This window comes from Blastococcus colisei, from assembly GCF_006717095.1.
GTDB classification, from domain to species: Bacteria; Actinomycetota; Actinomycetes; order Mycobacteriales; family Geodermatophilaceae; genus Blastococcus_B; species Blastococcus_B colisei.
Window position 1 is genome coordinate 1 of the sequence record NZ_VFQE01000001.1, and the last position, 115,343, is coordinate 115,343.

Genomic DNA, 115,343 nt, shown 5'->3' on the forward strand with positions numbered 1-115,343 from the left:
CGGAGCAGCCACCGGGTGATCGGGATGACCTGACCGGTCTCCTCGGCGACGGACAGGAAGGAGTCGGGAGGGAGCAGGCCGCGCTCGGGATGCTGCCAGCGGACCAGGGCCTCCACGCCTCGACCGCGCCCGTGTCCAGGCGGACGACCGGCTGGTAGTGGACGACGAGCTGGTCGATCGCGTCGCCTCGCAGCCGCGTGGCGACCTCCAGCCGCCAGCGCGCCGCCTCGCGGAGCCCGGGGAGAGAACAGGTGGACCCGGTCGCGTCGGAGCTCTTCGCCGCGAACATCGCGGCGTCGGCGTCACTGAGCAGCTGGTGCGGGTCGCGCACGTCCGACCGGGACACGGCGACGCCGATGCTCGCCGACAGGGGAACGGAGATGCCGGACGCCGTGAACGGCTGAGGTGAACGTCGTCTGCAGCCGGAAAGCCAGCGCCGCGGCCTCTGCCTGGTCGCAGTCGCGGGCGAGGACGACGAAACTGGTCGGCACCGAGCCGGCCACACGGCGTCGCCCGGTCGCACCTGCTCGGCCAGGCGACCGCCCACCTCGCGCAGCAGCCGGTCGCCGAGCTGGTGGCCGAGGGAGTCGTTGACCGTCTTGAACCCGTCGAGGTCCAGCACCAGCAGTGCGGTGCCCGGGGCGTCGGGGGAGCCCGACGCCAGCGCGTCGGCGGTCATGTCCAGCAACGTGGCTCTGTTCGGCAGGCCGGTCAGCTCGTCGTGGCCCGCCCGCCAGGCGAGCGCCTGCTCGCCCCGCACCCGGTCGGTGATGTTCGTGTGGGTCACCACGATTCGTCGCGACTCCGGAACCCGCGCGGCCTGCAGCCGGAACCAGCTGGTGAACGAGCCGAGCTGGGCGGAAGTACTCGTGGTCGAACGACCCGGGAGGACTCTCCGCGGACTCGGCCTGCAGCCGGTGGAACGCGGCCGCGATCATGGCGTGGTCGCCGGGCCGCAGTCCTCGCGACATGCAGTCCAGATATCCGTCACCGACCCCGCCGGCGTCGATGTCGTTGCTGCGCAGCAGGTCGGCGTCGGCCTCCCAGGCTCGGTTGGTGACCAGGATGCGGCCGTCCTCGCCGACCAGGACGGTGGCCGTCGGCAGGGCCGCGAGGACTGCCGTGAGCTCGTGGAGCGCGGCCTCCCGCTGCTGGTCGGTGCGGTGCCGCGCGTCGATGTCCCGGAAGAAGACGGCGAGCCCGCCCGGGTCGGGAAACGCTCGCACGTCGTACCAGCGGTCCTGCGGCTCGTGGTAGTACTCGAACTGGCGGGGCTGCCGGTCGGCGAGGACGTCCCGGAAGTGCGTCTCGGCGATCGTCCCGCGCGAGGCCGGGAAGACATGGAACGCGTGGTGACCGAGCAGCTTCTGCGCTCGGCGCTCGAGCAGCCTCTCGGCCGCGGCGTTCAAGTACGTGAACCGGCCCTCGTGGTCGAGGCGGTAGACGGCATCGGGGACGCCGGCCAGCACGTCGGGCTGGCTTGGCCGCGGCCCGTCACCGTCTGGTTGCACGCTCCCCCGCCTCGCCCGTTCGTCGTCCGCTCCAGGCGGAAATTCGGTACGGACCCGTCCGGCAGTGCCGCGGTCGCCCGGTGAATGACATCGAGAGTAGTTCCTCGGACGGGTGATCAGACAGCCGCGATCGACGCCCGATCGACGATCGTGCCGGCCGCGGCACCGGCCGGGAGCATCCCGAGCGCGGCACCGCCGCGTTCGCCCAGGCGAGAGGCGCAGAAGGCATCCGCGACGGCCGTCGGCGCGTACCGCAGCAGCAGCGAGCCCTGGAGGCACAGCGCGAGAAGACCGGCGATTCGCCGCGCCCGGAACGGTAGCCCTTCCGCGTCCCCGAGCTCGGCGTGCAGCCGCTTCACCGCGTCGTCGAACCGCTCGTCCGCCCCGCGGGCGAGCTCGATCTCCGCGCTCACCGCGGCCAGCGTGTCCGAGGAACGCCCCATCGCGCGCAGCACGTCGAGCGCGATCACGTTGCCCGACCCCTCCCAGATCGAGTTCAGCGGCGACTGCCGGTAGAGCCGCGGCAGCCCGGAGTCCTCGACGTACCCGTTGCCGCCCAGCACCTCCATCGCCTCGGCGACGACGCCCGGCGCCCGCTTGCACACCCAGAACTTCGCCGCGGCACCCGCCAGGCGCAGGAACGCCGACTCGCCCGAGTCCACCGCCGCCGCGAGCCGGATGGCCAGGGCGGTCGCCGCCTCGCTCTCCACGGCCAGGTCGGCCAGCACGTTCTGCATCAGCGGCTGGTCGACCAGCAGAGCGCCGAACGCCCGCCGGTGCCGGGCGTGGTGGATCGCCTGGGTGAGGGCGGCGCGCACCGTGGCGGCCGAGCCCAGGACGCAGTCCAGCCTGGTCATGTTGACCATCTCGATGATCGCCGGCACGCCGCGGCCGGGCTCGCCGACCAGCCAGCCCACCGTCCCGTCGAACTCCACCTCGCTGGAGGCGTTGGACCGGTCGCCGAGCTTGTCCTTGAGACGTTGCACGTGGAACACGTTCCGGCTGCCGTCCGGAAGTACCCGCGGGACGGCGAAGCACGACACGCCCTCCTCGAGCTGCGCCAGCACCAGGAACAGGTCGCTCATGGGCGCGGAGGTGAACCACTTGTGGCCCGTCAGGCGGTAGGACTCGTCCGGCTCGGCCACGGCGCGAGTGGTGTTGGCCCGGACGTCGGAGCCCCCTTGCTTCTCCGTCATCCCCATGCCGGCGATCAGCCCTCGCTTGGCCGACGGCTCGGTCAGTCCGAACTGGTAGGCCGTGGCGGTGAGCCCCGGCTCGTAGCGCGCCGCGAGCTCGGGGGTGCGGCGCAGCGCGGGGACGGCGGCGTAGGTCATGGTGATCGGACAGGCATGGCCCATCTCGTTCTGGGTCCAGCCGACATAGCCGACGGCGCGGCGCACGTGCGCGTGGGGAAAGCGCGTCGGGGCGGTGGGATCGGCGAACTGTGTCGGGGCGGCGGGGTGGGCGGACTGCGTCGGGGCGGTGGGGTGGGCGGACAGGGCAGCCCACGGTGCGCCGGCCAGGCCGTTCTCGACCGCCGTCCGCATCAGCTCGTGCCAGTAGGGATGGAACTCCACCTCGTCGATCCGGTGGCCGTAGCGGTCGTGGGTCCTGAGCTTCGGCGGATTCTCGTTGGCGACCCGGCCCCACTCCTGCGCCTGCTCGCTGCCGGCCAGCCGCCCCAGGTCGGCCAGCGAATGCAGCGTCGCCTCGTCGGCATGCCGCAGGCAGGCCTCGGCGAGCGCCGCGTCGCCGGCGATCGGATCGTGCCCGGCCGACGGCGGCACCTGGTTGGTCACCTCGTGCGTGGACCCCATGATCGACACCGTACGTGGCCGGGGACACAGCCGGGCGACACTCCCGAGGGGCGGGTCAGGCGGTCGAGCGGAGCCGCTCGGCGATCGACTCGACCGTCTCGACCCGTCCGGTCAGCACGTCGGTGACCAGGGCGATCGCCTCGTCATCCGTCAGCGTCGACGCCCGCCCGCGACGAGCCAGGTACACCGCGGTCGCGGCCCAGCAGAACGGCCGGTTCCCGTGCACCAGCGGCGCCGTGGTGGCGAGGGAGTGCAGCAACGCCGCCGCCCGCTCCTCCACGCTGGGGTAGACGTCGTGTCCGAGCACGCGGGCCTCCACCCGGGCGAGGGCCGCACTGAGCAGTCCGAGGTCACGGACACGGACGTGCGGTCCGACCGTGCGCCGGGCGACCTCCAGGAGATCCTCGAGGCTCAGTCCTGCCATCGGCTCAGCTGCGCCACGGCGCCGGCGTAGCGGCCGAGCTCCTCGTCGATCAGCACGGCGATCGGCACCTCCGGCTCCTGGGCCCGGATGTAGGCCTCCACCGCGCGCCGGGCGACGTCCTGCATCGAGGCGCCCTCGGCGCGCGCGCGACGCCGTAACGCATCGGTCTGCGCCTCGTTGAGTCGCAGTGTCATCGCCATGCCAGGTCGTCCCCCGAACGTCGTAGCGGTTCGTCCGTCAGTGGTATCAGCGTGATACCACGAACGGTAACGGCTCGATTTCGGTAACGCTCTGCAATCCCCCGAACAGGGGTAACGCTGTGACACGCCGCACAGCGGATTGGTGGTGCGCGATCGGGTAGCCCAGCGGACGGACTCGTCCATAACGTCCGCCGCATGACCGGGACCACCGCGACCAGGAACGGCCTCGTGCCGTCGCCTGCCCGCTGGTCCTGGCTCCGCCGCATGACGGCCGTGTGTTTCCTGGGAGCCGGCGCCTACGCCTGCATCGCCGTCTCGACCGACGCCGCCGTCGCCGCCGTCGAAGAGCCGGCGGCCTCGGCGACGCACCACGAACCAGCGCCTGACCAGCGAACATCCCCCGCGTCGAGCACCACGGCCAGCTCTGGGACCACGACGACGACGACCTCGGCGACGGCCACGAGCCCGCAGCCGGAGAAGGCAGAATCCGAGCCGACGGAGCCCACGACGACGTCCGCGCACGCGGCGGAGGCCGCCGCCACGGCCGAGCCGGCTCCTGCTTCGACCACGTCCGAGTCGACGACGACCAGCTCCTCGACCAGCTCCTCGACCAGTTCCTCCAGCAGCTCCTCCAGCGGCTCCTCCACGAACTCGTCGAGCACCAGGACGACGACCACGACGAGCGACGGGACGACGACGTCGCAGACCGTCACCGCCACCTCCAGCAACGGGACGACGACGACGTCGGAGACCGTGACCACCACGTCCGGCAACGGGACGACGACGGAGACCGTCTCCACCACTCCGACCGGCGCCGACGCCACCACGCCGACCGACGAGACCGGCGCCGACGTCGCCACGCCGACCGACGAGACCGGCGCCGACGCCACCGGGACGCCGGAGTGCACCACCGGCGCGGCGACGGACACGGACGCCACCGCCGAGGATGCCGACAGCGCCGTCCCGGCGGCTTCCGCCTGCCAGGCCACCCCGTCCACCGCAACCGTGACGCCGACGACGGCTCCAGGGATCCTGTGCGCGCCGGGGACGACCGCCGGTCAGACGACGATCGCTGAACCGTCCGAGGCCGCAGCCACCGCTACCGCGGACGGTGCCGACGACGCCTCCCCGACCCGGGGCTCCTCGGCTGCCGCCGCACCGCAGCCGATCACTCCGGTGGCTCCGGTGACGACCACCGCAGCGCCGTCGGACCTGCTGGCCGAGCAGGTCGCCACCCCGGCCCCGCAGGCGCCCGCGAGCGCCCCGGTCGTGCCGCAGGCTCCGGCTCCCGCGCCGGCCACCACCACCACCGTCGGCGGCGGCAGCTGCAGCGGCCAGGGTGCGGGGCCGGGTTCCGCCAAGGCGGGCTCCGCGTCAGCCATCGCCGTCCTGGGCTCGCCCTTCGAGGTCTCCCTCGCAGTGAAGGACGCCGCGCCCGCTGCGCCGGCAGAGGGGTCACTCGCCACCGCGGCGATCGACCCCTCCGACCGGCCGGACTGACGCCGCCGCTCCAGCGGCCAGCGTCCGTCCACAGGTGTGCCACGGGGGGCACATCACCGACCAAGTGCAGCCGCCCCAAGCGATCACCCATTCACCCTGCGCGTCACTTCATACCCAACGGTGGCGTGCACACTCGCAAAGGACACGCACGTGAATCGATCCGTGAGAAACGGACTCGCCATCGCAGGCATGGCCGGAGGAATGCTCTTCCTCGGCCAGGCGGCGGCGAGCGCCGACGAGGGCAGCAACAACGCCTCGGCAGGCGACGGCTCCAACACCGTCGCCACCGCCTCCAACACCTCCGACTCCAACGCCACGGGCGGAGACGGCGGCGAGGACGGCAACGGCGGCGACGCCGACAGCAACGTCGACCAGAACAGCGATGCCAGCAACGACGTCGAAAACAACGCCCAGACCGGCGACATCAACGCCGGCGGCGGCACCTCCGCCGTCGTCGTCGTTGCCGGCAACGGCAACCAGGCCGAGGCCGGCAGCGAGGAGGGCGACGTCGACGCCTCGCAGGACGTCCACAACGAGGTGAACGTCGCCTCCGAGGCCGGCGGTGCCCAGGTCAGCGACAGCAACAACGCCGCGGCCGGCAACGGCGCCAGCAACCACGCCGACGCCTCCAACACCTCCGACTCCAACGCCATGGGCGGAGACGGCGGCGAGGACGGCAACGGCGGCGACGCCGACAGCGACGTCGACCAGAACAGCTCGGCCAGCAACGACGTCGACAACGACGCCAGCACCGGCGACATCAACGCCGGCGGCGGCACCTCCGCCGTCGTCGTCGTGGCCGGCAACGAGAACGCGGTCGAGGCCGGCAGCGAGGAGGGCGACGTCGACGCCTCGCAGGACGTCCACAACGAGGTCAACGTCGCGTCCAAGGCCGGCGGCGCCCACGTCAGCGACAGCAACAACGCCGCGGCCGGCAACGGGGCCAGCAACAGCGCCGACGCCTCCAATGACTCCGACTCCAACGCCACGGGCGGAGAAGGCGGCGACGACGGCAACGGCGGCGACGCCGACAGCGACGTCGACCAGAACAGCTCGGCCGACAACGACGTCAACAACGACGCCGAGACCGGCGACATCAACGCCGGCGGTGGCACGTCCGTCGTCGAGGTGATCGTCGGTAACGGCAACACCCTCGAGTGCTACTCCGAAGAGGGCGACGTCAACTGCGACCAGACCATCACCAACATCGTCAACGTCATCTCGCTGGCCGAGGGCAGCGAGCTCACCTGCTCGAACAACGCCTCCGCCGGCAACGCCGCCATGTGGGTCTGCACCGTCAAGCACGACGGCAACGATGACAACGGCACCGACAACGGCAACGGCACCGACAACGGCAACGGCACCGACAACGGCAACGGCAACGGCAACGGCAACGGCAACGGCAACGGCAACGGCAACGGCAACGGTCACCAGCCGGGTCACCAGCCCGCCGTCCAGCCCGCCGGTCACCACCACCACCACGCTGACTGCCCGGAGCACGCGAAGCAGGCGCACGTCGCGCCCGTCAAGCACATGGCTCCGGTCGCCCACCGGGCCGCGATGAAGAACACCGCGCAGCCCAAGGGTCAGCTGGCCTACACCGGTGCTGAGACCACCGCCCCGCTCGCCCTGGGTCTGATCGCCCTCGGTTTCGGTGGCGCCCTCACCTTCGCCGGACGTCGTCGCAGCACCACCGCGGCGGCCTGATCCACCGGCCCGCCGCTCGAAGCACCAAGGGCGGCGGGCCGGGCTCCACCACCAGGACGTCGCCTGCCGGGAAGCAGTCCCCGGCAGGCGGCGTCCGCCCCGCATCTCAGCCGCACCGCCCCTCCGGCAGACAGGATCCGTGGTGAGCAGCGCAGTCGACGTCGAGACCCCGCCACGCGAGATCCGCCCGGACGCCGAGCCCCCTCGCCGCCGCGGCGACTCGATCCGGACCCTCGTCCGTGGCGTGGGACAGACCCTGATCACCTTCGGCCTCGTGGCTCTTCTGTTCGTGGTCTACGAGCTCTACGTGACCGACATCCTCGCCGCGCGGGAGCAGGACCAGCTCACCCAGCAGATCCAGGAGCAGTGGGCGGATCTGCCACCCGCGGACGCACCCACCGTCGGCCCACCCGAAGGCGCCCCAGCCCCGGCACCCGTCCCGGCCCCAGCCCCGGCACCCGCCCCGGCACCCGCCCCGGAGTCGATCCAGGCCGGTCTGGGTGATCCCTTCGCCGTGCTGCACATCCCGCGCCTGGGCGACGACTACGAGCGCGTCGTCGTCGAGGGCACGGCCCAGGTGCAGCTCGCCCAGGGACCCGGCCACTACCTCGACACCGCCATGCCCGGCCAGGAGGGGAACTTCGCGGTCGCCGGCCACCGCATCGGCCGCGGCTCACCGTTCCTCGACCTGGACCGGATGCAGCCCGGCGACGCCATCGTCGTCGAGACGGCCAGCAACTGGTACGTCTACCGGGTGCTCGGCGACGCCGCCACGGGAGACTTCGGCACCGACCCGAGCGGGATCCCGGGCCTCCAGATCGTCCACCCGTCCCAGATCGACGTCATCGCGGCGACGCCGGGCGGGGGCAATGCCTCCGGCGCATACCTCACGCTGACCACCTGCCACCCGAAGTACTCCGCCGCGCAGCGGCTGATCATCCACGCCCGACTGGACGGCGCCCCACTGAGCAAGGCCGCAGCGCCGGACGGCCCGCCCGCGCTGAACGGCTGAACCCACCCGCGCGACCGACCTGACCCGGAGTCCCTGCATGTACACCTGGATCTGGCGGCACCTCCCCGGCAACACCGCGGCCAAGGCGATCGCCGCGCTGGTACTCGTGCTCGCGGTCGCCGTCCTGCTGCTCTTCGTCGTCTTCCCGGAGGTCGAGCCGATGCTGCCGTTCACGAACGTCACCGTCGCCGACTGAGCCCGGCCCGCCCGCTCAGGCCCCCGGACCACCGAGCAGCGACGAGCGCAGCAGGTGCATCGCCATCGTGACGGATCGTTCCCGGACGGCGGACCGTGTCCCGGGGAGCCGCAGGGCGCGGGCCGCACTCCCGTCCGGGCCGGCGACGCAGAGGTGCACCGTGCCCACCGGCTTGTCCGCGGTGCCGCCGTCGGGTCCGGCGACCCCGGTGATCCCGACGCCGACGTCCGCTCCGAACCGGGAGCGGGCACCTTCCGCGAGAGCCACGGCGACCTCCGGGCTGACCGCTCCGTGCTCGGCCAGCACCTCGGCCGGGACGTCGAGCAGCTGCTCCTTCGCCGAATTCGCGTACGCGGTGACGCCGCCGAGCACCCACGCCGACGAGCCGGGGCGCTCGGTCAGCCGTGCGGCCAGCAATCCGCCGGTGCACGACTCTCCCGTCGCGACGGTCCACCCCCGGTCGGCGAACCCACGCGCGACGAGCTCGTCCAGGGTGGGGCCGGTGGAGAACAGCGTGTCGGCGTACTCGTCGGCGAGCACGGTCCCGAGCCGTTCGTAGGCGGGCTGCGCCGACGGCGGGAACCGGGTGACGATCTCCAGCTCGCCGTCGCGCAGGCAGGTGGTGATCTCCAGCCCGCCGAGATCCTCCTCGTGCCTGCGCAGCGTGAGGGCCAGCTGCGCCTCGAGCGTCCCCCACAGCCGGACGGTCTCCTGGCGCAGCTCCTCGGACCCCGCGAGCGCCACACGCATCGCGGGAGCAGCCACGGCGGCCGGCCACATGCCCTGCAGCTCCGACGGCGGCCCCGGCAGCACGAGGACCGTCGGTCCGTCGCGCCCCTCCCCCGGCGGCACCACGAGGCCTGGCGCCGTGCCGACCGGCTCCAGCACGGTGGCCCCCTCGGGAACCTGGGCCTGCTTGCGCACACCGGCCGCGGTCGCCGCCGGATCGGCGCGCCACCCGCGGCGGGCCATCAGCCGCTCGACGATCGCCGTGATGCGTTGCTCCAGGGCATGGTCGACCACTGATGGGCGGCCCTGGACGTCGCCCACCACCTGGGCGGTCAGGTCGTCAGCCGTCGGTCCGAGCCCGCCGGAGGTGATGACCAGGGTCACGCCCGTACCGGCCATGAAGCCCAGCGCGGCGCGGAGGTCCTCGGGCCGGTCCCCCACGACCACGACGTGGCCCACGTCGACGCCCAGGAGTCGTAGCTGCTCGGCCAACCAGGGGCCGTTGCGGTCCGCGACACGGCCGGTCAGGACCTCCGTCCCGGTGACGACGATGCCGGCGCGCGCACTCACGACGACGACCCTAGGGGCGCGGCCCACCGGGGCGCCTCGCAGGACCGTCGACCGGGCGCGGATACCGTGCGGGGGCAGTGGTCCGAGCGACGGACCACCGGAGTGTCCGACACCGAAGGATGCAGAGGAGGAGCCGTGAGTTCGTCCCATCCCCAGCTGCCCGGGGAGCCGACCGGCAGCAAGCCGCCGAGCACCCAGGAGATCCCCCTGGTGCAGCCGGCCACCGGCGCGACCGCCACTGCGCACCTGCCCCCGCACCCCGGCGCGACCCCGCCGGCGCCCGTGCAGCCGGTCGACACGCCCGCTCCCACCGGTCCCGTGGACTTCGTCCCCGGACCGCCCGGTCCGGGAACGTCACCTCCACCCCCGCCGCCGGCCCGCTCTGCGCCCGCCGCCGTGCCGGATCCCGCCCCGCCGGCCACCGCGGCAGCGCCCGTCCCCACCTGGCCCGAGACGCTCGAGTCCGAGCACGCGACCGAGGAGCGCCGGAGGAGGATCCGGGTGGGCGCTCCACGGGACCCTGCGACGGTCCTCGGCATCGGTCTGACCGTGCTGTCGGTCGTCCTGCTCGCGCTCGGGCTCACCATGCGCTGGGACGACCTCGAGTCGTACTGGCAGAGCATTCCGCTCTGGTCGGCGTTCGCGACGGTGTGCGCGCTCCTCGGACTGGCCGCATTCGTCGCCTTCGCCGTCGTGGGCCGGGTTCGGTCCGCACCTGCCTGGCGGGTGGCCGCCGCGGGACTGGTGGGCCTGGCGGTCTTCTGGCTGCTGGTCGTCCTGCCCGTCGTCGCCACCGACCGGGGTTTCGTGCTCACCGCCGCGCTGGCTGCCTTCGGCGGGGCGCTCTGGGTGGGTCCGCGCCAGGAGGACTGACGTCCGGGATCAGCCCTTCCCGCCGTTCCCCCTGCCGTTGCCCCCGGGGTTCCCGTTGCCCTGACCGCCGGAGTTGCCGTTCCCGTTGCCACGGGCGTTGCCGTCGCCACGGCCGTTGCCGTTGCCGGCGGCGCCGCTGTCGCCGCCGGCGTTGCCGTTCCCGGATCCGCCGTCGGTCACGACTTCCGCGTCATCGGCGGAGTCGTCCGCCGCCCCGGGGACGGCGACCTCCGTCGACGACCCGGGCCCGGTGCCGTCCTGCGGCGCGGCCGGGACGTCGGGAACGGGCGCGACACGTGGCGCCACCGCGTACGACACGGTCACGAGCGCCCCCTCGGGGACCGCACCGGCGGGGGTCACGCCCGTGACCAGCCCGGGAGCCTGCGCCACGGTCTCCTCGGCCGACCGCTGCACGGACAACCCGAGGGCGCCGAGTTCGGCCTCGACCTCGGCCACGGGCCGGCCCACGTAGTCGTCGGCGACCAGCACCACCGGTGAGGACCCGGCCTCCTCCGCCACCGGCGGAGGAGCGCTGCCGATGAGCTGGGTGCCGGCGATGGCGATCCCGGCCCCGGCCAGCACCGCGGCGAGCGGCGCGAGGATCCGGGTCGCGCGGCGACGACGGGGAAGGAGTCCGGCCGCCACCGCGGCGAACTGCCGGGTTCCGCCGTCCTGCGGCGGGGGCGGGGTGAGCATGCGCCCGGCCAGCACGTCGGTGACCGCCTCCCAGAAGGCCGCCCCGTCGGCGAAACGGGCGGCAGGGTCCTTGAGGAGGGCCCGGTCGACCAGCCGACGGACGTTCTCCGGGACGTCGTCCGGTAGCGGGTCCGGGATGTCCCGCAGCTGCTTGAGCGCGATCTGCACGGGGTTCTCGCCGTCGAACGCGCGCCGTCCGGCCAGGCACTCGTAACCGATCACCCCGAGGGCGTAGACGTCGCTGGCGGGACCGGCCTTGCCGCCGGCGGCCTGCTCGGGGGAGAGGTACTGGGCGGTGCCGACCACCTGTCCGGTCTGGGTGAGCGGAACGCTGGACGCCGACCAGGCGATCCCGAAGTCGGTGATCTTCACCGTGCCGTCGTCGCCCACCAGGATGTTGCCCGGCTTCACGTCCCGGTGCACGACGCCCGCGGCGTGCGCGGCCGCCAGCCCCGCAGCGGTCTGCTGCAGCAGGTCGAGCGTCGGTCCCACCGGGAGCCGCCGCTCGCGGGCCAACAGGTCGGAGAGCGCCTCACCCTCGACGAGCTCCATCACCAGGTAGGCGAGGTGCTCGGGGGCACCGTCACCGGCAGGAATCTCGCCGTAGTCGTGGAGGGCGGCGATGTTGCGGTGCGCCAGGCCGGCGGTGTGCCGGGCCTCGGCCCGGAAGCGCGCCAGGAACGTCGGGGTGCCGGTGTACTCGCTGCGCAGGACCTTCACCGCGACCGGCCGGTCGAGGAGGGTGTCGCGGGCCCGCCAGACCTGCCCCATCCCGCCGGTCGCCAGGGGGGAGAGGAGTTCGTAGCGGCCGCCGAGGACCCGCGTGTCCGGTTCCACCACCGGCGTTCCTCCTGTCCTCGCCGAACCCTTCCTTCCAGCCTGGCATCCAGCAGCACCGGCCACCTCCCGGGAGGGGCTTCGTCACTCGGGCGGTGGCGTCACCGTCGTGGAGGGCGAGGTCGCGGTGGTCGTGGACGTCGACGCGGACGTGGGGGTCTCGCTGCCGGTGCTCTGGCTCGTCGTGGGTGACGTCGTCGGCGTCGACCGGGAGGTGGTGGGCGTGCCCGCCAGGGTGGGGGTCGCCGGGGCGGAGGTCGCCGGGGCGGCGGTGCTGGGCGTGGTCCCGGGAGCCGGGTCCTCGACCGGTACCTGCTCCACCTCTTCCTGCACCGGGGTGGAACCGCCGCGCGCGGCGCCGGTGACCACCGGCCGGTCGGTTCCGCCCCCGCTCGCGGCGTTCCCCGTCGCGTACCGGACGACGACGGTGTCGCCGGGCGAGAGCGGCTGCCCGGCTGGTTCCACGCCGGTGACCTGGTCGGGGACGACGTCGTCGCGGGCCTCGCCGCGCGGCTGGACGTCGAGCCCCAGGCGGGTCAGCCGGCGCACGACCTCCTCGACGGGCCGGCCGATGTACTCGTCGGCGTCCAGCACGAGGCTGCCGCTGTTCCGCTGCTCGGCGGCCTCGGCGGGGGCGCCCGCGGTGTCGTCGGTGAGGGCCAGCAGCAGCGCGACCGCGATCCCTGCCCCGGCGAGGAGGCCCAGCAGCGGCAGCAGGAGCATGGCCGCCCGGTTCCTGCGCCGGCCGGCCGGAGGACGGGCGACCGTCCCCGTCCGCCGCGTCCCGGAGCCGGACGGCCGGGGAGAAGGGACACCGTCCGGGCCAGGGCCGCCCGGGACGAGGGCGCCCGCGGGGACCGCCACCGTGGGCGGGTACGGCGCCGGCGGCCGACCGGCCTGCACGTCGTCGATGGCCGCCACGAAGGCCGCGCCGTCCGGGAAGCGGGTGCTGGCGTCCTTGGCGAGGGCGCGACCGATCAGCGCGCGCACCTCGGCCGGCAGATCGCCGGGCAGCGGCTCGGGATCCTGACGGACCTGCTTGAGGGCGATCGTGACGGCGTTGTCGCCGGAGAACGCCGGCTGCCCGGCGAGGCACTCGTAACCGATGAGCCCGAGCGCGTAGACGTCACTGGCCGGGGTGGCCGGGCGCCCCTCGGCCTGCTCGGGCGACAGGTACTGGGGCGTGCCGATGACCTGACCGGTCCGGGTGAGGGCGACGCTCCTGGCCGACCAGGCGATGCCGAAGTCGGTGATCTTCACGCTGCCGTCCGGACGGACGAGGATGTTCCCGGGCTTGACGTCGCGGTGGACCATCCCGGCGCGGTGCGCCTCGCCGAGACCGAACGCGGTCTGGCGCAGGAGGGAGAGAGTGACCTCCGTGCCCAGGGCCCCTTCGCGGGCGACGAGCGCGGACAGCGGCTCGCCCTCGACGAGCTCCATCACCAGGTAGGCGAGCGTCTCCCCCGTTCCGTCCTGCGCGGTCTCCTCGCCGTAGTCGAAGACGGCGGCGATGTTGGGATGGCTCAGGGAGGCGGCGTGCTGGGCCTCCGCGCGGAAGCGGGCCACGAACGTCGGGTCACCGGTGTACTCGCTGCGGAGCACCTTCACCGCGACCGGGCGCTGCAGCGCGAGGTCGTGCCCGTGCCAGACCTGGCCCATGCCACCGGCGGCGATCAACCGGTGCAGCTCGTAGCGGTCGCCCAGGCACCGTCGTCCTGGTTCGACCAACGGAGGTCACTCCCCACCCTGTCCGGCCCTGCTCCGCGAAGGCCGCCACGATGCCGCCCGATGGGCCGACGCGCGTCGGGCCCCGGGGCACCTTGTCCATTTCCGGCCCCCGCTACACATGCTGGACGAGGGCGGTGGGCGGACCGATCGGTCCGCTGGTGCGCTTCCGCTCACACCCCGGCGGGGACGGCGCGCCGACTGCACCCCGTGCGCAGCCCGCCACGCGGCAGGCGGTCTCGGCGGTGCGGCGGGTTCCACGTGGAACAGACGTCGGCTCCGGTCCCCCCGCACCACGGACCCGCGCATGGCAGGGTGGCCGAACCGGGCGACCGACAGAGAAGAGGCGGGACGACGATGTCCGACACCGTGACCAGGGCCGACGACGGCGGCGTGGCCACCTTGACCATGCTGAGCTCCGGCCTCTCCCACGCCCTGCGGAACGACCTGCTGGCCGCCGTGCGCGAGGTGGCTGCGGACGAGTCGGTGCGGGCGGTGCTGCTGACCGGTTCCGGCCGGGCCTTCTGCGTGGGGCAGGACCTCGCCGAGCACATCGAGTCGCTGCGCGGGAATGCCGCGACCTCGCTCTCGGTCGTCGAGGACGAGTACAACCCGCTGATCCTGGCGCTGTCGGCGCTGCGCGTCCCGATCGTCGTCGGTATCAACGGGGCGTGCGCCGGGGCCGGGCTCGGGATCGCGCTCGCCGGCGACCTGCGGGTGGCGGCGGCGGGGTCGAAGTTCACGACGGCGTTCGCCGGGGTGGGCCTGTCCAGCGACTCGGCGCTGGCCGCGCGGCTGGTGCACTGCGTCGGCGGCTCGCGGGCGACGCAACTCCTGCTCACCCCCGAGCCCTTTCCCGCGGAGACCGCCGAGCAGTGGGGGCTGGTGCACCGTGTCGTCCCGGCCGAGCAGGTTCTCCCGGAGGCGCAGGCGCTGGCCGCGCGGCTGGCCAACGGCCCGACCGCGGCCTACCGGGCGATGAAGACGGTGCTGGCGACGGCGGCCACCGACACGCTGGAGGAGACCCTGGCGCTCGAGGCCCGGCTGCAGACGCGGCTGGGGCAGACGGCGGACCACCGCGAGGCGGTCGAGGCATTCCTGGAGAAGCGGGCGCCGGTCTTCACCGGTCGCTGAGCGCTCCGGGCCACGGCCACCGGCAGGCTCGGGTGAGCGCCGGTGGGCGGTTCTCCGCGGCCAGGACCGCGACGAGTGCACCTGCCGTCGGGGCGAGCTCCCCCACCCGGCGACAGGGCGTCAGGGGCTCCCTCAGCGGGAGAGCACGGCGCAGGCCGGGCAGACGTCGCGCGCGGCCACCGGCCACGAGTCCTCCGTCGACACCCGGGCCAGCGAGCCGCAGAGCGTGAGTTCGCAGGCGCCGTCCACCTCGGCCGGGGGACGGTGCACCTCCACGGCGTGCCACAGCGCGGCGGTCGGTCCGTGCGCGCGACTGCGGGCGGCGACGAAGAGGGTCGTCTGCAGCATCATGCGGAGAACCTCGGCACGGGAGCCGCCGAGGGTTAGGGCAACGGGAGCCGACCTCGCTCCGAAGGGTGAAGCCGTGGTGAGCCTGCGCTGTCCCGGGCCGCCGGGCAGGATGCGGTGCATGGGGTGCAGAGCATGGAACTGACCAAGCACGGCCACGCGTGCGTGACCCTCAGCGACGGGGACCGCAGCGTCGTCATCGATCCCGGCGCGTTCACCGACCCCGCCGCCTTCGCCGGCGCCGGAGCCGTGCTCATCACCCACGAGCACCCCGACCACTTCGAGCCCGAGCGGCTGCGGGCGGCGCTGGACGCCGATCCCGCGCTGGAGGTGTGGACCACCGGGTCCGTGGCGGCCCGGCTCGAGGGGCTCGGTGGCCGGGTGCACGTCGTGGGCCACGGGGACGCCGTCACGGTGGCGGGGTTCGAGGTCCACGTCCACGGCGAGCTGCACGCGGAGATCCACCCCGACATCCCGCGGGTGGCCAACATCGGCTTCCTCGTGGACGGCCGGGTCTTCCATCCCGGCGACGCGCTGACCGTGCCGGACGAACCCGTCGCGACGCTCCTGCTGCCGCTGCACGCGCCGTGGTCGCGCACCGCCGACGTCATCGACTACGTGCGGGCCGTCCACGCCGACCAGGCGTTCGCGGTGCACGACGGTCTGCTCAACGACACCGGCCTCGGCATCGTCGGCGGCCTGCTGGGCGAGCGCGGACCGGGTACGCCCACGCCCTTCAGCCGGCTGGCCCCGGGGGACACGGCCGAGCTCTGAGGCTCGCCCGGGCCCCCCGGGAACGGATCAGCGGACGGCGCGGTTCGACCGGCCCGCCATGCCCGCGTAGGCGCCGACCAGCACGATGGCCGCGATGACGGCGAGCACGAAGCCCAGGACGTTGAGCTCGAAGATGTCACCGGTGCCGAGCAGGCTGGCGATCCAGCCGCCGATGAGCGCTCCGAGCACGCCCAGCGCCAGGGTGGCGACGATGCTGATGCGCTGCTTGCCCGGGAGGATCAGCCGGGCGAGCGCACCGATGACGAGGCCGATCACGATGAGACCGAGGATGTCGAACAGCACAGCGTTCTCCTTCGTTCGACCGGCGAGCGCGGTCCCGGCACAGTGCCGGGTGTGCCGCCGGTGCACGACGGGAGTCCGTACCCGGAAGTCGATCACTGATGCACCGATCCCCCGAACGGGCGGACCGGATCGCGTCAGGCGGAGCGGCCGACCCGGTGCACGTGGGCCGGCACCTTGGCCAGCTCCGCGTCCACGGTCCGCTGCACCAGCCGCCGCAGTGCCCGGCGCTGGAGCTGCCGCACGACCCGGCTGCCACCGGTCGGCTCGTGGGTGATGGTCATCGTCACCCGGGTGCCGCCGTCGCCGGTGCCGGCGAGTTCGATGCGCGTCGTCCACGTCTCGGGCGTGAGCCGCAGGCAGGTCGCCACGACGCGCGGGGGCTCCCACTCGACGATCTCGCCCTGAGGCGCCCCGGCGGCGGGCGCACCGTCGAGCCGGCCGGGGGCGCAGACGAACGTCGTCCCGACGCCCGGGGCACCGGAGTCCTCGCCCAGCACGTACGACACGTCGCAGACCGAGCAGTACGGCTCCAGGAGGGCGAGTGCCCGCCAGACCTCGGCGGGCGTCTCCGGGACGTCGCAGCTGCCGGCCGCGGTCGTGGCACTCATCAGCGCCCGCCGACCGAGACCTCGAACTCGACCTGGCTGACGTCCGGCCGCAGCCGGGAGTAGCTGTGCACCAGCGGGCGGCCGGCGCTGTCGCGGACCGTCGTCCGGACGACGAGCAGCGGCGAGCCGGCGACGACCCGCAGCAGGTCGGCCTCGTCGGGAGCGGCGGTGCCGACGTCGACCACGATCCGCGCGGTGGCCAGGTCGGCCTGGTACTCGCGGCGCAGGTAGTCGTAGAGCGAGCCCTCGCTGAAGTCCGCCTCGACGGCACCCCCGTACAGCGCGGCGGGCAGGAAGCTGTGCGCGACGTGGTTCGGTTCCCCGTCGACGCTGCGCAGCCGTTCCAGCTCGACGACGTCCGCCGTCCCCTCCAGGGACAGCTCGACCGCGACCGGGGCGGGGACGGGCACAACGCGCTGGGTGAGCACCTTCGTGCCCACCTGGGCGCCCTGCTCGCTCATCACCGAGTTGAAGCCGGCGATGCGGTGCACGAAGCTCTCGCGGTACTCGTGGCGGATGGCCGGGCGGGTGACGTAGGTGCCGCGGCCCTGCTCGCGTACGAGGTGCCCGTCGGCGACCAGTCCGTCGACCGCCCGCCGCAGCGTGATCCGGCTGACCCCGTACTCGGCGCACAGCACCGGCTCCGGCGGCAGGAGCGTCAGCTCGGGCAGCGCGGCCACCCGACGCCGGAGGTGTTCCCGGACCGCCAGGTACTTGGGTCCGGAGACGGGGCTGACCACGTCGCAAAGGTACGGGATTCCAAGACGTCTGGTCGTCATGTCGTATGGGACGTCCGTCTCGTTCCGGCATTTATGGCCATAAGTGCAGCAGCTCGGCAGCAGAGTCGTCAGGACGTCATGACGTATGGTCGGGTCTCGACCATCGAGGGAGAAGCTCGTTGCGCATCGGTGTCCTCACCGGCGGGGGCGACTGCCCCGGCCTCAACGCCGTCATCCGTTCCGTCGTCCGCACCGCCTCGGCCCACTACGGCAGCGACGTCGTCGGCTTCCGTGACGGCTGGCGGGGCCTGCTGGAGGACCGCACCACCCCGCTGGACATCGCCGCGGTCGACGGCCTGCTCACCCGCGGCGGGACGACGCTCGGCTCGGCCCGGGTGGCGCCGGAGCGGCTGAACGCCGAGCTGCCGCAGATGAAGGACGTGCTGGCCACCCACGGCATCGACGTGCTGATCCCCATCGGCGGGGAGGGCACGCTCACCGCCGCGCACCTGCTGTCGGAGGCCGGCGTCCCGGTCGTCGGGATCCCGAAGACGATCGACAACGACATCGACGAGACCGACCTGACCTTCGGCTTCGACACCGCCGTCAGCATCGCCACCGAGATGATCGACCGGCTGCACACCACCGCCGAATCGCACCAGCGCGTCCTGCTGGTCGAGGTCATGGGGCGGCACGCGGGCTGGATCGCGCTGCACGCCGGGCTCGCGTCCGGCGCCCACCTCACGCTGGTGCCCGAGGAACCGTTCGACGTGGCGCAGGTCTGCCGGCTGGTGACCGAACGGTTCGAGCGCGGCGACACCCACGTCATCGGCGTCGTGGCAGAGGGGGCGAGCCCGCTGCCCGGGACGATGGAGCTCCGCGACGGCGGGGTGGACGAGTACGGACACCGGCGGTTCACCGGCGTGGCGCAGCAGCTGGGCGCCGAGCTCGAGCGGCGGACGGGCAAGGAGGTCCGCACGACCGTGCTGGGGCACGTCCAGCGCGGAGGCACCCCCACCTCGTTCGACCGGGTCCTCGCCACCCGCTTCGGCCTGCACGCCACGATCGCCGCGCACGAGGGGCACCACGGTCAGATGGTCGCGTTGCGGGGAACCGAGATCGACCTCGTGCCCCTCGAGAAGGCGGTGGCCCGTCTCAAGACGGTCAGCGCGTCCCGCCTGGCCGAGACGGCCGCCTTCACCGGCTGACCGGGCCCACCACGTGCGACCGATGCCTGGTGGACCGCACGACTCCGTGCCCCGGATGAACGCACAACCGCTGGGTAGGGGCGCACAATGACCCGCTGCCATCGCTCTGCAGACCTCGGTGTGGTGACGGCGTGGGCCGACGGGGCAATGGAGGAACACCGATCGTGACCGAGACGCCGGACTGGCGTGCCCGACGATGGGCCGCCACCCATCAGCGGATCTACGGCACCGCGATCGAACTGTTCCTGGAGCACGGGTACGAGGCGGTGAACGTGGGCCAGATCGCCCGCGCGGCCGAGGTCTCGGTGCCGACGTTCTACGCGCACTACCCGTCCAAGGAACACCTGGTCATGCAGCTCCCCACCGCCGAGGAGATGACCGCCCTCGTCGCCGCCCTGCCGCCCGACCTCCCGCTGCGGGAACGCGTGCGGAATGCCGCGCTCCTTTGGGTGTCCACGTGGAGCCCCGAGGACCACGAGGCCACGCTGGTCCGGTGGCGGATCATCGCCGGCGTGCCGAGCCTGCGGACACGGGCCGCCGAGTTCGAACGGGTGACCGCCGGGCTGCTGTCCGACGCCCTGGCGGCGGAATCGGGCCGCCCGTTGCCGCCCGGGGACGCGATTGTCGTGAACGTCTACATGGCCACCTTCACCACGGCCGTGCTGGCCTGGGCCGACGGCAACGGCGAGCGCAAGCTCGAGGAGCTCATCGACGAGGCCTTCGACGTCCTGTAGGCCGGCGCACCGCAGCTCACCCGCGCGGTGAGCGCAGCTCGACCACCGTCACCTCGGGGCGGGCCCCCACCCGCATCGGTGGACCCCAGTAGCCGGCCCCTGACGTGACGTACAGCTGGGTGTCCCCGTGCCGGGACAGTCCCTGGACGGCCGGCTGGTCGAGCCGGATCGCGTAGTCGAAGGGCCACAGCTGGCCGCCATGGGTGTGACCGGAGAGCTGGAGGTCGACCCCGGCGGCGCGGGCCTGCTCCACCTGCACCGGCTGGTGGGCCAGCAGCACGACCGGGACGTCGTCGTTCCGGCCGTCGAGCGCGGCGTCCAGGTCCGCCCCGTGACCGGGCAAGCCGAAGGACGCCGCCGTCCGGTCGTCGATCCCGGCCAGGTCGAAGGACGCCGTGCCGCGGCGGATCGCCACCCGCTCGTTGCGCAGCACGTCCACGCCGAGGGTGCCCAGGTGACGCAGCCAGGCGTTCGTGTCGACGAAGTACTCGTGGTTCCCGGTCACGAAGAACACACCCTGCGCGCTGACCAGGTCCGCCAGCGGCGCCGCCTCCTCGCGCAGCTCCGCGACCTCGCCGTCGACCAGGTCCCCGACGATCGCCACGACGTCCGGCTGCTGCTCGTTGACCAGCTCGACCAGCCGCTCGAACCGCCGTCCGCCGTAGGTCGCCGACAGGTGCCCGTCGGAGAACGTCACGATGCGCAGCCCGTCCAGCGCCGGATCCAGGTTCGCCAGCGTCACGGGGACCCGGCGGACGACGGGCGGGGAGTTCGCGAAGTACGCGCCGGCGCCTGCCGTGCCGAGCGCGACGACCCCGGCGGTCACGGCGAGGCCTCGAGCGAGGAACAGCCGCCGGGGAACTATGACATCGCCGTCCTGCCGGACGGCACCGCGGGCCATGACGTCGCCGTCCTGCCGGACGGCACCGCGGCCAGGTGCCGTTCCCCCGTCCGGCAGAGCCGCTTCGTCGAGGCTGCGCGGAGCCCTCCGGGCCCCACTCGCCTCGACCTGCCGGGTCCGTCGCGTGAGGTGCACGTTGCCGATCAGCCGCACCGGCTCGAGGACCAGCAGCGCGAGGAAGGCGTAGAAGGCGACGCCGAGCCAGCTGTAGGCGATCCAGTCCAGGGGCGCCGAGGCCTCGAGGGGGAGCGCGCGGCGCAGCCCGATCGCGAGGGCGGGGAGCAGCGCGAGGGCGAGGGTGAGCAGCGTCAGCCGACGCCTCAGCCGCCCGGGGCGGGTGGTGCTCCGCACCAGCCGCAACCACAGGTAGCCGTGCAGCAGCAGCATGGCCAGGAAGACGACGGTGGTGAAGCCGAGCAGGGCGATCAGCGACACCGGCGCACCATCTGCTCGGCGTCCGTCACGTTCCCACTCTCCCAGGGTGCGGCGCGGGGATCGCGCAGACCCGCTACCGCGCGGCGTCCTTCAGCACCCGGCGCACCTGGGGCTCCAGCGTCCAGAACTCGCGCTCGGCCCGCTCGGCCCGGGCTTGTTCGAGCGCGTGCAGCCGGCCGAAGGTGAAGGAGTTCTCCCCGTCGGCGAAGGCGGCCACGCCCGACCGCCGGCAGAGCTCGCGGGTGACGACGGTGTCCTGCAGCTCCCCCAGCACCTTCTGCATCCGCTTCGCCGCCCGTGCCAGGGCTTTCGCGCCACCCAGCTCCGCGGCGGCGATCTCCGCGGCGTACCGGACGCGCTTGGCCGCCGTGCGCACGTCGTGCAGCGCCTCGTCCCGGTCGCCGTCGAGAGCGCGCCGGGCAGTGGCCATCCGGCGGCGCAGCCGGCGGACCGATCGCGCGACGGCGTCCTGGAGGACCGGCTCGAGCCGGTCGCCGGCGCGCTCGGCGAACGGGGGGTCGGCCAGCAGGTCGTGCAGCGCGTCCAGCAGCCGCAGGTAGCGCGGCTCGGCCATCGTCTCCAGGGCCCGGTCGAGTCCGGCCCGCTCCTCCCGCAGCTGCGACTGCTGCAGCCGGGCGGCCACCGGGCCCAGCACCAGCTCTGCGGGCTGCGCGGCCACGACCTCGCGCAGGTGGGCGAGGGCGACCTCGTCGTCCCGGGCCCGGGCCAGCTGCCCACCCAGCCAGGAGAGCTCCTCCCGCAGCGGATCGGTGGCCTCCCGGTCGAGGACGCCCCGGAACGCGGCGAGCGTGCTCCGCAGCCGGCGGGCGGCGACCCGCACCTGGTGCACCGCGCCGGGCTGCTCGGTGCGCAGCAGCACGTCCGCGGCCTGGAGCGCCGCCACCTGCTCGCGGAGGGCCGACCGCACGAACTCCCCGGCCCGTGGGCCCTTCTTCCGCCGCTTCGCGGGCGCGCCGTCGTCCCCGATCAGCCGCCCGGCGAGCACCCGGCCGGCCTTGGACACGAACGCCGCCGGTCGAGCGCCGGCGGCGGTGAGCCGGTCGCCCACGACGGTCAGCAGCTCGACCCCGCCCTCCCCCAGCTCCACCTCCACCTCCCGCCAGGTCTGCACCTCGGTCGGCTGGTCGGGCTCGGCCGCCGGAACCGTTGCGGTCACGGTGTCGTCTGCGACCTCCGCGAGCAGCCGGCCGTCGGTGTCGCGAAGGGAGGTGACCACCCGCCGGGTACGCAGGGTGGCCACAGGAGCCGTCGGCGCCCCGCGCAGGAGGCCGACGACAGGCGCCGCCAGCGCCTGCGGCGGCTTCTTCCCCGAACGGCCCAGGGGGGCGTGCAGCTCTCGACGCGCGGAGCCCGCGGGGAGCTTGAGGTGCCAGCCGGCGTCGGGGCCGCCGGTCCGGCGGCGCAAGGTCACCCGCGCCCGCACGAGCCGCAGGTCCGCCGTGTCGTGGTAGACCGCCTCCAGCGCGTGCTCGACGGGCGGATCCACCCGCGCGACGCCGTCCAGCCCGTCCAGCGCCGGCAGGACGAATCCCTCGTCGACGTCGTACTTGGTCTCCATCTCGAGGTGCCCGCGAGTCATGCCGGCCTCCCTCCCGGGCGGCCGCACGCTACGCCCGCATCCTGCGAACCTAGGCGCGGCCATGTTCGGGGGCGACACGGGCTGGGCACCGCAGCTCCCGACGAACGCTCGACGGCGAGCGCCCTGCGGAAGGAGCATGCCCATGCTGGACGAGCGAGAGGTCTCCGCGGCCATCGGGAGCACCGCCTACGACGCGAGCGGCCAGAAGATCGGCACCGTCGAGCACTTCTACGTCGACGACCGCACGGGGGCGCCGTCCTGGGTGGCCGTCACCACGGGACTCTTCGGCACCCGCCGGTCCGTCGTCCCCGCGCTGGACGCCACCTTCACCGACGGCGGTCTGCGGCTGCCGGTCGCCGTCGAGGCGGTGAAGAACGCGCCCCACCTGAGCGGCGACCACCTGACGCCCGACGACGAGGCGGAGCTGCGCCGGTACTACGGCGCCGGCAGCGCGACCGGCAGCGTGGCCGGGCCCGGCACCCGCCAGGAGGCGCCGGCCGCAGCTGCGCCGCCCACCGTGGAGATGCCGGCCGCGGCGGCCCCCCGGCCGCCGGCGAGCACCGACGACGGGGCGATGACCCGCAGCGAGGAGCAGCTGGTCGTCGACACCGAGCGGGTGGCCACCACCCGGGCGCGACTGGTCAAGTACGTCGTGACCGAGGAGGTGCAGATCACCGTGCCGATCCGGCGCGAGGAGATCCGCCTCGAGCAGGTGCCGATCGACGCCCCCGACGACGTCGACGAGGGCGAGACACTGCTGACCGACCGGCCGGCCGGGACGACGACGTCGGCCGGCCTGCCCGGCGAGATCGTCCTGCACACCGAGCGGCCGGTGGTGACCGTGGAGGTCGTGCCGACCGAGCGGGTGCGGCTGCGCACCGAGCTGGTCCAGGGGCAGGAGACGGTGACCGGGCAGGTGCAGCGCGAGCAGATCGTCGTCGACACGGACGCCTCCCCCCGCGGCGCCTGACCGCTCGTCAGCTGCGGGCCGGCCGCGCCGCCCCGAGCAGGTCGTCGGGGCCGGGGTCGACCAGCACCCGGCCGTCCGGGGCGACGACGACGGGCCGTTCCTCATCCAGCGCGTCGTTCTCGGCGAGCACGGCCCGTGCGGCCTCGTCGTCGGCCGGATCGAGCCACTGGTGGGCGATCCCGTGCTCGTCCAGCAGTGCCTGCAGCCGGGCACTGGCCGGCCACCGCGGATCGCCCACGACCCGCAGCCCGGAGGCCCGGCCGATCAGCATCGCGCGGCGCAGCAGGAAGGCCCGCATGATCACGTCGGCCAGTTCGCGGTCGGCCGCCATCACCTCGCGCAGCCGCTGCACGGTCAGCGTCACCACCACCCCGGGCGCGGCCGCGACCACCGATCGGACGGCGCGCTGCCCGGCGAGCATGTTGAGCCCGCCGAGGAACCGGCCCGGGCCGACCACGGAGACCACGCGCTGCTCGCCGCCGTCCCCCGGCTCCGGGTTCTCGACCACGGCGACGGTGCCCGTCAGCACCACGACGAAGTCCCACTCGCCGGCGCCGCCCCGCACCAGCACCTCACCGGCGGTCGTCGACCGGCGGCGTCCGGCCCGCCGGAGGACGGCGAGCTGGCGGTCGTCCAGCCGCGGTGAGGCGCCGCTCAGGTCGGGTGTCTCGGCCAGGCCCTCGACGGCGGGCAGCCGGGCCGGCGGCGACAGCGGCACGGGCCGGCGTCCCGCCTCGGCGACCAGGGGCGCCACGGCGCGCTCAGCGGGCGTGCCGCGTGGATCGGTGCGGAGCAGGGCTGCCGCCAGCTCGTCCGTACCGGCCCGCCCCGCGTGGCGGAGCCCGTTGACGAAGAACGTGGGAGTGCCCTCGACACCGCTGGCCTCGGCGCCGACGACGTCGTTCCGGATCCGCTGACCGTGGGTGCCGTTCCCGAGCTCGCGGGCGAACCGTTCGAGGTCCAGGTCGAGGGCCGCCGCGTGCTCGAGCAGCCCCGCGGCGTCGAGCTCGTCCTGGTGGGCGAACAGTCGGTCGTGCATCTCCCAGAACCGGCCCTGCGCACCGGCGGCCTCGGCGGCGAGCTGGGCGCGGGGGTGCACCTCCAGCAGCGGCAGGTGCCGGAAGACATAGCGCAGGTCGTCCCCGAACCGGCTCCGCAGCTCGCTCACCACCCCCGTGGCGCGGCCGCAGAAGGGGCACTCCATGTCGCCGTACTCGACCAGGGTCAGCGGGGCGTCGACCGGACCGCGGATGTGGTCGACGGCCGGGTCCACCGGCGGGTCGAGCTGGGCCGGCCGCTCCGGTGCGCTGCCTCCCCGGCCCAGCAGCCGGAAGAAGAGGGCTCCGAGGGCCGTCGAGACGACGGCGGCGCCCAGGATGCCGATGGTCGCCTCCTCCCGCAGGGCCTCGTCGTCGAAGGCCAGGTCGGTGACGAAGAGGGAGACGGTGAAGCCGAGGCCGGTGAGTGCGGCGCCGCTCCACACGCTGCCCAGGCTGATGCCGGGAGGCAGGACGCCCAGCCCCGTCCGGACGGCGAGGGTCGCGGCGAGCCCGACGCCGAGCAGCTTGCCCACCGCCAGCCCGACGAAGACCCCGATGGTGACCGGGGAGGTGAGCGCCCGCTCGACCAGCGCACCATCGATGCGCACGCCGGCATTGGCCAGCGCGAACACCGGGACGACGACGTAGCTGCTCCACGGCACCAGGACCGCGCCGATCCGCTCGTTCGGGGAGATGGCGCGCTCCACGGACAGCTTCGCCTCGCGGGCCAGCGCGGGCTCCGGTGACTGCCGGAACGCCCGCGCCAGCGACCCGGCGCGCTCCACCTCGGCCCGGCGCGGGGGATAGGCGCTGACCAGCAGCCCCAGGACGACCCCGCCGATGGTGGCGTGCACGCCCGACTCGTACATGGCCACCCACATCACCGCGCCCACGGCGAAGTAGGCCGGCCCCCGCCACACCTGCATGCGGGACAGCCCGATGAACGCCAGCACGCACAGGCCCGCGATGCCGAGCGCGACGGGGTCGATCTCGTCGGAGTAGAAGATCGCGATGGCGGTGAGAGCGCCGATGTCGTCGACCACCGACAGCGACAGCAGGAAGACCCGCAGCTGGATCGGGCAGTGCCGGCCGAAGAGCGCCAGGGCGCCCAGGACGAACGCGGTGTCGGTGGCCATCGGGATGCCCCAGCCCACCGCACCGTCCCCGCCGGCGTTGATGGCCAGGTACAGCAGTGCCGGGATCACGAGGCCCGCGACCGCCGCCAGCGCGGGGACGGTCAGCCGGCTGCGCTGCACCAGCTCCCCCATGGAGAGCTCGCGACGCACCTCCATGCCGATCAGGAAGAAGAAGAACACCATCAGGCCGTCGTTGACCCAGTGCTGCAGGTCCATGGCGATCTCGGCGGTGCCGAACCGCAGGGCGAGCTCGGTGTGCCAGAGCCGCTCGTAGGAGCTCCCCCACGGCGAGTTGGCCCAGACGAGGGCGAGCAGGGTGGCCGCCACCATCAGGCCGGCGCCGGCGACGCCGGAGCGCATCAGCCTCCGTACGGGCGCGGACAGCTGCGCGGCGAGATGGGCCGACCCGGGGCGGCTCGCGCCGGCGACAGTGGTCACCCCGGGAACGCTAGGACCCGGACGTCTCCGGAGGGAGTCCCCCTCAGTCCCCCCGGCGGTCGGGCAGGAACCTCAGCCGGTCGCGGGTGGCCGTGACCTCGGCGGCGTCGACGTCGGCCAGCACGATCGTCTCGACGCCGGCCGCGGTGGCCAGCAGCTCTCCCATGGGGCTGACGATCCGGCTGTCGCCGACGTGCTCGGTGCCGTCACCCGCGGTCCCGACCCGGTTGCAGCCGACGACGTAGGCCTGGTTCTCGATGGCCCGCGCCTGCAGCAGCGTCTGCCAGTGCAGGCGTCGCGGGCTGGGCCAGTTCGCCGGCACCAGGTAGACGTCGGTCTCCGGCGCGGCCTTCCAGAACACGTCGGCGAAGCGCAGGTCGTAGCAGATGAACGGCGTGATCCTCACACCGCCGATCTCGACGGTCACCGGCTTCTCCCCCGCCCGGAACCGCTCGTGCTCGCCGGCGTGGGTGAACGGGTGCAGCTTGCGGTAGCGGTGGGCGACGCCGTCGGGACCGGCCAGCACGAAGGAGTTGTAGGGCAACTGCTCCCCGGCGGCGATCTCCGGGCAGGTACCGCCCACCCACACCCCGTGCTCGGCGGCCTGACCGGCCAGGAACTGCGCCGACGGGCCATCCTCGGGCTCACCGATGCCCGGCGTCATGGTGAATCCGGTGCTGAAGGTCTCGGTGAGCAGCACCAGCTCCGCCCCTGCCCCGACCGCCCGGGCGACCTGCGGGGCCAGCCGCGCGAAGTTGGCCTCCCGGTCCTCCCAGACGATGTCGTGCTGCACCGCGGCAATCCTCACGAGAGCCTCCTCAACCGCTCGACGGCGTCGCCCAGGACGGCGTCACTCTTGCAGAACGCGAACCGGACGAGGTGCCGGCCCAGGTGCGCGTGCTCCGGTGCGTAGAAGACCACGGTCGGAACGGCGACGACACCGGCGCGCTCCGGCAGCGCGCGGCAGAACGCCAGCCCGTCGCCGTCGGGCTGCACCGGCCGCACGTCGACCGTCGCGAAGTAGGTGGCCTCCGGGCTGATCACCGGCAGCCCGGCCTCGCGGAGCCCTCGCACCAGGACGTCCCGGCGGTACTGCAGGTCACGGGCTGCCCCGGCGAAGTACTCGTCCGGCAACGCCAGGCCGGCCGCGATGGCGGGCTGGAACGGACCGCCGTTGACGTAGGTGAGGAACTGCTTGGCGGTACGGACGGCGGAGACCAGGGGGGCGGGCCCGCAGATCCAGCCGATCTTCCAGCCCGTGACGTTGAAGGTCTTACCGGCGCTGCCGACCGTCAGCGTGCGCTCGCGCATCCCCGGGAGCGTGGCGATCGAGAGGTGCCCCTCCCCGTCGCCGGCCCCGTCGAAGACCAGGTGCTCGTAGACCTCGTCGGCGAGCACGAGCAGGTCGTGCTCCACGGCATGGTCGGCCAGCAGGGCGAGCTCCTCGCGGGTGAAGACCTTGCCCGTCGGGTTGTGCGGGGTGTTGAGCAACAGGACCTTCGTGCGCCCGGTGATCGCGGTCCGCAGGTCGGCGGGGTCGAACGTCCAGGGCCCCGCGCTGTCGCTCGGCGGATGCAGCGGCACCGGCCGGGCGACGCCCCCGGCCATGGCGATGCCTGCGGCGTAGCAGTCGTACATCGGCTCGAAGAGCACGACCTCGTCGCCGGTCTCGATCAGCGCCAGGAGTGCTGCCGACAGCGCCTCCGTGGCCCCGGCCGTCACGAGGACCTCGCTGTCGGGGTCGTGGTGCAGGCCGCGGAACCGCCGGACGTGCCTGGAGACGGCGGTGCGCAGCTCGGGGATCCCGGGACCCGGCGGGTACTGGTCGGCGGCGGTGCCGATGGCGGCCCGGGCGGCGTCGAGCACCGCGGGCGGGCCGGGGTAGTCGGGGAACCCCTGGCCGAGGTTCACCGAGCCGGTGGCCACCGCGAGCGCGCTCATCTCGGCGAAGACCGTCGTCCCGAAGCCCTGCAGCCGGGCCGAGAGGTACGGGGCCCGGCTCATCGCGCTCCCTCCAGGACGACCTGCACGCTGCGGTTCTTCTCGGCGGCCGCGGGCCACCGGGGCACACGGATCGGGGCGCGGACCATGCCGCCAGCCTGGCAGAGGCCTCGGTTCCACGTGGAACCGTCCATGGCCGAGTCGCGAGCTCCTCGGGCCGCGCCGACCGGTCAGCCGATCCGGACGTCCTCCATGCCCTCGACCGAGACGACGTCGCCGCGGTGCAGCTGGCGGCCGCGGCGCTCCTCGGGCTCGCCGTTGACCCGGACGGCGCCGGAGAACAGCACGTCCTTCACCTGGGCGCCGGTCGGGACGGCGTCGACCAGCTTGAGCAGCTGACCGAGCCGGATGGTGTCCTCGCCAGGCCGCAGGTCGACGGTGCGCATGGCGCTCAGTCTGCCGACCCGTCGGGCACGAGGACGTCGCCGGTGCCGACGGAGCCGCCCCGGATGACGGCCGCCCGCACGGCGAGCAGCCCGTCGCGCTCGCGGTGGATCGTCTTGAGCACCGAGGTGTCACGCGCGATGCCGCCGGGCTGCGGGCGGGTGGTCATGACGCAGCGGGGGATCGGGATGCCGAACCGCAGCCGCACGCCGCCGAGCTCCGCCTCCTGCCCCCGCAGGTGCTCCTCGCCCTCGCCGTCCAGGACGACGTTGGCCCGGAACCGCCGGCGGTCCCACGTGCCGAGCGTGCCCGTCGAGACCAGCGACAGCCGGATGCGAGGGCTGTCGTGGAACGGTCCATGGGCGCCCTCCCACTGCAGCCACTCGGTGGGGTCGGGCTCCTCCTCGTCCACCGGCGTCTCGTAGGTCGGGGCCACGTCGCCGTCCTCGGCAGCGGCGCGCAGCTCCACCCGGCGGCCGAGCCAGCCCGAGAGGGTGTCGTCATCGGTGGTCACCGAGCCGTCGGGCAGGACCACCTCCACCCCGCCGTCGGCGCGCAGGCGGGCTGACCCGAAGAGCAGCTCGGGCACCCGCCGGGCGGTGAGGCCCAGGCCGGTGTCGCGGTCGAACAGCGCCCAGCGCCGGTCGCCGTCGATGCCGAGCGCACCGATCTGCGCCTCGGCCAGCCGCTCTCCCTGCAGCGACTTGACCGGGTAGCGCCAGAGCTCGAGGACCCGCACGTCAGCCCGCCGTCCAGGCCAGCGTCCAGATGCCCGCCCACTCCTCGCCGGGCTCGAGGACGAGCAGGTCGACGCCGTCGGCCAGCGCGTTCGGCGGGCAGGTCATCGGCTCGACCGCCAGGGTCCGGCGCCACCGGCCCTCGGGGAGCACGTCGCCGCTGAACACCTGGAGCCAGGACCACGCGCCGTCGACCGCCAGCTCCAGCTCGCCCGCCGGACCGCGCAGCCGGGTCCGCGCCCAGCCGTCGTCGTCACGGACGAGGTCGGTGAGGGCATCGTCGAGGACGCGGTCACCGAGCCGGCCGACGGCGCCGTCGAACGGGGACCGGCGGCCCGTCGGCAGCCCGCCGTCGAGCTCCAGCACCGTGCGGACGGGCAGCGTCAGGTCGGCATCGCCGATGCCGCCGTCGTGCGACGCCCCGACCGACAGGTAGGGATGGAAACCGGCGCCGAACGGGGCGGCTTCCGTGCCGAGGTTGCGCACCCGCAGCGTCACGGTCAGCCGGCCGGGATCGAGCCGGTAGTCCACGGCGCCGGCCAGCCGGAACGGGTAGCCAGGATGCGGCTCCACGACGGTCCCCACGGTGGCGGCGTCGTCCGAGGTCTCGAGCGCCGTCCAGGGCTGCCAGGCGACGAGGCCGTGGATGGCGTGCGGCGCCTCGGGGGAGCCGACCTCCAGCTGCAGCTCCCGCCCCTGCCACGTCCACCGGCCGTCGCGGATCCGGTTGGGCCAGGGCAGGAGGACCGCACCCGGCCAGCCGTCGACGACCGTGCCCGCCGGATAGGCGTCGAGCACCTCCCAGTCCCCCACGGTCAGCCGGCGCATGCCGCCACCACGCAGGTCGACGGCGAGGCGGGCGGCGCCGGCGCTCAGCTGCACGTCGGTCGGCCGCTCGTCCGGCCATGTGTCAGGCATCTGTGCGACCTCCCCGTGTCCGCCTGTGCGTCAGCTCACCACAGTCGACCTCGGACGATCTCCGCTGCACCTCGGGAGTCCTGATCCTGTGGACGGGAAGAAGTTGTCCACAGGCCGTCTGAGCTTCTCTTTTCGTCGCACCGCCTCGCTATTCTTCGCTCATACGTTCGATCAGTCGGTGCGAATGGCAGGTGCTGGGCGGTGTCGTCGTGGGTGTCGGTGCTCGAGCAGCTCGCCGAGCTGGATCCGGCCGACTTCGACCCCGACGACTTGTCCGACGAGCAGCTGCGCGGGGTCATCCCCTTGGCCCAGATCGGCATCAACCGGCTCACGGCGATGCAGACCCGGGCCGTCGGCGCCGGGGACGCCAGGCAGGTGCACACCGGCGACGGCATGGCGTCGATGAAGCCGTGGTTGACCGGGCACTGCCGGGTCTCCGGTCGCGAGGCGGCCGGGCTGGTGCGGGCCGGCCGGCGGCTGAGAGACCTCCCTGCGCTGGCGGCCGCCTACGCCGCCGGTGCGGTGACGCCTGCGCATGTCGCCGTGGTGACCACCGCAGTGACTCCCGAGCGGGTCGCGAAGGCCGCCGGGCAGGACATCGACCTGGGCTGGACCGATCAGATCCTCACGGATGCGGCGCTGGCGCTGGGTCCGGAGGACACCGCCCAGGCCGTCCGCCGTTGGGTGGCCGGCATCGACCCCGACGGCACCCTGGACGACGCCGCCGGGCTGCCCCGGGTGTTCCGGATGGCGACGTCGGCCGGTGGACGCACGTACCTGTCCGGGCACCTGGATCCGGTCGGTGCCGAGACGGTGCACACGGCGCTGGAAGCGGTCATGAACGGTCACCGGCCGGCCGGTGACCGTCGCAGTTCCGCCGAGCGGCAGGGTGATGCCCTCGTCGAGCTGTGCCGCCAGGCGCTGCACGGCGACCAGTTGCCCGACGTGCGTGGGCAACGTCCACACGTGCGGGTCACCATCGACTGGATGGCACTGTGCGCCGAACGTGGGATGCCCGGCTTCGGCGCACTGTCCTTCGGAGGACCGATCAGCGCCGAGACCGCCCGCCGCATCGCCTGCGACGCCGGCGTCTCCCGGATCCTCACCGGCCCGAACAGTCTGCCCACCGACGTGGGCCGGGAGCAGCGCACCGCCCCGGCGGGCATCCGTCGCGCCATCGAAGAGCGCGATCTGCACTGCGTCTTCACGGGCTGCACCGCCCCGCCGGCCTGGTGCGACGTCCACCATGTCGATCACTGGGCATGGGGTGGAGAGACCTCCTGCGACAACGGCGCCCTGATCTGCGAACGGCATCACACCGCCGTCCACGAGGGCGGCTTCCGGGTCGCTCGCGACCCCGGTACCACGGTCTGGCACACCTACCGCCCCGACGGATCGGAGATCCGGATACGGGGATCGGGTCCATAGCCCGACGATCGCGGTACCGGCCGTGAGCCAGCCGGCACCGCAGGGGTGACGGGTCGTGCGCACGGCGCGTGCCGGCGAGGACGAGACTGGTCAGTGGCCAGGCGCTCGATCCGTACCGGGGCGGCGGCGCTTGTACCGTCAGCTGGACTGATCTCGACGAGGGAGCACCGTGCCGGTCGACCGCGAACTGCCCACCCCCGAGGCCCACGACCTGCTGGCGCTGACCCGCGAGCTGGCCGACGCCGAGCTGGCGCCGAAGGCCGCGCAGTACGAGCGCGAGGAACGCTTTCCCCGCGAGGTGTTCCGCACCCTCGGGGACGCCGGGCTGCTGGGACTGCCGTTCGGCGAGGAGGTCGGCGGCGGCGGGCAGCCCTACGAGGTATACCTGCAGGTCGTCGAGGAGCTCGCCGCCCGCTGGGCCAGCGTCGCCCTCGGCGTCAGCGTGCACACCCTCGCCTGCTTCCCGATCGACCGGTTCGGCACCGAGGCCCAGCGCCGCGACCTGCTGCCCGAGATGGTGGGGGGCCGGCTGCTCGGCGCGTACTGCCTGTCGGAGGCGCACGCCGGCTCCGACCCGGCCGCCATGCGGGCGAGTGCCAAGGCGAGCGACGGCGGGTGGCTGGCCAACGGCGAGAAGGCCTGGGTCACCCACGGCGGGCACGCGGACTTCTACTCCACCTTCCTGCGCACCCCCGACGACGGTGAGCGGGGCATCTCCTGCTTCCACCTGACGCCGGACCTCGCCGGGTTCTCCCCCGCCAGGCCCGAGGAGAAGATGGGGCTGACCGGGTCGACGACGGCCGCGATCCGGCTGGACGACGTCCCCGTCCCCGCCGACCGGCTGGTCGGCGAACGCGGCCGCGGGCTGTCGATCGCCCTGGCCGCGCTCGACTCCGGCCGCCTGGGCGTCAGCGCCGTCGCCGTCGGGCTGGCCCAGTCCGCCCTCGACCTCGCCGTCCGCTACGCCGGCGAGCGGGAGGCGTTCGGCCGGCCGATCGTCGAGCACCAGGGAGTGGCGTTCCTGCTCGCCGACATGGCCGCCGCCGTCGAGTCCGCCCGCGCCGTGTACCTGGTCGCGGCCCGGCGCAAGGACGCCGGCAAGGAGTACGGGCGGCAGGCCAGCATCGCCAAGCTCGTGGCCACCGACGCCGCCATGAAGGTCACCACCGACGCCGTCCAGGTCCTGGGCGGCGCGGGGTACACCCGGGAGTTCCCCGCGGAGCGCTACATGCGCGAGGCGAAGGTCATGCAGATCTTCGAGGGCACCAACCAGATCCAGCGGATGGTCATCGGCAAGGCCCTCGCCCGCGAGGCCGCCGGAGGCTGATGCCCCCGTTCTGTCGGTGGGCGGGTGCAGCATTCGTGCATGGCTGTCTTCGCCGACGTCGAGACCGAGGAACCGGCGTTCGCCGCCCGGGTGCGGGCGTCCTTCGACGCCCACCGGCACACGTTCCTCGCCACGCTGCGGGCCGACGGCTCCCCCCGCATCAGCGGGATCGAGATGCACTTCGTCCTGGGTGAGCCGTGGCTGGCCGGCATGCCGGGGTCGGTGAAGTTCACCGACCTGCGCCGCGACCCGCGCTTCGCCCTGCACAGCGGCAGCTCCGAACCGGATGCGTTCGACGCCGACGCGAAGCTCAGCGGGCGCGCCATCCCGGTCACGGATGCCGCCGAGCGGACCCGGTACGCGACAGCGGCCGGCATCCCCTCCGGGCACATGGGCTTCGAGCTGTTCCGCGTCGAGCTCGACCAGGTGGTGCTGGTCGCCCTGAACGAGGAGAAGACCGCCCTGGTCGTCTCCTCCTGGCGTCCGGGGCGAGGGTTGACCCGGACCACCCGCACCTGACGCCGCTCCGCGGGGGAACGCGTGGCGTCCGTCGGTGGACCGGGCCGCCCCTGACCGGCGAGACTGGGGACTTCCGCACCAGGAGAGCAGCGATGCCCGAGCCCCATCTGCGCGCCGCGGACGCCGACCGTGCCGCCGTCGCCACCGCCCTCGGCCAGCACATGTCCGCCGGACGGCTGAGCGTGGAGGAATACGACGAGCGCCTCGCGCGGGCCTACGCCGCCAAGACCTACGGCGAGCTGGACGCGCTCACCGCCGACCTGCCCTCCGCCGTCCCGTCTGCCCGGCCGGACCCGCGGCCGGCCGCCGGCAGCACCTCGACGGTCGACCGGCACGGCGGCTGGGACGCCGACCCGCAATCGTGGCGGTCGTGGGCGACCACGTCGCTGATCGTGCTCACGATCTGGGCCGCGACCTCGCTGGCCAGCTGGGAGTTCCTCTACTTCTGGCCGGTCTGGGTGATCGGCCCGTGGGGGGCGGTCCTGCTGGCACAGACCCTGACCCGCCGCGGCGACGGGCCCGGCCGGCTCACCTGACTTCGGCAGGGAAGCAGAGAACCCCGCCTCCGGGCGGACCGGGCGACGGGGTGCTGGTCGAACTGGGTGGGCAAGGGGGGAGTTGAACCCCCACGTCCTTTCGGACACACGGACCTGAACCGTGCGCGTCTGCCATTCCGCCACTTGCCCTGGCGCCCGACGAGATTAGCAGCCGGGAGCCGTCGCCCGGCCGGGGGGTGGGTCGTCGCGCGGCCGTTGCCCACGCCGTTCGGGGCCATATGACTCACCGGCGAGTTACCGGCCGGTCCGGCAGGCGTGTCCCGGCTACGATCACTGGTGGGACACGGGACGGTCAGCCGAGTGCAGAGGAGCGACTGTGGGCGTGCTGCAGCGCTTCGAGCGCCGCCTCGAGGGCATGGTCGGGTTGGCCTTCGCCCGCCTCTTCAAGGGCAAGGTGCACCCGGCCGAGATCGCGCAGGCCCTCCAACGCGAGGCCGACGAGCAGCGCTCGGTCATGGGCGAGGGCCGCGTGCTCGCACCGAACGTCTACGTCGTGACGCTGGGGCGCACCGATTTCGAGCACCTCGGGCAGTGGTCGGACCAGCTGGCCGGCGAGCTCGCCGACATGGTGTCCGAGCACATCGACGACGAGGGCTACCAGGTCTTCGACAAGGTCACCGTCCGGCTCGAGCAGGACACCGACCTCCCCACAGGGGTCTTCGAGGTCAGCTCGCACGTCGCCGACCCGGCCCGTCCCCCGTCGCGCGACGACTTCGCGGTCGCCGCTCCCCCGCGACCCCAGGCCGGTGCTCACCCACCGCTGCCGCCGCTGCCGCCGCTGCGTGGACGGATCGCCACCGACACCGGCAAGCAGGGCCCCTCGTTCACCGGCCGCGCGGGCAACCGTCCCGGCGTCACCCACGTCCTGGTCGTCGACGGCCCGGGCACCCGGCACGAGCTGTCCACCGGCCGGAACGTCATCGGCCGCGGCACGGAGGCCGACATCCGGCTGCCCGACACCGGGGTGAGCCGCAAGCACGTCGACGTCGTCCTCGACGGCGGCACGGCGACCGTCGAGGACCTCGGTTCCACCAACGGCACGCTCGTGAACGGCCGGCGGGTCAGCCGGCATGCGCTCTCCGACGGCGACGTCATCCGGATCGGCCACTCGGTGCTGGTGTACCGCCAGGACGGCCAGTGACAGGGCTGCGTCCTCGGTGACCGAGCTTGCGAGGTCACGCATGAACACAGCAGCGCCGCTCGTGGAGCCGGCGAGCGCCAGCGAGTCGGTGCAATGAGCGAGATCGTCCTGCAGGTCTTCCGCTTCGGGTTCCTGCTGCTGCTCTGGCTGTTCATCTTCGCGGCCTTCCGCGTCGTGCGCGCCGACCTGTTCGGCGGTCGCACGGGCCGCGTGACCTCCGTGCCTCCCCGGGCCGCGGCGGCGGTCACGGGCAGGAAGCGCGGACACCGCGGCCCGAAGACCCTCGTGGTCACCGCCGGTCCGCTGACCGGCACGAAGATCACCCTCGGCGACCAGCCGATCCTCATCGGCCGGGCCGACGACTCGACCCTGGTGCTCACCGACGACTTCGCCAGTTCCCGCCACGCCCGCCTGACCAACCGGGGCGGCCAGTGGTACGTGGAGGACCTCGGCTCCACCAACGGCACCTACCTCGACCAGCAGCGCGTCCAGGGGCCGTTGCTGGTGGGTCCCGGTCAGCCGATCCGCATCGGGCAGACTGCCCTGGAGCTGCGTACGTGAGCACACGTGCCGGCTCCGACATGAGGACAGCCATCGGGCGCACGCGCCCCCCGAGCGGCAGCGAGGTGGATGCATGAGCCTCGTCCTGAGGTATGCGGCGCGCTCGGACCGGGGCCTGATCCGCGGCAACAACCAGGACTCGGTCTACGCCGGCCCCCGTCTGCTCGCCGTCGCCGACGGCATGGGTGGGCACGCGGCGGGCGACGTCGCCAGCAAGGTCGTCATCGCCGCGCTGGAGCACCTCGACGACGACGCCCCCTCCGGCGACATGCTGCAGGCGATGCGCCAGGCCGTCTTCGAGGGCAGCGAGCACCTGCGCGAGGTCATCCGCGAGTCCCCCCAGCTCGAGGGCATGGGAACCACGCTCACCGCCATCCTCTTCGCCGGCGGCCGGCTGGCCCTGTGCCACGTCGGCGACTCCCGGGCCTATCTCGTCCGCGACGGCCAGCTCTCCCAGATCACGCACGACGACACGTTCGTGCAGACCCTGATCGATGACGGCCGGATCACCGCCGAGGAGGCCAACAGCCATCCCCAGCGGTCGCTGCTGCTGCGGGCCCTCAACGGGCAGGAGGTCGAGCCCGACCTCTCGATGCGCGAGGTGCGGGACGGCGACCGCTACCTGCTGTGCTCCGACGGGCTGTCGGGCGTGGTCAGCGAGGAGACCCTCGCCGCGGCTCTCAAGGACCCCGACCCCCAGTCGACCGCGGACCGGCTCATCGAGCTGGCCCTGCGCAGCGGCGGGCCGGACAACATCACCGTGATCGTCGCCGACGTCGTCGAGGACACCGGCGGCCGCGGGCGGCTGGATCCCGTCGTCGACGGTGCCGCCGGCGACAACGTCGGCCAGCGACAGGTGGACAACCGCTCGGCCGCCGGCCGGGCGGCGCTCGCCGATCCGCAGCCTCCGTCCCCTCCACCACCCACACCGCCGACGGGCGGCGGCCCCTCCGCCCGCCGCCGCCCGATGCGACTTCTCCTGGTGGCGGTGGCAGCCCTCGTCGTGCTCGTGGCGGGGGCGGTCGGTACGTACGTGTGGGCCCTCGGGCACTGGTTCGTGGGCGTGGCGGGCACCGGCGACGAGGAGTCGGTCGCCGTGTTCCGGGGGCTGGACGTGTCCCTCGTCGGCTTCGACCTCTTCGAGCTCGACCAGGACACCGGCATGGCGCTCAGCGACCTCACCTCCGCAGCGCGCAGCCGGGTGCGGGGCGGCATCACCGCCGACGACGAGGCCGACGCCGACCGCATCCTCGCTGCGCTGCGCGACCAGCGGCTCCCGTTGTGCCCGACGAGTGGCTCCGTCCAGCCGACACCGACACCGACACCGACACCGACGCCGGCACCGGTCGAGCCCACGCCGGGGGCGACGGGTATCCCGGTCCCCACCGAGTCCGCGCCCGGCGACGGCAGCCCGTCCCCGACCACGTCGGCCCGGACGACGGCCTCGTCCGAGCCAGGGGTGAACTGCCGGGAGGCCGGCTAGTGAGCGCCGCAGGCCCCGGATCCCCACCGGAGGTGTGGTGATGGCCGGCCCGGAGACCGACCCCCGTGCACCCGCCGCGGGCACCGCCGTCCCCACGCGGCGGGGTACCGAGGCGGCCCTGCTCGGGTTCGCGGTGCTCATCACCGTCGTGGCGCAGGCCATCGTCGACCTGACGATCACCGGGTCACTGCGTCCGGAGATGGCCGGGTTCAGCGCCTGGATCACCGCCCTGTGGGTGGTCGCGCACCTGGTCGTGCGCAAGTGGGCGTCCTACGCCGACCCGCTGCTGCTCCCCGCGGTCGCGCTCCTGGTGGGCCTCGGGCTCACGGTCATCCATCGCCTCGACCTCGCCGCCGGGCAGGTCGACAGCGACGTCACCCGTGAGGACGCCCCCGTCCAGCTGGTGTGGGCCACCCTCGGCGTCGCGCTCTTCGTCGCCTTCCTGGTGATCGTCCGCGATCACCGCACCCTCTCCCGCTACGCGTACACGCTCGCGCTGGGCGGTCTGGCGCTCCTCGCCATCCCGGCCGTGCTGCCGGCCTCCCTGTCGGAGGTCAACGGCGCCAAGATCTGGATCCGGGTGGCCGGCTTCTCCATCCAGCCCGGCGAGTTCGCCAAGATCTGCCTGATCGTCTTCTTCGCCGCCTACCTCGTGGACAAGCGCGACGTCCTCGCGCTGGCCAGCCGCCGGGTGGCCGGCCTCGAGCTCCCGCGCGGCCGTGACCTCGGGCCGGTCCTGGTCGCCTGGATCCTGTCCATCCTGGTGCTGGTCTTCGAGCGCGACCTCGGCAGCTCGCTGCTGCTGTTCGGGATCTTCGTCGTGATGCTCTACGTCGCCACCGAACGGTCCAGCTGGCTGCTCATCGGCGTCGGGCTGTTCGCCGGCGGCGCGTTCATCGCCTACAACGTCTTCGCGCACGTCCAGGCTCGCGTCGACACCTGGCTCGACCCCTTCGCCTACCAGGACGGGGCGGGCTACCAGCTGGTCCAGTCACTGTTCGGCCTCGGCACCGGAGGCATCTTCGGGGCCGGCCTCGGTGGCGGGCGACCCGACCAGGTGCCGGTGGCGAAGAGCGACTTCATCGCCTCGGCGGTCGGCGAGGAGCTCGGGCTCTTCGGCCTGGTCGCGGTGATCGTCGTCTACCTGATCCTCGTCGAGCGCGGCCTGCGGACGTCGCTGGTCGTGCGGGACGCCTTCGGCAAGCTGCTGGCCGCGGGCCTGGCCTTCGCCGTCGCGTGGCAGGTGTTCGTCGTCCTCGGCGGCGTCACCGGCCTGCTACCGCTCACCGGCCTGACGACGCCGTTCCTGGCCTACGGCGGGTCGTCGCTGGTGGCCAACTTCGTGCTGGTCGCCCTGCTGGTCCGGATCAGCGATGCCGCCCGTCGCCCCGCCACGCCGCAGGCGGCCCCTCCGGTGCGCCTCGGTGACGCGCCCACCGAGGTCGTGACGCCGTGAACGCACCCCTGCGCAAGGTCGCCATCAGCGTGCTGGTGCTGTTCACGCTGCTGATCATCAACGTCAACTACATCCAGGTGGTCCGCTCCGACGAGCTGCGCAACAACCGCTCGAACACCCGGGTGCTGGCCGCGGAGTACGACCGGGAGCGCGGCGCGATCGTCGTCGCCGGCACCGCCATCGCCGAGTCGGTGCCCACCGACGGCCGGCTGAAGTACCTGCGGCAGTACCCCCAGGGCGAGTTGTACGCCGCGGTCACCGGGTACCACTCGCTGATCTACAACAACTGGCAGCTCGAGCGGGCCGAGAACGACGTGCTCTCCGGCTCCGACAGCCGGCTGACCCTGCGCCGGCTGGCCGACCTGTTCACCGGCCGGGACCCGTCCGGCGGCGACGTCATCACGACCCTCGACCCCGAGACGCAGGTCGCCGCCATGGCCGGGCTGGAAGGCGTCACGGGCGCGGTCGTCGCGCTCGACCCGTCGACCGGCGCCATCCTCGCCATGGCCAGCACGCCGACCTACGACCCGGGACTGCTGTCCAGCCACGATCCGGAGGCCATCCGCGCGTACTGGGCGGAGCTCGAGGCCGCGGATCCCGATCCGCGGCTGAACCGGGCCATCGACGACAACTACCCCCCGGGCTCGCTGTTCAAGGTGATCGTCGCCGCCGCCGCCCTCGAGGACGGGCTGAGCCCGGACACGGTCGTGCCGGCCCCCCGCGAGTTGCCGCTGCCCGACAGCACCCGGACCATCCCCAACTTCGGCGGCTCCGCCTGCAGCCCCAGCGGCGAGCAGTCGCTCCTCGATGCGCTCACCATCTCCTGCAACACCGCCTTCGCCCAGCTCGGGATCGATCTGGGCGAGGAACGGGTACGCGAGATGGCCGAGGCGTTCGGGATGGACGGCGAGGGTTTCGAGATCCCGCTGGGCGTCGCGCCCAGCGGCGTCGGCGACATCGTGGACGACGCCGCACTCGCGCAGACCTCGATCGGCCAGCGCGATGTCCGCATGACGCCGCTGCAGGCGGCACTGGTGGCGGCCACGGTGGCCAACGACGGCGTCCAGATGAAGCCCTACCTGGTCGACGAGCTGCAGGCGCCCGACCTCACGGTGATCGACTCCACCGAGCCCGAGGAGTGGCGCGAGCCGATCTCCGCCGACGTCGCCGACCAGCTGACCGAGATGATGCGCAGCGTCGTCGAGAACGGGTCCGGCCGTGCCGCGCGCATCCCGGGCGTCGAGGTGGCGGGCAAGACCGGTACCGCCCAGGTCGCGCCGGACGTGCCCGACCACAACTGGTTCATGGGCTTCGCGCCCGCCGACGACCCGCAGATCGCCGTCGCCGTGTTCGTGGCCAACGGTGGCGGCACCGGCGGAGACATCTCCGCGCCGATCGCCCGCCAGGTGATGCAGGCCTACCTCGAGGGGCAGGGCGGCTGATGGCGCTGTCCACCGGGAGCCTGCTGGCCGGCCGCTACGAGATCACCGCGCCGATCGCCGTCGGTGGCATGGGTGAGGTCTGGAAGGCGCGCGACCAGGTCTTGGACCGCATCGTCGCGGCGAAGGTGCTCAAGAGCGAGTTCACCGGTGATCCCAGCTTCCTCGCCCGGTTCCGCAACGAAGCCCGGCACACCGCGGCCCTGACCCACCCGAACATCGCCTCGGTCTTCGACTACGGCGAGACCGTCGACGACACCGGCACCCAGCAGCTGGCCTTCCTGGTCATGGAGTTCGTCGAAGGTCAGCCGCTGGTCACGATCCTGCACGAGGAGGGCGCCCTCCCCGTCGACTGGACGCTGCACGTGCTCAGCCAGTCCGCCGACGGGCTGTCGGCCGCCCACCGCGCCGGTGTCGTGCACCGCGACATCAAGCCCGGCAATCTCATGGTCCGTCCCGACGGCGTGGTGAAGCTGACCGATTTCGGCATCGCCCAGGCCCGGGACGCCACCCCGCTGACCCGCACCGGCATGGTGGTCGGGACGGCGCAGTACCTCTCCCCCGAGCAGGCGCAGGGCATGGAGGTCACCGCTGCCTCCGACGTCTACTCCCTCGGCGTGGTCGCCTACGAGTGCCTGACCGGAGCACGCCCGTTCGACGGCGCGTCGCAGGTCGCCATCGCCCTGGCCCACATCAACCGGCCGCCGCCGCCACTGCCCGGCCACGTCCCGCCGGCGGTCCGGCTGCTCGTCGAGCGCGCGCTGGCCAAGGACCCGGCTGACCGGTTCCCCGACGGGGGCGCCTTCGCCGAGGCCATCCGGCGCGTGGCCGCCGGTGGCACGTTCGCCCCGGTCGCCGGCCCGGTCACCGCGCCCACCCGGGTGGTCGCCGGTTCGGGCCTGGCGGACTCGCGCACCCAGGTCATCCCGGCCACGGGCCCCGGTGCGGTGGCCGGCGCCCGCCATGCCGGACCACCGACCGGCCCGGCCGGACCCATGCCGCCGCTGCAGGCGCCCCCCGAGGACGACGACGACTGGTACCCCGAGGACGACCCGGGCGATGGTCGCGACCGCCGGCGGACGTGGGCATGGCTCGCGGCTGCCCTCGTCCTGGTGCTGCTGCTGGGCGGCGGGGCCTGGTTCCTGCTGGGCAGCGGCAACCGGGGCGCGGACGACGACGCCCGCGCCACGACGTCCGCGACGTCCAGCTCCTCCTCCTCCGCCGCCGCCGCCGGGATCGTGCTGGACGCAGGCGCCTACGTCGGCCGCCCCGTCGAGGACGTCCGCGCCGACCTGGAGGCTGCCGGTCTCGTCGTCCTCGAGCCCGTCTCCGCCGACGAGGACCAGCTCGCGACCGCCGGCCAGGCCCTGGACGCGGGCGACGTCGCCGCCCTCGCCCCCTCCGGGGTCACGGTCCCTCCGGGCACCGAGGTCACCCTCTACGTCGCGGACGAGGCCTACGCGCCGGGGCAGGAGGACGACGAGGAGGTGGAGACGGCCGCGCCCGAGACGTCTGCCGCGCCCACCACCTCGGCTGCTCCCTCGTCCACGCCCGAGGCAAGCTCGCCGGAGGAGCCCGACGACAGCACCACGGCGACGTCCCCGACGAACCTCGGCGGCACGGCGGACCCGGGGCCGACGGAACCGACCAGGTCGCCCACCGCGTCGGCCTCCGGTTCGCCCACCGATCCTGGGGCTGTTGAGGAGGACGTGGCTCCGTGATCGCGGCTGCCTCGGCCTCCCCGGAAAGCGGGATCCGACCGACTAGGCTCGCCGTCGGCTCCCTGCCCGCAGGACACCCCGCCCGGCGGGGTTCCCGCCCGCTCGCCGAGGCCCTCGCCCGGACGACGCAACGCCCCGCCCGAGAGGACCTCCGATGACCACGCCGCAGGTGCTCGGCGAGCGCTACGAGATCGGTGGCGTCCTGGGCCGGGGTGGCATGGCCGAGGTCCACCGCGGGCGCGACCTGAGGCTCGGCCGCGAGGTGGCCGTCAAGGTGCTGCGCAGCGACCTCGCCCGCGACCCGTCGTTCCAGGTGCGGTTCCGCCGCGAGGCGCAGGCCTCGGCGTCGCTCAACCACCCGGCGATCGTGGCCGTCTACGACACCGGGGAGGACCGCACCAGCACGGGGGCGACCCCCTACATCGTCATGGAGTACGTCGAGGGCGAGACGCTGCGCGACGTGCTGCGCCGGGAGGGCCACCTCTCACCCGAGCGCGCGATGAGCCTGTCGGCCGACATCTGCGGCGCCCTCGACTTCAGCCATCGCAACGGCATCGTGCACCGGGACGTGAAGCCCGGAAACGTGATGATCACGCCGCAGGGCACGGTCAAGGTGATGGACTTCGGCATCGCGCGGGCCGTGTCGGACTCCGCCGCCACGATGACCTCGACGGCGGCCGTCATCGGCACCGCGCAGTACCTCTCCCCCGAGCAGGCCCGCGGGGAGAGCGTCGACGCGCGCTCGGACGTCTACTCCCTCGGCTGCATGCTGTACGAGCTCGTCACCGGGGCGCCGCCGTTCACCGGCGACTCCCCCGTCGCGGTGGCCTACCAGCACGTGCGCGAGGACCCGAAGCTGCCGTCGTCGATCAACCGGCAGATCCCGGCGGAACTGGACGCGATCCTGCTGAAGGCCATGAGCAAGAACCCGGCCAACCGGTACCAGTCGGCCGCCGAGATGCGCAACGACCTGCTCCGCGCGCTCGCGGGGCAACGGGTCGAGGCCACCCCGGTCATGGGGGACGCCGAGAAGACCACGATCCTCGCCGCCACGCCCGGAGCTCCCTACGGCGACGACCGTTGGGACGACGAGGACGAGCTCGACCGCAAGCGCAAGCGCCGCATCATCGCCGTCGTCTCGGTGCTGGCCGTCCTGCTCATCGGTGGAGCCATCGCCATCGCCGTCGCGATGAGCGGGGCCGAGCCGGAGACCCCGGTGACGGAACAGGTGCAGGTGCCCACGCTGGTCGGCCTGCCGGAGGCCGAGGCACGGCAGGCGATCACCGACGCCGGCCTCGAGGTCGGTGAGGTGACCCCCCGGGAGACCGACGATCCGGCGCAGGTCGGCACCGTGCTGGAGTCCAACCCGGCCGCCGGAGCCCAGCGGGACGAGGGCACCGCGATCGATCTGGTCGTGGGGGTCGAGCCGGACGCGATCACCGTCCCCGACGTCGTGGGCTTCGACGAGGACCAGGCCGAAGCCGCCCTGGTGCAGGCCGGGTTCACCGGCAGCATCAACACCCGCCAGGTGGACTCCCTGGAGGAGGAGGGCACGGTGGCGACGGTCGAACCGGGCGTCGGCGAGTCGGCCGCCCCCGAGACGACCATCACCCTGGGCATCTCGACCGGAACCATCGACCTCCCCGACGTCACCGGTCGCGCCGAGGCGGAGGCCCGCGCCATCCTGACGCAGGCGGGCTTCAGCGACGTGCAGATCAGCACCGAGCAGGTGGATTCGGCCGAGGCACCCGGCACGGTCCTCAGCACCACGCCCGGAGCGGCCAGCCCGGCCGGGAGGGACACCCGCATCGTCCTGCAGGTGTCCGGCGGGCCCGGCGACCTGGAGATGCCGGACCTCATCGGTCGTACCGAGGCCGCGGCACGGCAGGCGCTCCAGAGCGCCGGCTTCACCGGGACGATCACGGTCACGCCGGTCGCCGCCGAACCCGCCGACGTCCCCGGGACGGTCGTGGAGACGACCCCGGCGGCCGGCGCGGCGGTGCCCGCCGGTCAGGCGATCACGCTGTTCATCGCCGAGGCCGTTCCCGACAGCGACTGAACCAGCTCCCTCGACGACGAAGGGCTCCTCCCCTGGCGGGAGGAGCCCTTCGTCGTCCCCCGGGCCGGGGCCGTCTCAGGCGATCGCGACCGTGAGGCGCCGCACGGCGGCCGAGGCGGCCTCGACGACCTCCGGGTCGGTAGAGATCCCGCAGCCGGCCAGCCAGGTGGCCAGCATCCGGTGGCCACCCTCGGTGAGGACCGACTCGGGGTGGAACTGGACGCCCTCGACGGGCAGCTCCCGGTGCCGCAGGGCCATGACGATCCCCGACGGCGTCGCGCCGGTGACCTCCAGCTCGGCGGGCACGGTGGCCGGGTCGACGGCGAGGGAGTGGTACCGGGTGGCGGTGAAGGGCGACGGAAGGCCGGCCAGCACACCCTCGCCCTCGTGGACGACCTGGCTGGTCTTCCCGTGCAGCAGTTCCGGCGCGCGGACGACGTCGGCGCCGAACGCCTCGGCGACGGCCTGGTGCCCGAGACAGACCCCGAGCACCGGCGTCCCGGCCTCCGCCGCGGCCCGCACCATCGGCACGCTCACCCCGGCGCCGGCGGGCGTCCCCGGCCCCGGGGACAGCAGCACCCCGGCGACGTCGAGGTCGGCGAGCTCGTCGACGTCGACGGCGTCGTTGCGCCGCACGATGCAGCGGACGCCGAGCTGGCCCAGGTACTGGACGAGGTTGTAGACGAAGCTGTCGAAGTTGTCGACGACCAGGACCGGACGGTCGGCGGCAGTGGTCACGCTCGAGTTCCTCTCGTCCGGCGTCGGTCTCAACCGGAGGTGGCGAACTCCAGGTCCAGGGGCCCATCGTAGGCGGGCAACTCCACCACCGGTCGCTCGCGCACGGTGAAGGTGAGCCCGAAAGCCTCCACGGCCTGCTGGAACACCGCGACCTGGGGGGAGGCGGCCAGCTGCGCCCGCACCGCGGAGGGGTCGGCGATGGCGGTGACGATGAACGGCGGCGAGTAGGTGCGGCCCTGCAGGAGGAGGGTGTTGCCGACGCAGCGCACCGCGCTGGTCGCGATCAGCCGCTCGTCCATGATGGCCACCCCGTCGGCCGCCGCCGCCCACACCGCGTTCACCACGGCCTGGACGTCGGACTGGTGGATGACGAGGTCGTCGGCGCTGGCGTTCACCGGCCGGCTGCCGTCCGGTCGGGAGGGGGCGTCGTCCAGGGTGATGACCACACCGGAGCCGGTGAGCGGCACCAGAGCCGCCGACAGCGCACCCGCATCCCCGGCGGTCTGGGCGGCCGCCACGTCGCTGTTGCGGGACGCCGCCTGATCGGTGAGCCGCTCGACCTGCCGCTGGAGGTCACCGAGCTGGTCGCCCTGCTCGGCGATGACCGCGTTGCGCTGGTCGATGAGCTCCGAGAGCTCGGTGATCTCCCCTGCCCGGAGGTCCATGCCCTGGGCTGCCCGCCCGGACGTGGCGAACAGCAGGCCGGCCAGGAGGGCCACGACCGGTACGAGGGCGCCCCAGGGGGAGAGCCGGCGCCCGCGGAGGACGCGGCCACGGAGCGACGACCGGCTCACGGGGCACCTCCTCGGGGATCTCCTGCGGCGCGACGGCATGTGCCACCGCCCCGACCTCCGATGGCAGCTTAGGCTGATACCAGTTCCGGCCGGCGGTGACAGCCCGGCCCACGGAAGGGAGTCCCCCCGGTGCCCAAGTCCAAGGTCCGCAAGAAGTCGGCCTACACGCCCCCCGAGGGCGTCCTCCAGGCGCGCTCGACGCAGCCGCGTGCCCTGCAGCCCAGCCCCCGGTGGTTCGCGCCGGTGATGGTCGGCCTGATGCTGATCGGCCTGCTGTGGATCGTCGTCTACTACGTGGCGGGCGACCAGATCCCGTTCATGGTCTCGCTGTCGGCGTGGAACTTCGCGATCGGCTTCGGCGCCATGGTCGCCGGCCTGATCATGTCGATGCGCTGGCGTTGAAGCAGTACCCGACTCGACCGGAGGCCCCCGTCCCCTCGAGGGACGGGGGCCTCTGTCGTTGACCCCTGCAGGATCCGGCCGCGAGCGTGCGAGTGGCTGGGGGGCAGGGGGTCCTTTCGCTGTGCACAGACGAAAGTCTTCGTCCACAGGTCGACATGACGCTCCACCCCCAGGGTTGTCCACCGAGTGTGGAGAGACGGAACGGACCCGGCCTGCCCTGACCTGCGAAGACACCTGGCGTGGGGCGGATGTGACGCGAGGACCACGGAGGTAACTACAGCTGTGTGAGTCTGTCCCCAGCTGTGCATGGGGCTGTGGACGTGTCGACAAGGACGCACGGTCGAGGCGGTGACCCTGCGACCGCTGTACCCCTGCTGACCTGCACGGACACGTGAGCCGGTGACGCACGGGACCGGCGGAACGGCGCAGCGAGCGGTACCGTTCCGTCCCTCGCCGGGGGCGATGGTCCACAGGGCGCATGTGGGGATCGGCACGAGGCCGGTCACGAGGATCACCGGCACCGGTCTGCCGCCGATCTCGCGCCCACCGCCGCGGAGACGCCGCAGGGCGGCCGTCCACGCGGGACGACCGCCCTGAGAGCGGAGGAGAGCGTCAGGCGCCGATGAGCTCCAGGACGGTGGCGTTGGCCATGCCGCCGCCCTCGCACATCGTCTGCAGGCCGTAGCGGACGCCGTGGGCCCGCATCTGGTGGATCAGGGTGGTCATGATGCGCGCGCCCGAGCCGCCCAGCGGGTGGCCGAGGGCGATCGCGCCGCCCCGCGGGTTCAGCCGCGCCGGGTCGGCACCGATGTCGGCCAGCCACGCCAGGGGGACCGGAGCGAAGGCCTCGTTGACCTCGTAGATGCCGATGTCGTCGATGGAGAGCCCGGAGCGGGCCAGGACCTTCTGGGTCGCGGGGATGGGTGCGGTGAGCATGATGACCGGGTCGTCCCCCGCCATCACCGTGGTGTGGATCCGCACGAGCGGGGTGAGCCCCAGCTCCCGGGCCTTCTCGCTGGTGGTCACCAGGAGCGCGGCCGCGCCGTCGGAGATCTGGCTGGCGTTGCCCGCGGTGATGACGCCGTCCTCCTTGAACGGGGTCTTCAGGGAGGCGAGCTTCTCCAGCGTCCCGCCGGGCCGGATGCCCTCGTCGGCGCTCACGACCGTGCCTCCCGGCGTCGTCACCGGCGCGATCTCCTCGTCGAACGCACCGTCGGCCTGCGCCTTGGCGGCCGACTCGTGCGAGGTCAGGGAGAACTCGTCGAGCTGCGTGCGGGAGAAGCCCCAGCGCTCGGCGATCATCTCCGCACCGATGCCCTGGTTCGGGTGGATGCCGCCGTAGCGCTCCATGTAGCGCGGGCCGAGCGGCTTCCCCGCCGACCCGTCGCCGCGGGCGGCACCCATCGGCACCCGGCTCATCGACTCGACGCCGCCGGCGACGACCACGTCGGCCTGGCCACTGATCACGGTGGCCGCGGCGAAGGCGACGGCCTGCTGGGAGGAGCCGCACTGGCGGTCGATCGTCGTGCCGCAGACGCTCTCCGGCCACCCGGCCGCGAGCGGCGCGTTGCGGCCGACGTTGAAGGTCTGCTCGCCGACCTGGCTCACGCAGCCCCAGAACACGTCCTCGACGACGGCCGGGTCGATGCCCGTCCGCTCGGCCAGCGCGGTCAGGACATGGGCGGAGAGGTCGACGGCGTGCACGCCGGACAGCCCTCCTCCGCGCTTGCCGACCGGGGTGCGCACGGCGGCACAGATGACGGCATCTCGCATGGTCGAACTCCTCGACGACGGTCCGGGCGCCGAACGGTCAGCCCTGACCGATCGTAGGACTCCCCCGGGGATGGCACGCTGCGGCCATGACGTGGACTCCACCGACGTGGGACACCGCTGCCACTGCCTCGCTGGGCGTGCTGCTGGCGGTGGGCGTTCCGGTCGTCGCCGACGCCCCTGGACGGATCCTGGCGGCTGCGGGCGCGATCCTGCTGCTCGGGCTGGCACTTCGCGACGTCGTCCTGCGTCCCCGGCTGTCCGCGAGCCACGACGGCGTCGTCGTCCGCACGCTCACCGGCGCGATCCGGCTGCCCTGGGCGGACGTGCGCGTGCGAGTGCGCGAGACCCGTCGCTTCGGGCTACGGGGCCGGACCCTGGAACTGGACACCGCCGCCGGCCCTCACGAGGACGGCTCGCTCATCGTCCTCGGTCGCCGCGACCTGGGCGCGGACCCCGAGACCGTGGCCCGCACCCTGTGGGAGCTGGACCCGAGGCCGCGCTAGAGCCCGAGCACCACCAAGGTCGGAACCGTCAGCGCGACGACGAACAGCACCAGCCCGAATGCCGCCAGCCCCGCGATCTCCACGGGCCCCCGCCGGCGGGTCAGCACCAGGATCCCGGCCGTCAGCGCGCCGGCGACGAGCCCGCCGAGATGGCCGAGCAGCGAGATGCCGGGCAGGAAGCTGACGAACACGTTGATCAGCAGGAGGGTGAGCAGGCCGCGCAGGTCCTCCCGCCGGGCCAGCATGAGCACCCCGAGGGCGCCCAGCAGGCCGTAGATGGCCGCCGAGGCGCCGGCCACGGGCACGCGCGGATCGCCGAGCAGCTGGATCGCCACCGCCCCGCCGAGCGCCGACAGCAGGTAGAGCGTGAGGTAGCGCCATGGACCGAGCCGCCGCTCCAGTTCCGAGCCGAAGAGCAGCAGGGCGAGCATGTTCATCGCCAGGTGCACCGGTCCGATGTGCAGGAACGCGGCCGTCAGGACCCGCCACCACTCGCCGAGGAGCAACACCCCGTACGGCCACTGGGACAGCGCGTCGAACACCGGCGACGCGTAGTTGTCCAGCGGAGACCGGCCGGCGAGGCCCGCCGACACCGCAGTCACCAGGAACATCGCGACGTTGGCCGCGATCAGGCCGAGGGTGATGACACCCCAGCGGCGCCCCGCCATCCGCACACCGCTGCCCCGACGGACGGGGCGGATGGAGGCCTGCCCCTCCCGGACGCACTCAGGGCACTGGAACCCCACCGAGGCAGGGATCATGCATTCCGGGCAGATCGGGCGGCCGCACCGCGCGCAGGAGATGCCGGTCGGCCGGTCCGGGTGCCGGTAGCAGGTGGTGGTGGGGGGCGCCGGCTGGTGCTCGGTCAGCTGCGCTGCACCTCGACCGACTGGATGACGACGTCCTCGACCGGCTTGTCACCACGGGCGGTGGGTACGGCGGCGATCTTGTCGACGACGTCCCGGCCGGCCTGGTCGGCCACCTCGCCGAAGATCGTGTGCTTGCGGTTGAGGTGCGGGGTCGGGCCGACGGTGATGAAGAACTGGGAGCCGTTGGTGCCCGGGCCGGCGTTGGCCATGGCCAGCAGGTAGGGGCGGTCGAAGGACAGCTCGGGGTGGAACTCGTCGCCGAACTGGTAGCCCGGGCCACCGAAGCCCTGGCCGAGCGGATCGCCGCCCTGGATCATGAAACCGGAGATGACCCGGTGGAAGATCGTGCCGTCGTAGAGCTTGTCGGTGGTCTTCTGGCGCGTCTCGGGGTGCGTCCACTCGCGGGCGCCCTCGGCCAGGTCGGCGAAGTTGGCGACCGTCTTCGGCGCGTGGTCCGGGAAGAGGTCGACGGTGATGTCGCCGTGGTTGGTGTGCAGGACCGCGCGGCGGGCGGGAGTCGATTCAGTCACGACGCCCAGTCTCCCACCGATCCGCGGGGCACCGCCGACCCGGGGACGGCGTCCCCTGCGAGGCAGTGAGCGTCTCGACGACGAGCAGCAGCCCGGAGGGCCGCCTGGTCTCCCACCGCACCGAATCTCCGGGCGGTTCAGTCACATCCCCGCGGACCTGGCTCGATGAGGGAACGGCTTCTCATGCGGTGGCTTCTGCAAGGCCGGCGAAGACGATGACGTTGGCCTGGTAGTCGCCGGTGTCCTCGTCGAAGGCTCCCCCACAGGTGATGAGCCTCAGACCCACCTCGTCGATGTCGCCGTAGACCTCGTCGGTCGGAAAGTCGCCTTTGGGATGCTCTTCGACCCGGTCGACCACGAAGGTCACGACGGTGCCGTCGGCGCGGTCGATGACGACGGTGTCCCCGCCGCGCAGCTCGCGCAGCCCGTAGAAGGCTCCGGGCTGGCCCTCCCAGTCGACGTGTGCGGCCAGGACGGCGGGTCCCAGCCGCCCTGGGGCAGGGCTGCCGTCGTACCAGCCCACGGGGTAGGCGCCCGGCGGGACCTCCATGCTCCCGTCGCTCTCGAGGCCGAGATGCATGATCTCCGAGGTCATCCCCAGGGCCGGGATCTGGACCCGGACCGGATCGCTGGCCGGCAGCTCACGGAGGCCGGCGGCCGGGGAGACCTGCCCAGGCGTCGCGGGCGTCGTGGTCGGCGCCGCGGTGACCGGTGCGGCAGCGACGGCCGACGGCACGGCCAGCCGGGCGGAAGGGCCGGTGTCCTGCGGGAGGAGGACCACCGCTCCGACGCCCGCGACGGCGAGCAGGACGGAGGCAGCGGTCCAGACGTGGCCGGCACGGGCCCGGTCGGTCCGGTCGGTCCGGGCGGCGCGGCGCGCGGCTCGTCCGTAGCGAGTGACGGCAGGTGGTCGGGCGAGAAGGTGCCGCACCCCTGCCTCGCCGACCGACGTCGGCACGCGCGGTGGTGGCGGCGGATACGGACCCACGATCCGCGCCACACCGCCCACCCCGGCCCCTGAGGGACCGAGGTGGGCGGTGTGCGCGCGGTCGAGCATGTGCCTGGTGATCAGGCAGTCGTGCGGGAGTTCCGCCGCGCGGCGAAGGCGGCGCCACCGGCCGCGGTGAACGCGAGGCCGCCGAGGACGTAGGGCAGCGAGCCCGCCGCGTCGGTGGACGCGCTGCCGTCGCCGGCCGCGACCCCGCCGGCGGGGGTGGCCTTCAGGACGCCACACAGGGCGGGGTCGGTGGCCTCACCGGGCAGCGACGCGTCCAGGTCGGACACACCGCGGTTACCAGCGCTGTAGGTGCCGTTGCCGTCGTAGTCCACACCGTGGACGACGACGACAGCCTTGCCCGCGAGGATGGCCGTGGCGACCGCTTCGCTCACCTGGACGTCTCCGCGGGAGTACGAGAAGTTGTCACCGACGGGCATGCGGTCCACGGCCAGGCCGGACGTGGGGGAGGTGTCGCCCGAGGTGGTCAGCGACACCACGATCTCGCCGTAGGCCGGGCCACCCTCGGTGGTGGTGAAGTGCTCGTGGGGATTGGTCTCGCCCGAGAGCGCCGCAGCGTTGTTGTCCGACGCCGTGGGGCACGCGTTGCGGGCCGCCTCGCCGAAGTGGATGTGCGCCGCGTGCGGCGCCCCCGCCAGCAGGCCCTGGGCCGCCAGGGTGAACGACAGGTTCGTGCCCGAGATCTGAGCGGTTGCCTGGCCGCTGGCGGTCACGGGGTTGACGGGCACGGGCGTCAGGTCGGCCCGGGCCGAGCCCTCCGCTGCGGCAGCGGGGCCCGCTGCCGCCAGCAGGGCGGTGAAGCCGACGATCGGGACGGTCAGGGCTGCGCGCGTGATGCGGTTCACGGTGCACCTCTCATCGATGTCCCCGCGGAGCCGCTGGTGTGGGCGCCGTCGAGGCAGGTCTTCCACACCGGGTATCGGTGGCCGGTGGCCCTGCTGTGACCCGTCACGGGCAAAAAGATTGCGGGAAACAGTCTTTTGCGGCGCCAGTGAGCACTCGAGTGGTCGCTGTGAACTCGCCCGGGACCTGTTCTGCTGGGGCCTTCGAACCGTGGCGGGGAGCATGAGCCCGCCGCGGTAGCGGTGGCCCGCTCGGCGTACCGGTGACAGTCGTGGAACTGCTCGAGCCCGTTGCGGCAGCGTCCGATCACGGTGCGGCGTCGGCCGCTGAACACCCCGCGCCACGTCGCCGCCTGGCTACACCGAGCTGATCGGACACGCGTTGCCGCAGGGCGCCGCGCTGCGTGCGGTGTCCCGGCAAGACGCAGAAGTGGAGACGAGGGGAATCGAACCCCTAACCCCCGCCTTGCAAAGGCGGTGCTCTGCCAATTGAGCTACGTCCCCTGAGCCGTCCCGAGGGGCGGCCGGGTGGTTCAGCGGGTGGTGGGCGTGCTGATCGCGTCGGGGCCCTTGGTGGCCTCGTGCCACAGGTCGGCCTCGGCCTTGCCGCTCGAGCGCTTCCGCACGGCGGCCAGGGCTCCGGCGGCGACGGCGGCCAGAGCCAGCTTCTTCAGCACGCGGGGGACCTCCTCGACCGCTTCGGCGCACCGCCGGGACGGTGACCGATACGGCGCTCGGCGCCGGAGGCTGGTGCAACCGGCGAGGGACACACGGGTGGGCCTGGGAGGACTTGAACCTCCGGCCTCATCCTTATCAGGGATGCGCTCTAACCGCCTGAGCTACAGGCCCGTGAACCTCGAACAGTCTACGTGACGGGATGGAACGGCCTCGTCGCAGGGTCCCGCCACGAGCTTGCGAGTGGTGGGGGGCGACGAGGTCCTTTCTCAGTCGCGTTCGGAGAGCGTGAGCTCCAGACCGCCCACCAGATCGGAGCAGAGGTTGTAGATGAACGTCCCGACGGTGCAGAGCGCCGTCATCAGGACGATGTTGATCCCCCCGATGATCGCCGCGCCACCGAAGACCAGACCCGGGGTGACGACGTCGCCGCCCGTGTCCGACCCGGACGCCGAGCCGATCTGCCCGAAGAGGTCGTTGAGGGTGTCGAAGACGCCCAGGGAGTTGAGCACGCCGTAGAGGACGCCGACCGCGACCATCCAGATGAAGAACAGCGCGATCGACAGGACCAGCGAGATCTTCAGCGCCGACCAGGTGTCGATGTGGCGCAGTTGCAACCGGGCCCGACGGGGACCGCGGCCCCCGGGGCGCGACGGGCGGCGACCGCCGGAAGGGCGACCACCCACCCCCGTGTCGGCGCCCGCCTCGGCAGCGGCCTCCGGGGCCGAACCTGTCGTCGAGCCCCCCGCCGATCCCTTCGCCGCCTCCGGCGTCACGGCGGCGGAGCCCGCCGGCGGCGGCACCGGCGGAGCGCCTGCGGGCCCGCCGGCCGGCGGGTTGCCGGTGGCGGGGCCCTGCGCCCTCTGCGTGCCGGTCGTGGGGATCGACTGCGTCCCCGTCGAGGGTCGGGACGGATCCGGGGCGCCGGCCGGGCCCTTGCCAGCGGGCGCGGCTCCCGACGACGCGGCTGTCGGCCCTCCGTCCCCGGCGGGGGACTCGGTGCGCACCGAACCCTGCGTCCGGTCGCTCATGCCAGTCTCCCCATCCCCGGGCGGCGCACGCCGCTCCCCAGCGTGGCCGGGCCGGTCACGCTGTGATCCAGGCCCAGATTAGGCTTCGGGCTCGTCGTTGTCCGTCGTACGGGCGATTGCCACGATCGACACGTCCTCGGGCAAGTTCATGAGCTTGACACCCATCGTGGCGCGGTCCTTGTTGTGTCGCACGCCGTTCACCGGTGTCCGGATCACGCCGCCACCGGAGGTGATGGCGTACAGCTCGTCGCCGAGGGTCACCGCCAGGGCGCCCACCAGCGCGCCCTTGCGAGCCTTCGGATCGGCGGTGAGCACACCCTTGCCGCCGCGTCCCTGGTTCGGGTAGTTCTCGATCCCGGTCCGCTTGGCGAAGCCGCGCTCGGTGGCGACGAGGACGTCGACACCCTCCTGCACGACCATCATCGACAGCAGCCGGTCGTCGTCGGACAGCGAGATGCCGCGGACGCCCTCGGTCGCCCGGCCCATCGGCCGCAGCGCGCTGTCGTCGGCCGTGAACCGGATCGACATCGCCTTGCGGGTCACCAGGAGCAGGTCCTGGTCCTGGTTGATGAGGACTGCCCCGACCAGCTCGTCGCCGTCGCGCAGGTTGATGGCGATCACGCCACCCTGGCGCGGGCTGTCGAAGTCGGTCAGTCGGGTCTTCTTGACCTGGCCCTTGGCGGTGGCCAGCGCCAGGTACGGGGCGACCGAGTAGTCCTTGATCTGCATGACCTGGGCGATCTTCTCGTCCGGCTGGAACGCGAGGATGTTCGCCACGTGCTGGCCGCGGGCCGTGCGGTTGGCCTCGGGCAGCTCGTAGGCCTTCGACCGGTAGACCCGGCCCTTGTTCGTGAAGAACAGGATCCAGTCGTGGGTGGAACCCACGAAGAAGTGGTCGACGATGTCGTCCTGCTTCAGGGCCGCACCCATCACGCCCTTGCCGCCACGGCGCTGCGAGCGGTAGAGGTCGCTCTTCGTCCGCTTCGCGTAGCCGGTGCGGGTGATGGTGACGACGACCTCCTCCTCCGCGATGAGGTCCTCCATCGAGACGTCGCCGTCGTTGGCGATGAACTGGGTGCGCCGGTCGTCGCCGTACCTCTCGACGATCTCGGCCAGCTCGTCGTGGATGATCTGCCGCTGCCGCTCGGGGGAGGCGAGGATCGCCTCGAGGTCGGCGATCTCCCGCTCGAGCTCGGCCAGCTGGTCGAGGATCCGCTGACGCTCGAGCGCGGCCAGCCGGCGCAGCTGCATGTCCAGGATCGCGACGGCCTGGATCTCGTCGATGTCGAGCAGCTCCATCAGCCCGCCGCGGGCGGCGTCGGCCGATTCGCTGTTGCGGATGAGCGCGATGACGGCGTCGAGCTGGTCGAGGGCCTTGGCAAGACCGCGCAGGATGTGCGCGCGCTCCTCGGCCTTGCGCAGCCGGTAGCGGGTCCGCCGCTGGATGACCTCGATCTGGTGGTTGACGTAGAGCTTGACCAGCTCGTCCAGGCGCAGCGTCCGGGGGACGCCGTCGGCGATGGAGAGCATGTTGCAGCCGAACGTCGTCTGCAGCTGGGTGTGCTTGTAGAGGTTGTTCAGCACCACCTTGGCGACGGCGTCGCGGCGCAGGGTGATCACCAGCCGGCGACCGACCCGGTCGCTGGACTCGTCGGCGATCTCGCTGATGCCCTGCAGCCGGCCGTCCTTGACCGCCTCGGCGATGGACTCGGCCAGGTTGTCCGGGTTCACCTGGTACGGCAGCTCGGTGCAGACCAGCTGCACCCGCCCGCGGGAGTCCTCCTCGACGGTGACGACGGCACGCATGCGCACCGAGCCCCGGCCGGTCCGGTACGCGGAGTCGATGCCCTCGCGGCCGACGATCAGGCCGTACGTCGGGAAGTCCGGGCCCTTGATCCGCTCCATGCAGGCGGTGAGGGCTTCCTCGGGCTCGGCGTCCGGGTGCTCGAGGATCCAGAAGACGGCCGCGGCCACCTCGCGCAGGTTGTGCGGGGGCATGTTGGTGGCCATGCCGACGGCGATGCCGGCGGAGCCGTTGATCAGCAGGTTCGGGATGCGCCCCGGCAGGACCAGCGGCTCCTGGTTCTTGCCGTCGTAGTTCGGCTGGAAGTCGACGGTCTCCTCGTCGATGTCCCGGAGCATCTCCATGGCCAGCGGGGTCAGCCGGGCCTCGGTGTACCGCATGGCGGCAGCCGGGTCGTTGCCCGGGGAGCCGAAGTTCCCCTGCCCGTCGACGAGCGGGTAGCGCATCGACCAGGGCTGGGCCAGCCGCACGAGGGCGTCGTAGATCGACGAGTCGCCGTGCGGGTGGTAGTTACCCATGACCTCACCGACGACGCGCGCGCACTTGACGTAGCTGCGGTCGGGTCGGAAGCCCTGGTCGTACATCGCGTAAAGCACGCGGCGGTGCACGGGCTTGAGGCCGTCGCGGACCTCGGGCAGGGCGCGGCCGACGATCACCGACATCGCGTAGTCGATGTAGCTGCGCTGCATCTCCTGCTGGAGGTCGACCGGCTCGATGCGGTCACGCGCGGGGGTCTCGGTCACGGTTCAGGTCTCCACGGTCGGGTGGGCGGTGCGGGATGCGGTCGCGTCCGATCCCCTCGCAAGGCCCCGCTGCGAGCGTGCGAGCAGTGGGGGGCGAAGGGGTCCTTCATCAGACGTCGAGGAAGCGGACGTCCCGGGCGTTGCGGGTGATGAAACTGCGGCGGGCCTCGACGTCCTCGCCCATGAGGACGCTGAACAGCTCGTCGGCCGTAGCGGCGTCCTCGAGGGTCACCTGCAGCAGGATCCGGGTCTCCGGATCCATCGTCGTCTCCCACAGCTCCTTGGCGTTCATCTCACCGAGGCCCTTGAACCGCTGGATCGCGTCGTCCTTGGGCGGCTTGCGGCCGTCGGCGGCCGCAGCCTTGAGGACGGCGTCCTTCTCGCGGTCGGTGTAGACGTACTCGTCCGCGACCTTCCCGCCCCACTTGATCTTGTACAGCGGCGGCTGGGCCAGGTAGACGTGGCCGGCCTCGACCAGCGGCCGCATGAAGCGGAACAGCAGGGTGAGCAGCAGCGTCCGGATGTGCTGGCCGTCGACATCGGCGTCGGCCATCAGGATGATCTTGTGATAGCGCAGCTTCGACAGGTCGAACTCGTCGTGGATGCCGGTGCCGAACGCGGTGATCATCGACTGGACCTCGTTGTTCTTGAGGACCCGGTCGATGCGCGCCTTCTCGACGTTGATGATCTTCCCGCGGATCGGCAGGATCGCCTGGAACATCGAGTCGCGGCCGGACTTGGCCGAGCCGCCGGCCGAGTCGCCCTCGACGATGTAGACCTCGGAGTTGCGCGGGTCGGTCGAGCGGCAGTCGGCGAGCTTGCCCGGGAGCGAGTTGTTGCTGAGCAGGTTCTTGCGGGCCAGCTTGCGGGCGTCCTGCGCCGCCCGGCGGGCCCGCGCGGCCGACGAGGCCTTGTTGATGATCATCTTCGCCTCGGTCGGGTTGGCCTCGAACCAGTGCCCGATCTGCTCGTTGCAGACCCGCTGGACGAACCCCTTGACCTCGGTGTTGCCGAGCTTGGTCTTGGTCTGGCCCTCGAACTGCGGGTCGCCCAGCTTCACCGAGACGATGGCGGCCAGGCCCTCGCGGATGTCCTCGCCGGTGAGCTTCTCGTCCTTGCCTTTGAAGAGCTTCTTCTCCTCGGCGTACCGGTTGACGATCGAGGTCAGTGCCGCACGGAAGCCCTCCTCGTGCGTGCCGCCCTCGTGGGTGTTGATGATGTTGGCGAAGGTGTAGACCGACTCCGAATACGCCTCGGACCACTGCATCGCGACGTCGATCGACATGGCCATGTCGTTCTTGCCGGTGCCCTCGGCGGCGAAGCTGACGACCGACTTGTGGATCGGGCTCTTCTTGGCGTTGATGTGCGCGACGTAGTCGATGAGGCCGGCGTCGTACTTGTACGTGACCTCGGTGGGCTCGAAGGGCACGTCGCCGGCGCCCGCATCCGGCGCGGCCTCGGCGAGGGTGACCTCGTCGGACAGACCGGACTCGGCCTTGCTGTGCCCCGGCCGCTCGTCGCGCAGCACGATCGTCAGGCCCTTGTTGAGGAAGGCCATCTCCTGCAGGCGGCGGTTGATCGTGTCGAACGAGTAGTGCGTCGTCTCGAAGATGTCGCCGTCGGCCCAGAAGGTGATCGCGGTGCCGCGCTTCTTGGTGGGGCCGACCTGCTCCAGCGGGCCGGGCTTGGCGTAGGCGTAGCTCTGCTTCCACTCGGTCCCGTCCCGCCAGACGTTGACGTCCAGCCGGGTGGACAGGGCGTTCACGACGGTGACGCCGACGCCGTGCAGACCGCCGGAGACCCCGTAGCTCTTGCCGTCGAACTTCCCGCCCGCGTGCAGGACGGTCATGATCACCTCGACGGTGGGCCGCTTCTCGACCGGGTGCATGTCCACCGGGATGCCGCGGCCGTTGTCCTCGACCCGGACGCCGCCGTCGGCCAGCAGGGTGACGTGGACCCGGTCGGCGTGCCCCGCCAGCGCCTCGTCGACGGAGTTGTCCACGACCTCCCACACCATGTGGTGCAGGCCGCGCTCGCCCGTGGAACCGATGTACATGCCGGGGCGCTTCCGGACCGCCTCGAGACCCTCGAGGACGGTGATGGAGCTGCCGGAGTAGGCGTTCTCGGTCTGCGTTGCTGCGACCACGTGGGGCCTTCCTATCGAGCATCCGGCACGCGGCTCCCCGGTGCTGACGGGGGGCGACGCGCAGAACGGCACTGGGCCCTGAGGGGCGCAGAACGACGCTGGGCCGGTTGCTGGCGGTTTCTGTCATCGAGGATACCGGGTCCACTGACACGAATGCCGTCGTCCACGCCCTCACGTCGTGTCTGAGCCCCTTCCGGCTCCTCCGCCACCACCGGTGCTGCCCCGGGGCGGGACACGCCGTCCTCGGACGGCTGGACCGTGCGGCGGGCGCTGCACGCCGAACGCGCCGACACTCGGGCGCGTGGCCTCCGACGCACCGAAGCTCTGCCTCGTCACCGGCGCGACCGGCTACATCGGCGGCCGGCTGGTCCCCGAGCTGCTGGCCGCCGGGCATCGCGTGCGGGTCATGACCCGCTCCCCCGAGCGCCTCCGGGGCCGGCCGTGGGCCGACCAGGTCGAGCTCGCCCGCGCCGATGCCACGGACGCCGATCAGGTCGCGGCGGCCTGCGCCGGGGTGGACGTCGTCTACTACCTGATCCACGCGCTGGGCGGGGGTACGGCCTTCGAGAACACCGACCGCCGCGCCGCCGAGGTCATGGCCCGGGCGGCGCGCGGCGCGGACGTGGGGCGCCTGGTCTACCTCGGCGCCCTCCGGCCGCAGGGGGAGGAACTGTCGCCGCACCTGCGCTCGCGGACCGAGGTCGCCGAGATCCTGCTCGCGTCGGGTGTCCCCACGGCCGTGCTGCGTGCCGCGGTCGTGCTGGGGTCGGGGTCGGCGTCCTTCGAGATGCTGCGGTATCTGACCGAGCGGCTGCCCGTCATGGTGACGCCGCGCTGGGTGCACAGCCGGATCCAGCCGATCGCCGTCCGCGACGTGCTCAGGTACCTGGTCGGCTGCGCCCGGCTGCCCACCTCGGTGCACCGGGCGTTCGACATCGGCGGCCCGGACGTCATGACCTACGCCGAGATGATGCAGCGGTACGCCGAGGTCGCCGACCTCCCCCGGCGCCGGATCCTGCCGGTCCCGTTCTTCTCCCCGTCGCTGTCCAGCCACTGGGTCGGGCTGATCACGCCGGTGCCGGCCGGGATCGCGCGCCCCCTGGTCGAATCGCTGCGCAACACCGTCGTCTGCAGCGAGCACGACATCGCCGTCCACGTCCCGGACCCTCCGGACGGCCTGCTCGGCTTCGACGAGGCGGTGCGCCTGGCGGTCGCTCGGGTCCGGGACTCCGCCGTCGCCACCCGCTGGTCGGGCGCCTCGGTGCCCGGCGCGCCGTCCGACCCGCTGCCCACCGACCCGGACTGGGCCGGCGGCAGCCTGTACGTCGACGAGCGGACGCGATCGACGTCGGCGGACGCCGCAACCCTCTGGCGGGTCGTGGAGGGCATCGGCGGGGACACCGGCTGGTACTCCTTCCCGCTGGCCTGGCGGGCGCGCGGCCGGCTGGACCGCATGGTCGGTGGGGTGGGCCTGCGCCGCGGGCGGCGGGACGCCCACGACCTTCTCGTCGGCGACGCCCTCGACTTCTGGCGGGTGGAGGAGCTCGACGAGGGCCGGCTGCTGCGGCTGCGCGCCGAGATGCGGTTGCCCGGGTTGGCCTGGTTGGAGTTCCACGTGGAACACGGCCGCGGAACCGACGGCGCGACCACGGACGAGGGAGGGAGCACCGTGCTGCGCCAACGGGCGACCTTCGCACCGCACGGCCTGGCCGGCCACGCCTACTGGTGGGCCGTGGCCGCCTTCCACGGGTTCGTCTTCGGCGGGATGGTGCGCGGGATCGTGCGGGCGGCCGAGCAGCGCAGCTGACCGCCGTCCTCCCTCACCGTTCGGGGTCCTCCCTCAGCGTCGACCGCGAGGGAGGACCCATCGTGATCAGGTTTCCTGATCATCAGCGCGCGCGACCAGCGGCTGGGCGGCGGTGGTCAGCGGAACGGCCGGGTCAGTAGCCGGCGGCCAGCGCGCCGACGATCGCCGTCAGCAGCCGGGCGTGGTGCTCGATGAGCTGCGGCCGGTGCCCGTCGGGCCGGACCGCAGCCACGTGCCCACTGCCCGTCCAGAACTCGTCCCCGTCGTCGGTGCCCAGCAGGAGCCCGTGGACGGCGGGGTCCCGGGCGAGGCGCTGCACCCGGGGCCCGTCCTCGGCGGCCAGCAGCTGCCAGCGGCTGTCGAACGCCTCGTCCCCGCTCATCACCGGTACCAGCCCACCGGTGCGGTGCTTCCACAACCGTGCCGGGGAGAGCCGTAGCACCGGCACCGCGCCGAGCAGCGGCGCCGCGGTGACCGCGTACTTCGCCACCCACTGCCGGCCGTAGGGATAGACGACGTCGAAGGCCACCAGTTCCACGGCGCCGGCCCGGCCGCGCAGCACCCCGGCCGGCCGCGCCTCCTTGCCCGGGCGGACCGGCGAACCGGCCAGGAGGTCGGCGAGGACCGCGTCCGCGGGACCGCTGCCGTCGGAGACCGTCCAGCCGTGCTGGAGCGCCCAGCCCTGCGCCCCGAGCTGGTCGCCCTCGTAGCTGAAGGCCCGCTCCATCTCGGGGTCCCGGGCCCGCTGCCGCGAACCGAACAGGCCGCCGCGGGGACGCTCAGGGGCCTCCGTCGTGGGTGGGGTGGGCGGCGCCCAGGACGGGTCCACGTCCGGCTGCCGTCCCCGGTCGGGGGTGGCATCGGGCAGGTCCCACCCCGGCGGCTGCCACGTACCGCCCTCCGCGGTGTGGTCGCTGTCCCGGGGTTGCTTGCGGCGGTCGGCGAAGTTGGGTTCGTCCGCCGGCTCGCTCCCCGAAAGATGGGAGGGCTCCTGCCAGTCGCTGCCGTCGTCGGCACCGTCGCGGTCGCGGGGGCTGCTCATCGCTCCATCGTCCTCCCGGCGTCGCCCGGACCTCCAACGAGCCCGGCGCCGCCTGTCCACACGGCCTATCCGTACGTGTCCCGCGGCCCCCGCCCGCGCACCGAGCGCGGACCCTTCTTCCAGCTGGGGGCCGTCGGTCCGACAACGCGCAGGCGGGTCACGACGTCCCCGCCGATCTGCGCACGCAGCTTGCCGAGGATGGTCGGCGCCAGCAGTCGCAGCTGCGTGGCCCAGGCCGTCGACTCGGCGATCACGAGCAGCTCGCCCTCGGTGAGCGTCTCCGGCCGGCAGTGCTCGGCGATGTCCGGGCCGACCAGCGCCGACCAGCGGCCGAACACCGCGCCGACCCGGGTGCGCTCGGACCAGTCCTGCTCCGTGACCAGCGAGTCCACCAGCCGGCCGAGCGGCTGGGGGTCGTCGGCGCCCGGCCCCGCGCCGGTCCACTTCCGCCGGGGACCGGCGATCCGCCGTCGCGTCGGCTGCGGGCGGGCGGCGGAGGCGGCCCGGGCCGCCTCCAGCGCGGCGCGGGCGATGTCGCTCGGGCGCGCCGGCCGGTCCTCGTTCACGAGGCCTCCTGTCCGGCCGCGGCCCCGTCCTTCACCAGGACGGCGAACCCGCCGCCCACCTCGACCCGGGCCCCGCGCAGCTCCTCCGGCACGTCGTCGAGCACCGCGGCGGTGATCAAGGTCTGCTCGGCGGATCCGGCCACCGCGGCCAGCGCCGCGCGCCGCTCGGCGTCCAGGGTCGCGAAGACGTCGTCCAGGATCAGGATGGGGTCCTCTCCGTCCCCCCTCAGGAGGGCGAAGGTCGCGAGCTTCAGCCCGAGCGCCAGTGACCAGGACTCCCCGTGGCTGGCGAACCCCTTGGCCGGCGATGGCCCCAGGTGGATGACGAGGTCGTCACGGTGCGGGCCGACCAGGGTCATGCCCCGGTCCAGCTCGTCGCCTCTCCGCTCGCCGATCCGCTCACGCATGGCGGCGGTCAGCTCACCGGCCGAGGGCGCGGGCGCTCCTGGGACGACCGCCGTCCCGTCGCCGGCGAGCGGCACCGTCGAGGTGTACCCCAGCGCGGCGACCGCAGCCCCTACGCCGGCGACGCCGGCGTAGGCCTCGGACAGGTGCGGGGCGAGGTCGGCGATCAGCTGCAGGCGCGCGGCCAGCAGCTGGCCACCGAAGTCGGTGAGGTGACCGTCCCAGACGTCGAGGGTCTCGATCGCCTTTCCCCGGGCCAGGCGAGCGGTCTTCAGCAGCGCGTTGCGCTGCTTGAGCACGCGGTCGTAGTCCGACCGCACGCCGGCCAGCCGCGGCGTACGGGTGACCAGCAGCTCGTCGAGGAACCTCCGCCGTTCGGTGGGGTCGCCGCGCACCAGCGCGAGGTCCTCGGGCGCGAACAGCACCGTCCGCACCAGGCCCAGCAGCTCCCGGGGCCGCGGCAGCGGGCCGCGGTTGACGCGGACACGGTTCGCGCGGCCCGGGTTGATCTCGATCTCGACCAGCAGCTCCCGGTCCCCGCTGCGCAGCGCGGCCCGGACCACGGCCTGGCTGTCGCCGTGCCGGACCATCGGGGCGTCGCTGGACACCCGGTGACTGCTCATCGTGGCCAGGTAGCCGACGGCCTCGACGAGGTTGGTCTTGCCCTCGCCGTTGCGGCCGACGAACACCGTGGGGCCGGGGCCGAGCGCGAGGTCGACCCGCTCCCAGCTGCGGAACGACCCCAGTTGCAGGTGCCGGACGTACACCTCAGCCCACGGCACCCGTGGCGTTTATGGCCATAAACGCCGCTGAGAGGTGTCGGCGGGTCATGCGGGCTTCTCGGCCTCTTCCGCCTGGACGGCGCGCACGGCGTGCCCGCCGAACTGGTTCCGCAGCGCTGCGACGGCCTTCATGGTCGGGGAGTCGTCCTGGCGCGAGACGAAGCGGGCGAACAGCGACGCCGCGATCGTCGGCATCGGGACGGCGTTCTCGATGGCCTGCTCGACGGTCCACCGGCCCTCGCCGGAGTCCTCGGCGTAACCGGTGATCTGCTCGAGCTCCGGGTCCTCCTGCAGGGCCCGGACCAGCAGGTCCAGCAGCCAGGAGCGGATGACGGTGCCCTGCGTCCAGGACGCGATGACGCCGGGCACGTCCTCGATCAGGTCGACGGCGGCGAGCAGCTCGTAGCCCTCGCCGTAGGCCTGCATCAGCGCGTACTCGATGCCGTTGTGGACCATCTTGCTGAAGTGACCGGCACCGACGGGCCCGGCGTGCACGAACCCTGCTCCCGGCAGCTCCTGGCCCGACTCGTCATGCGGGGCGGGCGGCTTCAGCGCGTCGAAGATCGGCTGGGACTTGGCGACGTCGTCCTTGGTGCCGCCGACCATCAGCGCGTAGCCGTTCTCCAGGCCCCAGACGCCGCCGGAGACGCCCGCGTCGATGTAGCCGACGCCCTTCTCCCGGCACATCACGTCGTGCACCTGGTCGTCGGTGTACTTCGAGTTGCCGCCCTCGATGATCACGTCGCCCGGGCTGAGCAGCTCGGACAGCTCCTTGACGGTCGCCCGGGTCGGCTCGCCGGAGGGCACCATCACCCAGACGACCCGCGGCGCGGACAGCGCCTCCACGAGCTCGGGCAGGCTCTCGACGTCGCGCTTCCCCGGCGCGCGGTCGTAGCCGACCACCTCGTGGCCGGCACGGCGCAGCCGCTCGGCCATGTTGCCGCCCATCTTGCCCAGCCCGATCAGCCCCAACTGCACGACGGCGTCCCCTCTCGGCGTTCTGTCCTGGTCGGTGGTTCGCGAAGTGGCTCAATCGTGCTGGCTCGCCGGGAGTTGCGCGAAAGGGAGCCGGCTCCGGCGGCTCAGCCGGGCAGCCGCACCGGCATGATCAGGTAGCGGTAGCTCCCGCTGCGCTCGGCCGGCTTCTCCGGCCGGCCGTCGTCGGCGGCCGGCTCCTCGACGCCGGAGAGCACGGCCGGCTTGAGCGGGCTGGTGAAGTCCATCCGCGCCCGCTCGCTGTGCACCGCGGCCAGTCCGTCGAGCAGGAACGTCGGGTTGAAGCCGATGGTCAGCGGCTCGCCGTCGAACTCGACGTCGCAGCGCTCCTCGGCCTGCCCCTCCTCGTCGCTGCCGCCGGCGCGCAGGGTGACCTGCCCGGGGGTGAACTCGCAGCGCAGCGGCGTGCCGCGCTCGGCTACCAGGGCCACGCGCTTGGCGGCGTCGGTGAACAGTCCCACCGGCAGCGTGGCGTGCGAGTTCGACTCGTTGGGCATGATCGCGCGGTACTTCACGAACTCCGCGTCGAGCAGGCGCGTCGTCGTCTGCCGGTCCTTGCCCGACAGGCCGAGGATCCCCTCGCCGGAGCTGCCGGACGCCAGCGAGAGCACGATCTCCGGCCCGCTGGTCAGCGTCTTGGCCGCGTCGGCCAGGGTGCGGGCGGGCACGAGGACCGCGGCGGACACCCCCGGGGTCTCCGGCCGCCAGGCGAACTCGCGCACCGCCAGCCGGTACCGGTCGGTGGCGGCCAGGGTGATCAGGTCGTCCTCGATCTCCAGCCGGACGCCGGTGAGCATCGGGAGGGTGTCGTCGCGGCCTGCGGCCACGGCCACCTGGCCGACCGCCTCGGCGAAGACGTCGCTGTCGACCAGCCCGGCCGACGACGGCATCGACGGCAGGGAGGGATAGTCCTCGACCGGCAGCGTCGGCAGGCTGAAGCGGGCGTTGCCGCAGGTGATCGACAGCCGCGGACCCTCGGCCGTGATGTCCACCTGGTGCGGCGGTAGCGCCCGGGTGATCTCCGCGAGCAGCCGGCCCGGTACGAGGACGCGGCCGGCCTCGGTGGCGTTCACGTCGACCTCGGCGCGGGCGGACACCTCGTAGTCGAACCCGGAGACCGACAGCTGGTTCCCGTCGACCTCGAGCAGGATCCCGGCCAGGACCGGCACGGAGGGACGCGGCGGCAGGCTGCGTGCCGTCCAGGCGACGGCGTCGGCGAGCACCTCACGTGCCACCCGGAACTTCATCTCTCGACCCACCCCAGCTCAGCTTCGGCGTCCCTCTCGCGGGAACGGCCCTCGTGCACCGGCAGGTGGGCGCAGGTGCGTCCGGTGCCGGTGCGGTGCTCATCGTGCCTGCTGCGGTCCCCCCGGGGGAAACCCCGGTCCCTCGATGAGCTGTTACGCCTCTTCCGGCGCAGGCTCCCCACTCCGATCTGCTGCCCGCCGGTGCGGGTCTCGTGCCTGGCTTCGTGTCTGGGTCAGGGCTCGGGGCTGCGCTCCGGAACGGAGCTTCCCCACCCAGAGTGTGGTTCGAGAATCTCCGAGATAACTCCCTCATCCTCGTCATCACACGTGTGGAAGCTGGGGATCGAGGCCGTTCGTGCAGGTCAGGTCCCGACCACGGCTGTTGGCCGATTGTGGGCGGTCACCGTCGACCTGTTGTCGACACGTGGACATCTCGACGGTTGTTCACCGTCGTCGGTCGGCGTCCACCCCTTGTCCCCCGTGTCTCCCTGCTGGATCCCCAGGTCGTGCCCAGCCCGACGGCGACGGCGATCGGTCCTCCGGGACCGGGATCGGGGCATGTTCGCCATACCTGCAGGTCAGGGCGGGATTCAGGGACGGATCGGCGTCGGCGGCAGCACGGTCGGCCGACGGGCTTCGGTGACCAGCGGTGACCCGTCGGGCACGAGATCTCCCCAACCTGTGCACATCCCTGGGGACAACTTCTCGACGAGTCGACGCGGATCACCGACCGGCCACCGGCAGCTACCGCCCCGGACGAGGGCTCCGGGGGTGTCGACTTCTTTCCACGGCTGTGGACAACCCAGTGGGAAACAACTCCGACGTCCTCCGGACGACACCGCGGCCAACAACTTCGTCGTCCTCCGGACGACACCGCGGCCAGGGCGATGGCTCCGAGCCAGCCGGGGACGGCACCCGTCGCGCCGAGTGGGCCCGGAGGGTCCGCGCAGGCGCGACTCAACGGCTCAGCGGGCTGGGGGACGGCAATTGGAGGCGGCGCGGTCCGGAGGACCGCAGTGTCATTGCCTTGCGCGGCTCTTGATGCGGGCCGTGAGCTCGGTGACCTGCGTGTAGGTCGCCCGCCGCTCGCTCATCAGGTTGGTGATCTTCTTGACCGCGTGCATGACGGTCGTGTGGTCCTTGCCGCCGAAGGATGCACCGATCCGCGGCAGCGACAGCTCGGTCAGCTCGCGGCAGAGGTACATCGCGATCTGGCGCGCGTTGACGAGCGTCCGGCTGCGGTTGGAGCCCTGGAGCTCCTCCATCGTCACCGAGAAGTACTCCGCGGTGGCGGCCATGATGATCGCCGCGGTGATCTGCGGCCCCTGCTCGTCGCTGATCAGGTCCTTGAGCACCAGCTCGGCCAGCGGCAGGTCGACCTGCTGCTTGTTGAGGCTGGCAAACGCGGTCACGCGGATCAGCGCGCCCTCGAGCTCCCGGATGTTGGTCTGCACCTTGCTGGCGATGAACTCCAGGACGGCGTCGGGGACCTGCAGCCGCTCGCCCCACGCCTTCTTGCGCAGGATGGCGATGCGGGTCTCGAGATCGGGCGCCTGGACGTCGGTGATCAGACCCCACTCGAACCGGGTGCGCAGCCTGTCCTCCAGCGTCGTCAGCTTCTTCGGCGCACGGTCGGAGGTGATGACGATCTGCTTGCTGGCGTTGTGCAGCGTGTTGAACGTGTGGAAGAACTCCTCCTGCGTGCGCTCGGCCCGCTCGAGGAACTGGATGTCGTCGATCAGCAGGAAGTCGATGTCCCGGTAGCGACGGCGGAAGTCCTCGGCCCGGCCGGAGTGCACGAGATTGATGAACTCGTTGGTGAACTCCTCGGTGCTGACGTAGCGCACCTTCACGTTCGGGAACATCCGCGCCGCGTAGTGCCCGATCGCGTGCAACAGGTGGGTCTTGCCCAGGCCGGACTCGCCGTAGATGAACAAGGGGTTGTAGGCGCGGGCCGGTGCCTCGGCCACGGCCACCGCCGCGGCATGGGCGAACCGGTTGCTGTTGCCGATGACGAAACTGTCGAAGACGTACTTGGGGTTCAACCCGGGGTCCAGGCCGGCCGGGCGGCCGGAGTCGGGACGGCGACCCCGCCCTGCCCCGCCGGCGGGAGAACCACGCCGGTCCCCGCCGGCCGGACCGTCGAGGTCGAAGGGCAGGACGTCGGCGGATCGACCGTCGCCGGCCCCGCCCCAGTCACGGCTCGGCTCCGAGCCCCACGTCGTGGTGGCCCAGTCCTCCGGGGCGCCACGGTCGACCGGCGCCCGGTCGGCCGGGCGGAGCTCGCGCACCTCGGAGTCGGCGCGCACCGGTCGCTCGTCGGAGCCGTCCCGGTCCCAGGGCGCGGACCCGACCACATCGGTCCGGACGCCGAAGGCGCTCCGGCCGTCGTCGGCGCGGTCGCGGCTGGCGCGGTCCTCCTCGGCGCGCTGCACCTCGGCCGCCGTCCACGGTCGCCGGGTGGGTTCCTCGTCGCGCGGCTCCGACCGGGGCTCGGCCGGTGCGTCCTCCAGCTGGACGGCGACGCGGATGTCGCGGCCGAACTGCTCGGACAGCGCCTCGGCGAGCACCCGGCGCATGCGGGACTCCAGCACGGTCTGGGTGAACTCGTTGGGAGCGGCGAGGACGGCGGTGTCCTCGACCAGACCCAGTGGGCGGGTCAGGTTGAGCATCGCGTTCTGCTGAGGGGACAGGCTCGTCGCCAGCCGCTCGCGGATCTGGTCCCAGACGGTCGCCAGGTCCAGCGTGGCATCGGCCATGCCGTTTCTTCCTCCCCATCGGTGTCGACCCCGGTGCCCGTCCGTCCTCCGGCGTCCTCGGCACCTCTCGGCGCCCCGGTGGTCCCCTGGTGGGACCAGCCGCTGTGGATGCGCTGACGCATGTGTTCCACACCGGTGTCCACAGGCTGTGCACGGTCGACGACAGCTGCTGCCGGATCGCCCGCCGGATCCGGTGCCGATCGGCATCGCTGCAGGTCGAGGGCCGGTTGTGACGGAAGAACAGACGGTTCGATGGTCGGCTGACCGACGGGGTCGGCCCACGCGCCGTGACCCTGACGTCCGACGCGGAGCGACGGCGACGCTAACAGCCCCATCCACAGCCCGGCAACGCTCGGGCGGCCCGCCCGGGCGCGTCGGCTTCGGCGTGCCGCCACCACCGGAGGCCGCCCCGGGTGGACCATCGATGGTCGGGATGCGCCCGGTCTCCGGCCTCGGCGCTTCCTCGGTTATGCTGGCTGGAGTCTGTGGACGGTTCCGGCCGCCTCCTCCACCCTCGCGGTACGGCCGTGCAGGTGGGGAGCGGGGTGTGCCGTTCCGCAGTGACCAGCTTCCGGGGTCGTCGGGATGCGGCACGTCGCCGTCCTTCCTGACCCCCCGCGCGCGTCCGCCCACCGGCGGGTGCGCACCGCCGATGCCGTGTAGTGGGAGTACCTCGTGAGCAAGCGCACGTTCCAGCCGAACAACCGCCGACGGTCGAAGACCCACGGCTTCCGGCTGCGGATGCGGACCCGCGCGGGCCGGGCGATCCTCGCCGGTCGTCGGCGCAAGGGTCGCGAGAAGCTCTCCGCCTGACGTGCTGCCCGCGCAGGCACGCCTGCGCCGGCGTCCGGAGTTCACCGCGGTCGTCCGGTCCGGCAGGCGCGCCGGGCGGCCGACCATGGTGCTCCATTACCTCTCCGAACGGCCCGAGCAGGCCGCCGGTTCTCGGACGTCGCGGGCGGCGACAGGCGGTAACCCTGTGTCCCCCGACGCGGCCCCGCCCGGCGCCCGGGCAGGTTTCGTCGTCGGCAAGGCCGTCGGCAACTCGGTGGTCCGCCACCGCGTGACCCGGCGGCTGCGAGCCGTGGTGCGCGAGGAGCTGCACCGGCTCCCCCCGACCGCCGACCTCGTCGTCCGGGCGCGACCGGAGGCCGGAACCGCGACGTCCGAGCTGTTGCGCCGTGACCTGGTGTCCGGCCTGGACCGCCTGCTGGGCGAGCGGGTCCGGCACCGATGATGCGGCGCGCCCTCCTCGCGGCCATCCGCTTCTACTCGCGGGCGATCAGTCCGGCCCTGCCGCCGCGGTGCCGCTTCTACCCGACCTGCAGCGCCTATGCCGCCGAGGCCGTGGAGCGGCACGGGGCAGCGCGCGGAACCTGGCTCGCGCTGCGTCGGCTGGCGAAGTGCGCGCCGTGGCATCCCGGCGGGGTGGACTTCGTGCCCGGCGCTCGCGAGTCGTCCGGAACCGCAGAGGTCAGCCACTCGTCGAGCACTGCAGAGTCGCCAGCGCCGGTACACGGCGGCGGACTCTCAGCCGCCCGCCGTCCCCATCCAGCCGCCCCGCCGGACCTCCGCCGGGCGAACGAGGAGTCCTCCGTTGCTTGACTGGCTGTACACCGCCATCTCCTGGGTGATGGCGCGGTGGCACTCGCTGTGGGACATGGTCTTCGGCAATCCGCCGGCCGAGACGGCGCTGGGTGGGCTGTCGTGGGTGCTGGCGATCGTCTTCCTCGTCGTGACGATCCGGGTGATCCTCTTCCCGCTGTTCGTGAAGCAGATCAAGTCGCAGCGGGCGATGCAGGAGCTCCAGCCGGAGCTCGCCAAGCTGCGCAAGCAGTACGGCAGCGACCGGCAGGGGATGGCGGTGGCCCAGCAGGCGCTCATGAAGGAGCGCAACGTCAACCCCCTGGCCGGGTGCTTGCCGATCCTGCCGCAGATCCCGGTGTTCTTCGCGCTGTTCCACGTCCTGCGCCGGCTCGCCCCGGACAAGGAGGGGCTCTACAGCTGGTCGGACGAGCTCACCGACCAGGCGGCCCGCGCTCAGCTCTTCGGTGCGCCGATCTCTGCGTCGTTCAACATGGACGGCGCCAAGGAAGCCGCGATCCTCGACATCGAGGGCGTCACCTACACGAACATCTACATCGTCGCGTTCGTGCTGATCGTGATCATGTGCTTCACGACGTACTACACGCAGAAGCAGATCATGAAGCGCTCCGGCCCGGTCGAGGGCCAGGCGGCGATGGTGCAGAAGATCCTGCTGTACGTCATGCCGGCCGGTCTGTTCGTCTCGGGCTTCCTCTTCCCGATCGGCGTCCTCCTCTACTGGTTCACCAACAACCTGTGGACGCTGGGCCAGCAGTTCTTCATCCTGCGCAAGATGCCCCCGCCCGGATCCGACGCCGCCAAGGCCAAGGCCGCTGCCGAGAAGCCGGTCATCGACCCGAAGACGCTCGCGCCCAAGCCCGGCGCCAAGCCGGTCCGCCCCAAGAGCGGCCGGCCGGCCACCCCGCCGGCTGCCGACGCGGCTCCCGCGGCTCCGGACGCCCCGTCGGCCGACGGCGGCTCGGGTAACGGACAGCCGCCAGGGAAGCAGTCGCCCGGGGGCGCCACCAAGGCCGGCCAGTCGCCGCCGAACCGGGGTAAGCGCAAGCGCCGCTGACCGGCCCCGGCGTCCTGACCGACGCCCTCGACCACCGGGTTCGCCCGGCCGCCCGCACCGACCTGGGAGGAACCCCGTGAGTGCCCCGCAGCAGCCCGAGTCCACGCTGACCGCCGAAGCGACCAGTGACGCCGTCCTGAGCCCTCCGGGGGCGGACGCGGCGTCCGCCGACCCGGCCCTCCCCGACGCGGACGCCGCCAGCGACGACGCCGTCGTGGAGCCCGTGGCCGGCGGGACGGATGAGGCTGATGAGGATGACGACGAGGACGGCGCCGACCTGTTGGTCCGCGAGGGCGACGTGGCCGGCGACTATCTCGAGCGCCTCCTGGACATCCTCGACAAGGACGGCGACATCGACCTCGACGTCGAGGGCGACCGTGCCTCGGTCGCCATCGTCGGCGGCAAGCTGACCGACCTGATCGGGCCCGACGGTGCGACCCTCGAGGCGCTCCAGGAGCTCACCCGCCTCGCCGTGGCTCAGTCCACCGGCGTGCGCAGCCGGCTCATGCTCGACATCGGCGAGTTCCGGGCGAGGCGTCGGGCCGACCTCACGGCGCTGGCCGGGGACACCGCGCGCCGTGTCGCCGCCAGCGGTCAGCCGGAGCGGCTGTCCCCGATGAACCCGTTCGAGCGCAAGGTCGTCCACGACGTCATCGCCTCGGTCTCGGGCGTGTACAGCGAGTCCGAGGGCGAGGAGCCGAACCGTCGTGTCGTGGTCCTGCCCGACAAGTGACCGTTCAGTGAGCCAGCCGGCGTGCTCACATGGGCGCAGCAGCGTTCGGGAAGGCAGGCGACGGGCGCCGGCGCGGAGTCGGCGTGAGTGAGCCTGCCTCGCTCGCCGGCGACGGCGCGCCACCCACCCCGGCGGTCGCCGAGCGGGTGTTCGGTCCTGCCCTGCACCTGGCGGAGCGGTACGTCGGGCACCTGGCGGCCGACGGCGTCGTCCGCGGGCTGATCGGCCCGCGCGAGGTACCGCGCCTGTGGGAGCGACACGTGCTCAACAGCGCCGCGGTGGCCGAGGCGGTGCCGCAGCGTGCGCGCGTCGTCGACGTCGGCAGCGGTGCGGGCCTGCCGGGCATCCCCCTCGGACTGGCCCGGCCGGACGTCGTCCTCACGCTGGTGGAGCCCATGGCGCGGCGGGTGGAGTTCCTCGACCAGACCCTGGGCGAGCTGAACACGCTGGCCGGGCCCGGCGGGCTCCCGTGGCGGGTGGTGCGCGGCCGCGCCGAGGAACGCTCCGTCGTGACCGCGGTCGGAGTGGTCGACGTCGTGACCGCCCGAGCGGTCGCTCCCCTACCGCGCCTGGTCGGCTGGTGCCGTGGGCTGATGCGGCCCGGCGCCCAACTGATCGCACTGGTCGGCGCCCGAGCGCTGGAGGAGCTGCCGAGGATGCGACCGGAACTGGAGGCGGCGGGCATGCGGGACATACATCCGCGGGCCGTCGGTGCGGACCTCGGGGGTGCTGCCACTACCGTGGTGGTCATGACACGCGGAGCACGGTGACGGCACCCTCGCACCGAGCGTCCGTGCGCTGTTCCACGTGGAACAGGCACCGGCCCCGCGTGAAACGGCGTTCCACGTGAAACGGCTGTGCACATGAAGAAGGCATGGAGGAAGGACCCGCGATGACCGACCCGGGCGAACGGCTGCGCAGCAGCCTCGCTGCCGACCAGTCGTCCTCCTCGTCCTCCGGCGGTGTCGTGGACTTCGACAGCCCGATCGCGATGGAGGCGCTCAGAGCCACGCGCGTGCTGCACGCGGCCGACCAGGATCCCTTCCCGGTGCCGAGCCGGATCCGCGTCATCACGATCGCCAATCAGAAGGGCGGCGTGGGCAAGACGACGTCCACGGTCAACCTCGGGGTGGCCCTGGCGCTCTACGGGCTGCGCACGCTGGTCATCGATCTCGACCCGCAGGGCAACGCCAGCACCGCCCTCGGCGTCGAGCACACCGTGGGCACCCCCTCGGTCTACGACGCCCTCGTCGGCGACAACTCCCTGGCCGAGGTCGTCCATCCGACGACGGCGAGTCCGAAGCTGCTCTGCGTGCCGGCCACGATCGACCTGGCCGGCGCCGAGATCGAGCTGGTCTCCGTCGTGGCCCGCGAGCACCGCCTGCGCCGGGCGATCGAGGCCTACGTCCACGAGCTGCCGCCCGACCAGCGTCCGCACTACGTGCTCATCGACTGCCCCCCCTCGCTCGGCCTGCTCACCCTCAACGCGCTCGTGGCCGGGGACGAGGTCCTCATCCCCATCCAGTGCGAGTACTACGCGCTGGAGGGGCTGGGGCAGTTGCTCAACAACATCGACCTGGTCCGGCAGCACCTGAACCCCGGGATCTCGGTCCGGACCATCCTGCTGACCATGTACGACGGGCGGACCAAGCTGGCCGACCAGGTGGCCGACGAGGTCCGCAACCATTTCGGCGACCTGGTCCTCCCGGCGGTGATCCCTCGCAACGTCCGGGTGTCCGAGGCGCCGGGGTACGGGCAGTCGGTGCTCACCTACGACCCCGGCTCCCGGGGCTCGACGAGCTATGTCGAGGCCGCCCGCCAGCTCGCCGAGCGCGGTGTCGACCTTCCTCCGCTCGAACGCTCGGGGATGGCCGGGGCCACCGTCGCTCCTCCGGTCGCCGCCCAGCAGGCGGTCAGTGCGCAGGACAGTCAGTGAGCAACCCACGGGTGAGCGGAGAGCGGTCATGACGAAGCGTGGCGGTCTGGGCCGGGGCCTGGCGGCCCTCATCCCCACCAGCGCGCCGGAGGCGGAGCGTCCGTCCCCCGCGCCCGCTCCGTCGGAGCCGGCCGGTCCCGCTGTCGCGCTGGTGCCGCCGCCCGCCGCCGCCGAGCCGGCCGAGACGCCGGCCACTCCCGTCACCGTCCCGGCCTTCGGCACGCCGGTCTCCCCGGTGACACCTCCGTCGGAGGGCGCGATCGGCGTCCCCGGTGCGCAACTGCGCGAGGTGGCGGTGACCTCCGTCGTCCCGAACCCGAAGCAGCCGCGCCAGGTCTTCGACGACGAGGCGCTGGAGGAGCTCACCCACAGCGTCAAGGAGTTCGGGCTGCTGCAGCCGATCGTCGTCCGGGAGACTCCCCAGGAGGACGGCGGGGTCGCCTACGAGCTGATCATGGGCGAGCGCCGGCTGCGGGCCGCGCGGGCGGCCGGCCTGGAGACCGTCCCCGCCATCGTCCGCGACACCACGGACGACGCGATGCTGCGGGACGCCCTCCTGGAGAACATCCATCGCGTCCAGCTCAACCCGCTGGAGGAGGCCGCTGCCTACCAGCAGCTCCTCGAGGAGTTCGGCGCCACCCACGAGGAGCTCGCCAGCCGGATCGGCCGGAGCCGCTCGCAGGTCACCAACACCATCCGGCTGATGAAGCTGCCGGTGAAGGTGCAGACTCGCGTCGCCGCCGGGGTCATCTCCGCCGGGCACGCCCGGGCGCTGCTCGGGCTCGCGGACGCCGAGGCCCAGGACGCGCTCGCCACCCGCATCGTGGCCGAGGGCATGTCGGTCCGGGCCACCGAGGAAGCGGTGGCGACGGCTGCCGCCGAGCGGCCCGCCGCCAAGCGCCGGGCCCGCAACATCTCCGCCCCCGGCGTCGAGGAACTCGGATCCCGGCTCTCCGACCGGTTCGAGACCAGGGTCAAGATCCAGATCGGCCGCTCGAAGGGGAAGATCGTCGTCGAGTTCGGCTCGGTCGACGATCTGCAACGGATCATCGGCGTCATGGCTCCGGAGATCACCGGGCGCCGTCCGGAGGTCTGAGCCGCCCTCCCAGTGATGTGTCCGGGGTTACGTCACGGACGAATCGTCGGCGCGAGGTTGATCAGGTTCCCTGATCAACAAGGGTCCTCCCTCACCGTCGACGGTGAGGGAGCACCACAAACGATCAGGGAACCTGATCACCGACCGGAACGGGGTCAGCGAAGGATGCCGGCCCGGCGAACGAGCAGGCCGGCGAGGACCTCGCCCAGCTCCAAGCCGGCGGCCTCCACCGACATCGGGAACATCGAGGTCTCGGTGAGGCCCGGAGAGACGTTCACCTCGAGGAAGTGCACCTCGCCGTCCGGGGAGACGATCGCGTCGGTCCGGGACAGGTCGGCCAGGCCGAGCGCCTGGTGGACCGTCACGGCCAGCGCGGCGGCACGCTCGGCGACGTCGTCCGCCACCCGGGCCGGCGCGTGGTACTCGGTGAGGCCGGGGGTGTACCTCGCGGTGTAGTCGAAGACCCCGGAGGCCGGGGCGATCTCGACCGCCGGCAGCGCCTGCGGCCCCTCCCCCAGATCGACGACGGAGATCGCCAGCTCGACGCCGTCGACGTAGCGCTCGACCATGACCGTGTCGCCGTAGGCGAAGCAGCTGACCATCGCCGCGGGCAGCTCCTCGACGTTGCTCACCTTCTGCACGCCGAGGGCGGAACCGCCCGAGGCCGGCTTCACGATCAGCGGCAGGCCGAGCCGGGCCACCATGAGGTCGAGGACCGCGCCGGCGCCCAGCTCCCGGAAGGTGCTGTGCGGCAGCGCCACCCAGTCCGGCGTCGCGGCACCGGCAGCCCGCACCACGGACTTGGCCGCCGGCTTGTCCCACGCCAGCCGGCAGGCGGCGGCCGGCGAACCGACGTAGGCGACGCCGGCCAGGTCCAGGACGGCCCGCAGGGCGCCGTCCTCCCCCGTGGCGCCGTGCAGGGCGATGAAGACGGCGTCGGCCGGGGCGGCCGCCAGGCCCGGGAGCAGGTCGGCGTCCGCGTCGCGGATCTCGGCGTCGACCCCGGCCCTGACCAGCTCTTCCCACACCTGGGTCCCCGACGAGAGACTGACCTCGCGCTCGAAGGTCAGGCCTCCACTGAGGACGACGGCGCGCAGGCCCGAGGGACCGGCGGCATCGGATTCGGGGGAAGTGGCCGTCGACTCCGTCATGCCCGTCCGTCCTCGTAGGTATCGCTGTTGGCGGGCCCGACGATCGTCTCGGCGTCGTGGCCGGACTTGATCGCCCGGAACGTACCGGTGTCGACGGGGTCGAACGTGGAATGCAGGTCGAGCTCGGCCTCGATGACGCGGGCCAGCCGGCGCACGCCCTCGCGGATCTGGTCGGGCTCGGGATAGCAGTAGGACAGCCGCATGTACTCCCGGCCGTTGCCGTCGGCGAAGAAACCGATGCCGGGCACGTAGGCCACGTGCGCGTTGACCGCGCGGGGCTGCATGAGCTTGGCGTCCAGCCCCGGCGGCAGCTTGAGCCAGACGTAGAAGCCGCCGTCGGGCCGGGTCCACGCGGTGCCCGCGGGCATGAGCGCGGCCAGCGACTCCAGGGTGGCGTCCCGGCGCTCGCGGTAGAGCTCGGTGAACAGCTTGATCTGCTCGCGCCAGGGCTGGGTGTCCAGGTACCGGGCGACGGCGTACTGCGTCAGCGACGGCGGGCAGAGCACCTGCGCCTCGGTGGCCAGCACGAGCTTCTCCCGGACGGCGAGCGGTGCGAGCACCCAACCCACCCGCAGACCCGGTGAGAACGTCTTGGAGAAGGAGCCGAGGTAGATGACCCGCTGGTTGTTGCGGGCCCGCAGCGCACGCAACGGTTCGTGCTCGAATCCGAGCAGACCGTAGGGGTTGTCCTCGATGACGAGCAGGTCGAACTGCTCGGCGAGCGCCATGATCGCCTCGCGGCGCGGCTCCGACAGCGTGACGCCCGCCGGGTTGTGGAAGTTCGGCACCGTGTAGAGGAACTTCACGCGGTCGCCGTTGGCGCGGCAGTCGATGAGCGCTTCTTCCAGCGCCTCCGGGATCAGCCCGTGGTCATCCATCGCGACGTGCCGGACCCGGGCCTGGGCGGCCTGGAAGACGCCCAGGGCGCCGACATAGGAGGGACCCTCGGCCAGGATCACGTCACCGGGGTCGATGAAGACGCGGGTCACCAGGTCCAGGCCCTGCTGGGAGCCGACGGTGACGACGACCTCGCTGGGCGAGGCATCGGTGATGCCCTCCAGGGCCATGACGTCGCAGATCCGCTCGCGCAGCCGTGGGTCGCCCTGACCCGACCCGTACTGCAGGGTCTGCGCGCCCATGCCGGAGACGAGCTCGCCGATCATCGAGCCCACCGCGTCCAGCGGGAGGGCGGTGACCGCAGGCATGCCGCCCGCCAGGGAGACGACCTCCGGTCGGCTCACGACGGAGAAGAGTGCCCGGATCTCCGAGCTCTTCATGCCGTGCGTGCGTGCTGCGTACCGGTCGGCCAGGGGATCGAGCCGCGGATGCCGCGGGACGACGTGGGGATGCGCACCGTGCGTCAGGTGCGTTCCCGGCTGACCGGGACCGGCGGGTGAGCCGGGCGGGGTGGTGGGCACCTTCCGAGTGTAAGGACGGAACCTAGGCGGGCGAGCGTGCCGCCCGGATCAACTGGACTGCACCGGGCCGTCGGCCCGAGTGGGCCCCGGAGGGGTCCGCGCAGGGACGACTCAGCGGCTCAACGCATCGAGGGAACGGCACCTGGCCGCGGTGCGATCCGGAGGATCGCATTGTCACAGCTCAGATCACGGAGCCGGCAGCACGAAGGTGCCCGTGGGCGGATCTGCTTCTGCGGGCAGGTAGAGGCGCTGGACGGCGGCGAGGACAGCGGAGGCGATGGCGCTGCGGACGCGGGCGTCGAGGAGCAGCAGCCGGTCGACCGGGTGGGAGAGGTAGCCGCAGTCCAGGCGGACCGCCGGCATCCGGGTCATCCGCAGGAGGTCCCACGTCTTGGGGTGCGAGCCGAGGTCGAGCATGCCGGTGCGGGCGAGGACCTCACGGCGGGCCAGGTTGGCGAACTGCTCGCCGACGGTGGACGAGGGGCCGGAACCCGTGCCGTAGTAGTAGCTGGCCACCCCGCGCGCGTGCTCGGAGCTGTGCGCGTCGAGGTGCAGGGCGATGAACAGGTCGGCGCGGGCGTCGTTCGCGAACGCGGTGCGCTCGGCCGGCGACGGGTTCTGGTGCCGGCCGCGGGTGAGGTAGACCGTCGCGCCGGCTGCGGCGAGCCGGCCCTCGATGCGCGAGGCGAGGTCGAAGACCAGGTCGGACTCGGTGGTCTCCCCCTCGGTGCAGCCGGCGTCCTCGCCGCCGTGCCCCGGATCGACCACGATGCGCCGGCCGATCAGGTGCGGCCCGCTCTCGACGAGGGAGGCGCTCTGCCGGAGGAGCTGCGGCCGCCCGCCGGTGACCTTGCGGCCCAACTGGCGGAGGGCACGCAGGGTGGCCGGGCCGCAGGTGCCGTCGGCGGTGAGACCGTAGTCGCGCTGGAAGGCGCGGAGACCGGTCTCGGTCTCGGCGCCGAACACCCCGTCGACCGGGCCGGCGTCGTAGCCGAGCTCGTGCACCCGCTCCTGCAGGCTGATCACGTCGTCCCCGCGGACCGGCCGCTCGGGGTCGTAGCGCAGCAGCCGGTCACCCAGTGACCAGCGGGCCTCGTTCAGCGCCCGGTAGGTCTCCTCGCCCACGCGCCCGTCCACGGACAGGCCACGGTTCTGCTGGAAATGCCGGACCGCCAGTTCCGTCGCGTCGTCGAAGACCGCGGAGTCGAGCGCGACGTCGGGGAGCGTGGCCATGGCCTGCGGGGGGCGGGGAGTGGCGGCGCCGTCTCCGTCGGGCAGCAGGCCCAGGCTGCGGAGCGCCGTCTGTACGTCCGCGACGGCGGCCCCTCGGTCCCCGAGCCTCAGGATCTGCATACGGCTGTCGGTTCCCATCACAGCTCCGCTGGGGAACTCGAAAACTCCGCCGTTCTCGTCATCGTGCCCCGATTGTCGTCCCTGTCGGACGGCGCGGCCCATCGGGGGCCACTCCAACGGCGTCGGGCCCATCCGTCCGGGTGGACGAATGGGCCCGACGGTCACGCTCTGGAACGGCCACCCTTCAGGGGCCCGCGCCGAGCGTGCGAGAGAAAGGACCTCGTCCTCCTCACCCCTCGCAACTTGCGGCGAGCCTCGGGACGAGGCCTAGAGGTAGTCGGCGAGGTCGTTGAGGATCGCGCCCTTGGGCTTGGCGCCGATGATGCTCTTCACCGGCTTGCCACCCTGGAAGACCGTCATGGTCGGGATCGACATGACCTGGTAGTCGCGGGCGATCTGCGGGTTCTCGTCGATGTTGAGCTTGGCGATGGTCAGCTTGTCGCCGTGCTCGGCGGCGATCTCCTCGAGGACGGGGGCGACCATCTTGCAGGGGCCGCACCACTCCGCCCAGAAGTCCACGAGCACGGGCTTGTCGCTGCCCAGCACGTCGCTGGCGAAGCTGGTGTCGGTGACCGTCACGGTGTTGCCTGCCATCGGTCGTTCTCCCTCTCGTTCGCTTGCTCGAAGTCCTGTGGGGTCAACCCGCAGGTGGGTGGTTGTATGCCCGCTCAGCGCTCGTCGAACGTCTCGGCGAGCCAGCGCTCGGCGTCGATCGCCGCGGCCGCGCCGGTGCCGGCCGAGGTGATGGCCTGCCGGTAGATGTGGTCGACGACGTCACCGCAGGCGAACACACCGTCGATGTTGGTGCGGGTGCTGGGGTGCTCGACCTGGATGTACCCCGCGTCGTCCAGCTTGAGCTGGCCGGCGAACAGTTCGCTGCGTGGGTCGTGCCCGATCGCGACGAACAGGCCGCTGACCGGCAGCGTCTCGGTGCTGCCGTTCTCGACGTCGCTGATCTGGACGCCGTCCACGGTGCTGTCACCGAGGACGTCGGTGACCTGCTTGCCCAGCGCCCAGCGGATCTTCTCGTTGTCCTGCGCCCGCTTCACCATGATCTTGGAGGCACGGAGCTCGTTGCGCCGGTGGACGACGGTGACGCTCTTGGCGAAGCGGGTGAGGAAGGTGGCCTCCTCCATCGCCGAGTCACCGCCACCGACCACGACGATGTCCTGGTCGCGGAAGAAGAAGCCGTCACAGGTCGCGCACGCCGAGACGCCGCGGCCCAGCAGGCGCTGCTCGTTCTCCAGCCCCAGGTACCGGTACTTGGACCCGGTGGCGACGATGACGGCGTGGGCGCGGTGGACCTCGCTGCCGACCTTGACGATCTTGGGCTCGGCGGTGAGGTCGACCTCGGTGACGTCGCGCGGCTCCAGCTGGGCGCCGAACTTCTCGGCCTGGGTTCGCATGTCGTCCATGAGCTGCGGACCCTGGATGCCCTCCGGGAAACCGGGGAAGTTCTCCACCTCGGTGGTGGTCATCAGCGCGCCGCCGAACTGCGAGCCCTCGAACACCAACGGGTGGAGGTTCGCTCGGGCGGCGTACGTGGCCGCGGTGTACCCGGCCGGTCCGGACCCGATGATGATCAGGTCGCGGATGCCGTCGTGCTCGGCGGGCGGGATCACGGGGTTCTCGATCTCGCCCGTCGTCACGGCGGGACCGGGGGTTGGGGAGTCAGTCACGGGCGGCACAACGAGGATCGTAGGGGGAGCATTCCCCACGGCCGGCGTCCAGAGGCTCGCCCGTCCCGGGGAGGACGGCGTCCTCCTTCAGCCGGCCGCCTGGACGGTGACCTCGGCGATGTCGGCCGAGAAGCCGCCCTCGCTGGGCACCAGGCCGGTGAACCAGACCAGCACGTACTGCCCGGTGACCGGCTCCTCGAAGACGAGCTGCGTCTCCTCCTGCAGCTCACCTGCGGCGGCGACGTCGAAGGCGTCGACGCTCCCGCCCGCCGAGTCGGCGGTGCGGATCTCGACGGTGGCGCCGGGCGAGGTGCTGGTGACCGTGACCGCCCCGAGTTCCTGGGCGGAGCCCAGGTCGAGCAGCAGGCCTACGCCGTCCTTGAGGTTGCCGAAGGCCGGTGAGCCCCGGTACTCGTAGGTCGACCAGGATGTCGCGGGGTCGCCGTCGAAGGCGAGCGGCACGTCGTCGGGATGGTCGGGGTCACCGTCGCCCTGGGGGTCGAACACGTCGCCGCCGACGATCGGAACGGCCGCGCCCGCCTCGACGGGGGAGCCGGTCTCCGAGCCCTGCGCGGGGGCACTCACCGACGGGGTCGAGCCAGGCGTCTCGTCCACCTCACCGGCCACCGAGATGACGCCCTTGCCGAACCACCACGCCAGCGCCACCACCACGAGCAGGGCGAGCAGTGGCAGGCCGAAGACCACGAGGCGGTGCCGCGTGGCCCCGTCCTCGTCGATGTCGTTCTCCCCGGTGAGGGGTTCCTCGTACCGGCCGTCGTATCCGTCGTACCCGTCGTCGAGCACGTCGAGCGGCTCGTCGTCGAAGCGAGTGGGCGGGGAAGGGAATGCCGACCCGGCGTAGGCACCGGCGGCCGGGGTGACGGAACCGGCCGCGATCGTGTCACCGCCGAGGGCACCGGGAGGGACGGCGGTGCCGGTGACCGGTCGCACCGGCGGGACCGGGGGCAGTGTCTGCGGGTTCAGGCGGACCGGCTCGCCGTCGGGCGCCACCTGGGGGCGCGCGGGCGCGTCGGGGTGGTCGGAGGCCTGATCGGGCCGGCGATCGCGCAGGCGACGCAACCAGCCGCTGTCGGTCTCCTCGGCCCGGGCCGCCGCCGACATCGGGCCCGAGCGGGAGCGCTCGGCCAGCAGCGAGGCCATGGCGGCCACGCTGGACAGACCCTGGCCGGGCTCGGTCGACCGGGCCCGGCGCACCAGCGCGACGAGGTCCGACGGTCCGGTGAGCCGACGCTGTCCGGGCTGAGCCGGGTCGAGGCCGGTCAGGCACGCCTCCAGCAGCGCGCCCAGCGCGGCGATGTCGCCGTCGATGGTCCCGGTGGCGGCGGGAACCGCTCGCAGGCCCACCAGCCCGTTGGGGCGCAGCACGACGTTGTCCGGGGTGAGCCCACCGACGGCGAGGCCGACCCGGTGCGCCTCGGCCACGCCCTCGGCCAGGCGGCGCAGCACGGTCCGGACCTCCCGGTCGGGCATGGGCCCGCGGGTGAGGCGCTCGGCCAGGGTCTCGCCGTCGATCCACTCGTTGACGACGTAGGCGGCGCTGCCGGCCGCCCCCCCACCCACGGTGTCGCCGCCCGGCCCACCCCCGATGCCTTCGGAGGCGTCGTAGACCATCGCCAGGGCGGGAGTGGCCAGCCCGCCGGCGGTGAGGGCGCGGCTGATCCACGCGTGCGCGGCCTGGCCGGCCGGGGTGTGCACCCGGATGGCCACGTCGCGGTTGAGGACGCGGTCCTTGGCCCGCCAGCACTGGATGACGCCCGTCGGCGTCGGCTCGTCGGCGCCGATCTGGTCGAGCGGCCGGTAGCGGTCGGGAAGGCCGGTGGTCGTCGATGTCATCGACACTGTCGACCCCCTGTCCTGTTGCGGCCGCCGGCGCGTGCGCTCCGACGGTGGCGACGCATCCCCCGAGGGATCGGTCATCCGCGCCCCTTCCGTTCCCTGAGCGCTGCCAGGGGCTCCCGGATCTCGGGGACGCGGGCGATCACGAGACCTGCGAGAGCCACGCCGCCGATGACCACGGTACCGACCAGGACCGTCACGAGCGACCCTCCCGGGGACGTGCCGACGAGGTCGTCGGTCACGTTCCGGACAAGCAAGCCCACGGCGCCGGCGACGACGGACACGGCGGTCACGCGCAGCAGTGGACCGAACGTCGCGCGCGTCCGCAGGCCGCCCAGCCGGCGGCGCAGGGCCACGTCACCGATCACCCAGCCCGCCACGTAGGTGATGCTCGTGACGAGCATCAGTCCGGCGACGACGTCCTCCGGCTCGACGACGGCGGGCACGAGCAGCAGCAGGGGAACGCGGACGGCGACCATGCCCAGCTGGATGAACGTCGGCGTCCGGGCGTCCTTCATCGCGTAGAAGACCCGCAGCTGCAGCAGCGTCACGGCCATCGGCAGCAGCCCGAACGCGCCGATCGCCAGCGCCGTGCCGATCCCCTCGGCCTGCTCCGCCGTCGTGTTCCCGCGGGCGAAGGCCAGGACGCCGAGGGGCGCGCCGAGCACGGCCAGCAGCGCGGTGACCGGGAGCAGCCCGACGGCGGAGAGCCGGGTCCCCAGGGAGAGGTCCTCGATGACGGCGGGGGAGTCGTGCCGGGCGGCCGCCCGGCTCATCCGCGGCAGCAGGGCCGTGAGCAGCGCGACGCCGATGATCCCGTAGGGCATCTGGAACAGCAGGCTGGCGTTGGCGAAGGCCAGCGAGCCCAGTCCACCCTCGCGCCCGGCCTCGTTGGCGATCCGCATGGCGACGGCGACCCCGATCGCACTGACCGCCGAGTACGCGATCACCCAGAGTCCCAGCGTGCCGGCCTCTCGGAGGCCGGTGTTCCGGAGCCCCCAGCGGGGGCGGAGCGGCACGCCCACCCCCCGCAGCAGGGGAAGCAGCACCAGGGCCTGCACGGCGATCCCGAGCGTGGTCCCGATGCCGAGCAGCCATACCTGGCCGGGCGTGATGGTGACCGGGGTGAGTGCGCCCGGACCGCTCGCGGCCAGGAAGAGCAGGCCGGTCGCGATCACGACGACGTTGTTGAGCACCGGTGCCCACGCGGGTGGTCCGAAGACACCCCGGGAGTTGAGGATCGCCTGGGCCAGGGCGCCGATCCCGTAGAAGACGATCTCGATCAGCAGGATGCGGGCCAGCCAGTTGGCCAGTTCCACCTGCTGCGGGTTGTCGACGATGCCGTAGAGCCGGGTCAGCAGCGGGGCTGCCAGGACGGCCAGCGCGGTCACCACGACGAGCCCGCTGATGGCGAGCGTGCTCAGCCGCTGCGCGTACGCGGTGCCGCCGTCCCGGTCGCGTTCCTGGGCGTGCACCAGCAGCGGGACGACGACGGACGCGAGCACGCCGCCGAGCAGCAGCTCGTAGACGATGTTCGGCAGCGTGTTCGCGGTGTTGTAGGCGTCCCCGACAAGGTTCACGCCCAGCGCCGCGACGAGCACCATGGTCCGCAGCAGGCCGGTGATGCGGGAGACCAGCGTGGCGACCGCCATCGTGCCGGCGGCGCGCAGGATCCCGCCGGCCGCGCCGGCCGTACCTTCCCGCTCGTCGGCCTCCTCCTCGGTCTCGGCCACCGGTCCGCGCGGAACGGGCGGCAGGACCGTGATCACCTGGGTGTGGCTGTCGTCGGCGGCCGGCACCCAGCGGTTGCGCAGCGGCGGCAACGGCGGCACGGGAGGCCGCGGTGGGGCGGGCGGTCGCGAGGTGACCGGCGGCAGGAGCGGCGGTGATTCCGGCGGTGATTCCGGCGGTGGTTCCGGCGTCAGGGCACGGGATGCCGGATCCGCGAACGGCGCCGAGGGCGGAGGCGCGGCCCGGTAGGGCGGCGGCGGGAGGGCCGTGCCACCGGCGCGGCGCGAGCGGGCCGGCGGAGGAACCGGTGGCCGGCCGGCGCGGACGTCGTCGGCGCGGCGTTCACGCTCCGGGGCGTCCGGGCGCTCGTCCTCCGGGCCTGCCCTCACACCGGGCTCCGGTTGGGCGACGGCTGCAGCGCGGCGCCCTCGGGACCGCCGGCAGCTCCGCCGTCCGCCGCCGCGCGGCGCCGCCGCAGCACGAACGTGACCAGCCGGCGCAGGAAGAGCAGGCCGAGCAGTGCCGCCGCCCCGATGGTGATGATCAGCGAGATCGACCCGTACGCCGTGCTCTTGACCTGGAGGGAGATCTCCTCGCCGAGGGGACGCCCGCCCGGCGTCGTCAGCTGGGCGCGGACGGCGAACCCGCCGGCCTGCCGCACCTCGGTGGGCACCTGGATGGTGGAGCGCTGACCGGGAGCCAGGATCTGCGGCTCGATCTCGCCGATGGACAGTCCGCGGCTGCCACGGGTGCGGACGTCGAGCAGCACCTGGACGGTCATCGGGAGGTCGTTGCGCACGGTGAGCACGAGCGGGGCGTCGCTGGAGCCGAGACTGTAGGTCCCGTCGGCCGGTGCCAGCAGGGTCACCTGGCTGCCCAGCCGGTCCAGCGTCGTGCGCAGGGCCGCCGCCACCTCCCGGAAGTCCTCGGGTTCGTCCCGTCGCGTGGCCGAGGCCGCGCGCGAGATCGCCGCGTCGTAGCTGCGCAGGGCGATCTCGTCGTCGCCGACGACGGCGCCGGCCAGTTCCTCGCGGATCGCGGTGGCGGCCACGACGTCGGCCAGACCGGCGGGGTCGAGGGCGGGACCGTCCGTCGCGTCCAGCAGGTCCCCGGCGGGCGCCGGGGCGGTCGCGGACAGCTCGGCGAGCGTGGCCGCGCGCAGCCACGGCAGGCTCGCGGTGTCGGCCATCATCGCCCCGGCACCCTCGGGACCGGCGTCCACCTCGCGCGGTGGCGCGACCAGGACGGTCTGCTCGGTGCCGGCCGGGGCCTGGGTGTTCAGGACCGCGAGCTCGGCCAGGTAGCGCTGCTCGGCCATACGGGCTCCACCCGCGGCCTGCTCGGCCGCGCCCACGAGCCCGGAGAGGGTGGAGTCGGCGACCAGGGCGTCCAGCGGTCCGACCGTGGTGGCGACGGTGGTCCGTGCGGCGGCGGTGGTGTCCGCGAGACCGGCCGCGTCATCGCCGTCGGACAGCCCGCCCGATCCCAGGACGACCGTTCCGACGCCTCCGGCCTGGAGGACGGGCACGGTGTCGGGGCGCAGCGAGCCGCCGGCTGCCCACAGGAGGTCGGTGCGCGGTTCCACGTCGAGGGCGTCGGCGAGGATCGCCGCCCCGGCGCCGTCCCCCGATTCGTCGGTGTCCGGAGCCGAGGCCGGCGCACCGTCGGCGGTGGCTGCGGCGCCGTCCTCGCGCAGGGTGCTGCCCGGCGGATCCTGGGCGGTGCCCTCGGGGGTGCCGGGAAGGCTGCGGGTGAGGACGGCGGGCACCCCGGCGCCGGTGAGGGCGTCGGCGTCGGCGTCCCCGTAGGGCAGGGCGACGACCGGGTGGACGGCGGCGACCTCGCGCAGCCGCTCGATGAACGCCGCGGCCTCCTCCGTGCCCGTGCCCGGCCGGCCGTCGACTTCGTAGGGCCCCGCCGCCATGAGCTGGAGCTCCTCGACGAGGGCCGGGTCGATCGCCAGGGCCACCTGGAGTGCCGGCGCGACCGGCGTCCCGTCCCCGTTCACCCCGCCAGGGAGCCGCTCGATCACCGCCAGTGCCCGGTCGAGCCGTCCGCCGCTGCTGACCGACTCCGCGAGCCCGTCGTCCCGGAAGCCGCCGGAGGCGGTGCGGTGCGAGGACTCGACGATGGGCCACAGCCAGGCGACGGCGGTCCGGGCGGTGGGCGCGGCGGACTGCTGGACGACGTAGGTGGACAGCTCGCCCACCCTGCGCTGCTCCAGGCGGTCGACTGCGCCGTTGACGTTGATCAGCACCGGATAGGCGCCGTCCTCGGTGAGCCGCAGCTCCTCGGAGGGCACGGTGTAGCTGAAGGCGAGCTCCTCGCCGGGCGCGAGCTGGCCCGGCACGGGCTGGAACGGCGCCAGCACGGCGGTCGCCGGATCGGGATCCCGCTGGTCGGCGGCCAGCTCGGCGCGGGTGGTGAGCACGTCCCCGCGCTGCAGTCGCATGCTGAGATCGGTGATGGTCGTCGACCCGGTGTTGGTGAGCGCCCCGGTGACGGTGACCGGCGAGCCGGGGGTGATGGTGCGCGGCTCGAAGCGGCCGACCTCGATGCTGACCGGCCGGTCGGGATCGGTCGCGTCCTCCTCCGCAGCGGCCGGGGTCCCCGGGGCGACCGGGGTCTCCGGGGCGGCCAGCACGGGCATCGGGACCGGAGCGGCTCCGGCGGATGCCGCCGGCCCCCCGAGCACACCGAGACCGAGCGCCGTGGCGAACAAGGGGGCGACGATGGCGTGCGGCAGCGCCGTCCGGGTCATCGTCCCTCCTCGCTGACGCTCGTCGGCCCTCCGACCCGGAGCCGGGCTCTGCCTATCGTGACCTCGCAAGCTCGGTCAGGCGCTGTCGGCCAGCAGCGCGGGTGCCCGCTCGACCAGTGCGCGTTCGTCGGCGTAGGCCAGGCGGCCGCTCAGCTCCTCCAGGGGCACCCAGGCGACCTCCGTCACCTCGACGTCGGCGTCGGAGAGCGCGCCGCCGATGGCGCGGAGCAGGAAGTGGTGCACGGTCTTGTGCACCCGGCGGCCGTCGGCGACGAACCAGAAGTCGATGATCCCCAGCGGAGCGACGACCTCACCGATGATCCCGGTCTCCTCCGCCACCTCGCGGACGGCGGTGTCCTCGGGCGTCTCGCCGGCCTCGATGTGCCCCTTGGGCAGCGACCACAGCAACCGGCCACGGCGGTCGGTCCGGCCGATCAGGGCGGCGCGCGGCCCGGTCACCCCGTCGTCGGCCACCACCAGGCCCCCGGCAGAGGTCTCGTCGACCCGGCGGAGCCGGCGGCCGGGGCGCCCACGCCCGCCCGTCCCAGCCATGCCAGGAGGGTAGCGCGAGTCCGGCGACAGCCCCGGGAGCATCGCAGCGAGGAACGAGTGAGGAGCGGACCGGGGCGCGGAGCCGGACCGGTGCCGTAGCCGTGGACGGTTCCGCGAACATCGCATGCGCTGATGATCAGGTCACCTGGTCATTCTGGGTCCTCCCTCACCGTCGACAGTGCGGGAGGACCCGGAACGCTGAGGTAGGACGGCGGTCAGGCGGACTGGCGTACGGAGCCGGACCAGCGGCGCATCGCCGTCGCACTACTCTGGCTGGTCGTGTCCGCCACCCCTTCGAGTCCTCCTGACCTGCCACCGGTCCCGGCGGCCGTGCAGGAGACCGTGCGGGAGCTCGTCGACCTCTCCCCCGTCCTCGCCGACATCGGGGTGCGCTTCACCGCCGCCGGGTTCGAGGTCCACCTCGTGGGCGGCTCGGTGCGCGACGCGCTGCTGGCGGCGGGCTCGAGCGGGTCGCGGATCCCCGGCGACCTGGACCTCACCACCGACGCGCGCCCCGAGCAGATCCTGGAGCTGCTGTCGGGCTGGGCCGGTTCCACGTGGAACACCGGGATCGCCTTCGGCACGGTGGGCGCCGAGATCCGGGGCGTGCGCGTGGAGATCACCACGTTCCGGGCCGATCGCTACGACCGTGAGTCCCGCAATCCCGAGGTCGCCTGGGGCGGGTCCCTCGTCGACGACCTCGTCCGGCGCGACTTCACGGTCAACGCCATGGCTGTCTCCCTCGGGCCCGATCGGACGGTCACCGACCCCTTCGGCGGGCTGGGGGACCTGCTGGCCGGGCGGCTGCGCACCCCCGGCTCCGCGGCGGACTCCTTCGCCGACGACCCGCTCCGCATGCTGCGGGCGGTGCGGTTCGTCGCCCAGCTGGGGCTCACGCCGGTCGACGAGGTGGTCGAGGCGATGACCGCGATGTCCGGTGAGCTGGCCCGGATCACCCCGGAGCGGGTGCAGGCCGAGCTCTCCAAGACGATGCTGCAGGACGCCCCCCGGGCGGCGTTGCAGCTCTTCGTCGCGACCGGCCTGGCCGACGTGGTGCTGCCGGAGCTGTCGGCCCTCCGGATGGAGATCGACGAGCACCACCAGCACAAGGACGTCTACACCCACTCGCTGACCGTGCTCGACCAGGCGATCGCGCTGGAGAAGGCGGATGCAGAGGCGCAGTCCCCGGATCTCGTCCTGCGCCTGGCGGCGCTGCTGCACGACATCGGCAAGCCGGCCACCCGCCGGCACGAGCCGCGGGGGCGCGTCTCCTTCCACCACCACGAGGTCGTCGGCGCCAAGCTGGTGCGCAAACGGCTGACCGCGCTGCGGTACCCGAAGGAGGTCGTCGAGGCGGTCGCCCGGCTGACCTTCCTGCACCTGCGCTTCCACGGGTACGGGACCGGGGAGTGGACCGACTCCGCCGTCCGCCGGTACGTCACCGACGCCGGTGACCTGCTGCCCCGCCTGCACAAGCTGGTCCGCTCCGACTCGACGACCCGCAACCGGAAGCGAGCGGCGGTGCTGTCGGCCACCTACGACTCCCTGGAGCAGCGGATCCGCGAGATCTCCGAGCAGGAGGACCTGGCTCGCGTGCGGCCGGATCTCGACGGGAACGCGATCATGCAGCTCCTCGGGATCGGCCCCGGTCCGGAGGTGGGCGAGGCCTGGCGTTTCCTCAAGGACCTCCGCCTGGAGCGTGGTCCGCTCGACCCGGACGAGGCCGAGGCCGCGCTCCTCGAGTGGTGGGCGAACCGGCAGGCGTGAGCCCTCGCGTGCCGGACTCCAGGACCGGCCGGTCCGTGCCGACAATCGGACCGTGGACCCGTTCGACCCTGCCGAGCGCGACCCGGTGAGCGGCGACGGTCCGAGCCCGCCGAGCGGCCGGGTGCCGCAGTGGGTCCTGGACGAGGCCGCGGGTCTGCGCGTGGAGCCCATGCCGTGGCGCAGTCCCGGCCCGCCGCCCCCTCCTCCGCGGCGCCGCGGTCGCAGGACGCTGCGCGCGCTGCTCGTCGTGCCGCTGGTCGTCCTCCTCAGCCTCACGGCCGCCGTCCTGGTGGGTCCCAGCACGTGGCCGTGGTCACCGGTGGACCCCGACGTCCCCGCGGCCGGTTCGACCGCCGTGCCCACGGCGACCCCGCCGACGCCCACCTCCCCGCCGGACCGCCCGACGGCCGGCCGGGAGGCCGCCCGTACCCCGCTGGGCACGCCGCCGCCCGCTCCGCCCGAGGGCGGGGCGCACGGCTTCATCGCCGTCCAGCCCGACGGCGTCACCCCCGTGGCCTACGACCCCTGCCGGCCCGTGCACTACGCGATCCGCCCGGACAACGCGCCCCCCGGTGGGGAGGAGGCGGTGCACGCGGCGTTCGCCCGGCTCGCGGAGGTGACGGGCCTGCGGTTCGTCCACGACGGCAGCAGCGCCGAGCCGAGCACCCTCGACCGGCGGATCTTCCAGCCGGAGACCTACGGGGACCGCTGGGCGCCGGTGCTCGTCGCCTGGGAGACCGAGGAGCAGAACCCCGCGCTGGTCGGGGACACCGTCGGTCAGGCCGGCAGTGTCGCAGTGTCCCTGGGCGACGGCCCGCAGGTCTTCGTGACGGGCACGGTGTCCCTCGACGCCGACCGGATGCCGGAGATCCTGGCCTTCCGCGGCGGTGCCCAGACCGCGCGGGCGATCATCCTGCACGAGCTCGGCCACCTCGTCGGGCTGGGCCACGTCGAGGACGACCAGCAGCTGATGTACCCCGAGGCGCGGCGCGAGGTCCCGGACTTCGCCCCGGGGGACCTGACCGGCCTGGCCGTCCTGGGCAGGGGGCCCTGCGTCCCCGAGCTCTGACCGGGGATCAGGGCCGGCGGGTGAGGTGCCGGTACGTGACCGCCGCCACCAGGTAGCCGGCCGCGACGGCCACCGGCACGAGCGAGGAGATGCCGGACTCCGGCAGGGTGACGGCGCCCAGCACGAGGGCGAGCACGAACGTCATGTTGAAGAGCGTGTCGTACACCGAGAAGACCCTGCCCCGGTAGTCGTCCTCGACCGTCTCCTGGAGCGTGCTGTCGACGCAGATCTTGACCGCCTGGGCCACGAAACCCAGCAGCAGCCCGACCAGGACGACGACGCCGGGCTCGAACCACAGGCCGAGCGCCACCTGGGCTCCGGCAGCGCCGGTGAGCGCGGCCGGGACCCAGCGGCGGGTCCCGATGCGTCGCACGACCGGGGGCGTGACGACGGCGGCGAGGAGCGTGCCGAGGGCGGCGGCGGCCACGACCTGGCCGAGCCCGAGGATGCCGCCCGGGAACAGGCCGCCCTCGGCCGGGAAGGTGTTGCGGTAGACGAGCAGCGTCATGAGCGTGAAGACGCCGTAGCAGAGCCGGTGCAGGCCGATCGCGATCAGGGCGGCGGCCGCCGGTGGAATGGCGGCCACGTGCCGCGCACCGGCCACCAGGCCGAGCAGGGTGTCCCGAGCACCGGCGCGCAGGGACTGGTGGGCGGTGACCATGTGGTCGGGCCCCAGATGGGCGCGGGAGAAGCCGCTGACGACGGCTGACGCGGCGAGGTACGGGATACCGGCCGCGAGCGCCGTCGCGGCGTATCCGGGGTTCCCGGAGCCGGTCGCCTCCAGCACCAGGATCGCCACCGCTCCCCCGGCGACCGTGGACACCCCGCCGGCCGTCGTGGACAGCGCGTTGGCCGGGACCAGCGAGGCCTCGTCGGTGGTGTGCGGCAGCCCCGCGGACAGCGCGGACAGCACGAACCGGTTGACCGAGAAGACCGCGAGGCCGGCCGTGTAGAAGCCGGCGCCCTCGACGCCACCGAGGATCAGGACGGCGACGACGGCCACCAGCCCGGCCCGGATCACGTTGGCACGCAGCAGCACCTGGCGTCGGCTCCACCGGTCCAGCCAGACGCCGGCGAAGGGACCCACGAGGGAGTAGGGGAGGAGCAGGACGGCGAAACCGGCCGCGATGTCGAGGGGGTCGGCGGCCCGCTGCGGGTTGAACAGCACGGTGCCGGCGAGCGCGGCCTGGAAGACGCCGTCCCCGAACTGGGAGAACAGCCGGGTGCCCAGCAGGCGGCGGAAGTCGCGACGGCGGAGCACGTGCCGGACGCTCGTCTCCACCTGCGGCACGCGATCACCCTAGGTGGGCAGGGAATCCGCGGACCGAGAGCGATCGACCGCCGCCCGCGCACGGTTGGGGCACACTTGTCGGGATGACACCGGTGCCCTCGTCGTCCGACCCCGAGTCCGGCCCGCCCGCGCGGCCCGCGACCGGTCGACGCGCGCCCACGGTCCCCGCGCTGGCGATCGGCTGCCTCGACGACGTCCGTCCGGGGGCCCTGCTCGTGGCGATGCCGGCGCTCACCGATCCCACCTTCGCCGGCACGGTGGTCTACGTGCTCGACCACTCCGAGAGCGGCACGCTGGGCGTCGTCCTCGGCCGTCCCAGCGAGGTGGAGATCCGGGACGTGCTGCCCGGATGGTGCGATCTCGCCGTCGCGCCCGGCGTGTTCCACGTGGGCGGGCCGTGCGAGACGGACACGGCGTTGTGCCTGGCCATCTCCTCGGCCACCGTGGCCGAGGGCGACGGCCCGCTGCGGCGGGTGGCCGGCGACGTCCACCTGGTCGACCTCGACCGCGATCCGGCCGACCTGCAGGAGGAACTGACCGGGTTGCGGGTCTTCGCCGGCTACGCCGGCTGGTCGGCCGGGCAACTCGCCGGTGAGTTGGCCGAGGGAGCGTGGGCGTGCGTGCCCGGCCTGCCGGAGGACGTGCTCTGCCAGGCCTCGGGTCCCGAGCTCTGGCGCACGGTGCTCGGCCGGCAGACCGGCCGCCTCGCCGTGCTCTCGACTGCCCCAGCAGACCCATCCGTCAACTGAGGGTGCCCGGAACGCTCCGGATCTGGTAGGAAGAACGCGGGAGAGGGCGGTCTGGGGAAGAGGCCGCCCTCTCCTGACGTCTTTTCGACGGCGTGCGGCTGCTCGGAGCGCCCCGCTGGTCCCCCGCTCAGATGCCCAGCGTCGCCGCGACGTCCGGGTGCTCGGCCGTCGTGGCCGTCTCCTCGTCGGCCGGTAGGTCGATCCGGCGCATGCCGTGCTCGGAGAGGGTGATGGTGACGTCGAACCCGGCGTCGGCCACCGTGGTGACGAACTGGGTCAGCAGGTCGTCGGATGCGTCGACCGCGACGATCCGGTCGCCGGGCGCTCCGAAGAGGGTGGCCAGCCGGCTGTCGATGGAGCGTTGGCCCTCCCACGTGTAGCCGCCGTCGAGGAAGGCCCGCGGGTCGTCGGCCCGCCGCGCCGACAGGTTCAGCAGCATCTCGGTGAGCACGTCGACCAGCAGCGGGACGCCGTCCCCGGTGCCGGTGGTGACCGGTCGACTCAGGTAGACCGCCTCGGGGGCACCGCTCTCGGCGAGGGCGTCGGCCAGGCCGGGGACGTCACCGACCCAGACCTCCTCGGGCGTGAAGAACAGGGTGCGCACGTCGTCGGCCCGGCCGTCGTCGAAGCTGGTGACCGCCTGCGCCCGGCCGACCGCGTTGCGGAAGTCGACGGAGCCGGTGAGCGTGAGCAGCTCGCCCTCGCCGTAGGGCGCGGTGACGACGAAGTCCGCGCCGCCGCGCTGCTGGTTGCGCTGCAGGAGCGTGGAGAGGGTCTGCGCTTCCTCCTCCGTCACCGGGTCGCCGGCAGTGCGGTCCGTCCCGATGTCGGCGGTGCACCCGGTGACCAGCGCCAGTGCCAGCCCCGCCGCGAGGAGCGGGCGGCGGGCGCGGGGAGGCATGCTGTGCAGCGTAGAGAAAGGATCCCCCGGCCCCCGCCACTCGCACGCTCGCGGCGGGTCCTTGCAGGGCGGTCGCCTGAAGGCATCCGGGACCTGGGACGACGCACGGGCCCGCGTCCTCCGGAGAGGACACGGGCCCGTGCGGATCGTCTGGAGTTCAGCGCTCGATGTCGCCCTTGATGAACGCCTCGACGGCGTCGCGGGCCGCGCTGTCGTCGTACTGCACCGGCGGGCTCTTCATGAAGTACGACGACGCCGACAGGATCGGGCCGCCGATGCCGCGGTCCTTGGCGATCTTCGCGGCGCGGACCGCGTCGATGATGATCCCGGCGGAGTTCGGGGAGTCCCAGACCTCGAGCTTGTACTCCAGGTTCAGCGGGACGTCGCCGAACGCGCGGCCCTCGAGACGCACGTAGGCCCACTTGCGGTCGCTCAGCCACGGCACGTGGTCCGACGGGCCGATGTGCACGTTGCCGACGCCCATGTCGCGGTCGACCTGGCTGGTGACCGACTGGGTCTTGGAGATCTTCTTGGACTCCAGGCGCTCGCGCTCGAGCATGTTCTTGAAGTCCATGTTGCCGCCGACGTTGAGCTGCATGGTGCGGTCGAGCTGGACGCCGCGGTCCTCGAACAGCTTGGCCAGCACGCGGTGGGTGATGGTGGCGCCGACCTGGCTCTTGATGTCGTCACCGACGATCGGCACGCCCGCGGCGGTGAACTTGTCCGCCCACTCCTTGGTGCCGGCGATGAAGACCGGCAGGGCGTTGACGAACGCGACGCCGGCGTCCAGCGCCGCCTGGGCGTAGAACTCCGCGGCGTGCTGGGAGCCGACGGGCAGGTAGCAGACGAGGACGTCGGCGCCGGACTCGCGCAGGGCTGCGACCATGTCGACCGGCTGCTCGTCGGACTCCTCGACCATCTCGCGGTAGTACTTGCCGAGCCCGTCGAGGGTCGTGCCGCGCTGGACCGTGACGCCGAGCGGCGGAACGTCGCAGATCTTGATCGTGTTGTTCTCGCTGGCGACGATGGCCTCGGAGAGGTCGCGGCCGACCTTCTTGGCGTCCACGTCGAACGCGGCGACGAACTCGACGTCGGAGACGTGGTACTCGCCGAAGCGGACGTGCATCAAGCCCGGCACCGACGAGGTCTCGTCCGCGTCCCGGTAGTACTCCACGCCCTGCACGAGCGAAGCAGCGCAGTTCCCGACGCCGACGATGGCGACCTTCACTGATCCCATGGGTTCTCCTTCTCCCTGGACCCCTGGGGTCCGGTGGACGCGGACCGGTTGCGGTCCGCGGATGGCTGAGGAGGGCTGTCGGGCGCCGTTGTCGGACCCGTCGCCTCCCGGCGTTCGGTATCGATCAGTTCGTTCAGCCAGCGGACCTCCCGGTCCACCGACTCCAGCCCGTGGCGCTGCAGCTCGAGCGTGTAGCGGTCGAGCCGCTGCCGGGTCCTCGCCAGTGAGGCCCGGAGCCCCTCGCGCTGCTGTTCGACGGTGCGGCGGCGGCCCTCGAGGATCCGCAGTCGCACGTCGGCGGCGGTGTGCCGGAAGAAGGCCAGGCGGACGCCGAAGAGGCCGCCGTCGTCGTAGGCCTCCGGGCCGGTCTGGCTGACCAGCTCGTGGAAGCGTTCCTTGCCGTCGGCGGTGATCGTGTAGACCACCTTTCCGCGCCGGCCGGTGAGCGGCGGTGCGTCCGCCGGCAGCAGGGCGCGCGGATCGGGCTCGTCGGTGGAGATGAGCCCGGCCGCACGCATCCGCTTCAGCGCGGGATAGAGGGAGCCGTAGGAGATGCTGCGCATCCCCCCGAGCACCTCGGACAGCTGTTTGCGCAGCTCGTAGCCGTGCATCGGGGACTGGTGGAGCAGGCCGAGGATGGCGTACTCGAGCATCCCGCCTCCCTCGGCCGGTGTTCGTGATGTATCGAGACGATACATTGAACCGATGGGTCATCCACAAGGGGAGGCGGCGCGGGCCGTCCGGCAGCAGAGGCATCCGTCGCCGTGAACCCGCCGCCGGGCACGCCCGGTGCGTACATTGGCCGCCGTGCCCGGACGTCGATCCGTCGTGGACTACTCGCTGCAGCGGCGAGCCGTTCTCGCCGACGTGTACGCGGGCCGCACGGGTCTGTTCGAGGTCTGCGACGCCAGTCCCTACCTCTCCCGGGCGGCGAAGTACCACGGCGAGGCGACCTCGGTCGCCTGTCCGGTCTGCCGCAAGGAGCGCCTGACCCTGGTGAGCTACGTGTACGGCGACCACCTCGGCCCGACCTCCGGCCAGGCGAAGACGGAGCCCGAGCTCGTCCGGATGGACGCCGCGCAGGAGGAGTTCACGGTGTACGCCGTCGAGGTGTGCCGCAGCTGCGGCTGGAACCACCTGGTCTCCTCGTACGTCCTTGGTGCCGAGCCCGTACCGGGGCAGCAACCCCGCAGGGGACGGCGCCGGGCGGCCACGGAGTAGATCCCGCCGCCAGGGCGTTCGTCCCGGCGGACCCCTCCGTCACAGCAGCCCCTGCCAGGGGCCGCTGGGCGGTGTCCTCCCCCGCTCCCACAGCTGAAGACGCCACGCTGGCGGTCGGTACACCGGCTCGCCGCTGAAGACTTGACGACAGAGAACTGTCAGAGAGGGGTTCCTTCGTGCCATCCCACGACGAGACCTCGCCCGTCGCCCCGCGCGCCGGATCGGTCCGCCGTCCGCCGCCGGCACGGACGAGGAGCACCGGTGGGGGTGGCGGCCGCGGTTCCGGCCGTCCGCCCGCCGCGGGTCGTGCCCGTACGACGGCCGCCCGCTCGGGCAGCGGCACCCCGCAGCGCGCCGCCGGGAGTCGCCCGGCCGGCGGGCGGCCGGCGGCCAAGGGTGGCAGGCCCAAGGGCTCGAAGGGGACGCGGACGAGGAAGCAGACGCGCAACCGCAGGCTGAAGATCGCCGGGGGGCTGATGGCCGGCATGCTGGTCCTGCTGGGCGTCTTCGTCGGTGTGGTCTACGCCAGCACCGAGGTGCCGAGCCCCGACTCGATCACCACCTCCCAGACGACGGTCATCTACTACTCCGACGGCACCACCGAGATGGCCCGGCTCGGCGACGAGAACCGCACGAACGTCGCCCTGGAGCAGATCTCGGAGCCCGCGCAGAACGCCGTCCTCGCGGCGGAGAACCGCAGCTTCTACTCCGACCCCGGGATCTCGCTGACCGGCATCGTCCGGGCCACGTGGAACAACCTCACCGGTGGCTCGACCCAGGGTGGTTCGACCATCACCCAGCAGTACGTGAAGAACGCGATCCTGCAGAACTCCGAGCAGACGTTCAGCCGGAAGTTCCAGGAGCTGTTCCTGGCCATCAAGCTGGACAACAACTACACGAAGAAGCAGATCCTCGAGAACTACCTCAACACCATCTACTACGGCCGCGGCGCCTACGGGATCGAGGCGGCGGCCAACACCTACTTCGGCGTCCCCGCCTCCGAGCTGACGGCGCAGCAGGGAGCGGTGCTCGCCGTCCTGATCCGGAGCCCATCCCGCTACGACCCCGAGGTCAGCCCCGAGGACGCGCAGGACCGGTGGGCCGGTGTGCTCGACGCCATGGTCGAGGAGGGATGGATGACCGGCGAGGAGCGGGCGGCGTCGGTGTACCCGCCGGTCCTCCCCAAGGCCGCCTCGTCGCTGGGCATGCCCAGCGGCCCGGAGGGCCTGATCGTGGGCCGGGTCCTCGACGAGATGGAGAACGAGCACGGCTACGACGAGCAGCAGATCCGCGCCGGTGGCCTGCGGATCACGACCACGGTCGACCCGGCCATGCAGAACGCCGCGGTGACCGCGGTGAACGAGGTCATGACCGGCGAGCCCGAGGGGCTGCGCGAGGCGCTGGTCGCCCTCGATCCCCGCACCGGTGCGGTGAAGGCCTACTACGGCGGTGCGATCGGTGCCGGCGACGGCGCCATCGACTACGCCCGGGCCCAACGGCAGCCCGGCTCCTCGGTGAAGCCCTACGTGCTGGCCACGGCGCTCGAGCAGGGCATCAGCGTCACGGCCCGCCGGGACGGGAGCTCACCGCAGGAGTTCCCGGACCGCGAGGCCCCCGTGCGCAACTCCGGCGGCGTCTCCTGCGCGGCCTGCACCCTGCGCGAGGCCATCACCCAGTCGTTGAACACCACCTTCTACGGATTGGCCTACGAGGTCGGCCCGGAGAACGTGGCGGAGACCGCGCGCAAGGCGACCGGCCTGCCCGACGTCTGGGAGGAGGGGAGCCAGCTGTTGCTCGGCGTCCCGACGCTGGCCAACCCCACCACGGGGAACGTCGGCTCCTCGATCGGCATCGGTGAGTACGAGATGCGGCCGATCGACCAGGCCGTCGGATTCGCGACCTTCGCCAGCGGTGGCATCCAGCGGGACCCGTACTTCGTCGCACGGGTCGCCGACAACGAGGGCACGGTGCTGCTCGAGAACGCCGGCGACCCGGGAGAGCAGGTCATCGAGCCGGACATCGCCAACGACGTCAGCTACGCGCTCAAGGACGTCGCCTCCTACTCCCGTCGCGCCCTGGACGGCGGCCGGGAGGTCGCCAGCAAGACCGGTACCCAGGGGCTGAACGCCGAGGACAACTCCGACGCCTGGATGGTCGGGTACACGCCGTCCCTGTCGGCCGCCGTCTGGATGGGCAACGACAACCCGAACGACCCGATCGAGAACGCGCGGGGCCAGATCATCTACGGCTCCGGCCTCCCCGGCGCCATCTGGGAGCAGTTCATGAACACGGCTCTCGCCGGCACCCCCGAGGAGGAGCTCCCCGACCGGCCGATCATCGAGGGCGACACCGGCGAGGGCGTCCCCGAGCCCGAGCCGGAGCCGGAGCCCACGCCCGAGGCACCGGCGCCCACGCCGACGCCCACCCCGACCCCGACCCCGACCCCGACCCCGTCGGCGCCGCCCCCGCCCCCGCCCCCGCCCCCGGCCACGTGTGGCGAGGCTCCGCTGCCTGCGTGCGACGAGGAACAAGAGGATCCCCCCACCGAGGAGGGCGTCCCCGCACTTCCCGGCCAGCCGGACCAGGCGGGTCGGCCCGAGAACCCGGACGGCTCGAACGGCTGAGCCGACCAACCCGCGCCATCCCGCACACTGATCGGGTGACCAGCACCTCCACGGACCCCTCCGGAACGTCTCCGGAGGGGTCCGTGCTCGTTCCACGTGGAACGGCCACCCCCGACGCCGTGGTGCCGGCTCGCCCGGACCGGGTGGTGCCCTCCTGGGTCGACCCGGTGGCCGCCCAGGCCAGCGAGGCGGTCGGCGGCCCCTGGGGCCGGCACGCGGTGACCGGCCGGGCGCACTTCTGGACGCCGCTGCGCATCTGCCTGCTGTTCGCCACGTGCGTCCTGGCCATCGCCTGGGCCAAGCAGGCCCCGTGCTCGGCCGGTGACTGGAGCGGCTCGCGCCAGTACACCCACTTCTGCTACTCCGACGCGGTGCCGCTGTTCGGGGGCTACGGCCTCGGGGAGGGCGCGCTGCCCTACCTGGACGCGCGCGTCGAATACCCCGTCCTGACCGGCGCCTTCATGGCGCTCGCCGCCGCCGGCGCGCGGCTGTACGCCCGCGCCGCCGAGGGGGTCGGCCTGCTGCCCGACGTCCCGCTGGTGCAGGGCTACACCGTGCTGACGTACCTGCTGCTGTCGGTGTGCGGGCTGCTCCTGGTGCGCGCGGTGCTCGGACTGGCCGGACGCCGGCCGTGGGACGCCGCCATGATCGGCTTCTCCCCCGTGCTGCTCGTGCACGCCTTCACCAACTGGGACCTGCTGGCTGTCGCGCTGGCCACCTTCGGGATGCTGGCCTGGGCGCGCTCCCGGCCGGTGCTGGCGGGCGTGCTGCTCGGTCTCGGCATCGCCGCGAAGTTCTACCCGCTGCTGCTGCTCGGCGTCCTCTTCGTCCTGTGCCTGCGGGCCGGCCGGTTGCGGGTCTGGGCCAAGACGGTGACGGCCGCGGGCGTGGCATGGGCCGCGGTCAACCTGCCCGTGGCCGCTGTCGCTCCCGACAACTGGGCCTGGTTCTTCGTCTTCAGCCGGGAGCGGTCGGCCAATCCGGAGTCGATCTGGAACATCGCCCTGCACGTGACCGACCACCGCATCCTGGACGGACCACTGGCGGCCGGGCAGACGCCGTCGGTGCTGAACGCGGTCGTCACCGGCTGCCTGCTGGCGCTCGCGGCAGGGGTCGCCTGGCTCGCGCTGGCCGCCCCGGTCCGGCCGCGGGTGGCGCAGCTGGCCTTCCTGCTGGTCGCCGGGTTCCTGTTGCTGAACAAGGTCTGGAGTCCGCAGTTCTCGCTGTGGCTCCTGCCGCTGGCCGTGCTGGCGCGACCGCGGTGGCGCTCCCTGCTGCTCTGGCAGGCCACCGAGGTCCTGGTGTGGGGCGTGACGATGCTGCACTACCTCGGTACGGACAAGCGGGGCATCGAGGTCGAGTGGTTCTTCTTCGGCGTCCTGCTCCGCGACGCCGCCGTCCTCGTGCTCATGGCCCTGGTGGTCCGCGACGTGCTGCGTCCCGATGAGGACGTCGTCCGCACGACCTGGCCGGGCGTGGACGATCCCGCCGGTGGGGTCCTGGACCATGTGCGCGACCGGTGGGTGCTGCGATGGCGCGCCGGGATCAGGTCACCTGATCGTCGGGGGTCCCACCTCGGCGTCGACGGTGAGGGAGGACCCCGAACGGTGCGGTAGGACGTGCGTCAGGTCAGGGCCGCCCGAAGAAGCTGGATCTCCTCGGCGTGGGAGGCGGCGTCGCCGGGGGTCTCGAGGACGACGGGGCAGTCCGCCGAACGGGCGACCTCGATCAGCAGCTCCACCGGGATCTCGCCGTCGGTCAGCGGGGCGTGCCGGTCGCGGCTGGAGCCGTGCGGGTCCCGGCTGTTGTTCAGGTGCACCAGATCCACCCGCCCGGTGATGGCCCGGACGTCGTCCACCGCGGTCGCGAGGTCCCAGCCCGCGGCCCACGCGTGGCACGTGTCGAGCACGAACCCGGCCCCGGACTCGCCGATCGCCTCCCACAGGCGGGCGATCGCATCGAGGTCGCGGGCCATGGCATTCCCGCCCCCGGCGGTGTTCTCGATGAACAGCGGCAGCGGGAAACCGCCGTCCTTCGCCTGGTAAGTGAAGGTCTTGCGCCAGTTGTCGACGCCCACGGCCGGGTCGTCCGTGGCGAGCACGTGCCCGCCGTGCACGACCAGTCCGATCGCCCCGACGGCTGCGGCCGCCTGCGCGTGCTGGGCCAGCAGTTTCCGGCCCGGCACCCGGATCCGGTTGTTCGTCGACGCCACGTTGAGCATGTACGGCGCGTGGACGACCACGACGACGTCGCCCTGCAGGAGTGCATCGGCGTCCGGCCGCGGCTTCGGGCTCTTGTAGCTCTGCGGGTCGGTCAGGAAGATCTGCACGCCGTCGGCGTCCATCTCCGCTGCCCGGGCGAGCGGACCGCCGTCGTCGAGCTCGTCGTCCTCGGTCAGGCCGGGGCCCACGTGTACGCCGATCGGGTGTCGGGCGGGCGAGGGACTCATGACGGCCGACCCTAGTTCTCCGACGAGATCAGGTTTAGCCGTAACCGTCATCACACATCATCGTTCTTGCAGCGTGACGGGGGTTACCCGCCGGTAGGCGGGTGGAGGTCCTCAGCGCACATGGAGGTAGAGCAGACGATGGCAACCGGTCGGATCCGTCGAACCGCGAGGCGCGGCGTCGCAGCCGCCGTCCTCGGCTGGCTGGGTGTGGCGGCCTTCTCGATCCTCGTGGCTCCCACCGCCGCGGCAGCCCCCTCGGCGACCATCGAGATCAGGAACCTGACACCCCCCGCGGCGAGCGTGGATCCGGGCGGCTCGGTCACGTTCGTGAACAAGATCCCGCCGCAGGACAAGACCGGGATCACCCTGCCGCTCGTCGGCAGCCTGTCGGCCACGGTCTTCACCGACGTGTCCGTCAGCTTCTTCGGCCAGCAGCGGAGCCTGGCGCTGGACCAGAGCGCCTCGTGGACCTTCAGCGCGCCGGCCACCACCGGCACCATCACATACACGTACCGGATCGTGCCCCAGGCGGGCCTTGCCGTGGACGTGGCCGATCAGCTCATCACCACGGTGGCCTCGTCGCTCCCCGCGCTGCCCGCCCCCACGCCGTACGTCGTCCAGACGATCGCGCCGGCGGTGCCGAACCTGCCCAGCCTGGGGCTGCCGCCGCTCCCCCAGGTCGACGTGCAATTGCCGCCCGGCCCCGTGCCGCCGGAGGGGCCCGAGCCACCGGTGCCGCCCGGCCCGGAGGGCCCGCCGGCTCCCGAGCCGCCTGGCGGAGACCCGCAGCAGCTGCCCGCGACGCCGGGTGACGCCTACGCCTACGACACCGGCTCCGGTGCTCCCCGGATGGCGCCGTCGGACGTCGTCGCCGCTGCGGCCTTCGACCCCTCGCGCTACTTCGTCCCCGGCCAGAGCCTCGGCGGGGCGGACCGCGCGGGCGGCGGTGGCGGATCCGGTGGTGTCGCGGGCAGCTACGACGGCGCTTCGGTGCCGGTGTTCGGCCAGCTCGCCGGCCTGGACGGCGCCACCCTCGAGGAGGGGGACGCGGTGACCGAGGCCGCCTCGGAGAGGACTGCCACGCAGACCCTCCCCGCGGCCGCGCTGGCCGCCGTCATCGCCCTCGCGGCGGTCACCGCGGCGCTGGTCCGGACCCACCAGGCGTCCCGCGCCACCCGCTGATCCGCGTCGCGGCGGCCGTCGTCCCCACGAGGGACGGCGGCCGCGGTCGCGTCCGGGGCAACCCCTGTGGACGGCGCGGTCAGGGCACGCCCCATGCGCTGGTAGTCTCGTGGTGCGCGTTCCGGTTCTCGTCCGAGTTGGCCGGGGCGCGCGACGCATGTACGACCCTCCTGCTGCAGATGTGCTGCAGCCGCCGAGACCAGAGGAGGTGGGGTTTCTCCATGCGCAATTACGAACTGATGGTCATCCTCGACCCCGAGCTCGAGGAGCGGACGATCGCTCCCTCGCTCGACCGGTTCCTGACCGTCGTCACCAAGGCCGGTGGCACCGTCAAGACCGAGATCTGGGGCCGTCGTCGCCTGGCCTACGAGATCAAGAAGCAGGTCGAGGGCATCTACGCGATCGTCACGATCGAGTCCGAGCCCGCTGCGGTCGCCGAGCTGGACCGCCAGCTGAACCTGAACGAGTCGGTGCTCCGCACGAAGCTGATGCGCCCCGAGGTCCACTGACCATGGCCGGCGAAACCGTCATCACCGTCGTCGGCAACCTGACCGCCGATCCGGAGCTGCGCTTCACGCCGTCGGGCGCTGCCGTCGCCAACTTCACCGTGGCGTCGACCCCGCGCACCTTCGACCGCCAGTCGCAGGAGTGGAAGGACGGCGAGGCGCTGTTCCTCCGCTGCAACGTCTGGCGGCAGGCAGCGGAGAACGTGGCCGAGTCGCTGACCCGCGGCTCGCGGGTCATCGTCAGCGGCCGGCTCAAGCAGCGTTCCTTCGACACGAAGGAAGGCGAGAAGCGCACCGTCATCGAACTCGAGGTCGACGAGATCGGCCCGTCGCTGCGCTACGCCACCGCGAAGGTCACCAAGGCCTCCCGCGGTGAGGGTGGCGGCGGCTTCGGTGGCGGCGGAGGCGGCTTCTCCGGCGGCGGTGGCGGCGGGGGCGGTGCGAGCGACCCCTGGTCGACGCCTGCTGGTCCGTCCGACGAACCGCCCTTCTGATTCTTTCCCGCAAACGTTCCTGTACCTGGAGAAACCCAGTGCCCAAGCCCCCCATCCGCAAGGTCAAGAAGAAGGTCTGCCAGTTCTGCAAGGACAAGGCGACCTACATCGACTACAAGGACACGACGCTGCTGCGGAAGTTCATCTCCGACCGCGGCAAGATCCGTGCCCGCCGCGTCAGCGGCAACTGCAGCCAGCACCAGCGTGACGTCGCCGTGGCCGTGAAGAACAGCCGCGAGATGGCACTGCTGCCCTACACCTCGACGGCGCGCTGATCATGAGCCAGATGAAGCTGATCCTCACGCAGGAGGTCACCGGTCTCGGGTCCTCCGGCGACACCGTCGAGGTCAAGGGTGGCTACGGCCGCAACTACCTCCTGCCCCGCGGGCTGGCCATCCAGGCCACGCGAGGCGCGCAGAAGCAGGTCGAGTCGCTCCGCCGGGCGCGTGCCGCGCGCGACGTGCGCTCGCAGGAGGAGGCGACCGCCCTGGCCGGGCAGCTGTCCGGTCTCACGGTCCGCGTCCCGGCCCGCGCCGGTGCGGGTGGGCGCCTGTTCGGCCGCGTCACCACCGCCGACGTCGCCGCCGCGGTGACCGCCGCCGGCGGCCCGGCGCTCGACCGTCGCCGGATCGAGCTGCCCAGCAGCATCAAGACCACGGGCGAGCACACCGTCACCGTGCGGGTGCACCCCGAGGTCACGACCCGGTTGGCGATCGAGGTCGTCCCCGGCTGACGTCGGCCCACGCAGCACTGCCCGGAAGGGGCGTCGGACTCCGGTCCGGTGCCCCTTCCGGCCGTTCCGGGGGCAGGGTGGCGCCATCAGCCCGCTGAGCCGCTCGTGAGCGCCCCGGGTCGGCGCGGCCGGCACTCGTGGACATCCCGGATGCACCGGCGCTGAGGGCGTCGGCGCTGTCCGGGAGCGCTGTGACACGTGGTGCGCGGCGCGAAAAATACTTCGGGACTTTCTCCCGTCCACAGCCGGTGCACGCCGTTCCTGCAGGTGACGGCGGGGAGGACGGCCGATGGCCACCGCATGTCCCCCGCCGTCTCCACATGTCGACAGGCGTGAATCCACCGACTTGTCCACAAGTTGTGCAGATCGACGTGCACACCGGTGTTGGACGGGCCCCCGTCCGGCTTCCTAACGTCCTCCTCAGCTGCCGCCGGGCGCCGAATCTGTCGGTGCCCGGCGCTAGCTTCGACCCGAACAGACGTTCGGTCCGGCGGTGCCCGCCGAACTCCGGCTTCCCCACGGAGTGGTGGTGCGGGCGCGCCTGCGCGAGATGGAGGAAAACCCGTGGCGGTGGCCGACGACTTCAGCCGGCCCTCAGCGACGGCTCCGGCCTACGACCGGCAGCCGCCGCAGGACATCCCCGCCGAGCAGTCGGTGCTCGGCGGCATGCTGCTCAGCAAGGACGCGATCGCCGACGTCGTGGAGGCGCTCCAGGGTCCCGACTTCTACCGGCCCGCGCACCAGGTCATCTTCGACTGCATCCTCGACCTGTACGGCCGCGGTGAGCCGGCCGACGCCATCACCGTCGCCGCCGAGCTCAACCGCACCGACCAGCTGTCCAAGATGGGCGGCGCGGTCTACCTGCACACCCTCATCGCCTCCACGCCGACGGCGGCCAACGCCGGCTACTACGCAGCCATCGTGGCCGAGCAGGCCGTGCTGCGGCGGCTGGTGGAGGCCGGCACCCGCGTGGTGCAGCTGGGTTACGGCGCGGCCGGCGGCAAGGGCGACGTCGACGACATCGTCGACCGGGCGCAGCAGGAGATCTACGACGTCACCGAGAAGCGGATGAGCGAGGACTACTCCCGCCTCGAGGACATCCTCCAGCCGACCATGGACGAGCTGGACGCCATCGCGTCCCGGGGCGGCGTCAGCCGCGGCGTCCCCACCGGCATCCGCGACCTCGACGAGCTCACCAACGGCCTGCAGGCCGGCCAGATGGTCGTCATCGCCGCTCGACCCGGTGTGGGCAAGGCGCTCGCCCTCGACACCCCGATCGCCACACCCACCGGCTGGACGACGATGGGTGAGGTCGCCGTCGGTGACCAGGTGATCGGTTCCGACGGCCGGCCCACGGCCGTGGTCGCCGCCACCGACGTGATGGCCGACCGTCCCTGCTACGAGGTGCACTTCTCCGACGGCTCGGTGATCGTCGCCGATGCCCAGCACCAGTGGCTGACCGAGACCCGTGCCAGCCGGAAGTCCGCCCAGGCGGCCGCTACCGGCTACAACCGCTACCGGAACCAGCGCACCTTCGCCGAGGTCCGCACCACCGAGGAGATCGCGCGGACCGTCCGGTGCGCCACCAAGGACGCCCGCCTCAACCACTCCGTCACCAACGCGCTGCCGCTGGCACTCCCAGAGGCCGACCTGCCCGTGCCGCCGTACGCCCTGGGCGTCTGGCTCGGCGACGGCACGTCCGCGGCCGCCCAGTACACGAGCGCGGACCCGGAGATCGCCGTCTACATCGAGGCGGAGGGGCTGCTCGTGGAGCCGACCGGCGTCGACCGGCGGTACTCGCTGCGGCTACCGGCACACGCGCCGGTCCAGCCCCGTCGCTGTCCGATGTGCGGCGAGTCGTTCGTCCCCCGTACGTCGCAGGTGCAGACGTGCGGAAAGGCCTGTGGTGCCACGCTCCGCCGCAGCGGAGGCGTCGGCCGTCAGGCCACCTGCCCCGACTGCGGTGGTCCCTCGTCCGGCATGGCGCAGTGCCAGTCCTGCCGCGACGACCACGGCACGGTCAAGGCGCTCCTCCGCGGGCTCGGGGTGCTCGGCAACAAGCACATCCCGACCGCATACCTGCGGGCCTCCGTGGCGCAGCGGCGGGCGCTGCTGGCCGGCCTCCTCGACACCGACGGCACGGTCGCGCCGAGCGGCGTGGTCCAGTTCGGCGTCACCAGCCGCCGGCTGGCCGAGGACGCCCGTGAGCTCGTGGCCAGCTTGGGCTATCGCGTACGCATGACGACCAAGCGCGTGCGAGGTCGGACCGAGGACTCGTCGACCTGCTACACCCTGACGTTCAGCACGGACGACGAGGTCTTCAAGCTCGAGCGCAAGAAGATGCTGCACAAGGAACGTGGCGCTCGGACGTTCACCGCCCGTGGCAGCAGGTTCATCACCGACGTGCGGTCGATCGCCAGCGTGCCCGTGCGCTGCATCGAGGTCGACGCGGAGGACCACCTCTTCCTCGCCGGGCGCAGCTTCATCCCGACGCACAACTCGACGCTCGGGCTCGACATCGCGCGCTCGGCGTCGGTGAAGCACCACCTGCCCGCCGCCATCTTCAGCCTGGAGATGAGCAAGCACGAGATCACCATGCGTCTGCTGTCTGCCGAGGCGAAAGTGCCGCTGCACCACATGCGCGCCGGCTCGCTGTCGGACGAGGACTGGTCGAAGCTGGCCCGCCGGATGGGCGAGATCGCCGATGCGCCGCTCTACATCGACGACTCACCGAACATGACCATGATGGAGATCCGAGCCAAGGCGCGACGGCTCAAGCAGCGCAACGATCTCAAGCTCGTGGTCATCGACTACCTGCAGCTGATGACCTCGGGAAAGCGGGTCGAGAGCCGTCAGCAAGAAGTGTCGGAGTTCTCGCGTGCGCTCAAGTTGCTGGCTAAGGAACTAGAAGTGCCAGTAATTGCGATGAGCCAGCTGAATCGCGGTTCTGAACAACGGCAAGACAAGAAGCCGATGCTTTCTGACCTTCGCGAATCCGGTTCAATCGAACAAGATGCGGATATGGTCATGATGATCCACCGAGAAGACATGTACGAAAAGGAGTCTCCGCGTGCCGGAGAGGCCGACATCATGCTGGTCAAGCACCGCAACGGCCCGACGGCGAACGTCACGGTCGCCTTCCAGGGCCACTACAGCCGCTTCGTGGACATGGCGAACTGACCGGAGAGTGCAGCGCGATCGACACCGACGTCCAGCAGGTGATAGATCGGGAACTGGCGCTGCTCGACCCCGCCGTTCGAACGGATGCCGACCGGGTGCGCGCGCTGCTGCACGTCGACTTGGTCGAGTACGGCGAATCGGGCCGCGTCTGGGACCGGGCGTCCATCACCGTGGCGACCAGCGTGTCCGGAGAACCGATCACCGCCGCAGGGATGCAGGCCCGCAGACTGGGACCGGACACAGTGCTGCTGACCTATCGGTCCGAGTCGTCGGGACGACGGGCGGAGCTCGACGTGGATCCGCGTCCCGCTCTCGGGGTGGCTGCTGCTGTTCCACCAAGGGACGTCCTGCGACTGATCACCAGGCTCTCCCGTCCAGGGCTACTACGTCTCCACCGGTGGGCGCCGTGGTCGGTCGCCGGCTCGACCGGCTGATCTGGCGGTCGGAGCCCAGCGAGGTGGGGGAGCAGTGAACGGCAGAGGCCCAGAACCATCGTGGTTCTGGGCCTCTCCGGTTCAACGAGGGCGCTGGGACTGGGTCAGGCGACGGCCCTGGACAGCTCGCGGCGGACCTTCTTGCCGCCCGTCGTCATGCGGACCAGCTTGATCACCTGCGCCGGGGCGTTCTTCGGCGTCGTCTCGGCGAGCCAGCCGTTGGGCAGCGACAGCCGGATGACCTTGTGCCAGGCGCTCGTGACCTGCTTGTACAGCGGCGCCGAGTGATAGGTCAGCCCGTAGCGGTCGAAGATGTCCTTCACCTTCGGGGCGATCTCGGCGTAGCGGTTGCTGGGGAGGTCGGGGAACAGGTGGTGCTCGACCTGGTGGCTCAGGTTGCCGGTCATGATGTGCATGGCCTTGCTGCCCGAGATGTTGGCCGAGCCCAGCATCTGGCGCAGGTACCACTCGCCGCGGGTCTCGCCGTCGATGGACTTCTTCTCGAAGGTCTCGACGCCCTCGGGGAAGTGCCCGCACATGATCACCGAGTGCGACCACAGGTTGCGCACCACGTTGGCGGTGAAGTTCGCCGCGAGCGTCGGCAGGAACGAGGGACCCGAGAGCACCGGGTGGACCACGTAGTCCTTGGTCGCCTGGTTGCGGATCTTCTTCAGCACCTGCTTGGCAGCGGCCCGGAACTCGGGGTTCTGCCGGCGCTTCTTCGTCGCCAGGTTCTTTCCCAGCTCGAGGTCGTACGCGGCTATCCCGTACTCGAAGAAGCAGGCGTTGACGAAGTTCCAGACCGGCTGCGCCAGGTACAGCGGGTGCCACTTCTGGTCCTCGTCGACGCGCATGATGCCGTAGCCGAGGTCGTTGTCCTTGCCGATCACGTTGGTGTACGTGTGATGCAACTCGTTGTGCGAGTGCTTCCACTGCGCGGCCGGGCTGGCCATGTCCCACTCCCACGTCGTGGAGTGAATCTTCGGGTCGCGCATCCAGTCCCACTGGCCGTGCAGGATGTTGTGCCCGATCTCCATGTTCTCGAGGATCTTGGCGACCGAGAGGCCGACCGTCCCGACGACCCACGCCGGCGGGAACATCGACACCAGCAGGGCGGCGCGGCTGCCCAGCTCCAGTTTGCGCTGGACGTCGATGACCTTGCGGATGTAGGCGGCGTCGGCCTCGCCGAGGCTGTCGCGGATCTCCTGGCGGATGGTGTCGAGCTCCTTGCCGATGATCTCGATGTCCTCGGCGGACAGGTGCGCGATCGGGTTGTCGTCGTGCTTCTTCTGCAGAACAGTCATGGTCTGAGCTCCTCGTCGGGGCGGTCAGGTGTCAGTGGTCGATGTCGCAGGCGCCGGCGGCGGCGCTGACGCAGGTCTGGATGAGCACGCCGTCGCCGGGTGCGGCGACGGTCAGCTCGCCGTTGCGCAGGTCGCGGACGGCGCCCTCGCGCAGGGGCAGCACGCAGCCGTAGCAGATGCCCATGCGGCAGCCGCTCGGCATGAGGACGCCCGCCTCCTCGGCGGCGTCGAGGATCGGGGTCGCCCCGTCGGCCTCGAGCGTGGTGCCGTTCTTGGTGAAGTTCACGGTGCCGCCCTCGCCGGTCACGACGACCGAGGGGCGGAAGCGCTCGGTGTAGAGCCGGTCGGCGATGCCGGCGGCAGTCCAGTGCTCCTCCAGGGCCTCGAGCATCCCCACGGGCCCGCAGGCCCAGGTGGAGCGTTCGTGCAGGTCGGGCACCAGCTCGGCGATGGACCGGGCGTCGAGCATCCCGGCGCTGTCGGTGTGCTGCTCGATGAGCCGGATCCGGCCCTCGGCGGCCATCTGCCGCAGCTCGGCGCCGAAGACGACGTCGTCGGCGGTGGGGGCCGAGTGCACCAGGACGACGTCGGTGAGCTCCGGGTGGTTGCGGAGGATGCCCATGACCGGGGTGATGCCGGAGCCGGCGGTGACGAACAGCGCCTTGTCCGGGCGCTGGTCGGGCAGGCAGAACTCGCCGGCCGCCTGGTCGAGCCGGACGATCGTGCCCGGCTTCGCGCGGCGCACCAGGTGGTTGCTGACCTTCCCTCCAGGGATGGCCTTCACCGTGACGCTGATGCAGCCGTCGGTCCGCGTGAGGTCGGACGTCAGCGAGTAGGCCCGCCACTGGCGGACGCCGTCGACGTCGATGCCGATGCGGATGTACTGGCCGGGCGTGTGCGGGCGCCAGCCGCGGCCGGGCCGGATCACGATGGTGGCGGCGTCGCGCGTCTCGTGGTGGATGGCCTCGATGCGGCCGCGCAGGTCGGCGCCCGAGCGGAGCGGGTCGACCAGGTCGAGGTAGTCGCTGGGGAGCAGGGGCGTGGTCACCAGCTCGGCGAACCTGAGCACCCGGTCGCGCAGGGCGACGCGCGGCGTGGCCGTGGTCGGGCTCGGGGCGGTGGTCGTCATGCATAGAGGTTTGTCCAACCTGGCGGCCAGTTACCTGTGTGGCTGACGTGAATCGGGCGATAGGTTCTGTTCCCTGCGAACAAGAGGGGCGACATGGCGGACGACGAGCTCGGCATCCCGGACGCGGTGGCGGCAGCCATGCGGGACGAGCTGCCGTCGGTCGCGGAGCAGACCGTGGCCGCGATCGTCGTCGAGGTGCCCAGTTACGCCGACGCATTCGGCGGTGCGATGGGGCGCACGATCTCCAACGCCGTCCAGCTGGCCCTCGGCGGCTTCCTGGTGCTCGCCTCGGCCGGTGGCGGCGGGGACGCGAGCACGCCCATCCAGCCGGCGCTCGATGGCGCCTACGCGCTGGGACGCGGCGAGGCGCGCAGCGGGCGGTCGATGGACGCGCTGCTGGGCGCCTACCGCGTGGGTGCGCGGGTCTCCTGGCGGCACATGGCCGCCAGCGGCGTGCGCGCCGGGCTGACCGCCGAGCAGCTCGCCCGGTTCGCCGAGCTGGTCTTCGCCTACATCGACCAGCTCTCGGCAGCCAGTGTGGCCGGGCACAGCGACGAGCTGGCCACCAGCGGACGGGTCCGCGAGCGGTACCTGGAGCGCCTGGCCGACCAGCTGCTGGGCGGAGGGCCACGGCAGGACATGGTGGCGGCGGCCGAGCGGGCCGACTGGACGCCGCCGCGCACGCTGACCGCGGTCGTCCTCCCCGACGCACGGGTGCGCGGGGCGCTGACGTCGCTGGATCCCCGGACGCTCCGGTCCAGCGTGGAGGTACCCGGTCCGGTGACGTCCGGAGAGCTGGTGGTGCTGCTGGTGCCGGACGCCGAGGGGCGCTCGCGTCCGGCGCTGATGCGGTCCCTGCGCGAGGCGGAGGCCGTGGTGGGCCCCGCGCGACCGTGGGACGAGGTCGCCGGCTCCTACGCCAGGGCGCTGCGGGCGGTGGAGCTCGGCCTGACCGGCGAGAGCCCCGAGGCCCTGGACACCGAGACGCGGTTGACCGACCTCGTCCTGCGCGCCGACGAGAGCGCGCTGGCCGATCTCCGGGCCAGGGCCCTCGAGCCGCTGGCCGATCTCGGCGAGGGGGCACGGGAGAAGCTGACCGAGACCCTGCGATCGTGGCTGCTGCACCAGGGACGACGCGAGGCCGTGGCGGCGGAGCTCTTCGTCCATCCCCAGACCGTGCGCTACCGCATGGGGCAGCTGCGCGAGCTGTACGGGAAGCGACTCGAGGACCCCCGCACGGTGCTCGAGCTCACCCTGGCGCTGGGCGTCTCCGTGGGCGACGGGCTGACCCCGGGCAGGCTCCCTGGTCCATGATCGCGGGATGAGCGTCGACCTGGCTGCCGCCGCGGACTTCCTGGCGTCCTCTGCCCGCGTGCTGGACCGGCGCCGCTTGGACCTGCTGTTCGGCGAGGGGACTCCGGAGGCGGTGCTGGCCGCGGTCGACGGTTACCGCAATCCGGACGGCGGCTACGGGTGGGCCCTCGAACCCGATCTCCGCTCCCGCACCAGCCAGCCCGGCGGGGCGCTGCACGCCTTCGAGGTGTTCGCGGACCTGGCGCCGCGGGTCTCCGCCCGTGCCGTGGAGCTCTGCGACTGGCTGGACGCGGTGACGCTGCCCGACGGCGGCCTCCCGTTCGCCCTTCCGGTGCCTGATCCGGCCGCGTGCGCGCCGTTCTGGGTGTCCGCCGACCACGGGACGTCGTCCCTGCAGATCACGGCGGTCGTGGCGGCGGTCGGGCACCGGGTCGCGGCGGCGGACCCGGCGGTCGCCGCGCATCCCTGGCTCGCACGGGCGACCGAGTACTGCTTGCGGGCGGTGCGCGAACTCGAGGCGGTACCGCACGCGATGGTGCTCGCGTTCGCCGCGCAGTTCCTCGATGCCGCCGCGCCGGCGTCGCCTGAGGCCGGCGGGCTCGTCGATGCGCTGCGCCCGCACGTGCCGGCGAACGGCTTGCTGCACGTGGCCGGCGGTGCCGAGGACGAGTTCATGCGGCCGCTGGACTTCGCGCCGTTGCCGGGCGGCCCCGCGCGGTCGCTGTTCCCCGACGGAGTGGTCCAGGCGGAGCTCGACCGGCTCGCCGGCGGGCAGCAGCCGGACGGCGGCTGGGCCGTCGACTTCGGCAGCTTCTCCCCCGCCGCCACCCTCGAGTGGCGCGGGCACCGGACGGTGCAGGCGCTGGTCCTGCTCCGCGCCAACGGCGTCCTCTCCTGACCCGGGCCGAACTCATCCCGGGCTGCCATGCCCGTCACGGCCTCCCGCCAGGTTCGGCGGGCACCGTCTGATCCGGTGCGACCGAGAAGAGCACTTCGTACAGCTGCCGGGCTTCCGCGGCGAGCCGTGCCCGCTCGACTCGGCCACCCACGACGGTGGCCGTCCTCGCGGTCGGCAGGCGTTCCTCCGCGCGCCCACTCCCGCGACGCTGATGCGTCGTCATCAGTCACGGGAGACGCTGATCCACACAGCACGTGTAGAGTTGGTGTATGGCCCGGCTCCGCACGAACATCGAGATCGAGGACAGTTATGTCCGGACGATCATGGATCGCTACGGCGTCCGGACCAAGACGGAGGCCGTCGAACTGGCCCTGCGCAACCTTGCCGGCCAGCCGATGACGCGGGAGGAGGCTCTCGCGATGCGGGGGGCGCGGGCGATCGAGGAGCTCCCCGCTGACGTCGCGCCCGGCTCTGCGTGATCCTCGCGGACACGTCGGCCTGGGTGGAGTTCGACCGGGCCACGGGCAGCTCTGTCGATGACCGCGTCACCGACCTGATCGCGTCCAGTGGGCCCCTGGCGGTCACCGAACCGGTCGTCATGGAGGTCGTCGCAGGAGCACGCGACGATGGGCGTGAGCGCGACCTGCGCCGCCTGTTGGCCCGCTTCCGTCCGCTTTCCTTCGACCCCGTCGCTGACTTCGAGTCGGCGGCGCGCATCTACCGGCGGTGCCGCAAGGCGGGGATCACGCCGCGAGGAATGGTCGACTGCATGATCGCCGCCGTCGCCTGGCGTCGTGGCGCGGCGCTGCTCGCCTACGACGCGGACCTCGATCGGGTCGCGTCGGTCATCGGGATCGACGTCGACCCGGCGTCCCTGCGGGCGTGACGACGCCGAGGTCGCTCACGCGGGGCGGAGGATCGCGACCAGGAAGTCGGCGTCGGGTGTGAACGGGCGCAGGTCCCACGTGGCCAGCAGCAGGTCCGGTTCCCAGCCGACCGCCCGCGCGTCGGCGAGGAACTCGTCGAACTCGTACCCGCGGCCCGCACCGAACCCGATGGCCGCCCGGCCCTCGGGCAGCAGGTGCGCCCGCATCCGGCGCAGCACCTCCCGTCGGGTGGAGGGCGCAAGGAAGGTCATGACGTTGCCGGCGCACACGATCGCGTCGAACGGCTCGGCGATGCCCTGCCCAGGGAGGTCGAGTTCGGCCAGGTCGCCGACCAGCCACCGACCGCCGGGATGCTGCTGCTGCGCCTCGGCGATCAGGGCCGGGTCGCCGTCCACGCCGACGATCTCGTGACCCGCGTCGACGAGGAACCCCGAGACCCGGCCCGTCCCGCACCCCGCGTCGAGCACCCGTGCGCCGCGCGTCAGCATCGCGTCGACCAGCCGGGCCTCGCCGGCCAGATCCATGCCCTGGGCGGCAAGGTCCTTGAATCGCTGGATGTAGGCGGTCGAATGCTCCGGGTTCTCCTGGATCATCCGCGTCCACATGCTCGGTTCGGTCACCGTTAGGTTCTACACGGGATCGATCAGGACGCCGGGGTTGAGGATCCCCGCCGGGTCCAGCGCCGCCTTCACCGACCGCAGCGCGACGGCGAACGGCTCGGGCCGCTGCCGGTCGTACCCGGGCCGGTGGTCGCGGCCGATGGCGTGGTGGTGGGTGACCGTCGCACCCAGGCGGCCGAGAACCTCCATGGCCGCCGTCTTCACGTCGTCCCACATGGCCACCTCCGACCCGAGACGGCCGGCCGCGATCACCGTGAGGTACGGCGCCGCGCCGTCCGGGTAGACGTGGGTGAACCGGCAGTTGACCAGCCCCGGCGCCCCGGTGACCTCCTGCACGGCGGCGCCGATCTCTGCCTGCACCGTCGCGTAGACCTCCTCCACGCGGTCCCAGGTGCACGCCGTCTCGAACGTCTCGACGATCGCGCTCATCCGCGCCATCCCGTCGCGGACGTAGGGCATCCGCAGGAACGCCGAGCGCCAAGCCTCGGCCGCGCCGTCGCGAGCGCCGGCCCGCGCGGCGACGGCGCCGCCGTGCGCGTGGGCCAGGTCGGTCAGCTCCGCGAGCCGGCCCTCGACCGGGTGCACCGCCGACTCCACACCCAGCACCAGCACGCACTCCCCCGACGACGACGCCCCCGAGAGCGCCGCCTCCCCGGGATCGAGCAGGCGGCAGTTCGCCGGATACAGCCCTGCCTGCGCGATCTCCCGGACGGCGGCCGTCGCCGTCGTCATGTCCCGGAAGGTGACCGACGTCGATGCCTTGAACCGGGGCCGGTCCTGCAGCCGCATCCAGGCCTCGGTGACGACGCCGAGCGTGCCCTCCGAGCCGAGGAACAGCCGGTCCGGTGACGGGCCGGCGCCGGAGCCGGGCAGCCGCCACGACTCGCTCACCCCGGCCGGGGTGACGAACCGCATCGACTCGACCAGGTCGTCGATGTGGGTGTGCAGCGTCGCGAAGTGCCCGCCGGCGCGGGTGGCCAGCCAGCCGCCGAGCGTGGAGAACTCGAAGCTCTGCGGGAAGTGCCGCAGCGTCAGGCCGTGCGGGCGCACTTGCTCCTCGAGCACCGGTCCGAGCGCGCCGGCCTGGATCCGCGCCGCCCGGCTCACCGGGTCCACCTCGAGCACGCGGTCCAGCGCGGTCAGGTCCATCGAGAGCCAGGCGCGGTCGCCGCGGTACTCCACCCCGCCGACGACCGAGCTGCCGCCGCCGAAGGGAACGACCACGACCCCCGCCGACCCCGCCCAGTCCAGCAGCCGGACGACGTCGTCCTCCGTCACCGGGCAGGCCACCGCGTCGGGTGCGCCCGGGAGGTCGCCCGACAGCGCCCGGACGACGTCCCGGTAGGCCTTTCCGTACGTGTGCGAAGCCCGGACGGCGGGATCGGTGGTGACCGGAAGCGAGGACGGCGGCGCGAGGCGGGACACCGGCAGGGTCACGTCCTCGACCCGTGGCACGGCGCGGGGGCGGTCCGGCAACCCGGGGACGAGGCCGCCGAGCGCCACGCACTCGTCGTCGGACAGGGCCCGGTCCGTCGTCCCCCATCCCCACCAGGACCGTTCGGGTGTCATGCGGACGTCCTCCAGTCGGGCGGGTCGGCGAGGTGGAGCAGCGGGTCGTCGGCGGAGAGCGTGCGCACCGGCCCGGGCGCCGTCAGCGGCCCCTCGAAGCGGACCGTGACGCGGCCCAGTCCGCGGCCCCACACCCAGCCGGCACCCAGTTCCTCGTGGCGGACGTCCTGGCCGGGCCACCAGCGCCGCTCGGCCGGCAGGTCCGCCGCGGGAGCCGCCTCCGGGGCGTCCTCGGCGGTGACCACGTCCGGCAGTGGTTCGTCCTCGGGAGCGAACAGGTCGCCCTGGGCGTAGACCGAGAGGCCGGAGACCCCGACGCCGAGCAGCCGCAGCCCGCCCTGGGTTCCCGCCTCCGCCAGCAGTCGACGGGCGGTGGCGGCGATGGTGCGGACGTCGTCGGTCGGCTGCGACAGCGTCTGCGAGCGGGTGAGCGTGGTGAAGTCGTAGCGGCGCAGCTTCAGGGTCACCGTGCGCCCCGAGAACGCCGCCGTGCGCAGCCGCTCCCCCACTCGCGCGGCCATCGAGTCGATCTCGCGCCCCAGCACGTCGAGATCGGTGAGGTCGCGCTCGAAGGTCTCCTCGTGCGACACCGACTTCACGCCGCGGTCGGGAACCACCGCACGGTCGTCCTCGGCCCGCGCCAGCGCGTACAGCCCCGCGCCGTGCGCCTTGCCGGCCAGCGCGACGAGATCGGTCAGCGACTTCGAGGCCAGGTCGCCCACCGTCTTCACGCCGATCTGGTGCAGCCGCTCCGCCGTCGCGGGGCCGACGCCGCCCAACCGGGTCACCGGCAGCGGGTGCAGCACCTCCAGCTCGCGGCCCGGCGCGACGACCACCAGCCCGTCGGGCTTCTGCAGGTCCGAGCCGATCTTCGCCATGAGCTTCGACGTCCCGATGCCCACCGACCCGGTCACTCCCCCGGTCGCCTCGGCGATCCGGCCCTTGAGCCGCCGGCCGATCTCCGTGACTCCATCCACCGAGAGGTCGTGCCCCTCCGGGTGGGTGGGGGACGCGACAGCGAGGTCGACGTACGCCTCGTCCAGCGACGCCGGCTCCACCAGCGGGGACAGCTCGCGCAGCAGGGCCATGACGACGTCGGACGTCCGGCGGTAGGCGGCGAACCGGCCGCCGAGGAACGCCGTTCCCGACGGGCAGCGCCGGCGCGCCTCGGCCGTGGACATGGCCGAGCGGGCGCCGAACGCGCGTGCCTCGTAGGACGCAGTGGCGACGACGCCGCGCCCGCCGACCCCGCCGACGACGACGGGACGCCCGCGCAGCGACGGTTTGTCGCGCTGCTCGACGGCGGCGAAGAAGGCGTCGAGGTCGAGGTGCAGCACACTCGCCTCCCGCCGCATCCCCCGATGATCGCCCGTCCCGCCGACATGCCGTGTCGCCACCCCCGTTCACCCGACTGTGGATTTCCTTGCCCCGGCCGTGCCGCAACTGGGAATCTTCGCTCCCGGATCTTGGTCAGGAGGACGCACGGAGTGACAGCGGTCTTCCTCGTCATCGGT

Annotated in this window: 106 protein-coding genes, 3 tRNA genes and 2 pseudogenes; 49 read left to right on the top strand and 62 right to left on the bottom strand. The window is 72.7% G+C overall.

What is annotated here, in order from left to right:
* From FHU33_RS25595 to FHU33_RS00030, 7 genes and pseudogenes are all read right to left on the bottom strand, one after another.
* A partial coding sequence (locus FHU33_RS25595; protein WP_246063868.1) for an EAL domain-containing protein occupies positions 1-116 on the bottom strand: 116 nt, incomplete at its 3' end.
* Positions 117-328: 212 nt separating this feature from the next.
* Positions 329-790, bottom strand: a pseudogene (locus FHU33_RS25600) (diguanylate cyclase domain-containing protein); the annotation flags it as partial.
* A 430-nt stretch (positions 791-1,220) separates the two neighbouring features.
* Positions 1,221-1,511 (bottom strand): annotated as a pseudogene (locus FHU33_RS25605) (PAS domain-containing protein); the annotation flags it as partial.
* A gap of 116 nt (positions 1,512-1,627) precedes the next feature.
* Positions 1,628-3,328, bottom strand: a complete 1,701-nt coding sequence (locus FHU33_RS00015; RefSeq protein WP_142023517.1) for an acyl-CoA dehydrogenase family protein — start codon at positions 3,326-3,328, stop codon at positions 1,628-1,630.
* A gap of 55 nt (positions 3,329-3,383) precedes the next feature.
* A complete protein-coding gene (locus FHU33_RS00020) occupies positions 3,384-3,752 on the bottom strand; it encodes a type II toxin-antitoxin system death-on-curing family toxin (RefSeq protein WP_142023518.1) in 369 nt (122 codons plus the stop codon).
* Positions 3,740-3,952 carry a ribbon-helix-helix protein, CopG family gene (locus FHU33_RS00025; protein WP_142023519.1) on the bottom strand — a complete coding sequence of 71 codons (213 nt, stop codon included), beginning with the start codon at positions 3,950-3,952 and terminating at the stop codon, positions 3,740-3,742. Before FHU33_RS00025 ends, FHU33_RS00020 begins: the two co-directional genes overlap by 13 nt.
* 296 nt (positions 3,953-4,248) lie before the next feature.
* Entirely contained in the window at positions 4,249-4,716 is a 468-nt protein-coding gene (locus FHU33_RS00030; RefSeq protein WP_142023520.1) for a hypothetical protein, read from the bottom strand.
* On the opposite strand from FHU33_RS00030, the gene FHU33_RS00035 reads away from it, so the two are divergent.
* From FHU33_RS00035 to FHU33_RS24690, 4 genes are all read left to right on the top strand, one after another.
* On the top strand, positions 4,706-5,452 hold the full coding sequence (locus tag FHU33_RS00035; RefSeq protein ID WP_142023521.1) for a hypothetical protein: 747 nt from the start codon (positions 4,706-4,708) through the stop codon (positions 5,450-5,452). The two genes, FHU33_RS00030 and FHU33_RS00035, sit on opposite strands and share 11 nt — an antisense overlap.
* A 150-nt stretch (positions 5,453-5,602) precedes the next feature.
* Positions 5,603-7,159: a hypothetical protein gene (locus tag FHU33_RS24685; protein ID WP_170182264.1), complete on the top strand. Its 1,557-nt coding sequence runs from the start codon at positions 5,603-5,605 to the stop codon at positions 7,157-7,159.
* A 142-nt stretch (positions 7,160-7,301) separates the two neighbouring features.
* The gene (locus FHU33_RS00045) at positions 7,302-8,171 is read left to right on the top strand and encodes a class E sortase (protein WP_246063162.1); all 870 of its coding nucleotides are present in this window, start codon (positions 7,302-7,304) and stop codon (positions 8,169-8,171) included.
* 37 nt (positions 8,172-8,208) lie between these two features.
* Positions 8,209-8,367 carry a hypothetical protein gene (locus FHU33_RS24690; RefSeq protein ID WP_170182265.1) on the top strand — a complete coding sequence of 53 codons (159 nt, stop codon included), beginning with the start codon at positions 8,209-8,211 and terminating at the stop codon, positions 8,365-8,367.
* Between the two features lie 15 nt (positions 8,368-8,382).
* Here the strand turns inward: FHU33_RS24690 and FHU33_RS00050 are convergent, their stop codons facing one another.
* Positions 8,383-9,666, bottom strand: coding sequence for a competence/damage-inducible protein A (locus FHU33_RS00050; RefSeq protein WP_142023522.1), 1,284 nt, complete (start codon positions 9,664-9,666; stop codon positions 8,383-8,385).
* Positions 9,667-9,801: 135 nt separating this feature from the next.
* Here FHU33_RS00050 and FHU33_RS00055 point away from each other — a divergent pair, with 135 nt between their 5' ends.
* A complete protein-coding gene (locus FHU33_RS00055; RefSeq protein WP_142023523.1) occupies positions 9,802-10,539 on the top strand; it encodes a hypothetical protein in 738 nt (245 codons plus the stop codon).
* Between the two features lie 9 nt (positions 10,540-10,548).
* On the opposite strand, the gene FHU33_RS00060 is transcribed toward FHU33_RS00055, so the two are convergent.
* Together FHU33_RS00060 and FHU33_RS00065 are read right to left on the bottom strand one after the other, a co-directional pair.
* Positions 10,549-12,075, bottom strand: a complete 1,527-nt coding sequence (locus tag FHU33_RS00060) for a protein kinase domain-containing protein (RefSeq protein WP_142023524.1) — start codon at positions 12,073-12,075, stop codon at positions 10,549-10,551.
* An 81-nt stretch (positions 12,076-12,156) separates the two neighbouring features.
* On the bottom strand, positions 12,157-13,800 hold the full coding sequence (locus tag FHU33_RS00065) for a protein kinase domain-containing protein (RefSeq protein WP_246063163.1): 1,644 nt from the start codon (positions 13,798-13,800) through the stop codon (positions 12,157-12,159).
* Positions 13,801-14,154: 354 nt separating this feature from the next.
* Here FHU33_RS00065 and FHU33_RS00070 point away from each other — a divergent pair, with 354 nt between their 5' ends.
* Positions 14,155-14,931 (top strand): enoyl-CoA hydratase-related protein, encoded by a 777-nt coding sequence (locus FHU33_RS00070; RefSeq protein WP_142023525.1) that lies wholly within the window; start codon positions 14,155-14,157, stop codon positions 14,929-14,931.
* A gap of 132 nt (positions 14,932-15,063) precedes the next feature.
* Here FHU33_RS00070 and FHU33_RS00075 read toward each other — a convergent pair whose 3' ends face one another.
* Complete coding sequence (locus tag FHU33_RS00075; RefSeq protein ID WP_142023526.1) at positions 15,064-15,282, bottom strand: hypothetical protein; 219 nt, start codon at positions 15,280-15,282, stop codon at positions 15,064-15,066.
* A 132-nt stretch (positions 15,283-15,414) separates the two neighbouring features.
* On the opposite strand from FHU33_RS00075, the gene FHU33_RS00080 reads away from it, so the two are divergent.
* Positions 15,415-16,053: an MBL fold metallo-hydrolase gene (locus tag FHU33_RS00080; RefSeq protein WP_142023527.1), complete on the top strand. Its 639-nt coding sequence runs from the start codon at positions 15,415-15,417 to the stop codon at positions 16,051-16,053.
* A gap of 27 nt (positions 16,054-16,080) precedes the next feature.
* On the opposite strand, the gene FHU33_RS00085 is transcribed toward FHU33_RS00080, so the two are convergent.
* The 3 genes from FHU33_RS00085 to FHU33_RS00095 all read right to left on the bottom strand — a co-directional run bounded on the left by FHU33_RS00085 (position 16,081) and on the right by FHU33_RS00095 (position 17,704).
* On the bottom strand, positions 16,081-16,356 hold the full coding sequence (locus FHU33_RS00085; protein WP_246063164.1) for a GlsB/YeaQ/YmgE family stress response membrane protein: 276 nt from the start codon (positions 16,354-16,356) through the stop codon (positions 16,081-16,083).
* Between the two features lie 134 nt (positions 16,357-16,490).
* Entirely contained in the window at positions 16,491-16,964 is a 474-nt protein-coding gene (locus tag FHU33_RS00090) for an SRPBCC family protein (RefSeq protein WP_142023528.1), read from the bottom strand.
* Entirely contained in the window at positions 16,964-17,704 is a 741-nt protein-coding gene (locus tag FHU33_RS00095; RefSeq protein ID WP_246063165.1) for a GntR family transcriptional regulator, read from the bottom strand. The genes FHU33_RS00090 and FHU33_RS00095 overlap by 1 nt, the downstream gene beginning before the upstream one ends.
* A 158-nt stretch (positions 17,705-17,862) precedes the next feature.
* Between FHU33_RS00095 and FHU33_RS00100 the strand changes: the two genes are divergently transcribed.
* Positions 17,863-18,891 carry an ATP-dependent 6-phosphofructokinase gene (locus tag FHU33_RS00100; RefSeq protein WP_142023530.1) on the top strand — a complete coding sequence of 343 codons (1,029 nt, stop codon included), beginning with the start codon at positions 17,863-17,865 and terminating at the stop codon, positions 18,889-18,891.
* A 164-nt stretch (positions 18,892-19,055) separates the two neighbouring features.
* A complete protein-coding gene (locus tag FHU33_RS00105; RefSeq protein ID WP_170182266.1) occupies positions 19,056-19,625 on the top strand; it encodes a TetR/AcrR family transcriptional regulator in 570 nt (189 codons plus the stop codon).
* Between the two features lie 16 nt (positions 19,626-19,641).
* On the opposite strand, the gene FHU33_RS00110 is transcribed toward FHU33_RS00105, so the two are convergent.
* Complete coding sequence (locus tag FHU33_RS00110) at positions 19,642-20,961, bottom strand: metallophosphoesterase (RefSeq protein WP_211354944.1); 1,320 nt, start codon at positions 20,959-20,961, stop codon at positions 19,642-19,644.
* 73 nt (positions 20,962-21,034) lie between these two features.
* A complete protein-coding gene (locus FHU33_RS00115) occupies positions 21,035-22,561 on the bottom strand; it encodes a CYTH and CHAD domain-containing protein (protein WP_142023532.1) in 1,527 nt (508 codons plus the stop codon).
* 142 nt (positions 22,562-22,703) lie between these two features.
* On the opposite strand from FHU33_RS00115, the gene FHU33_RS00120 reads away from it, so the two are divergent.
* Positions 22,704-23,531: a DUF2382 domain-containing protein gene (locus FHU33_RS00120; RefSeq protein WP_142023533.1), complete on the top strand. Its 828-nt coding sequence runs from the start codon at positions 22,704-22,706 to the stop codon at positions 23,529-23,531.
* A 7-nt stretch (positions 23,532-23,538) separates the two neighbouring features.
* Here the strand turns inward: FHU33_RS00120 and nhaA are convergent, their stop codons facing one another.
* From nhaA to FHU33_RS00150, 6 genes are all read right to left on the bottom strand, one after another.
* Positions 23,539-26,145, bottom strand: coding sequence for a Na+/H+ antiporter NhaA (gene nhaA / locus FHU33_RS00125; RefSeq protein ID WP_142023534.1), 2,607 nt, complete (start codon positions 26,143-26,145; stop codon positions 23,539-23,541).
* A gap of 43 nt (positions 26,146-26,188) precedes the next feature.
* A complete protein-coding gene (locus FHU33_RS00130; protein WP_142023535.1) occupies positions 26,189-26,953 on the bottom strand; it encodes a nitrilase-related carbon-nitrogen hydrolase in 765 nt (254 codons plus the stop codon).
* The gene (locus FHU33_RS00135) at positions 26,950-28,149 is read right to left on the bottom strand and encodes a pyridoxal phosphate-dependent aminotransferase (protein WP_142023536.1); all 1,200 of its coding nucleotides are present in this window, start codon (positions 28,147-28,149) and stop codon (positions 26,950-26,952) included. The genes FHU33_RS00130 and FHU33_RS00135 overlap by 4 nt, the downstream gene beginning before the upstream one ends.
* A 167-nt stretch (positions 28,150-28,316) precedes the next feature.
* Positions 28,317-28,532 (bottom strand): RNA-binding S4 domain-containing protein, encoded by a 216-nt coding sequence (locus FHU33_RS00140; RefSeq protein ID WP_170182267.1) that lies wholly within the window; start codon positions 28,530-28,532, stop codon positions 28,317-28,319.
* Between the two features lie 5 nt (positions 28,533-28,537).
* Positions 28,538-29,269, bottom strand: coding sequence for an MOSC domain-containing protein (locus tag FHU33_RS00145; RefSeq protein ID WP_142023537.1), 732 nt, complete (start codon positions 29,267-29,269; stop codon positions 28,538-28,540).
* 1 nt (position 29,270) lies between these two features.
* Positions 29,271-30,185, bottom strand: a complete 915-nt coding sequence (locus tag FHU33_RS00150; RefSeq protein WP_142023538.1) for an aldose 1-epimerase family protein — start codon at positions 30,183-30,185, stop codon at positions 29,271-29,273.
* A 201-nt stretch (positions 30,186-30,386) separates the two neighbouring features.
* Here FHU33_RS00150 and FHU33_RS00155 point away from each other — a divergent pair, with 201 nt between their 5' ends.
* The 4 genes from FHU33_RS00155 (at position 30,387) to FHU33_RS00170 (ending at position 33,995) form a co-directional block, all read left to right on the top strand.
* Positions 30,387-31,613, top strand: coding sequence for an HNH endonuclease signature motif containing protein (locus FHU33_RS00155; RefSeq protein WP_142023539.1), 1,227 nt, complete (start codon positions 30,387-30,389; stop codon positions 31,611-31,613).
* A 169-nt stretch (positions 31,614-31,782) separates the two neighbouring features.
* The gene (locus FHU33_RS00160) at positions 31,783-32,940 is read left to right on the top strand and encodes an acyl-CoA dehydrogenase family protein (RefSeq protein ID WP_142023540.1); all 1,158 of its coding nucleotides are present in this window, start codon (positions 31,783-31,785) and stop codon (positions 32,938-32,940) included.
* A 39-nt stretch (positions 32,941-32,979) separates the two neighbouring features.
* On the top strand, positions 32,980-33,459 hold the full coding sequence (locus FHU33_RS00165; protein ID WP_142023541.1) for a pyridoxamine 5'-phosphate oxidase family protein: 480 nt from the start codon (positions 32,980-32,982) through the stop codon (positions 33,457-33,459).
* Positions 33,460-33,551: 92 nt separating this feature from the next.
* Entirely contained in the window at positions 33,552-33,995 is a 444-nt protein-coding gene (locus FHU33_RS00170) for a DUF1707 SHOCT-like domain-containing protein (RefSeq protein ID WP_142023542.1), read from the top strand.
* A 67-nt stretch (positions 33,996-34,062) separates the two neighbouring features.
* Here FHU33_RS00170 and FHU33_RS00175 read toward each other — a convergent pair.
* A tRNA-Leu gene (locus FHU33_RS00175) sits at positions 34,063-34,145 on the bottom strand.
* A 187-nt stretch (positions 34,146-34,332) separates the two neighbouring features.
* Between FHU33_RS00175 and FHU33_RS00180 the strand changes: the two genes are divergently transcribed.
* The 7 genes from FHU33_RS00180 to pknB all read left to right on the top strand — a co-directional run bounded on the left by FHU33_RS00180 (position 34,333) and on the right by pknB (position 43,876).
* Positions 34,333-35,157 (top strand): FHA domain-containing protein, encoded by an 825-nt coding sequence (locus tag FHU33_RS00180; RefSeq protein ID WP_142023543.1) that lies wholly within the window; start codon positions 34,333-34,335, stop codon positions 35,155-35,157.
* A gap of 93 nt (positions 35,158-35,250) precedes the next feature.
* Positions 35,251-35,718: an FHA domain-containing protein FhaB/FipA gene (locus tag FHU33_RS00185; RefSeq protein WP_142023544.1), complete on the top strand. Its 468-nt coding sequence runs from the start codon at positions 35,251-35,253 to the stop codon at positions 35,716-35,718.
* A 73-nt stretch (positions 35,719-35,791) separates the two neighbouring features.
* Positions 35,792-37,201 (top strand): PP2C family protein-serine/threonine phosphatase, encoded by a 1,410-nt coding sequence (locus FHU33_RS00190; protein ID WP_142023545.1) that lies wholly within the window; start codon positions 35,792-35,794, stop codon positions 37,199-37,201.
* 40 nt (positions 37,202-37,241) lie between these two features.
* Complete coding sequence (locus FHU33_RS00195; RefSeq protein WP_142023546.1) at positions 37,242-38,657, top strand: FtsW/RodA/SpoVE family cell cycle protein; 1,416 nt, start codon at positions 37,242-37,244, stop codon at positions 38,655-38,657.
* Complete coding sequence (locus FHU33_RS00200; RefSeq protein WP_142023547.1) at positions 38,654-40,099, top strand: peptidoglycan D,D-transpeptidase FtsI family protein; 1,446 nt, start codon at positions 38,654-38,656, stop codon at positions 40,097-40,099. Before FHU33_RS00195 ends, FHU33_RS00200 begins: the two co-directional genes overlap by 4 nt.
* Positions 40,099-41,817: a serine/threonine-protein kinase gene (locus FHU33_RS00205; protein WP_142023548.1), complete on the top strand. Its 1,719-nt coding sequence runs from the start codon at positions 40,099-40,101 to the stop codon at positions 41,815-41,817. Before FHU33_RS00200 ends, FHU33_RS00205 begins: the two co-directional genes overlap by 1 nt.
* Positions 41,818-41,971: 154 nt before the next feature.
* A complete protein-coding gene (gene pknB, locus FHU33_RS00210; protein WP_142023549.1) occupies positions 41,972-43,876 on the top strand; it encodes a Stk1 family PASTA domain-containing Ser/Thr kinase in 1,905 nt (634 codons plus the stop codon).
* 75 nt (positions 43,877-43,951) lie between these two features.
* On the opposite strand, the gene FHU33_RS00215 is transcribed toward pknB, so the two are convergent.
* Both FHU33_RS00215 and FHU33_RS00220 read right to left on the bottom strand, forming a co-directional pair.
* Positions 43,952-44,614: an aminodeoxychorismate/anthranilate synthase component II gene (locus FHU33_RS00215; protein WP_142023550.1), complete on the bottom strand. Its 663-nt coding sequence runs from the start codon at positions 44,612-44,614 to the stop codon at positions 43,952-43,954.
* A 29-nt stretch (positions 44,615-44,643) separates the two neighbouring features.
* Positions 44,644-45,408 carry a DUF881 domain-containing protein gene (locus FHU33_RS00220; protein ID WP_246063166.1) on the bottom strand — a complete coding sequence of 255 codons (765 nt, stop codon included), beginning with the start codon at positions 45,406-45,408 and terminating at the stop codon, positions 44,644-44,646.
* Positions 45,409-45,537: 129 nt separating this feature from the next.
* Between FHU33_RS00220 and crgA the strand changes: the two genes are divergently transcribed.
* A complete protein-coding gene (gene crgA / locus FHU33_RS00225) occupies positions 45,538-45,810 on the top strand; it encodes a cell division protein CrgA (protein ID WP_142023552.1) in 273 nt (90 codons plus the stop codon).
* Between the two features lie 612 nt (positions 45,811-46,422).
* On the opposite strand, the gene FHU33_RS00230 is transcribed toward crgA, so the two are convergent.
* A complete protein-coding gene (locus FHU33_RS00230) occupies positions 46,423-47,583 on the bottom strand; it encodes a thiolase family protein (RefSeq protein WP_142023553.1) in 1,161 nt (386 codons plus the stop codon).
* A gap of 86 nt (positions 47,584-47,669) precedes the next feature.
* On the opposite strand from FHU33_RS00230, the gene FHU33_RS00235 reads away from it, so the two are divergent.
* Entirely contained in the window at positions 47,670-48,086 is a 417-nt protein-coding gene (locus FHU33_RS00235; protein ID WP_142023554.1) for a PH domain-containing protein, read from the top strand.
* On the opposite strand, the gene FHU33_RS00240 is transcribed toward FHU33_RS00235, so the two are convergent.
* The 10 genes from FHU33_RS00240 to gyrB all read right to left on the bottom strand — a co-directional run bounded on the left by FHU33_RS00240 (position 48,083) and on the right by gyrB (position 57,741).
* A complete protein-coding gene (locus FHU33_RS00240; RefSeq protein ID WP_246063167.1) occupies positions 48,083-48,754 on the bottom strand; it encodes a rhomboid family intramembrane serine protease in 672 nt (223 codons plus the stop codon). The genes FHU33_RS00235 and FHU33_RS00240 overlap by 4 nt on opposite strands.
* Before the next feature lie 197 nt (positions 48,755-48,951).
* Complete coding sequence (locus FHU33_RS00245; RefSeq protein WP_142023556.1) at positions 48,952-49,485, bottom strand: peptidylprolyl isomerase; 534 nt, start codon at positions 49,483-49,485, stop codon at positions 48,952-48,954.
* A 181-nt stretch (positions 49,486-49,666) separates the two neighbouring features.
* On the bottom strand, positions 49,667-50,542 hold the full coding sequence (locus FHU33_RS00250; RefSeq protein WP_142023557.1) for a class F sortase: 876 nt from the start codon (positions 50,540-50,542) through the stop codon (positions 49,667-49,669).
* A gap of 11 nt (positions 50,543-50,553) precedes the next feature.
* Complete coding sequence (locus tag FHU33_RS00255) at positions 50,554-51,345, bottom strand: CHRD domain-containing protein (protein ID WP_211354945.1); 792 nt, start codon at positions 51,343-51,345, stop codon at positions 50,554-50,556.
* Between the two features lie 428 nt (positions 51,346-51,773).
* Positions 51,774-51,846 (bottom strand) — tRNA-Ala (locus FHU33_RS00260).
* Between the two features lie 29 nt (positions 51,847-51,875).
* On the bottom strand, positions 51,876-52,019 hold the full coding sequence (locus tag FHU33_RS24695; RefSeq protein ID WP_170182268.1) for a DLW-39 family protein: 144 nt from the start codon (positions 52,017-52,019) through the stop codon (positions 51,876-51,878).
* A gap of 98 nt (positions 52,020-52,117) precedes the next feature.
* A tRNA-Ile gene (locus FHU33_RS00265) sits at positions 52,118-52,191 on the bottom strand.
* A gap of 95 nt (positions 52,192-52,286) precedes the next feature.
* Entirely contained in the window at positions 52,287-53,048 is a 762-nt protein-coding gene (locus tag FHU33_RS26105) for a DUF3566 domain-containing protein (protein WP_142023558.1), read from the bottom strand.
* A 78-nt stretch (positions 53,049-53,126) separates the two neighbouring features.
* On the bottom strand, positions 53,127-55,595 hold the full coding sequence (gene gyrA / locus FHU33_RS00275; RefSeq protein ID WP_142023559.1) for a DNA gyrase subunit A: 2,469 nt from the start codon (positions 55,593-55,595) through the stop codon (positions 53,127-53,129).
* A 109-nt stretch (positions 55,596-55,704) separates the two neighbouring features.
* Positions 55,705-57,741: a DNA topoisomerase (ATP-hydrolyzing) subunit B gene (gene gyrB / locus FHU33_RS00280; RefSeq protein WP_142023560.1), complete on the bottom strand. Its 2,037-nt coding sequence runs from the start codon at positions 57,739-57,741 to the stop codon at positions 55,705-55,707.
* 301 nt (positions 57,742-58,042) lie between these two features.
* On the opposite strand from gyrB, the gene FHU33_RS00285 reads away from it, so the two are divergent.
* Complete coding sequence (locus FHU33_RS00285) at positions 58,043-59,548, top strand: SDR family oxidoreductase (RefSeq protein ID WP_142023561.1); 1,506 nt, start codon at positions 58,043-58,045, stop codon at positions 59,546-59,548.
* Positions 59,549-59,681: 133 nt separating this feature from the next.
* Here FHU33_RS00285 and FHU33_RS00290 read toward each other — a convergent pair whose 3' ends face one another.
* From FHU33_RS00290 to dnaA, 6 genes are all read right to left on the bottom strand, one after another.
* Positions 59,682-60,590, bottom strand: coding sequence for a hypothetical protein (locus FHU33_RS00290; RefSeq protein WP_142023562.1), 909 nt, complete (start codon positions 60,588-60,590; stop codon positions 59,682-59,684).
* A 65-nt stretch (positions 60,591-60,655) separates the two neighbouring features.
* On the bottom strand, positions 60,656-61,156 hold the full coding sequence (locus FHU33_RS00295; protein WP_142023563.1) for a DciA family protein: 501 nt from the start codon (positions 61,154-61,156) through the stop codon (positions 60,656-60,658).
* Positions 61,153-62,343, bottom strand: a complete 1,191-nt coding sequence (gene recF / locus FHU33_RS00300; RefSeq protein ID WP_246063169.1) for a DNA replication/repair protein RecF — start codon at positions 62,341-62,343, stop codon at positions 61,153-61,155. The genes FHU33_RS00295 and recF overlap by 4 nt, the downstream gene beginning before the upstream one ends.
* Before the next feature lie 45 nt (positions 62,344-62,388).
* Positions 62,389-63,321, bottom strand: a complete 933-nt coding sequence (gene gnd, locus FHU33_RS00305; protein ID WP_142023564.1) for a phosphogluconate dehydrogenase (NAD(+)-dependent, decarboxylating) — start codon at positions 63,319-63,321, stop codon at positions 62,389-62,391.
* A 104-nt stretch (positions 63,322-63,425) separates the two neighbouring features.
* Positions 63,426-64,586 carry a DNA polymerase III subunit beta gene (gene dnaN, locus FHU33_RS00310; protein WP_142023565.1) on the bottom strand — a complete coding sequence of 387 codons (1,161 nt, stop codon included), beginning with the start codon at positions 64,584-64,586 and terminating at the stop codon, positions 63,426-63,428.
* A gap of 1,019 nt (positions 64,587-65,605) precedes the next feature.
* Complete coding sequence (dnaA, locus tag FHU33_RS00315; protein ID WP_142023566.1) at positions 65,606-67,345, bottom strand: chromosomal replication initiator protein DnaA; 1,740 nt, start codon at positions 67,343-67,345, stop codon at positions 65,606-65,608.
* Positions 67,346-68,020: 675 nt separating this feature from the next.
* On the opposite strand from dnaA, the gene rpmH reads away from it, so the two are divergent.
* The 8 genes from rpmH to FHU33_RS00355 all read left to right on the top strand — a co-directional run bounded on the left by rpmH (position 68,021) and on the right by FHU33_RS00355 (position 73,769).
* Entirely contained in the window at positions 68,021-68,158 is a 138-nt protein-coding gene (gene rpmH, locus FHU33_RS00320; RefSeq protein WP_040338882.1) for a 50S ribosomal protein L34, read from the top strand.
* Between the two features lies 1 nt (position 68,159).
* Complete coding sequence (gene rnpA, locus FHU33_RS00325) at positions 68,160-68,582, top strand: ribonuclease P protein component (protein WP_142023567.1); 423 nt, start codon at positions 68,160-68,162, stop codon at positions 68,580-68,582.
* Entirely contained in the window at positions 68,582-68,950 is a 369-nt protein-coding gene (yidD, locus tag FHU33_RS00330) for a membrane protein insertion efficiency factor YidD (RefSeq protein ID WP_142026856.1), read from the top strand. The genes rnpA and yidD overlap by 1 nt, the downstream gene beginning before the upstream one ends.
* Entirely contained in the window at positions 68,943-70,004 is a 1,062-nt protein-coding gene (yidC, locus tag FHU33_RS00335; RefSeq protein ID WP_142023568.1) for a membrane protein insertase YidC, read from the top strand. Before yidD ends, yidC begins: the two co-directional genes overlap by 8 nt.
* Positions 70,005-70,080: 76 nt before the next feature.
* Positions 70,081-70,737 (top strand): Jag family protein, encoded by a 657-nt coding sequence (locus FHU33_RS00340; protein WP_142023569.1) that lies wholly within the window; start codon positions 70,081-70,083, stop codon positions 70,735-70,737.
* Positions 70,738-70,820: 83 nt separating this feature from the next.
* Complete coding sequence (locus tag FHU33_RS00345; protein WP_246063170.1) at positions 70,821-71,507, top strand: 16S rRNA (guanine(527)-N(7))-methyltransferase RsmG; 687 nt, start codon at positions 70,821-70,823, stop codon at positions 71,505-71,507.
* A gap of 122 nt (positions 71,508-71,629) precedes the next feature.
* A complete protein-coding gene (locus tag FHU33_RS00350) occupies positions 71,630-72,673 on the top strand; it encodes a ParA family protein (protein WP_142023571.1) in 1,044 nt (347 codons plus the stop codon).
* A gap of 28 nt (positions 72,674-72,701) precedes the next feature.
* Positions 72,702-73,769 (top strand): ParB/RepB/Spo0J family partition protein, encoded by a 1,068-nt coding sequence (locus FHU33_RS00355; protein ID WP_142023572.1) that lies wholly within the window; start codon positions 72,702-72,704, stop codon positions 73,767-73,769.
* Between the two features lie 155 nt (positions 73,770-73,924).
* On the opposite strand, the gene FHU33_RS00360 is transcribed toward FHU33_RS00355, so the two are convergent.
* From FHU33_RS00360 to FHU33_RS00400, 9 genes are all read right to left on the bottom strand, one after another.
* The gene (locus FHU33_RS00360) at positions 73,925-74,920 is read right to left on the bottom strand and encodes a D-alanine--D-alanine ligase family protein (protein WP_142023573.1); all 996 of its coding nucleotides are present in this window, start codon (positions 74,918-74,920) and stop codon (positions 73,925-73,927) included.
* Positions 74,917-76,338: an aminotransferase-like domain-containing protein gene (locus FHU33_RS00365; RefSeq protein WP_246063171.1), complete on the bottom strand. Its 1,422-nt coding sequence runs from the start codon at positions 76,336-76,338 to the stop codon at positions 74,917-74,919. Before FHU33_RS00365 ends, FHU33_RS00360 begins: the two co-directional genes overlap by 4 nt.
* Positions 76,339-76,524: 186 nt before the next feature.
* On the bottom strand, positions 76,525-77,709 hold the full coding sequence (locus FHU33_RS00370; RefSeq protein WP_246063172.1) for an N-acetylmuramoyl-L-alanine amidase: 1,185 nt from the start codon (positions 77,707-77,709) through the stop codon (positions 76,525-76,527).
* A 249-nt stretch (positions 77,710-77,958) separates the two neighbouring features.
* The gene (gene trxA / locus FHU33_RS00375) at positions 77,959-78,285 is read right to left on the bottom strand and encodes a thioredoxin (protein ID WP_097182926.1); all 327 of its coding nucleotides are present in this window, start codon (positions 78,283-78,285) and stop codon (positions 77,959-77,961) included.
* A 74-nt stretch (positions 78,286-78,359) separates the two neighbouring features.
* Positions 78,360-79,370 (bottom strand): thioredoxin-disulfide reductase, encoded by a 1,011-nt coding sequence (gene trxB, locus FHU33_RS00380; RefSeq protein ID WP_246063173.1) that lies wholly within the window; start codon positions 79,368-79,370, stop codon positions 78,360-78,362.
* 87 nt (positions 79,371-79,457) lie between these two features.
* A complete protein-coding gene (locus FHU33_RS00385) occupies positions 79,458-81,224 on the bottom strand; it encodes a hypothetical protein (protein ID WP_142023575.1) in 1,767 nt (588 codons plus the stop codon).
* Between the two features lie 80 nt (positions 81,225-81,304).
* Entirely contained in the window at positions 81,305-83,059 is a 1,755-nt protein-coding gene (murJ, locus tag FHU33_RS00390; protein WP_246063174.1) for a murein biosynthesis integral membrane protein MurJ, read from the bottom strand.
* 284 nt (positions 83,060-83,343) lie between these two features.
* Positions 83,344-85,719, bottom strand: coding sequence for a DUF6049 family protein (locus tag FHU33_RS00395; protein WP_142023576.1), 2,376 nt, complete (start codon positions 85,717-85,719; stop codon positions 83,344-83,346).
* Positions 85,720-85,794: 75 nt separating this feature from the next.
* On the bottom strand, positions 85,795-86,271 hold the full coding sequence (locus FHU33_RS00400) for an NUDIX hydrolase (protein ID WP_116452264.1): 477 nt from the start codon (positions 86,269-86,271) through the stop codon (positions 85,795-85,797).
* A gap of 279 nt (positions 86,272-86,550) precedes the next feature.
* Here FHU33_RS00400 and FHU33_RS00405 point away from each other — a divergent pair, with 279 nt between their 5' ends.
* Positions 86,551-88,038 (top strand): CCA tRNA nucleotidyltransferase, encoded by a 1,488-nt coding sequence (locus tag FHU33_RS00405; protein ID WP_142023577.1) that lies wholly within the window; start codon positions 86,551-86,553, stop codon positions 88,036-88,038.
* A 52-nt stretch (positions 88,039-88,090) separates the two neighbouring features.
* Entirely contained in the window at positions 88,091-89,107 is a 1,017-nt protein-coding gene (locus FHU33_RS00410) for a matrixin family metalloprotease (RefSeq protein WP_246063175.1), read from the top strand.
* Positions 89,108-89,114: 7 nt separating this feature from the next.
* On the opposite strand, the gene FHU33_RS00415 is transcribed toward FHU33_RS00410, so the two are convergent.
* A complete protein-coding gene (locus FHU33_RS00415; protein ID WP_142023578.1) occupies positions 89,115-90,398 on the bottom strand; it encodes an MFS transporter in 1,284 nt (427 codons plus the stop codon).
* A gap of 83 nt (positions 90,399-90,481) precedes the next feature.
* Here FHU33_RS00415 and FHU33_RS00420 point away from each other — a divergent pair, with 83 nt between their 5' ends.
* Positions 90,482-91,147, top strand: coding sequence for a YqgE/AlgH family protein (locus FHU33_RS00420; RefSeq protein ID WP_142023579.1), 666 nt, complete (start codon positions 90,482-90,484; stop codon positions 91,145-91,147).
* Positions 91,148-91,274: 127 nt separating this feature from the next.
* Here the strand turns inward: FHU33_RS00420 and FHU33_RS00425 are convergent, their stop codons facing one another.
* The 3 genes from FHU33_RS00425 to FHU33_RS00435 form a co-directional block, all read right to left on the bottom strand.
* On the bottom strand, positions 91,275-92,048 hold the full coding sequence (locus FHU33_RS00425; RefSeq protein WP_142023580.1) for a hypothetical protein: 774 nt from the start codon (positions 92,046-92,048) through the stop codon (positions 91,275-91,277).
* 157 nt (positions 92,049-92,205) lie between these two features.
* Entirely contained in the window at positions 92,206-93,285 is a 1,080-nt protein-coding gene (locus FHU33_RS00430) for an inositol-3-phosphate synthase (protein WP_142023581.1), read from the bottom strand.
* Positions 93,273-93,938 carry a PadR family transcriptional regulator gene (locus FHU33_RS00435; RefSeq protein WP_142023582.1) on the bottom strand — a complete coding sequence of 222 codons (666 nt, stop codon included), beginning with the start codon at positions 93,936-93,938 and terminating at the stop codon, positions 93,273-93,275. The genes FHU33_RS00430 and FHU33_RS00435 overlap by 13 nt, the downstream gene beginning before the upstream one ends.
* Before the next feature lie 154 nt (positions 93,939-94,092).
* Here FHU33_RS00435 and FHU33_RS00440 point away from each other — a divergent pair, with 154 nt between their 5' ends.
* From FHU33_RS00440 to FHU33_RS00450, 3 genes are all read left to right on the top strand, one after another.
* Entirely contained in the window at positions 94,093-94,506 is a 414-nt protein-coding gene (locus tag FHU33_RS00440) for a DUF5318 family protein (protein ID WP_211354946.1), read from the top strand.
* A 176-nt stretch (positions 94,507-94,682) separates the two neighbouring features.
* On the top strand, positions 94,683-97,130 hold the full coding sequence (locus FHU33_RS00445) for a transglycosylase domain-containing protein (RefSeq protein WP_246063176.1): 2,448 nt from the start codon (positions 94,683-94,685) through the stop codon (positions 97,128-97,130).
* 83 nt (positions 97,131-97,213) lie between these two features.
* Positions 97,214-98,746 (top strand): glycosyltransferase family 87 protein, encoded by a 1,533-nt coding sequence (locus tag FHU33_RS00450; RefSeq protein ID WP_142023583.1) that lies wholly within the window; start codon positions 97,214-97,216, stop codon positions 98,744-98,746.
* 8 nt (positions 98,747-98,754) lie between these two features.
* On the opposite strand, the gene FHU33_RS00455 is transcribed toward FHU33_RS00450, so the two are convergent.
* Positions 98,755-99,579 carry a deoxyribonuclease IV gene (locus FHU33_RS00455; RefSeq protein WP_142023584.1) on the bottom strand — a complete coding sequence of 275 codons (825 nt, stop codon included), beginning with the start codon at positions 99,577-99,579 and terminating at the stop codon, positions 98,755-98,757.
* Between the two features lie 138 nt (positions 99,580-99,717).
* Between FHU33_RS00455 and FHU33_RS00460 the strand changes: the two genes are divergently transcribed.
* The 6 genes from FHU33_RS00460 (at position 99,718) to dnaB (ending at position 105,674) form a co-directional block, all read left to right on the top strand.
* Entirely contained in the window at positions 99,718-100,761 is a 1,044-nt protein-coding gene (locus tag FHU33_RS00460; RefSeq protein WP_142023585.1) for a hypothetical protein, read from the top strand.
* Positions 100,762-100,982: 221 nt separating this feature from the next.
* Entirely contained in the window at positions 100,983-101,270 is a 288-nt protein-coding gene (rpsF, locus tag FHU33_RS00465) for a 30S ribosomal protein S6 (RefSeq protein WP_034952381.1), read from the top strand.
* Between the two features lie 2 nt (positions 101,271-101,272).
* Positions 101,273-101,761, top strand: coding sequence for a single-stranded DNA-binding protein (locus FHU33_RS00470; RefSeq protein WP_142023586.1), 489 nt, complete (start codon positions 101,273-101,275; stop codon positions 101,759-101,761).
* Positions 101,762-101,799: 38 nt separating this feature from the next.
* On the top strand, positions 101,800-102,036 hold the full coding sequence (gene rpsR, locus FHU33_RS00475) for a 30S ribosomal protein S18 (protein ID WP_014743489.1): 237 nt from the start codon (positions 101,800-101,802) through the stop codon (positions 102,034-102,036).
* An 11-nt stretch (positions 102,037-102,047) separates the two neighbouring features.
* Complete coding sequence (rplI, locus tag FHU33_RS00480) at positions 102,048-102,494, top strand: 50S ribosomal protein L9 (protein ID WP_142026863.1); 447 nt, start codon at positions 102,048-102,050, stop codon at positions 102,492-102,494.
* A gap of 564 nt (positions 102,495-103,058) precedes the next feature.
* Positions 103,059-105,674 (top strand): replicative DNA helicase, encoded by a 2,616-nt coding sequence (gene dnaB / locus FHU33_RS00485; protein ID WP_142023587.1) that lies wholly within the window; start codon positions 103,059-103,061, stop codon positions 105,672-105,674.
* On the opposite strand, the gene FHU33_RS25620 is transcribed toward dnaB, so the two are convergent.
* On the bottom strand, positions 105,644-105,787 hold the full coding sequence (locus FHU33_RS25620) for a hypothetical protein (RefSeq protein WP_246063177.1): 144 nt from the start codon (positions 105,785-105,787) through the stop codon (positions 105,644-105,646). The genes dnaB and FHU33_RS25620 overlap by 31 nt on opposite strands.
* Here FHU33_RS25620 and FHU33_RS26430 point away from each other — a divergent pair.
* Positions 105,770-106,108, top strand: coding sequence for a hypothetical protein (locus FHU33_RS26430; protein ID WP_425456785.1), 339 nt, complete (start codon positions 105,770-105,772; stop codon positions 106,106-106,108). The two genes, FHU33_RS25620 and FHU33_RS26430, sit on opposite strands and share 18 nt — an antisense overlap.
* A gap of 104 nt (positions 106,109-106,212) precedes the next feature.
* Here FHU33_RS26430 and FHU33_RS00495 read toward each other — a convergent pair whose 3' ends face one another.
* Together FHU33_RS00495 and FHU33_RS00500 are read right to left on the bottom strand one after the other, a co-directional pair.
* The gene (locus FHU33_RS00495) at positions 106,213-107,412 is read right to left on the bottom strand and encodes a fatty acid desaturase family protein (RefSeq protein WP_142023588.1); all 1,200 of its coding nucleotides are present in this window, start codon (positions 107,410-107,412) and stop codon (positions 106,213-106,215) included.
* A gap of 31 nt (positions 107,413-107,443) precedes the next feature.
* The gene (locus FHU33_RS00500; RefSeq protein WP_142023589.1) at positions 107,444-108,541 is read right to left on the bottom strand and encodes a ferredoxin reductase; all 1,098 of its coding nucleotides are present in this window, start codon (positions 108,539-108,541) and stop codon (positions 107,444-107,446) included.
* 93 nt (positions 108,542-108,634) lie between these two features.
* On the opposite strand from FHU33_RS00500, the gene FHU33_RS00505 reads away from it, so the two are divergent.
* The 4 genes from FHU33_RS00505 (at position 108,635) to vapC (ending at position 111,639) form a co-directional block, all read left to right on the top strand.
* Positions 108,635-109,855 carry a PucR family transcriptional regulator gene (locus FHU33_RS00505; protein ID WP_142023590.1) on the top strand — a complete coding sequence of 407 codons (1,221 nt, stop codon included), beginning with the start codon at positions 108,635-108,637 and terminating at the stop codon, positions 109,853-109,855.
* A gap of 7 nt (positions 109,856-109,862) precedes the next feature.
* Complete coding sequence (locus FHU33_RS00510) at positions 109,863-110,753, top strand: hypothetical protein (protein ID WP_142023591.1); 891 nt, start codon at positions 109,863-109,865, stop codon at positions 110,751-110,753.
* 269 nt (positions 110,754-111,022) lie between these two features.
* Entirely contained in the window at positions 111,023-111,232 is a 210-nt protein-coding gene (locus FHU33_RS00515; protein ID WP_142023592.1) for a type II toxin-antitoxin system VapB family antitoxin, read from the top strand.
* Positions 111,229-111,639, top strand: a complete 411-nt coding sequence (gene vapC, locus FHU33_RS00520; protein WP_142023593.1) for a type II toxin-antitoxin system VapC family toxin — start codon at positions 111,229-111,231, stop codon at positions 111,637-111,639. The genes FHU33_RS00515 and vapC overlap by 4 nt, the downstream gene beginning before the upstream one ends.
* A gap of 15 nt (positions 111,640-111,654) precedes the next feature.
* Here vapC and FHU33_RS00525 read toward each other — a convergent pair whose 3' ends face one another.
* The 3 genes from FHU33_RS00525 to FHU33_RS00535 are packed head-to-tail and all read right to left on the bottom strand — an operon-like array spanning position 111,655 to position 115,184.
* Positions 111,655-112,260: a class I SAM-dependent methyltransferase gene (locus FHU33_RS00525; protein ID WP_170182269.1), complete on the bottom strand. Its 606-nt coding sequence runs from the start codon at positions 112,258-112,260 to the stop codon at positions 111,655-111,657.
* A gap of 9 nt (positions 112,261-112,269) precedes the next feature.
* Positions 112,270-113,829 (bottom strand): FAD-binding oxidoreductase, encoded by a 1,560-nt coding sequence (locus tag FHU33_RS00530; protein WP_142023594.1) that lies wholly within the window; start codon positions 113,827-113,829, stop codon positions 112,270-112,272.
* On the bottom strand, positions 113,826-115,184 hold the full coding sequence (locus FHU33_RS00535; RefSeq protein WP_142023595.1) for a DNA polymerase IV: 1,359 nt from the start codon (positions 115,182-115,184) through the stop codon (positions 113,826-113,828). Before FHU33_RS00535 ends, FHU33_RS00530 begins: the two co-directional genes overlap by 4 nt.
* Positions 115,185-115,343 lie beyond the last annotated feature (159 nt).

Bases quoted from the DNA above. Each gene is read 5' to 3' on its own strand.
- FHU33_RS00015 (WP_142023517.1), bottom strand. From the start codon at position 3,328: ATGGGGTCCACGCACGAGGTGACCAACCAGGTGCCGCCGTCGGCCGGG.
- FHU33_RS00020 (WP_142023518.1), bottom strand. From the start codon at position 3,752: ATGGCAGGACTGAGCCTCGAGGATCTCCTGGAGGTCGCCCGGCGCACG.
- FHU33_RS00025 (WP_142023519.1), bottom strand. From the start codon at position 3,952: ATGGCGATGACACTGCGACTCAACGAGGCGCAGACCGATGCGTTACGG.
- FHU33_RS24690 (WP_170182265.1), top strand. From the start codon at position 8,209: ATGTACACCTGGATCTGGCGGCACCTCCCCGGCAACACCGCGGCCAAG.
- FHU33_RS00070 (WP_142023525.1), top strand. From the start codon at position 14,155: ATGTCCGACACCGTGACCAGGGCCGACGACGGCGGCGTGGCCACCTTG.
- FHU33_RS00075 (WP_142023526.1), bottom strand. From the start codon at position 15,282: ATGATGCTGCAGACGACCCTCTTCGTCGCCGCCCGCAGTCGCGCGCAC.
- FHU33_RS00080 (WP_142023527.1), top strand. From the start codon at position 15,415: ATGGAACTGACCAAGCACGGCCACGCGTGCGTGACCCTCAGCGACGGG.
- FHU33_RS00090 (WP_142023528.1), bottom strand. From the start codon at position 16,964: ATGAGTGCCACGACCGCGGCCGGCAGCTGCGACGTCCCGGAGACGCCC.
- FHU33_RS00115 (WP_142023532.1), bottom strand. From the start codon at position 22,561: ATGACTCGCGGGCACCTCGAGATGGAGACCAAGTACGACGTCGACGAG.
- FHU33_RS00120 (WP_142023533.1), top strand. From the start codon at position 22,704: ATGCTGGACGAGCGAGAGGTCTCCGCGGCCATCGGGAGCACCGCCTAC.
- FHU33_RS00135 (WP_142023536.1), bottom strand. From the start codon at position 28,149: ATGAGCCGGGCCCCGTACCTCTCGGCCCGGCTGCAGGGCTTCGGGACG.
- FHU33_RS00140 (WP_170182267.1), bottom strand. From the start codon at position 28,532: ATGCGCACCGTCGACCTGCGGCCTGGCGAGGACACCATCCGGCTCGGT.
- FHU33_RS00150 (WP_142023538.1), bottom strand. From the start codon at position 30,185: ATGCCTGACACATGGCCGGACGAGCGGCCGACCGACGTGCAGCTGAGC.
- FHU33_RS00165 (WP_142023541.1), top strand. From the start codon at position 32,980: ATGGCTGTCTTCGCCGACGTCGAGACCGAGGAACCGGCGTTCGCCGCC.
- FHU33_RS00170 (WP_142023542.1), top strand. From the start codon at position 33,552: ATGCCCGAGCCCCATCTGCGCGCCGCGGACGCCGACCGTGCCGCCGTC.
- FHU33_RS00185 (WP_142023544.1), top strand. From the start codon at position 35,251: ATGAGCGAGATCGTCCTGCAGGTCTTCCGCTTCGGGTTCCTGCTGCTG.
- FHU33_RS00190 (WP_142023545.1), top strand. From the start codon at position 35,792: ATGAGCCTCGTCCTGAGGTATGCGGCGCGCTCGGACCGGGGCCTGATC.
- FHU33_RS00195 (WP_142023546.1), top strand. From the start codon at position 37,242: ATGGCCGGCCCGGAGACCGACCCCCGTGCACCCGCCGCGGGCACCGCC.
- FHU33_RS00205 (WP_142023548.1), top strand. From the start codon at position 40,099: ATGGCGCTGTCCACCGGGAGCCTGCTGGCCGGCCGCTACGAGATCACC.
- pknB (WP_142023549.1), top strand. From the start codon at position 41,972: ATGACCACGCCGCAGGTGCTCGGCGAGCGCTACGAGATCGGTGGCGTC.
- FHU33_RS00230 (WP_142023553.1), bottom strand. From the start codon at position 47,583: ATGCGAGATGCCGTCATCTGTGCCGCCGTGCGCACCCCGGTCGGCAAG.
- FHU33_RS00235 (WP_142023554.1), top strand. From the start codon at position 47,670: ATGACGTGGACTCCACCGACGTGGGACACCGCTGCCACTGCCTCGCTG.
- FHU33_RS00240 (WP_246063167.1), bottom strand. From the start codon at position 48,754: ATGGCGGGGCGCCGCTGGGGTGTCATCACCCTCGGCCTGATCGCGGCC.
- FHU33_RS00250 (WP_142023557.1), bottom strand. From the start codon at position 50,542: ATGCTCGACCGCGCGCACACCGCCCACCTCGGTCCCTCAGGGGCCGGG.
- FHU33_RS26105 (WP_142023558.1), bottom strand. From the start codon at position 53,048: ATGAGCGACCGGACGCAGGGTTCGGTGCGCACCGAGTCCCCCGCCGGG.
- FHU33_RS00290 (WP_142023562.1), bottom strand. From the start codon at position 60,590: ATGAGCAGCCCCCGCGACCGCGACGGTGCCGACGACGGCAGCGACTGG.
- dnaN (WP_142023565.1), bottom strand. From the start codon at position 64,586: ATGAAGTTCCGGGTGGCACGTGAGGTGCTCGCCGACGCCGTCGCCTGG.
- dnaA (WP_142023566.1), bottom strand. From the start codon at position 67,345: ATGGCCGATGCCACGCTGGACCTGGCGACCGTCTGGGACCAGATCCGC.
- yidD (WP_142026856.1), top strand. From the start codon at position 68,582: ATGCGGCGCGCCCTCCTCGCGGCCATCCGCTTCTACTCGCGGGCGATC.
- FHU33_RS00350 (WP_142023571.1), top strand. From the start codon at position 71,630: ATGACCGACCCGGGCGAACGGCTGCGCAGCAGCCTCGCTGCCGACCAG.
- FHU33_RS00355 (WP_142023572.1), top strand. From the start codon at position 72,702: ATGACGAAGCGTGGCGGTCTGGGCCGGGGCCTGGCGGCCCTCATCCCC.
- FHU33_RS00360 (WP_142023573.1), bottom strand. From the start codon at position 74,920: ATGACGGAGTCGACGGCCACTTCCCCCGAATCCGATGCCGCCGGTCCC.
- FHU33_RS00370 (WP_246063172.1), bottom strand. From the start codon at position 77,709: ATGGGAACCGACAGCCGTATGCAGATCCTGAGGCTCGGGGACCGAGGG.
- trxA (WP_097182926.1), bottom strand. From the start codon at position 78,285: ATGGCAGGCAACACCGTGACGGTCACCGACACCAGCTTCGCCAGCGAC.
- FHU33_RS00385 (WP_142023575.1), bottom strand. From the start codon at position 81,224: ATGACATCGACGACCACCGGCCTTCCCGACCGCTACCGGCCGCTCGAC.
- FHU33_RS00395 (WP_142023576.1), bottom strand. From the start codon at position 85,719: ATGACCCGGACGGCGCTGCCGCACGCCATCGTCGCCCCCTTGTTCGCC.
- FHU33_RS00400 (WP_116452264.1), bottom strand. From the start codon at position 86,271: ATGGCTGGGACGGGCGGGCGTGGGCGCCCCGGCCGCCGGCTCCGCCGG.
- FHU33_RS00420 (WP_142023579.1), top strand. From the start codon at position 90,482: ATGACACCGGTGCCCTCGTCGTCCGACCCCGAGTCCGGCCCGCCCGCG.
- FHU33_RS00425 (WP_142023580.1), bottom strand. From the start codon at position 92,048: ATGCCTCCCCGCGCCCGCCGCCCGCTCCTCGCGGCGGGGCTGGCACTG.
- FHU33_RS00430 (WP_142023581.1), bottom strand. From the start codon at position 93,285: ATGGGATCAGTGAAGGTCGCCATCGTCGGCGTCGGGAACTGCGCTGCT.
- FHU33_RS00435 (WP_142023582.1), bottom strand. From the start codon at position 93,938: ATGCTCGAGTACGCCATCCTCGGCCTGCTCCACCAGTCCCCGATGCAC.
- FHU33_RS00455 (WP_142023584.1), bottom strand. From the start codon at position 99,579: ATGAGTCCCTCGCCCGCCCGACACCCGATCGGCGTACACGTGGGCCCC.
- FHU33_RS00460 (WP_142023585.1), top strand. From the start codon at position 99,718: ATGGCAACCGGTCGGATCCGTCGAACCGCGAGGCGCGGCGTCGCAGCC.
- rpsF (WP_034952381.1), top strand. From the start codon at position 100,983: ATGCGCAATTACGAACTGATGGTCATCCTCGACCCCGAGCTCGAGGAG.
- FHU33_RS00470 (WP_142023586.1), top strand. From the start codon at position 101,273: ATGGCCGGCGAAACCGTCATCACCGTCGTCGGCAACCTGACCGCCGAT.
- rplI (WP_142026863.1), top strand. From the start codon at position 102,048: ATGAAGCTGATCCTCACGCAGGAGGTCACCGGTCTCGGGTCCTCCGGC.
- FHU33_RS00495 (WP_142023588.1), bottom strand. From the start codon at position 107,412: ATGACTGTTCTGCAGAAGAAGCACGACGACAACCCGATCGCGCACCTG.
- FHU33_RS00500 (WP_142023589.1), bottom strand. From the start codon at position 108,541: ATGACGACCACCGCCCCGAGCCCGACCACGGCCACGCCGCGCGTCGCC.
- FHU33_RS00505 (WP_142023590.1), top strand. From the start codon at position 108,635: ATGGCGGACGACGAGCTCGGCATCCCGGACGCGGTGGCGGCAGCCATG.
- FHU33_RS00510 (WP_142023591.1), top strand. From the start codon at position 109,863: ATGAGCGTCGACCTGGCTGCCGCCGCGGACTTCCTGGCGTCCTCTGCC.
- FHU33_RS00515 (WP_142023592.1), top strand. From the start codon at position 111,023: ATGGCCCGGCTCCGCACGAACATCGAGATCGAGGACAGTTATGTCCGG.
- FHU33_RS00530 (WP_142023594.1), bottom strand. From the start codon at position 113,829: ATGACACCCGAACGGTCCTGGTGGGGATGGGGGACGACGGACCGGGCC.
- FHU33_RS00535 (WP_142023595.1), bottom strand. From the start codon at position 115,184: ATGCGGCGGGAGGCGAGTGTGCTGCACCTCGACCTCGACGCCTTCTTC.